Source organism: Isoptericola croceus (assembly GCF_029382255.1).
GTDB lineage: Bacteria > Actinomycetota > Actinomycetes > Actinomycetales > Cellulomonadaceae > Isoptericola > Isoptericola croceus.
In genome coordinates this window covers 1-114,816 of sequence record NZ_JARLLG010000002.1, presented here as the reverse complement: position 1 = coordinate 114,816, position 114,816 = coordinate 1, and the positions used below count along the sequence as shown (strand labels likewise).

Annotated in this window: 99 protein-coding genes, 1 tRNA gene, 1 pseudogene and 2 riboswitches (1 of these 103 only partly in view); of the genes and pseudogenes, 42 read left to right on the top strand and 59 right to left on the bottom strand. The window is 70.8% G+C overall.

Features of this window, described 5'->3' with window-relative positions:
- Window positions 1–160: the end of an aspartate aminotransferase type Ic gene (locus PZC42_RS06470; RefSeq protein WP_277209395.1), read on the top strand. Its footprint begins 1,130 nt before the window's first position; only the last 160 of its 1,290 coding nucleotides appear in the window; its start codon lies beyond the left edge, outside the window; its stop codon occupies window positions 158–160.
- Between the two features lie 110 nt (window positions 161–270).
- Here the strand turns inward: PZC42_RS06470 and PZC42_RS06465 are convergent, their stop codons facing one another.
- From PZC42_RS06465 to PZC42_RS06450, 4 genes are read right to left on the bottom strand one after another with little or no spacing between them, the layout of a single operon-like run.
- The gene (locus PZC42_RS06465) at window positions 271–1,056 is read right to left on the bottom strand and encodes an amino acid ABC transporter ATP-binding protein (RefSeq protein ID WP_277209394.1); all 786 of its coding nucleotides are present in this window, start codon (window positions 1,054–1,056) and stop codon (window positions 271–273) included.
- Window positions 1,057–1,084: 28 nt separating this feature from the next.
- On the bottom strand, window positions 1,085–1,732 hold the full coding sequence (gene ehuD / locus PZC42_RS06460; RefSeq protein WP_277209393.1) for an ectoine/hydroxyectoine ABC transporter permease subunit EhuD: 648 nt from the start codon (window positions 1,730–1,732) through the stop codon (window positions 1,085–1,087).
- Window positions 1,729–2,490: an ectoine/hydroxyectoine ABC transporter permease subunit EhuC gene (gene ehuC, locus PZC42_RS06455; protein WP_277209392.1), complete on the bottom strand. Its 762-nt coding sequence runs from the start codon at window positions 2,488–2,490 to the stop codon at window positions 1,729–1,731. Before ehuC ends, ehuD begins: the two co-directional genes overlap by 4 nt.
- A 4-nt stretch (window positions 2,491–2,494) precedes the next feature.
- Window positions 2,495–3,436: a transporter substrate-binding domain-containing protein gene (locus PZC42_RS06450; protein WP_277209391.1), complete on the bottom strand. Its 942-nt coding sequence runs from the start codon at window positions 3,434–3,436 to the stop codon at window positions 2,495–2,497.
- 240 nt (window positions 3,437–3,676) lie between these two features.
- On the opposite strand from PZC42_RS06450, the gene PZC42_RS06445 reads away from it, so the two are divergent.
- Window positions 3,677–4,432 carry a GntR family transcriptional regulator gene (locus PZC42_RS06445; RefSeq protein WP_277209390.1) on the top strand — a complete coding sequence of 252 codons (756 nt, stop codon included), beginning with the start codon at window positions 3,677–3,679 and terminating at the stop codon, window positions 4,430–4,432.
- Between the two features lie 96 nt (window positions 4,433–4,528).
- On the opposite strand, the gene PZC42_RS06440 is transcribed toward PZC42_RS06445, so the two are convergent.
- Window positions 4,529–6,028, bottom strand: coding sequence for a serine hydrolase domain-containing protein (locus PZC42_RS06440; RefSeq protein ID WP_277209389.1), 1,500 nt, complete (start codon window positions 6,026–6,028; stop codon window positions 4,529–4,531).
- Window positions 6,029–6,139: 111 nt separating this feature from the next.
- Here PZC42_RS06440 and PZC42_RS06435 point away from each other — a divergent pair, with 111 nt between their 5' ends.
- The gene (locus PZC42_RS06435) at window positions 6,140–7,168 is read left to right on the top strand and encodes an ATP-binding cassette domain-containing protein (RefSeq protein ID WP_277209388.1); all 1,029 of its coding nucleotides are present in this window, start codon (window positions 6,140–6,142) and stop codon (window positions 7,166–7,168) included.
- Entirely contained in the window at window positions 7,165–7,989 is an 825-nt protein-coding gene (locus tag PZC42_RS06430) for an ABC transporter permease (RefSeq protein ID WP_277209387.1), read from the top strand. The genes PZC42_RS06435 and PZC42_RS06430 overlap by 4 nt, the downstream gene beginning before the upstream one ends.
- A gap of 84 nt (window positions 7,990–8,073) precedes the next feature.
- Here PZC42_RS06430 and PZC42_RS06425 read toward each other — a convergent pair whose 3' ends face one another.
- The 5 genes from PZC42_RS06425 to PZC42_RS06405 all read right to left on the bottom strand — a co-directional run bounded on the left by PZC42_RS06425 (window position 8,074) and on the right by PZC42_RS06405 (window position 13,241).
- Window positions 8,074–8,964: a putative endonuclease domain-containing protein gene (locus tag PZC42_RS06425; RefSeq protein WP_277209386.1), complete on the bottom strand. Its 891-nt coding sequence runs from the start codon at window positions 8,962–8,964 to the stop codon at window positions 8,074–8,076.
- Window positions 8,965–9,112: 148 nt separating this feature from the next.
- Window positions 9,113–10,054 carry a universal stress protein gene (locus PZC42_RS06420; protein ID WP_277209385.1) on the bottom strand — a complete coding sequence of 314 codons (942 nt, stop codon included), beginning with the start codon at window positions 10,052–10,054 and terminating at the stop codon, window positions 9,113–9,115.
- Between the two features lie 150 nt (window positions 10,055–10,204).
- Window positions 10,205–11,008 (bottom strand): C40 family peptidase, encoded by an 804-nt coding sequence (locus PZC42_RS06415; protein ID WP_277209384.1) that lies wholly within the window; start codon window positions 11,006–11,008, stop codon window positions 10,205–10,207.
- Window positions 11,009–11,199: riboswitch (cyclic di-AMP (ydaO/yuaA leader) on the bottom strand.
- A 254-nt stretch (window positions 11,200–11,453) separates the two neighbouring features.
- Window positions 11,454–12,233 (bottom strand): C40 family peptidase, encoded by a 780-nt coding sequence (locus PZC42_RS06410; protein ID WP_277209383.1) that lies wholly within the window; start codon window positions 12,231–12,233, stop codon window positions 11,454–11,456.
- 2 nt (window positions 12,234–12,235) lie between these two features.
- Window positions 12,236–12,391: riboswitch (cyclic di-AMP (ydaO/yuaA leader) on the bottom strand.
- Window positions 12,392–12,542: 151 nt separating this feature from the next.
- Entirely contained in the window at window positions 12,543–13,241 is a 699-nt protein-coding gene (locus PZC42_RS06405) for an iron-dependent transcriptional repressor DtxR (protein ID WP_277209382.1), read from the bottom strand.
- Window positions 13,242–13,344: 103 nt separating this feature from the next.
- On the opposite strand from PZC42_RS06405, the gene serC reads away from it, so the two are divergent.
- Window positions 13,345–14,472 carry a phosphoserine transaminase gene (gene serC, locus PZC42_RS06400; protein WP_277209381.1) on the top strand — a complete coding sequence of 376 codons (1,128 nt, stop codon included), beginning with the start codon at window positions 13,345–13,347 and terminating at the stop codon, window positions 14,470–14,472.
- 105 nt (window positions 14,473–14,577) lie between these two features.
- Window positions 14,578–15,354 carry an MHYT domain-containing protein gene (locus tag PZC42_RS06395; RefSeq protein ID WP_277209380.1) on the top strand — a complete coding sequence of 259 codons (777 nt, stop codon included), beginning with the start codon at window positions 14,578–14,580 and terminating at the stop codon, window positions 15,352–15,354.
- Between the two features lie 84 nt (window positions 15,355–15,438).
- Here the strand turns inward: PZC42_RS06395 and PZC42_RS06390 are convergent, their stop codons facing one another.
- Genes PZC42_RS06390 through PZC42_RS06380 form a run of 3 tightly spaced genes read right to left on the bottom strand, consistent with a single transcriptional unit; the run spans window position 15,439 to window position 18,315 of the window.
- Window positions 15,439–16,737, bottom strand: a complete 1,299-nt coding sequence (locus tag PZC42_RS06390; RefSeq protein WP_277209379.1) for an MFS transporter — start codon at window positions 16,735–16,737, stop codon at window positions 15,439–15,441.
- Window positions 16,734–17,159 carry a MarR family winged helix-turn-helix transcriptional regulator gene (locus PZC42_RS06385; RefSeq protein WP_277209378.1) on the bottom strand — a complete coding sequence of 142 codons (426 nt, stop codon included), beginning with the start codon at window positions 17,157–17,159 and terminating at the stop codon, window positions 16,734–16,736. The genes PZC42_RS06390 and PZC42_RS06385 overlap by 4 nt, the downstream gene beginning before the upstream one ends.
- Before the next feature lie 58 nt (window positions 17,160–17,217).
- Entirely contained in the window at window positions 17,218–18,315 is a 1,098-nt protein-coding gene (locus PZC42_RS06380) for an LCP family protein (protein ID WP_277209377.1), read from the bottom strand.
- Between the two features lie 152 nt (window positions 18,316–18,467).
- On the opposite strand from PZC42_RS06380, the gene PZC42_RS06375 reads away from it, so the two are divergent.
- Genes PZC42_RS06375 through PZC42_RS06365 form a run of 3 tightly spaced genes read left to right on the top strand, consistent with a single transcriptional unit; the run spans window position 18,468 to window position 22,500 of the window.
- Window positions 18,468–19,859 carry a glycosyltransferase family 4 protein gene (locus PZC42_RS06375; RefSeq protein ID WP_277209376.1) on the top strand — a complete coding sequence of 464 codons (1,392 nt, stop codon included), beginning with the start codon at window positions 18,468–18,470 and terminating at the stop codon, window positions 19,857–19,859.
- Window positions 19,856–21,502, top strand: a complete 1,647-nt coding sequence (locus PZC42_RS06370) for a glycosyltransferase (RefSeq protein WP_277209375.1) — start codon at window positions 19,856–19,858, stop codon at window positions 21,500–21,502. Before PZC42_RS06375 ends, PZC42_RS06370 begins: the two co-directional genes overlap by 4 nt.
- Window positions 21,499–22,500, top strand: a complete 1,002-nt coding sequence (locus PZC42_RS06365; RefSeq protein ID WP_277209374.1) for an LCP family protein — start codon at window positions 21,499–21,501, stop codon at window positions 22,498–22,500. The genes PZC42_RS06370 and PZC42_RS06365 overlap by 4 nt, the downstream gene beginning before the upstream one ends.
- 69 nt (window positions 22,501–22,569) lie before the next feature.
- Here PZC42_RS06365 and PZC42_RS06360 read toward each other — a convergent pair whose 3' ends face one another.
- From PZC42_RS06360 to PZC42_RS06320, 9 genes and pseudogenes are all read right to left on the bottom strand, one after another.
- On the bottom strand, window positions 22,570–24,846 hold the full coding sequence (locus PZC42_RS06360) for a trypsin-like serine peptidase (protein ID WP_277209373.1): 2,277 nt from the start codon (window positions 24,844–24,846) through the stop codon (window positions 22,570–22,572).
- A gap of 76 nt (window positions 24,847–24,922) precedes the next feature.
- The gene (locus tag PZC42_RS06355) at window positions 24,923–25,603 is read right to left on the bottom strand and encodes a helix-turn-helix transcriptional regulator (protein WP_277209372.1); all 681 of its coding nucleotides are present in this window, start codon (window positions 25,601–25,603) and stop codon (window positions 24,923–24,925) included.
- 99 nt (window positions 25,604–25,702) lie between these two features.
- Complete coding sequence (locus PZC42_RS06350) at window positions 25,703–26,455, bottom strand: class I SAM-dependent methyltransferase (protein ID WP_277209371.1); 753 nt, start codon at window positions 26,453–26,455, stop codon at window positions 25,703–25,705.
- Window positions 26,452–28,149 carry a class I SAM-dependent methyltransferase gene (locus tag PZC42_RS06345; RefSeq protein WP_277209370.1) on the bottom strand — a complete coding sequence of 566 codons (1,698 nt, stop codon included), beginning with the start codon at window positions 28,147–28,149 and terminating at the stop codon, window positions 26,452–26,454. Before PZC42_RS06345 ends, PZC42_RS06350 begins: the two co-directional genes overlap by 4 nt.
- Window positions 28,146–29,270, bottom strand: coding sequence for a glycosyltransferase (locus PZC42_RS22510; RefSeq protein WP_277209369.1), 1,125 nt, complete (start codon window positions 29,268–29,270; stop codon window positions 28,146–28,148). Before PZC42_RS22510 ends, PZC42_RS06345 begins: the two co-directional genes overlap by 4 nt.
- A complete protein-coding gene (locus PZC42_RS06335) occupies window positions 29,267–30,628 on the bottom strand; it encodes an ATP-binding protein (protein ID WP_277209368.1) in 1,362 nt (453 codons plus the stop codon). Before PZC42_RS06335 ends, PZC42_RS22510 begins: the two co-directional genes overlap by 4 nt.
- Before the next feature lie 36 nt (window positions 30,629–30,664).
- Window positions 30,665–30,904: pseudogene (locus PZC42_RS22630) on the bottom strand (AlbA family DNA-binding domain-containing protein); the annotation flags it as partial.
- A 207-nt stretch (window positions 30,905–31,111) separates the two neighbouring features.
- On the bottom strand, window positions 31,112–32,068 hold the full coding sequence (locus PZC42_RS06325; protein WP_277209366.1) for a glycosyltransferase family 2 protein: 957 nt from the start codon (window positions 32,066–32,068) through the stop codon (window positions 31,112–31,114).
- Between the two features lie 65 nt (window positions 32,069–32,133).
- The gene (locus PZC42_RS06320; protein WP_277209365.1) at window positions 32,134–32,574 is read right to left on the bottom strand and encodes a transposase; all 441 of its coding nucleotides are present in this window, start codon (window positions 32,572–32,574) and stop codon (window positions 32,134–32,136) included.
- Window positions 32,575–32,700: 126 nt separating this feature from the next.
- Between PZC42_RS06320 and PZC42_RS06315 the strand changes: the two genes are divergently transcribed.
- Window positions 32,701–33,258: a helix-turn-helix domain-containing protein gene (locus PZC42_RS06315; protein ID WP_277209364.1), complete on the top strand. Its 558-nt coding sequence runs from the start codon at window positions 32,701–32,703 to the stop codon at window positions 33,256–33,258.
- Window positions 33,255–34,100 carry an RNA-guided endonuclease InsQ/TnpB family protein gene (locus tag PZC42_RS06310; RefSeq protein WP_277209363.1) on the top strand — a complete coding sequence of 282 codons (846 nt, stop codon included), beginning with the start codon at window positions 33,255–33,257 and terminating at the stop codon, window positions 34,098–34,100. Before PZC42_RS06315 ends, PZC42_RS06310 begins: the two co-directional genes overlap by 4 nt.
- Before the next feature lie 53 nt (window positions 34,101–34,153).
- Here the strand turns inward: PZC42_RS06310 and PZC42_RS06305 are convergent, their stop codons facing one another.
- From PZC42_RS06305 to PZC42_RS06295, 3 genes are read right to left on the bottom strand one after another with little or no spacing between them, the layout of a single operon-like run.
- Complete coding sequence (locus PZC42_RS06305; protein WP_277209362.1) at window positions 34,154–35,422, bottom strand: ATP-binding protein; 1,269 nt, start codon at window positions 35,420–35,422, stop codon at window positions 34,154–34,156.
- A gap of 50 nt (window positions 35,423–35,472) precedes the next feature.
- Window positions 35,473–37,086, bottom strand: a complete 1,614-nt coding sequence (locus PZC42_RS06300) for a DUF2142 domain-containing protein (RefSeq protein WP_277209361.1) — start codon at window positions 37,084–37,086, stop codon at window positions 35,473–35,475.
- Between the two features lie 21 nt (window positions 37,087–37,107).
- Window positions 37,108–37,518: a winged helix-turn-helix transcriptional regulator gene (locus PZC42_RS06295; RefSeq protein WP_277209360.1), complete on the bottom strand. Its 411-nt coding sequence runs from the start codon at window positions 37,516–37,518 to the stop codon at window positions 37,108–37,110.
- A gap of 95 nt (window positions 37,519–37,613) precedes the next feature.
- Here PZC42_RS06295 and PZC42_RS06290 point away from each other — a divergent pair, with 95 nt between their 5' ends.
- Both PZC42_RS06290 and PZC42_RS06285 read left to right on the top strand, forming a co-directional pair.
- On the top strand, window positions 37,614–38,477 hold the full coding sequence (locus PZC42_RS06290; RefSeq protein WP_277209359.1) for an SDR family oxidoreductase: 864 nt from the start codon (window positions 37,614–37,616) through the stop codon (window positions 38,475–38,477).
- Window positions 38,478–38,495: 18 nt separating this feature from the next.
- Window positions 38,496–39,203, top strand: coding sequence for a YceI family protein (locus PZC42_RS06285; RefSeq protein ID WP_277209358.1), 708 nt, complete (start codon window positions 38,496–38,498; stop codon window positions 39,201–39,203).
- A gap of 122 nt (window positions 39,204–39,325) precedes the next feature.
- Here PZC42_RS06285 and PZC42_RS06280 read toward each other — a convergent pair whose 3' ends face one another.
- The 7 genes from PZC42_RS06280 to PZC42_RS06250 form a co-directional block, all read right to left on the bottom strand.
- A complete protein-coding gene (locus PZC42_RS06280; RefSeq protein WP_277209357.1) occupies window positions 39,326–42,880 on the bottom strand; it encodes a hypothetical protein in 3,555 nt (1,184 codons plus the stop codon).
- A 93-nt stretch (window positions 42,881–42,973) separates the two neighbouring features.
- Window positions 42,974–43,897, bottom strand: a complete 924-nt coding sequence (locus PZC42_RS06275) for a carbohydrate ABC transporter permease (RefSeq protein ID WP_277209356.1) — start codon at window positions 43,895–43,897, stop codon at window positions 42,974–42,976.
- Window positions 43,894–44,769 (bottom strand): carbohydrate ABC transporter permease, encoded by an 876-nt coding sequence (locus PZC42_RS06270; protein ID WP_277209355.1) that lies wholly within the window; start codon window positions 44,767–44,769, stop codon window positions 43,894–43,896. The genes PZC42_RS06275 and PZC42_RS06270 overlap by 4 nt, the downstream gene beginning before the upstream one ends.
- 152 nt (window positions 44,770–44,921) lie before the next feature.
- Window positions 44,922–46,280: an ABC transporter substrate-binding protein gene (locus PZC42_RS06265; RefSeq protein ID WP_277209354.1), complete on the bottom strand. Its 1,359-nt coding sequence runs from the start codon at window positions 46,278–46,280 to the stop codon at window positions 44,922–44,924.
- 115 nt (window positions 46,281–46,395) lie between these two features.
- A complete protein-coding gene (locus PZC42_RS06260; RefSeq protein WP_277209353.1) occupies window positions 46,396–48,072 on the bottom strand; it encodes a glycoside hydrolase family 43 protein in 1,677 nt (558 codons plus the stop codon).
- A 10-nt stretch (window positions 48,073–48,082) separates the two neighbouring features.
- Window positions 48,083–50,266 (bottom strand): glycoside hydrolase family 36 protein, encoded by a 2,184-nt coding sequence (locus tag PZC42_RS06255; RefSeq protein WP_277209352.1) that lies wholly within the window; start codon window positions 50,264–50,266, stop codon window positions 48,083–48,085.
- Window positions 50,263–51,216, bottom strand: a complete 954-nt coding sequence (locus PZC42_RS06250; RefSeq protein ID WP_277209351.1) for a family 43 glycosylhydrolase — start codon at window positions 51,214–51,216, stop codon at window positions 50,263–50,265. Before PZC42_RS06250 ends, PZC42_RS06255 begins: the two co-directional genes overlap by 4 nt.
- A gap of 112 nt (window positions 51,217–51,328) precedes the next feature.
- On the opposite strand from PZC42_RS06250, the gene PZC42_RS06245 reads away from it, so the two are divergent.
- The 4 genes from PZC42_RS06245 (at window position 51,329) to rfbA (ending at window position 56,355) form a co-directional block, all read left to right on the top strand.
- Window positions 51,329–52,372, top strand: a complete 1,044-nt coding sequence (locus PZC42_RS06245; RefSeq protein ID WP_277209350.1) for a LacI family DNA-binding transcriptional regulator — start codon at window positions 51,329–51,331, stop codon at window positions 52,370–52,372.
- Window positions 52,369–53,394 (top strand): hydroxyacid dehydrogenase, encoded by a 1,026-nt coding sequence (locus PZC42_RS06240; RefSeq protein WP_277209349.1) that lies wholly within the window; start codon window positions 52,369–52,371, stop codon window positions 53,392–53,394. Before PZC42_RS06245 ends, PZC42_RS06240 begins: the two co-directional genes overlap by 4 nt.
- A 91-nt stretch (window positions 53,395–53,485) precedes the next feature.
- Window positions 53,486–55,234 carry an RNA/DNA-binding domain-containing protein gene (locus PZC42_RS06235; protein ID WP_277209348.1) on the top strand — a complete coding sequence of 583 codons (1,749 nt, stop codon included), beginning with the start codon at window positions 53,486–53,488 and terminating at the stop codon, window positions 55,232–55,234.
- A gap of 257 nt (window positions 55,235–55,491) precedes the next feature.
- The gene (gene rfbA, locus PZC42_RS06230; protein WP_277209347.1) at window positions 55,492–56,355 is read left to right on the top strand and encodes a glucose-1-phosphate thymidylyltransferase RfbA; all 864 of its coding nucleotides are present in this window, start codon (window positions 55,492–55,494) and stop codon (window positions 56,353–56,355) included.
- 4 nt (window positions 56,356–56,359) lie between these two features.
- Here the strand turns inward: rfbA and rfbD are convergent, their stop codons facing one another.
- Window positions 56,360–57,172 (bottom strand): dTDP-4-dehydrorhamnose reductase, encoded by an 813-nt coding sequence (gene rfbD, locus PZC42_RS06225; protein ID WP_438802932.1) that lies wholly within the window; start codon window positions 57,170–57,172, stop codon window positions 56,360–56,362.
- A 97-nt stretch (window positions 57,173–57,269) separates the two neighbouring features.
- Between rfbD and PZC42_RS06220 the strand changes: the two genes are divergently transcribed.
- The gene (locus PZC42_RS06220) at window positions 57,270–57,887 is read left to right on the top strand and encodes a dTDP-4-dehydrorhamnose 3,5-epimerase family protein (RefSeq protein WP_277209345.1); all 618 of its coding nucleotides are present in this window, start codon (window positions 57,270–57,272) and stop codon (window positions 57,885–57,887) included.
- 15 nt (window positions 57,888–57,902) lie between these two features.
- Here PZC42_RS06220 and rfbB read toward each other — a convergent pair whose 3' ends face one another.
- Window positions 57,903–58,898 carry a dTDP-glucose 4,6-dehydratase gene (gene rfbB / locus PZC42_RS06215; protein WP_277209344.1) on the bottom strand — a complete coding sequence of 332 codons (996 nt, stop codon included), beginning with the start codon at window positions 58,896–58,898 and terminating at the stop codon, window positions 57,903–57,905.
- Window positions 58,899–59,029: 131 nt separating this feature from the next.
- Here rfbB and PZC42_RS06210 point away from each other — a divergent pair, with 131 nt between their 5' ends.
- Genes PZC42_RS06210 through PZC42_RS06195 form a run of 4 tightly spaced genes read left to right on the top strand, consistent with a single transcriptional unit; the run spans window position 59,030 to window position 63,740 of the window.
- A complete protein-coding gene (locus PZC42_RS06210) occupies window positions 59,030–59,974 on the top strand; it encodes an ABC transporter permease (RefSeq protein WP_277209343.1) in 945 nt (314 codons plus the stop codon).
- Window positions 59,961–60,908: an ABC transporter ATP-binding protein gene (locus tag PZC42_RS06205; protein WP_277209342.1), complete on the top strand. Its 948-nt coding sequence runs from the start codon at window positions 59,961–59,963 to the stop codon at window positions 60,906–60,908. Before PZC42_RS06210 ends, PZC42_RS06205 begins: the two co-directional genes overlap by 14 nt.
- 28 nt (window positions 60,909–60,936) lie before the next feature.
- Entirely contained in the window at window positions 60,937–62,079 is a 1,143-nt protein-coding gene (gene wecB, locus PZC42_RS06200; RefSeq protein WP_277209341.1) for a non-hydrolyzing UDP-N-acetylglucosamine 2-epimerase, read from the top strand.
- Window positions 62,076–63,740 (top strand): DUF6270 domain-containing protein, encoded by a 1,665-nt coding sequence (locus PZC42_RS06195; protein ID WP_277209340.1) that lies wholly within the window; start codon window positions 62,076–62,078, stop codon window positions 63,738–63,740. The genes wecB and PZC42_RS06195 overlap by 4 nt, the downstream gene beginning before the upstream one ends.
- A gap of 553 nt (window positions 63,741–64,293) precedes the next feature.
- On the opposite strand, the gene PZC42_RS06190 is transcribed toward PZC42_RS06195, so the two are convergent.
- The 6 genes from PZC42_RS06190 to PZC42_RS06165 all read right to left on the bottom strand — a co-directional run bounded on the left by PZC42_RS06190 (window position 64,294) and on the right by PZC42_RS06165 (window position 73,338).
- Entirely contained in the window at window positions 64,294–65,397 is a 1,104-nt protein-coding gene (locus PZC42_RS06190; protein WP_277209339.1) for a hypothetical protein, read from the bottom strand.
- A 69-nt stretch (window positions 65,398–65,466) separates the two neighbouring features.
- Window positions 65,467–66,639 carry a glycosyltransferase gene (locus tag PZC42_RS06185; protein WP_277209338.1) on the bottom strand — a complete coding sequence of 391 codons (1,173 nt, stop codon included), beginning with the start codon at window positions 66,637–66,639 and terminating at the stop codon, window positions 65,467–65,469.
- A 4-nt stretch (window positions 66,640–66,643) separates the two neighbouring features.
- Entirely contained in the window at window positions 66,644–68,539 is a 1,896-nt protein-coding gene (locus PZC42_RS06180; RefSeq protein WP_277209337.1) for a glycosyltransferase family 4 protein, read from the bottom strand.
- Complete coding sequence (wecC, locus tag PZC42_RS06175) at window positions 68,536–69,783, bottom strand: UDP-N-acetyl-D-mannosamine dehydrogenase (protein WP_277209336.1); 1,248 nt, start codon at window positions 69,781–69,783, stop codon at window positions 68,536–68,538. Before wecC ends, PZC42_RS06180 begins: the two co-directional genes overlap by 4 nt.
- A gap of 13 nt (window positions 69,784–69,796) precedes the next feature.
- Window positions 69,797–71,686, bottom strand: coding sequence for a glycosyltransferase (locus tag PZC42_RS06170; RefSeq protein ID WP_277209335.1), 1,890 nt, complete (start codon window positions 71,684–71,686; stop codon window positions 69,797–69,799).
- Window positions 71,687–71,883: 197 nt separating this feature from the next.
- Entirely contained in the window at window positions 71,884–73,338 is a 1,455-nt protein-coding gene (locus PZC42_RS06165) for an NCS2 family permease (protein ID WP_277209334.1), read from the bottom strand.
- Window positions 73,339–73,423: 85 nt separating this feature from the next.
- Here PZC42_RS06165 and PZC42_RS06160 point away from each other — a divergent pair, with 85 nt between their 5' ends.
- The gene (locus PZC42_RS06160) at window positions 73,424–74,209 is read left to right on the top strand and encodes a class I SAM-dependent methyltransferase (protein WP_277209333.1); all 786 of its coding nucleotides are present in this window, start codon (window positions 73,424–73,426) and stop codon (window positions 74,207–74,209) included.
- Between the two features lie 4 nt (window positions 74,210–74,213).
- Here PZC42_RS06160 and tagD read toward each other — a convergent pair whose 3' ends face one another.
- Window positions 74,214–74,606 carry a glycerol-3-phosphate cytidylyltransferase gene (gene tagD / locus PZC42_RS06155; protein ID WP_277209332.1) on the bottom strand — a complete coding sequence of 131 codons (393 nt, stop codon included), beginning with the start codon at window positions 74,604–74,606 and terminating at the stop codon, window positions 74,214–74,216.
- A 106-nt stretch (window positions 74,607–74,712) separates the two neighbouring features.
- On the opposite strand from tagD, the gene PZC42_RS06150 reads away from it, so the two are divergent.
- From PZC42_RS06150 to PZC42_RS06140, 3 genes are all read left to right on the top strand, one after another.
- The gene (locus PZC42_RS06150) at window positions 74,713–74,964 is read left to right on the top strand and encodes a DUF2530 domain-containing protein (protein ID WP_277209331.1); all 252 of its coding nucleotides are present in this window, start codon (window positions 74,713–74,715) and stop codon (window positions 74,962–74,964) included.
- A gap of 85 nt (window positions 74,965–75,049) precedes the next feature.
- The gene (locus tag PZC42_RS06145) at window positions 75,050–76,132 is read left to right on the top strand and encodes a helix-turn-helix domain-containing protein (protein WP_277209330.1); all 1,083 of its coding nucleotides are present in this window, start codon (window positions 75,050–75,052) and stop codon (window positions 76,130–76,132) included.
- Window positions 76,120–76,947 carry a hypothetical protein gene (locus tag PZC42_RS06140; RefSeq protein ID WP_277209329.1) on the top strand — a complete coding sequence of 276 codons (828 nt, stop codon included), beginning with the start codon at window positions 76,120–76,122 and terminating at the stop codon, window positions 76,945–76,947. Before PZC42_RS06145 ends, PZC42_RS06140 begins: the two co-directional genes overlap by 13 nt.
- 46 nt (window positions 76,948–76,993) lie before the next feature.
- Here PZC42_RS06140 and PZC42_RS06135 read toward each other — a convergent pair whose 3' ends face one another.
- The 5 genes from PZC42_RS06135 to PZC42_RS06115 form a co-directional block, all read right to left on the bottom strand.
- Complete coding sequence (locus tag PZC42_RS06135) at window positions 76,994–80,119, bottom strand: sacsin N-terminal ATP-binding-like domain-containing protein (RefSeq protein WP_277209328.1); 3,126 nt, start codon at window positions 80,117–80,119, stop codon at window positions 76,994–76,996.
- A complete protein-coding gene (locus PZC42_RS06130) occupies window positions 80,116–80,961 on the bottom strand; it encodes a DUF3027 domain-containing protein (protein ID WP_277209327.1) in 846 nt (281 codons plus the stop codon). Before PZC42_RS06130 ends, PZC42_RS06135 begins: the two co-directional genes overlap by 4 nt.
- Before the next feature lie 13 nt (window positions 80,962–80,974).
- Window positions 80,975–81,358 carry a cold-shock protein gene (locus tag PZC42_RS06125; protein ID WP_277209968.1) on the bottom strand — a complete coding sequence of 128 codons (384 nt, stop codon included), beginning with the start codon at window positions 81,356–81,358 and terminating at the stop codon, window positions 80,975–80,977.
- Window positions 81,359–81,471: 113 nt separating this feature from the next.
- Window positions 81,472–82,974, bottom strand: a complete 1,503-nt coding sequence (locus tag PZC42_RS06120) for a sugar transferase (RefSeq protein ID WP_277209326.1) — start codon at window positions 82,972–82,974, stop codon at window positions 81,472–81,474.
- Window positions 82,975–83,135: 161 nt separating this feature from the next.
- Complete coding sequence (locus PZC42_RS06115) at window positions 83,136–83,852, bottom strand: TetR/AcrR family transcriptional regulator (RefSeq protein ID WP_277209325.1); 717 nt, start codon at window positions 83,850–83,852, stop codon at window positions 83,136–83,138.
- 116 nt (window positions 83,853–83,968) lie between these two features.
- On the opposite strand from PZC42_RS06115, the gene PZC42_RS06110 reads away from it, so the two are divergent.
- Complete coding sequence (locus tag PZC42_RS06110; RefSeq protein WP_277209324.1) at window positions 83,969–84,886, top strand: NAD-dependent epimerase/dehydratase family protein; 918 nt, start codon at window positions 83,969–83,971, stop codon at window positions 84,884–84,886.
- A gap of 36 nt (window positions 84,887–84,922) precedes the next feature.
- Entirely contained in the window at window positions 84,923–87,274 is a 2,352-nt protein-coding gene (locus PZC42_RS06105; RefSeq protein ID WP_277209323.1) for a helicase-associated domain-containing protein, read from the top strand.
- 19 nt (window positions 87,275–87,293) lie between these two features.
- On the opposite strand, the gene PZC42_RS06100 is transcribed toward PZC42_RS06105, so the two are convergent.
- Together PZC42_RS06100 and PZC42_RS06095 are read right to left on the bottom strand one after the other, a co-directional pair.
- A complete protein-coding gene (locus PZC42_RS06100; protein ID WP_277209322.1) occupies window positions 87,294–88,148 on the bottom strand; it encodes an ABC transporter permease in 855 nt (284 codons plus the stop codon).
- The gene (locus tag PZC42_RS06095) at window positions 88,145–89,134 is read right to left on the bottom strand and encodes an ATP-binding cassette domain-containing protein (RefSeq protein ID WP_277209321.1); all 990 of its coding nucleotides are present in this window, start codon (window positions 89,132–89,134) and stop codon (window positions 88,145–88,147) included. Before PZC42_RS06095 ends, PZC42_RS06100 begins: the two co-directional genes overlap by 4 nt.
- Before the next feature lie 76 nt (window positions 89,135–89,210).
- On the opposite strand from PZC42_RS06095, the gene PZC42_RS06090 reads away from it, so the two are divergent.
- From PZC42_RS06090 to PZC42_RS06075, 4 genes are all read left to right on the top strand, one after another.
- Complete coding sequence (locus tag PZC42_RS06090; RefSeq protein ID WP_277209320.1) at window positions 89,211–90,110, top strand: TetR/AcrR family transcriptional regulator; 900 nt, start codon at window positions 89,211–89,213, stop codon at window positions 90,108–90,110.
- A gap of 64 nt (window positions 90,111–90,174) precedes the next feature.
- Entirely contained in the window at window positions 90,175–91,854 is a 1,680-nt protein-coding gene (locus tag PZC42_RS06085) for a DNA repair helicase XPB (protein ID WP_277209319.1), read from the top strand.
- Between the two features lie 106 nt (window positions 91,855–91,960).
- Window positions 91,961–94,144, top strand: a complete 2,184-nt coding sequence (locus PZC42_RS06080) for a TPM domain-containing protein (protein WP_277209318.1) — start codon at window positions 91,961–91,963, stop codon at window positions 94,142–94,144.
- 88 nt (window positions 94,145–94,232) lie between these two features.
- A complete protein-coding gene (locus PZC42_RS06075; RefSeq protein WP_277209317.1) occupies window positions 94,233–94,970 on the top strand; it encodes a PspA/IM30 family protein in 738 nt (245 codons plus the stop codon).
- Window positions 94,971–95,074: 104 nt separating this feature from the next.
- Here the strand turns inward: PZC42_RS06075 and PZC42_RS06070 are convergent, their stop codons facing one another.
- Window positions 95,075–95,866, bottom strand: a complete 792-nt coding sequence (locus tag PZC42_RS06070) for a type 1 glutamine amidotransferase (RefSeq protein WP_277209316.1) — start codon at window positions 95,864–95,866, stop codon at window positions 95,075–95,077.
- 207 nt (window positions 95,867–96,073) lie between these two features.
- Here PZC42_RS06070 and PZC42_RS06065 point away from each other — a divergent pair, with 207 nt between their 5' ends.
- Window positions 96,074–96,577, top strand: coding sequence for an NYN domain-containing protein (locus PZC42_RS06065; protein WP_438802931.1), 504 nt, complete (start codon window positions 96,074–96,076; stop codon window positions 96,575–96,577).
- 36 nt (window positions 96,578–96,613) lie between these two features.
- Here the strand turns inward: PZC42_RS06065 and PZC42_RS06060 are convergent, their stop codons facing one another.
- The gene (locus tag PZC42_RS06060) at window positions 96,614–97,894 is read right to left on the bottom strand and encodes a hypothetical protein (RefSeq protein WP_277209314.1); all 1,281 of its coding nucleotides are present in this window, start codon (window positions 97,892–97,894) and stop codon (window positions 96,614–96,616) included.
- A gap of 91 nt (window positions 97,895–97,985) precedes the next feature.
- On the opposite strand from PZC42_RS06060, the gene PZC42_RS06055 reads away from it, so the two are divergent.
- The 4 genes from PZC42_RS06055 (at window position 97,986) to PZC42_RS06040 (ending at window position 101,621) form a co-directional block, all read left to right on the top strand.
- Entirely contained in the window at window positions 97,986–98,729 is a 744-nt protein-coding gene (locus tag PZC42_RS06055; protein WP_277209313.1) for a response regulator transcription factor, read from the top strand.
- Window positions 98,726–100,363 (top strand): sensor histidine kinase, encoded by a 1,638-nt coding sequence (locus PZC42_RS06050; protein ID WP_277209312.1) that lies wholly within the window; start codon window positions 98,726–98,728, stop codon window positions 100,361–100,363. Before PZC42_RS06055 ends, PZC42_RS06050 begins: the two co-directional genes overlap by 4 nt.
- 104 nt (window positions 100,364–100,467) lie before the next feature.
- Window positions 100,468–101,196 (top strand): HD domain-containing protein, encoded by a 729-nt coding sequence (locus tag PZC42_RS06045; protein ID WP_277209311.1) that lies wholly within the window; start codon window positions 100,468–100,470, stop codon window positions 101,194–101,196.
- A gap of 137 nt (window positions 101,197–101,333) precedes the next feature.
- Window positions 101,334–101,621, top strand: coding sequence for a WXG100 family type VII secretion target (locus PZC42_RS06040; protein WP_277209310.1), 288 nt, complete (start codon window positions 101,334–101,336; stop codon window positions 101,619–101,621).
- A 97-nt stretch (window positions 101,622–101,718) separates the two neighbouring features.
- Here PZC42_RS06040 and PZC42_RS06035 read toward each other — a convergent pair whose 3' ends face one another.
- The 6 genes from PZC42_RS06035 to PZC42_RS06010 all read right to left on the bottom strand — a co-directional run bounded on the left by PZC42_RS06035 (window position 101,719) and on the right by PZC42_RS06010 (window position 106,154).
- Window positions 101,719–102,111 (bottom strand): MerR family transcriptional regulator, encoded by a 393-nt coding sequence (locus PZC42_RS06035; RefSeq protein WP_277209309.1) that lies wholly within the window; start codon window positions 102,109–102,111, stop codon window positions 101,719–101,721.
- Window positions 102,112–102,120: 9 nt separating this feature from the next.
- On the bottom strand, window positions 102,121–102,555 hold the full coding sequence (locus PZC42_RS06030; protein WP_277209308.1) for a hypothetical protein: 435 nt from the start codon (window positions 102,553–102,555) through the stop codon (window positions 102,121–102,123).
- A gap of 229 nt (window positions 102,556–102,784) precedes the next feature.
- On the bottom strand, window positions 102,785–104,413 hold the full coding sequence (gene groL / locus PZC42_RS06025) for a chaperonin GroEL (RefSeq protein ID WP_277209307.1): 1,629 nt from the start codon (window positions 104,411–104,413) through the stop codon (window positions 102,785–102,787).
- A 324-nt stretch (window positions 104,414–104,737) separates the two neighbouring features.
- Window positions 104,738–104,941, bottom strand: a complete 204-nt coding sequence (locus PZC42_RS06020) for a cold-shock protein (protein ID WP_171783506.1) — start codon at window positions 104,939–104,941, stop codon at window positions 104,738–104,740.
- Window positions 104,942–105,070: 129 nt separating this feature from the next.
- Window positions 105,071–105,775, bottom strand: coding sequence for a LytR C-terminal domain-containing protein (locus PZC42_RS22505; protein ID WP_277209306.1), 705 nt, complete (start codon window positions 105,773–105,775; stop codon window positions 105,071–105,073).
- 67 nt (window positions 105,776–105,842) lie between these two features.
- Entirely contained in the window at window positions 105,843–106,154 is a 312-nt protein-coding gene (locus PZC42_RS06010; protein WP_277209966.1) for a DUF3263 domain-containing protein, read from the bottom strand.
- Between the two features lie 130 nt (window positions 106,155–106,284).
- Between PZC42_RS06010 and PZC42_RS06005 the strand changes: the two genes are divergently transcribed.
- Together PZC42_RS06005 and PZC42_RS06000 are read left to right on the top strand one after the other, a co-directional pair.
- Window positions 106,285–106,935 carry a uracil-DNA glycosylase gene (locus PZC42_RS06005; RefSeq protein ID WP_438802930.1) on the top strand — a complete coding sequence of 217 codons (651 nt, stop codon included), beginning with the start codon at window positions 106,285–106,287 and terminating at the stop codon, window positions 106,933–106,935.
- Between the two features lie 22 nt (window positions 106,936–106,957).
- Entirely contained in the window at window positions 106,958–107,806 is an 849-nt protein-coding gene (locus PZC42_RS06000) for an SGNH/GDSL hydrolase family protein (RefSeq protein WP_277209304.1), read from the top strand.
- A gap of 94 nt (window positions 107,807–107,900) precedes the next feature.
- On the opposite strand, the gene PZC42_RS05995 is transcribed toward PZC42_RS06000, so the two are convergent.
- From PZC42_RS05995 to PZC42_RS05985, 3 genes are all read right to left on the bottom strand, one after another.
- Window positions 107,901–107,976, bottom strand: a tRNA-Thr gene (locus PZC42_RS05995).
- Between the two features lie 50 nt (window positions 107,977–108,026).
- The gene (locus tag PZC42_RS05990) at window positions 108,027–108,881 is read right to left on the bottom strand and encodes a DsbA family protein (RefSeq protein ID WP_277209303.1); all 855 of its coding nucleotides are present in this window, start codon (window positions 108,879–108,881) and stop codon (window positions 108,027–108,029) included.
- A gap of 126 nt (window positions 108,882–109,007) precedes the next feature.
- Window positions 109,008–110,936, bottom strand: coding sequence for a serine/threonine-protein kinase (locus PZC42_RS05985; protein ID WP_277209302.1), 1,929 nt, complete (start codon window positions 110,934–110,936; stop codon window positions 109,008–109,010).
- Window positions 110,937–111,106: 170 nt separating this feature from the next.
- On the opposite strand from PZC42_RS05985, the gene PZC42_RS05980 reads away from it, so the two are divergent.
- The 3 genes from PZC42_RS05980 (at window position 111,107) to PZC42_RS05970 (ending at window position 114,699) form a co-directional block, all read left to right on the top strand.
- Window positions 111,107–112,570, top strand: a complete 1,464-nt coding sequence (locus tag PZC42_RS05980) for an alpha,alpha-trehalose-phosphate synthase (UDP-forming) (RefSeq protein WP_277209301.1) — start codon at window positions 111,107–111,109, stop codon at window positions 112,568–112,570.
- Window positions 112,563–113,399 carry a trehalose-phosphatase gene (otsB, locus tag PZC42_RS05975; protein WP_277209300.1) on the top strand — a complete coding sequence of 279 codons (837 nt, stop codon included), beginning with the start codon at window positions 112,563–112,565 and terminating at the stop codon, window positions 113,397–113,399. Before PZC42_RS05980 ends, otsB begins: the two co-directional genes overlap by 8 nt.
- Window positions 113,400–113,583: 184 nt before the next feature.
- Window positions 113,584–114,699 (top strand): ABC transporter ATP-binding protein, encoded by a 1,116-nt coding sequence (locus PZC42_RS05970; protein ID WP_277209299.1) that lies wholly within the window; start codon window positions 113,584–113,586, stop codon window positions 114,697–114,699.
- Window positions 114,700–114,816 lie beyond the last annotated feature (117 nt).

Here is a 114,816-nt window from a genome sequence, read left to right as displayed (position 1 = left end):
GCTCACGCCCGCCGGGGCGACCTTCCCGTATGGCAAGGACCCGCGCGACCGGAACATCCGGCTCGCGCCGTCGATGCCGCCGCTGGACGAGGTGCGGGTCGCCATGGACGGCGTCGCGACGTGCATCCTGCTCGCCGCCGCGGAGGTCGCTGCCGCCTGACGCTCGCGTCGACCGGCCCGTCCGTCGTTGTGGGCGCGAAAAATGGCCCGTGATGTCCGCTTGAGGCGGATATCACGGGCCATTTTTCGCGCCCACAACGCGGAGTCGACTCAGCCGAGGACGGCCTTGAGGAACGCCTTGGTCCGGTCGTGCCGCGGGTTCGTGAACATCGTCTCGGGGTCCGCCTCCTCGACGATCTGCCCCTTGTCGAACATGAGCACGCGGTCCGACACCTCGCGGGCGAACTGCATCTCGTGCGTGACCAGCAGCATCGTGATGTCGGTCGTGTCCGCGATCTCTCGAAGCACGTCCAGCACGTCGGCGACGATCTCCGGGTCGAGGGCCGAGGTGACCTCGTCGAGCAGCAGGATCTCCGGGTCCATCGCCAGCGCACGGGCGATCGCCACGCGCTGCTGCTGGCCACCCGAGAGCTGGTTGGTCTGGAAGTCACGTTTCTCGGGCATGCCCACCTTGTCGAGCAGGCGCTCAGCGTCCGCGATCGCCTCGTCCTTGGCCTTGCCGAGCACGTGGACCGGAGACTCGATGATGTTCTCGAGCACGCTCATGTTCGGGAAGAGGTTGAACTGCTGGAAGACCATCCCGACGCGCTTGCGCACCACGCGGCGACGCTTCTCGGGGACAGCGACCCACTTGTCGCCCTTGTACTCGTGTGTGTACGGGTCACCGTCGATGAGGATCAGACCCCCGCTGAGCTCCTCCAGAGTCATGAGCAGCCGCAGGATCGTCGTCTTACCGGATCCGGAGGGCCCGATCAGCGTGATGCGCTGACCCTGCGGAACAGAGAAGTTCAGCCCGTCCAGCACGACGTTGTCGCCGAACCGCTTGACGACGTCGCGGAACTCGATGGCGGGCGCGGTGCCCGTGGATGTGGTCATGGTCTGGCTCCCTGCGGAAGGGTTCGGGTCAGGCAAGGCGGATCTCCATCCGGCGCACCAGCAGCGACGTGGGGTAGCTGACGATGAGGAAGAGCAGCCCCACCATGGTCAGCGGCTCGATGTAGGAGAAGGTGTTCGCCCCGTAGCTCTGCGCCTCGGAGAACATCTCCACCACCGAGATGGCGAAGAGGAACGGCGTCTCCTTGAACATGGAGATCGCATAGTTCCCCAGGCCCGGCAGCGTGTTCCGGATCGCCTGCGGCAGGATGACCGCGCGCCAAGTGCGCCCCGGCGCCATGTTGAGCGCGGTGGCTGCCTCCCACTGCCCCTTCGGCACCGACTCGATGCCGGCGCGGTACACCTCGGACATGTAGGTCGCGTAGTGGATGCCGAGCACGATGCAGCCGATCGCCAACGAGGGCACCTGAACGAACAACAGGTTCACGAAGACGAGCTGCACCAGCAGCGGTGTCATGCGGATGAAGTCCGAGACGAACCGCAGCGGCATGGTGATCCAGCGCGAGCGGGCCCGCATGGCCAGCGCGATCACGAGCCCGAGGATCGAGGCGATGACCATGCCGACGACGGTGGCCAGCACCGTGATCTGCAGACCGTTCAGGAGGTCCGGGAGCACGTCCCAGGCCGTCTCCCAGCTCCAGATGCCGCTGTCGTTCATACGAGACCTCCCTTCGCCGTCGACGGTGTCGTCGCGGGCAGCTCGGAGGTCACCATGGGCTTGGTGCGGAACATCTCGGCGAGCGTCGGGCGGGTGCCGCGACCGAGCCGGCGCTTGGCACGCTCCTCCAGCCAGTTCATGCCCCAGGTGAGCAGGTAGGCGATCACGAAGTACACGAGCAGACCCACCGTGTAGCTGAAGATGGTGTCGCTGTTGGCGCGGCGCAGCTGCACGGTCCAGAAGTTCAGGTCGTGCAGGGTGATGTAGTACGCCAGTGCCGAGCCCTTGAGCAGCTGGATCAGCAGGTTGGTGAGCATGGGGATCATGAGCGCCCAGGCCTGCGGGAAGATCACCCGGCGCACCCGGTGGAACCAGCTCATGTTCAGCGCGATGGACGCTTCCCACTGGCCGCGTGGCACGGAGGCGATCGACCCGCGCACCACCTCGGAGCCGTACGCACCGTAGTTGAGGCCCAGCGCGACGATCCCGACGGCCAGCGCCTCCATCTTGAAGCCGAAGACGGGCAGCACGTAGAAGACCCAGAAGAGCTGCACCACCAGCGAGGTGCCGCGGAAGAACTCCACGATCACGCGGGACGGCCCGCGCACCCAGAGGGACTGGGTACGCGAGCCGAACCCGAGCACCAGCGCGACGATCATGGCGAGCACGGCGCCGCCGAGGGTCAGCTGCAGCGTGACGAGGACGGCATCACCCAGGCTCGGAAGCCTGTTGATCAGTGACTGGATGTCGGCGGACATCAGGTCAGGAGCCCAGCCCCAGCTCGTCAGAGATGGCCTCGAGGTCGCCCTCGCAGAGCATCTCGGCCGTCAGGCCCTCCGGCGGACGCTCGGCCTCGGTGAACCCGAACTCCCCGAGCACCTCGGCGTAGCGGTCCGGGTCGCCGATGACCGTGGCGGCCTGCTCGTTGTAGGCGGCGAGCAGCTCGGTGTCCTCCTGGCGGAACACCGTCGCGCCGGCGCCGATCTGGGCGACACCGTCGATGACGGCGGTGAACGCCTCGGTCGCCTCGACGGGCGCGTCCGTGCCCTCGGCGAGGGCACGCAGCGAGATACCGGTCAGGGCGAAGGCGTCGGCACGGCCGGAGACGACGGCGTCGAGGCCGTCCTGCGGCGAGCCGACCTCGATGGTGTCCACGTCGGTGTCGTCGGCGTAACCGGACTCGATCGCCCCGCCCATGACGGCCAGCGTCAGGTCGGTGCCCTCGACGGACTGCCAGTCGACCAGGCCGTCCGGGTTGCCCTCGGGCACGAGGAAGGCGGTGGTGTACATGATCTCGGGCTCGCTGAAGGCAGCCTGCTCACAACGGTCGGGCAGGATCGACATGCCGGCGCTGATCGAGTCGTACCGGCCGGCGGTGAGGCCCGGGATGAGCGAGTTCCACTCGGTGAGCGTGCCCTCGACGTCGTCGATGCCGAGCTCGGAGTAGACCACCTCGTTGAGGGCGATCGCGGCACCGGTGAGCTCGCCGTTCTCGTCCTCGTAGCTGTAGGGCTCCTCGCCGTTGAACGCGACGTTGATGGTGCCGGCGTCCTGGAGCTGGGCGAGGGTCGATCCGTCGCCGTCGCCGTCGCCGTTCGAGCCGCCGTCGTCGACGCTCGTGCAGGCGGTCAGGGCCGTCAGAGCAAGGACGGAGCCGGCGGCGAACAGTGCGCGGCGGCGATGCGTGGTCCTGGTGGACTGCACGGTGGTCTCCTTCCGTCGCCCCGACGCGAGCGCTGCGGGGCTGGGTGTGCGGACGATCCGCCACGGTAGCGGCGTTTCGGACGATCCGACAATGGGCGTGTCGGCTCGTCCGATTGTCCTACAATCTCAGGAACGGCGCGAACACGCGGTTCGACACGGCAGAATTCACCTCGCGACACACGGCGGCAACATCGCTTCACCCGTGATCGTTGTCGTGTCGTGACCTCGGAAGGAGCCTGCATGCCCCCGTCCAGCCGACCTACCCCCGGTGCCGCACCGACGCTCTCGCCCGTCACCCGGCCTTCCACGGTGGATCTCATCACCGTCGAGCTGCGCAACGCCATCTACTCGGGCGCGCTGCGGGTGGGGTCCCCGATCCGCGAGGTCGAGATGGCCGGCCAGCTCGGGGTGAGCCGCGGCCCGTTCCGGGAGGCGGCCCAGCGCCTCGTCGCCGAGGGACTCGTCGTCGCCACCCCGGGGCGGGGCCTCTCGGTGCGGACCATCGGCGTCGAGCGCATCCGCCCCCTGTACGCCGCCCGCACCATGGTCGAGACGACGGCGGCGCGCATCGCTGTCGAGCGCGCGAGCGACCAGCAGGTCGCCACGGTCCGCGCAGCCCACGACGCGCTCGCGCAGGCCGACACCACGCACGACGCCCTGCAGGTCGGCGCCGCCGACCTCAACGTGCACTGGGCGCTCGTGGCCGCGAGCGGCAACCCCTGGCTCCTGCGCTGGATGACCACGCTCATCGTCGAGGTGCGCATCGCCAGCTTCACGGTCAGCGAGGAGTACGCGGTGCGCAAGGACGCCGCCGCGTCACACGCGCCGCTCGTGGAGCGGCTCGAGGCCCGCGACGCCGACGGCCTGGACGCCGCGATCCGGGCCAACCTCGACGACGCCGTCACCCGCCTGCTCACCCCCGAGGATGCCGACGTGGAGACCCTGGAGGAGCCGCGCCCGCTGCCGGCGCCCCGCCTGGAGCCGATCGACCTCTGACCCCGGCGTTGTGGGCGCGATTTCTGGGCCCCCAAACCCCGCAGAACAGGCATATCGGGCCAGAGATCGCGCCCACAACCAGGGGTCGGGGCGGGATCAGCGGCTTTGCTGCATCGCCTGGGACCGGCGCTCGCGCTCGTAGTCGGCGGCACGCCACGACGTCATCCCGCCGACGACGACGGCGACCGGCTCGTCCGCCGCGTCCCGCACCACCTCGATCGGCTCGCCCACGGGCCCGAACCCGCCGTGCACCTCCGGCCGCAGCACCGACCCGTCCACGGTGAGTTCCTCGGCACCCACGAAGGGATCCGCCTGCCGCGGGTCGATCAGCCACAGCCGCTCCCCCAGCCGCACCACGTCGACCATGCCCCACAGGTTCGCGAACCGGCCGGTCCACCGGTCGAGGCCCTCCGCCCCCGTCAGGTCTGGCGCGGCAGGCGAGCCGTGCGCGTCCGCAGCGACCGGGCTCCCGTCCGCACCGCCGTCGTCGGACAGGGCCTTGCTGACCAGCGCGAAGAGACCGGCGGCGATCGGGTCGGCGGGGCCGTCGACGGCGTTCGTCAGGACGGCGACCGCGACCCCGCGCTCCGGGTCGAACCACGTGCGCGTGATCTGCCCGGGGAACCCGCCCGAGTGTCCGACGACGCGCCGTCCGGCGATCTCGCGCGCCTCGAAGCCCAGGCCGTACTCGCGGCGCGGAACGCCCGGGCGCTCCACCACCGACTCGGTGCGCTGCAGCAGGCGGCGCATCGCCGGGCTGAGCAGGTCGGAGCCCTCGCCGTGCGCGGCGGCCCAGCGCACCAGGTCGCGGGCGGTGGAGCAGAACCCCGTCGCCGCGGCGAGCGCCCCGGTGGTGACCGCGGCCACCGGCAGCCGCCCGTCGGCGAACCGCACGGGCAGCCCCGGCTCGGCGAGCGTCGGCGCCGAGTGCCCGACGACGGCACGCCGTTCGAGGCCCTCGTCGAGCTCGGGGTACGTGTCGGCCAGCCCGAGCGGATCGAGCAGGTCGGCGCGCACGTGCTCGGAGTACGGGGTGCCGGTCACGGCCTCGACCGCCAGGCCGAGCAGCCCGTACGCGAGGTTCGAGTACTTGAACACCTCGCCACGACCGAGCACGTCTCCGCTGGTCAGGACGGCGTCGAGCAGGTGGGCGCGGTCCGGGAACGGCGCACCGAGCTGCCAGAAGTCCGCATCCTCGCCGTCCCGGCGGACGCCACCGGTGTGCCCGAGCGCCTCGCGGACGGTGACGTCGCCGACCGGAGCGCCCCCGAGCTCGGGCACGTACGCCGCGAGCGGGTCGTCCAGGCGCATCTGGTCGCGCTCGACGAGCCGGGCGACGGCCGTGGCGGTGAACGTCTTGGAGTGCGACGCGACGCGGAAGAGGTGGTCCGGGCGCAGCGGGGTGCCCGATGTCAGGTCGGTGACGCCCCAGGCCCCGTCCAGCACCACCTCGCCGCCGACCAGCACGGCGTACTGGACGCCGGGGACGCGGGCGAGCGCGGCCCGGGTGGCGACCCACTCACCGAGGTAGGCGGTGTTCAGGTGGTCCGTGGTCGGGCGCGCCAGGGCGCGCTCCGGTACGCCGGCGAGGGTCATGCCCGCCACCCTAGCCGCGGCCGGGGGCCGGTCCACGGGAGACCGATGAAAAACCTGTCGGAGGCGGGTCGTACGTTCTACCGTGGAACTACCCACCGACAGGAGCACCCCATGAATGACGCCGCGGGCGGATCCCCGCCACTCGCCGTCGAGGCGACCGGCCTCGTCAAGCACTTCACGTCGGGCAAGAAGGTCACCAAGGCCGTCGACGGCGTCGACCTGGCGATCCCCACCGGGAGCGTCTTCGGGCTGCTCGGCCCCAACGGCGCCGGCAAGACGACGGTGGTGCGCATGCTCGCGACGCTGCTCCGCCCGGACGACGGCACCGCCCGCGTGCTGGGCCACGACGTCGCCCACGACGCCGACGCCGTCCGTGCCGCCGTCGGCCTCACCGGACAGTACGCGTCCGTGGACGAGGACCTGACGGGCACGGAGAACCTCCTCATGCTCGCCCGGCTCTACGGGTTCCGGGGTCGCGCCGCGACGCAACGCGTGGCGAACCTCCTCGAGGCGTTCAGCCTCACCGACGCCGGGTCGCGGCAGGTCAAGACGTACTCGGGCGGCATGCGCCGCCGCATCGACCTCGCCGCATCGCTCGTGCTGTCCCCGCGGGTGCTGTTCCTCGACGAGCCGACCACCGGCCTCGACCCCCGCTCGCGCAACCAGGTGTGGGACATCGTGCGGGTGCTCGTCGACGACGGCGCGACCGTGCTGCTGACGACGCAGTACCTCGAGGAGGCGGACCAGCTGGCCGACCGGATCGGGGTCATCGACCACGGCCTGCTCATCGCCGAGGGCACGTCCAGCGAGCTGAAGCGGTCGGTCGGTGCGGGCGCGGTGGACCTCCGCCTGGCCGACGCCGCGCAGCGCGCCGAGGCCGTCGCCGTCGTGCGGCGCGTGCTCGGCACCGAACCGACGCTGCCGACCGACCCGTACGCCCTCAGTGCGCGGGTGCCCGACGACGGCGCCCACCTGGTGGCGCAGGTCCTGCCCGCGCTCGGCGAGGCCGGGATCGCCGTCCCGGAGTTCTCGCTCGGGCAGCCGAGTCTCGACGAGGTGTTCCTGACGCTGACCGGCGAACCGCTCCCGCCGGACGAGACGAGCGACGGCGCCGCCGTCGAGGAGGAGATGTCCCGATGAGCGCCGTCGACATCAGCACGACGTCCCTGCGTGAGGCCGTGGCACTGGAGACGCGGCCGGCACGACCCTCGGCGGTCGCCACCTCGTTCACGTTCGCGTGGCGGGCGCTGCTCAAGATCAAGCATGTCCCGGAGCAGCTGTTCGACGTGCTCGTCTCGCCGGTCATCTTCACCCTGATGTTCACGTACCTCTTCGGCGGGGCGCTGGCAGGCTCCACGAACGCCTACATCCAGTTCCTGCTGCCCGGCATCCTGGTGCAGACGATCATCATCGTCACCGTGTACACGGGCTACACGCTCAACACGGACATCACCAAGGGCGTGTTCGACCGGTTCCGTTCGCTGCCGATCTGGCGGCCCGCACCGATCGTGGGTGCGCTGATGGGTGACACCGTCCGGTACACGATCGCCTCGGTCATGTGCATCGGGCTCGGGCTGCTCATCGGGTTCCGCCCGGCAGGCGGCGCGCTCGGAGTGATCGCGGGCGTGGCGCTGCTGCTCGTCTTCGCCTTCGCGCTGAGCTGGATCTTCACGATCCTCGGCCTGCTGCTGCGCACGCCGAACGCCGTGATGGGCGTGTCCATGATGGTGCTCATGCCGCTGACGTTCGCGTCGAACATCTTCGTGGACCCGGCAACCATGCCGTCCGGGCTGCAGGCCTTCGTGAACATCAACCCGGTCTCGCACCTCGTCACGGCCATCCGTGGGCTGATGGGCGGCACGGCAGGCTGGGGCGACATCGTGACGGTGCTGATCTCCGCCGTGATCATGACCGCGGTGTTCGCGCCGATCACGATGTACCTCTACCGCAACCGCCACTGACCCCTCGAATGTTGTGGGCGCGATTTCTGGCCCGATATGCCCCTTTGTGAGGCTTGATCGGGCCAGAAATCACGCCCACAACGACTACCTGAGGGCTCGCCGAGTGCGTTCGACCAGCCTCGTCCCGTCCCCGACGATGTCGTCGGCCACCGCGACGACGACCGTCACCCCGATCTCCTCGAGCCATCGCCGGCGGCGAACGTCATCGCGCCACTGCTCCTTGTCGGTCCGGTGCTGGTCCCCGTCGTACTCGATCGCGACCATCCGCGCGGGATAGAGCATGTCGCACCGCTTCACGTAGGTCCCGTCGGCCAGACGGACCACCTCGTTCACCCGGGGGCACGGCAGGCCGGCACTGGTCAGGAGCAGTCTCGTGCGCGTCTCCATGACCGAGTCCGTCCCCGGCCGGACCCGCTCGACCTGTTCGCGCACCTGCGTGATGCCCTTGACCTTTCGCGTCGCCTCGGCCGTGCGAGCCAGCTCGGCGACCGACGTGAGCATCTGCTTGCGGCGCAGGAACGAGTCGCCGAGGACGACGACGTCGTCGGGCCGCCGGAGACCGACACCGACGTGGACGAACGTCTGGGCCGGCGACGTCACCCGCAGCCCAGCGACCTCCACGACGTCGAGGCGCTTCTGACGGCTGCGGTGCGCGACGACGCCAGGACGGTCGACGCGTTCCGCCGGATTCGACGACACGACGTGCAGCGCGTCGTCGCCAGCGAGCGTCCATGGCACGTCGACGCCGAGCAGCCGCAGCGCGGTCCCGTGGCTGAAGGCCACGGAGTCGCCCAGCACGGTCGCGAGTGCCTGGCAGCGGGTGAGGAGATCGGTGCGGGCAGCTGCTGCAAGACGTACCCCGTGGAACGGTGCCACCAGCTCACCGCCTGCCCGGAGCGACTCGGCGGAGGCACCGCGAACGAGAGCTGACCGCACGGAGAACGGAGACGACGGGCGCGGATCGGGCATCGGCATGTGCCGACCGTGGCAGAGCCGGCCGCCAGCTCGCTTCGCTCATCCACAGCCCCGGGCAACCACCGGTTGTGGGCGCGATTTCTGGCCCGCCGAGCACCACAAATGGGGCGAAACGGGCCAGAAATCGCGCCCACAACAATCAGAAGGGTCAGGCTGCGGGGTCGGCTTGCATCTCCTCGTCACACTTGCGAGTGACGACCAGCACCGGGCACTGCGAGTGGTGCAGCACCGCCTGGCTCGTCGAACCGAGCAGCAGACCGCGGAACCCGCCACGTCCTCGCGAGCCCACGACGATGAGATCCGCCGCCGACGAGAACTCGGTGAGCAGCTCGGCACCCGAGCCGTCCAGCACGTGGCGCTTGATCGTGATGCTCGGGTGCTCCGCCTCGACCTGGTCGACGATGACGTCCAGACCGGCCTTGATGTCGGCGAGGACCTGCTCGTGGTCGATCTGAGAGGGCAACCAAGCGAGCACGCCGGCCCCGGAACCGAGAGGCACCCCGGCCACGGCGACGAGCTCGGCCCCCCAGGACTCTGCCTGCCCGACGGCGTGCCGCAGCGCGACCTCGGACGTCGGGGAACCGTCGACACCGACGACGATCCGACGGACGTCGTGCACCAGGTCACCGTCACGGCGCTCCGGGTCGTCGGCTCCGGCGCGGTGCGGGACGACGACGGTCGGGCAGTGCGCGTGCGCCGGGAGTGCCGACGACACGGTACCCAGCAGACGCTCGGTGAACCCACCCCGGCCGCGGGTCCCGACGACGGCCAGGCAGTGCTCGGCCGACATCTCGACGAGGACACCCGCGGCGTCTCCCGTGGCAACCGTGCCCTCCACCTTGACTCCGAGGCCCGAGACCCGAGCCTCGGCCTCGGCGAGGACGGCCTTCGCTCCCTCGGCGATGGCGGTGTCGTCGAGCGCCGCATAGCCGCCGTCGAGCGACGCCGCGGTGAATGACGGCAGCGAGTAGCTGCACACGATGTGCAGGCCCCACCCGACCCGCTGGGCATACGCCGCAGCCCAGTCCAGCGCGTGCAGGCTCGCGGTCGAACCGTCGACGCCCACCAGGACGACCTCCGGACGTGTCATGTCGCGCCTCCCGTCATGCCCGGACCTCGACGTCCGGAACAACCATGGTTCAAGCGTAACGAAAGACGGCCGCAAGGTGTAGCAAAGAGAAGCACGACGCCCCGACGTTCACGAAGAACGTCGGGGCGTCGGTGATGTGGAGGAGGCTGATCAGCCCGTGACCCGGAGGAACACCGGGTTGGACTGCCACAGGGAGCTCTGGCGGACTGTCCATCCACCCGGCCGCGTGGCCTCGATCTGCTGACCGTTGCCGATGTAGATGGAGATGTGACCGGGCGACCAGATGAGGTCACCAGGCTGCGCCTCGGCACGCGACACCACGGTGGTCGCGGAGGAGCTGCGCATCTCGCTGGACGAACGCGGCAACGACGTCACGCCGACCTGGGCGTAGGCGTAGGTGACCAGGCCCGAGCAGTCGAAGCCGGACGGCGACGCACCGCCGACCACGTACTTGGTGCCGATGTAGCGGGCCGCGATCGAGGCGACCTGTGATCCGCGCGAGCCGTTCGCGGCGGGAGCCGGGGTGGACTCGGCGGGGGCGCTCGCGGTGCTGGTGTCGACCGCGGTGCGCTCGGCCGAGCGGGACGGGGCAACCTCGCGGACGGGCTTCGGCTCGGGCTTCGGCGCGGCCTTGATCTCGGCCTTCGCCGCGATCTTGGGGGTGACCCGCTCGACGGAGACCTTGGCGTCGGCGTCGACGGTGACGACGGGTGCCGCCTCCAGCGCGGTACGGGCCTGGTCGGTCAGCGCGCCGAGATCAACGGTGCTGAGCTTCTTCGCCGCGTCGCTGTCGACCGGAGCGGCGTGCGCCGCGGTGGCGCCACCGATCGTCGACACGAGCAGGCCACCGGCAGTGGCCACGACGGCGGCCCGACGACCAGCAGCCGCGGACGGTGCCAGCATGGGGCGGCGGGCGGCACGGTGCTTGCCGCGCGTCCTGGTAGGTGCGTTCACGTCTTCCCTCTCCTGTCGCCTACGAGGTCAGCTGTCGGGTTCGGGTGGGAGAAATCACCCGGCCGTCCAGGACCGTGGTCCTGTCTGGCTTCACCCCAAGGACACCGTCTCCGATGCCCGAAAGTGGGTCCCCCGCTCCTGCCGGCGGTCTTGGTTCCCTGACCGGTGGCAGGACTCGGCGTCCGGTCAGGATCCGGCAGAGTGCTCCACCGGACGGGGAAACCGTAGCGGATCCCGGCGGCCATGTCACGTTTCGATCACGACGACGCGGGGACGACTGCGTCACACCACTCCGGAACCACTCTGCACGCCCCGCTGAGGCCCGGGTAGACGGCCCGCGGGGAACACCCTCTCGGGGCGTCGGCAGGTCTCAGCGGGCCACGGACGCGACAACGCCCTGCCGCGCATCTCGCGCGACAGGGCGTTGGACGGATGGTGGTAGGAGTCAGCCCACGCGGATGAACGTGGGGTTCGACTGCCAGATGTTCCGGAACTGGATCGTCTTGCCCGGACGAGGGGCGTCGATCTGCGTGTTGCCACCGGCATAGATGCCGATGTGGCCCGGGGTCCAGATGATGTCGCCCGGCTGTGCGTCCGCACGCGAGACGACCGTCCCGGCGTAACGCTGCGCCGAGGAGGAACGCGGCAGCGAGATGCCGGCCTGCGCGTAGACGTAGGAGGTGAAGCCCGAGCAGTCGAAGCCCGACGGCGTCGAGCCACCGGAGACGTACGGAACACCCACGTAGCGCGAGGCGATCGAGACGATGGTCGACCCCTTGGCCGAGGCCGGCGCGGCGGCGGGCGTCGCGGCGGACTCCGTGCTCGCGGAGGAGCTGCCGATCGCGGTGCGCTCGCCGGAACGCGACGGGGCGACCTCGCGGACGGCCTCCGGCTCGGGCGCGGCCTTGATCTCGGCCTTCGCGACGATCTTGGGGGTGACCCTCTCGACGGAGACCTTGGCGTCGGCGTCGACGGTGATGACGGGTGCCGCCTCCAGCGCCGTACGGGCCTGGTCGGTCAGCGCGCCGAGATCAACGGTGCTGAGCTTCTTCGCCGCGTCGCTGTCGACCGGAGCGGCGTGCGCCGCGGTGGCGCCACCGATCGTCGACACGAGCAGGCCACCGGCAGTGGCCACGACGGCGGCCCGACGACCAGCAGCCGCGGACGGCACCAGCATCGGACGGCGTGCGGCACGGTGCTTGCCACGCGTGGTGCGAGCAGTCACGTTCAACCTCTCCGTTCGCCTACGAGGTCAGCTGTCGGGTTCGGGTGGGAGAAATCACCCGGCCGTCCAGGACCGTGGTCCTGTCCGGCTTCACCCCAAGGACACCGTCTCCGATGCCCGAAAGTGGGTCCCCCGCTCCTGCCTGGCGGTCGTCCGTGGGAACCGGGGCGGCGGCAGGGTTAGGCGTCCGTCCCGGCACTCGCCGGAGGAGCCTCCCGCGAGCGAGTCTGACCGTACCGGAACCAGCGGTCGATGTCACGCTCCGGTCACGGTGCGGGCGACGCGGCACGTGCGAGCTGCCGCACCCGCTCAGCGGGCCGCCACGAACAGGTGCTTGGCGAGGTCGTCGGGCAGCTCGAGGCCCTCGTCGGCCCCTGCGGCCTGCACGGCGTAGTAGTCGCCCAGCGTGCGCGCCTCGATCCGCGCACCCGGCACGAGCCCGACGTTCGCGAGCCGGGCGAGGAACTCGTCGTCGACCTGGACCGGCTCGGCGATCCGCTGGAGCACGATCGACACGTCCTCGGCCCCGCCCCGCAGGAACGCCGGCAGCGACTGCACACCCTCGAGGAACGGCACGTCCTCGTACTGCTCGCCCAGCTCGGACAGCCCGGGGATCGGGTTGCCGTAGGGGTCGTGGTGCGGGTGGTCCAGGAGGGTGACGAGGCGGCGCTCGACGAGGTCGCTCATCACGTGCTCCCAGCGACACGCCTCGTTGTGGACGTGCTCCCAGTCGAGCTTGATGACGTCGGTGAGGAGCCGCTCGGCCAGCCGGTGCTTGCGCATGACGCGCGTCGCCTTCGCACTGCCGTCGTCGGTGAGCTCGAGGTGGCGGTCGCCCGTGACGACCACCAGCCCGTCGCGCTCCATCCGGGCGATCGTCTGGGAGACCGTCGGCCCCGAGTGCCCGAGGCGTTCCGCGATCCGCGCGCGGAGCGGCGTGATGCCCTCCTCGCCCAGCTCGTAGATCGTCTTCAGATACATCTCGGTGGTGTCGATCAGGTCGGTCACGTCCACTCCCGTCTTGAGGCCCGGGCCTAGTCTATTCGCACACGTCACCGTTCCGGCGTCCCTGCGCGTGCGGACGATCCACCATGCGAGCCACGGAGTCACCATGACCGTCCAGATCCCCTCGTCGATGCTGCCGTCGGACGGCAGGTTCGGCTCCGGCCCGTCGAAGGTCCGCACCCCCCAGGTCCTGGCCCTGCGGGACGCCGGCGACCCGGCGCGGCCCGTCCTGGGCACCTCGCACCGCCAGCCTCCGGTCAAGGACCTGGTCCGTCGCGTGCGGGGAGGGCTCGCCGATCTCTTCGACCTTCCCGACGGCTACGAGGTGGTGCTCGGCAACGGCGGTTCGACGGCGTTCTGGGAGGTCGCCGCGGCGAGCCTCGTCCGCGAGCGGGCACAGCACGCGACGTTCGGCGAGTTCGGCGCCAAGTTCGCCGCGGCCACCCGCCGCGCACCCTTCCTGGCGGCGCCGGAGGTGGTCGAGGCCGCGGCGGGGAGCGTCGCGTACCTCACGCCGTCGGACACCGTGGACGTCTACGCCACGCCCCACAACGAGACCTCGACGGGCGCGATGGCACCGGTGCGCCGCCCGACCGGGACCGACCAGCTCGTGCTGACGGACGCGACATCGGGCGCGGGCGCCCTGCCGGTCGACCTGCGCGAGACGGACGTCTACTACTTCGGCCCGCAGAAGGCCTTCGGGTCCGACGGCGGGCTGTGGCTGGCGCTGTGCAGCCCGGCCGCGATCGCGCGGGCCGCTGAGGTGGAGGCCTCCGGCGGCGACCGCTGGGTGCCCGAGTTCCTGTCGTTGACGACGGCTTTGGCGAACTCGCGGCAGGACCAGACGCTCAACACGCCGGCGGTCGGGACCCTGGTGATGCTCGCCGATCAGGTCGAGTGGATGCTCGGGCAGGGCGGGCTGGAGTGGTCGAGCCGGCGCTGCGCGTCCTCGGCGGAGATCCTCTACGGCTGGGCGGAGGGCTGCGAGTGGGCGTCTCCGTTCGTCACCGACCCCGTGGAACGGTCGGCGGTGGTCGGGACGATCGACCTGGACGAGCGGGTCGACGCGAGCGCCGTCGTCGGGCACCTGCGGGACAACGGGGTGCTCGACGTGTTTCCGTACCGCAAGCTCGGCCGCAACCAGATCCGGGTCGGGATGTTCCCCTCGGTCGAGCCGGACGATGTCGCCGCGCTCACCGAGTGCGTAGAGTACGTAGTCGGCGAACTCACCTGAGGCCGTATGGCGGGATTTCACCCGCTCCCGAGGCGATTTCACCCGCCCGCTGTTAACATTCCGGCGAAAGTTACAAAGCCGACATGAGAGCAAAGGGGCTGGCACATGCCGGAGATGGACCACTTCACGTACGGGATGCTGACCCCTCTCGCGGGATACGTCGCCTCGTTCATCGGCTGCCTCACCGGGTTGTCCGCGACCTCGCGCGCCCGCGCCACCTCCACCGCGGCGGCCAAGAGCGTCTGGTTGCTGATCGGCGCCGTGTCGATCGGCGGGACAGGCGTGTGGGTCATGCACTTCATCGCCATGCTCGGCTTCACCGTCCACGACATGCCGATCCACTACGACGTCCCCCTGACGATCGCCTCGGCCCTGCTGTCGATGCTCGTGGTGACGATCGGACTCTTCCTGGTCGGGTTCCTCGGGGACCGCGCCATCTTCCTGCTCGCCGGCGGGGTCGTGGTGGGCCTGGGCGTGGCGAGCATGCACTACCTCGGGATGGCCGCCATGGTGATGAGCGGCGAGATCCACTACGACACCTTGCTCGTCGCGACGTCGCTGGTCATCGCCGTCGTCGCCGGCACGGCCGCGCTGTGGCTCTGCGTGCACGTCAAGGGCTGGCTGCTGGCCACGGTGGCCGCGCTGGTGATGGCCGCAGCGGTCTCCGGCATGCACTACACGGGCATGGCGGCCATGCACATGACCGGGCCGATGACGGACGCACCCGGCGGCACCACGGCGCTGGAGCTGCTCGGACCGCTCATCGCGGGGGTGTTCCTCGTGACGATCGGGCTGATCTTCGTGGTGCTCATGTGGCCGACGGAGGACGAGATGCGCGAGCGGCAGGAGATCGCCGACCGCCTCAGCGTCCCGCACGTCTGAAGCGGCCGGGCGTCACCGGCCCACGCCCTTCCCGCCACCCGGCCAGGTTCGGCCAGGTTTGACCGGGTGTCCGGCAACGCCCGGTCACGCGGCGCGGGCATGCTCCCGGTCGGTGGTGGGCGGCGCGTCGAGGTAGACCACCTCGAGGTGGGGCCGGCGCAGCAGCCGGTAGCGCACCCTGAGCCGCCAGCTCCGCACGGCCCACGCCGTGGCGCCGAGCGCGACGACGAGCGTGGCGATCGACCCGATGAGGATCGCCCACCGTGGCCCGAAGGTCTCGCCGACCCACCCCACGACGGGCGACCCGATCGGTGTCGCCCCGAGGAAGACCATCATGTAGAGCGACATGACGCGGCCCCGCATGGCCGGGTCGGTCGAGGTCTGGATGGTGGAGTTGGCTGCGGTCATCATGGTCAGCGACGCGAGCCCGACGGGGATGCACGCCACCACGAACGACGGGAACGTGGGCATGAGGGCCATGACCGCCGACGCCACCGCGAACGCGAACGCCGCGCCGATCACGAGCCGCACGCGGGGGCGGTCGCGGCGGGCCGCCAGCAGGGCGCCCGTCAGCGACCCGATCGCCAGCACGGAGCCGAGCAGCCCGAACTCTCCGGCGCCGCGCTCGAACTCGACGCGCGCCATCATGGCGGACGTGAGCTGGAAGTTCAGCCCGAACGTGGAGACGACGGCCATGACGACCATGATCACGACGATGTCGCTCCGGCCCCGCACGTAGCGCAGGCCCTCGCGGATCTGCCCCTTGCCGCGGGGCGTCGGCTCGCGCGCCCACGTCGCCTCGGCCTTCATCAGGGCGACGGCAGCGATCGTGGCGGCAAAGGTGGCGCCGTTGATGACGAACACCCAGCCGGAGCCGACGGCGGCGATCAGCAGCCCGGCGACGCCCGGGCCCACGAGTCGAGCCGCGTTGAAGGACGCGGAGTTCAGGCCGACGGCGTTGGCGAGGCGCTCGGGAGGGACCAGCTCGGCGACGAACGTCTGCCGCACCGGGTTGTCGAAGGCGGTGACGACACCGAGCCCGAGGGCGAACGCGTACACCTGCCAGAGCTGCGCGTTGCCCGAGAGCACGAGCACGCCGAGGCCGAGCGCGAGCACGCCCATCGCACCCTGGGTGATCATCAGGAGCCGACGGCGGGGCAACCGGTCCGCGAGCAGGCCTGCCCACGGTCCGAGCAGCAGCAGCGGCAGGAACTGCAGGGCGGTGGTGACGCCGAGGGCCACGCCGGAGTCGTCGGTGAGATCGGTGAGCACCAGCCAGTCCTGAGCCACGCGCTGCATCCAGGTGCCCACGTTGGCCACGAGGGCGGCACCGAACCAGAGGCGGTAGTTGGGGTAGCGCAGGGAGGAGAAGGTGGTGCTCATCCAGCCGCCATCTTCGCGAGGATCTCGGTGGCGGCGGCGAGCGTGGCCCGCTCGTCGGGCTCGAGCTCCTCGAGGCGGCAGGTCAGCCAGGCGTCCCGACGACGGCGGGTCTCGGCGATCTCGTGACGCCCGGCGTCGGTGAGGCGCACCACGACCTGGCGCTTGTCCGTGGGGTGGTCAGCCTTCTCGACGAGGCCGAGCTCGGCCAGCGTCGTGACCGCTCGGGTCATCGCCGGCGGGCGGACGCGTTCGTGCTCGGCGAGCGCCCCGGGGCTCATCTCCCCGTGCCGGTGAAGGACGGCGAGGACCCCGAACTGTCCCTCGGGCAGGTCCGCCTCGCCGCGCTGGGTCCGCAGGCGGCGCGCGGCACGGGTGAGGGCGACGCGGAGGTCGCTGCTCAGCTCGGCGGGGTCGGTGGTCACTGTTCTTACTTTAGGTCATTACCTCACGCAATGAAATGTGAGGTGCCTGACACCGCCGCTACGGGACGGTGGCGGGCAGCAGCTCGAGCTCCTCGCCGTGCTCCCCGAGGAACTCCGCCGCCTCGCCGGACGCGATGGCATCCATGAGCCGGTCGAACGGGTCTTCGTTCAGCACCACGATCGACTGGCCGTCGGAGGATCGCCCGGTCCCCTCGTACGGAGCGGTCATGAACGCCACGTCGTTGGTCGAGACGTCGCGTGCGCTCTCGAACAGCCTCCGCATCTCGTCGATGGTCAGTGCGTCGTCGGCCGCGACGGACTCGCTGACCGTCTCGAAGAACCTGGCCATGGTCACGATGTCGCTGCGGTTGTTGTTGACCTTGCCGAGGATCGCCCGCATCCAGTTCTGCTGCCGCTGCACGCGCCCGAAGTCACCGTTGGCCAGCCCATAGCGCTGCCGCGTGTACTCCAGCGCCGCTTCGCCGTCCATCGTGTGCTTGCCCGCCTCGAAGAACACGTCGTTGCCGTCGCCGATGTCGTTCGGCACGGTGATCTGCACGCCGCCCAGGGCGTCCGTCATGCTCGTGAACGCCTCGAAGTCGGTCACCACGAAGTGGTCGACGTGCACGCCGGTGAGGTCCTCGACCGTCTGGATCATCAGCGGCGGACCACCGTAGGAGAAGGCCGCGTTGATCTTGGCGTGCCCGTGGCCCGGGACCGGCACCCACGAGTCGCGCGGGATCGAGACGACCACGGCGGAGTCCCGCTCCGCGGGCAGGTGCACCAGCATGATCGCATCGGTGCGCTGCGCTCCCGCCTCCCACTGGGACGGATCGCCTGCCGAGATGCGCGAGTCAGAGCCGAGCACGAGAAAGTTGACGTCCTGGGCCTCGGCCTCCTCGTCCGCCGGGGCGGGCGCGGGGCGGTCCGGGAGGCCGGCGAAGGGGTCGCCGAGCTTCTCGATGTTGGCGTCCAGCCGCTGCTGGAACCACCACAGCCCTCCGAACGCCGCACCGGCGAGCAGCACCACCAGCGTGCCGACGACGACGAGTGCCTTGGCGGTGGAGCCCATGCGGCGGCCGCTGCGGCCTTGCCGGTGCGAGGGCTCGTCAGGTAGCCCTGGCACGAGTGGACCGGTCGACGGCGATGAGGTCACGATTCGCATCTTAGGTCTCCCACGCGAACGGGCCAGTCGAGCGGCACGGAGGTGTCGAGGGGAATTCGTGCGGGGTTGCCCCTAACATCGACAAGAGCGCGTCCGTCGGAGCCTGCGCATCGGCGCGCACCGCGAACCCACCGGGAGCGAGAATGCACGGCACGACGTCGGCCGCACGACGACGGCTCCTGCTGGTGACCCACCACTACGCCCCCGAGCGCGGCGCCCCGCAGCGCCGCTGGGACGCCCTGGCACCCCGGCTCATCGACGCCGGGGTGGACGTCTCGGTGCTGGCTCCTCCCCCGCACTACCCGGCCGGACGCCTCGCCGAGGACCTGCCGGAGTACCGCCCTGGCCGCCTCAGCAGGGGCCGCCACGGCGAGCGCATCGTGCGAACCCGCTTCCGCGAGCACTCCCCACGGCTGCGGTCCCGGTCGCTCGACCAGGCCGTCACCGCCTGGAGCTCGCTGTACCTGGGGCTGCGCGTCCTCCGCCGTCCGAGCCTGCGACCCGACGTCGTGGTGGGCACCGTGCCCGGCATCCCCTCGATGTTCGCGGCCTGGGTGCTCTCCCGCGTGATGGGGGCGAAGTTCGTGGTCGAGATGCGCGACGCCTGGCCGGATCTCATCGAACCGGCGGGCCTGTTCGCTGCCGGTAGCTCTGCGAGGGCTCGCGTCCTGGACCTCGTCCGGTGGTTGGTGCACCGGTCGGTGAGCCGTCTGCAGCGGCGCGCGGACGCGGTCGTGACCACCACCGAGACCTTCGCGGAGGTTCTCCGCACGCGCGGTGTGCGCGAGGTCGCCGTGGTGCGCAACGGCACCTCGTTCACCCCTGCGGACGCGGAGACCGCCCCGGCCGCGGGCCCCCGACCGCTCGCCGACCGCCCGCTGCGCGTCGCGTACGCGGGGACGGTCGGCCGCGCCCAGGACCTGGAGACGGTGGTGCGGGCTGCCGCCGAGATGCGGCGCCGTGGCTGCCCCGTCGAGGTACGGGTCGTGGGGTCGGGTGTGGAGGTGGAGCCGCTCAGGCTGCTGGCCGCGCAGCTCGACGCCCCGGTGGACTTCGGCGGATCGGTGCCCGCCGACGAGGTCCGTTCCCTGTACCGCTGGGCCGACACCGTCCTGGTGTCCCTGCGGGACTGGCGCCCGCTGGAGTGGACGGTCCCGTCCAAGCTGTACGAGGCGATGGCCTCCGGCCGGCTCGTCACAGCCTGCGTCGCCGGAGAGTCGGCGGAGCTGGTCGCCTCGACCGGCGCCGGTTCGGTCGTGCCACCGGGCGACGTCGCGATGCTGGCGGACCTGTGGAGCGGCTGGGTGCGTGACGGAGCCGTCCCGGACGTCTCCCCCGCGGCGGCCGCCTGGGTGGCCGCCAACGCCGACGACGACGAGCTCGGCCGACGGTACGTCCAGCTCGTCGACCACCTCCTGGTACCCAGGGGCCCGACGTACGCCACACGGTCCGAGGCGCCGGCACCCGCGCGGGCTGCGTCGTCGGCCGGCACCGTGCGGCCGGCCGCAGAACCGGCCGGAAAGCCGGCCGGGTGACCCGCGCCGCCGAGCTCGCGCACCACGTCCGCTTCACGACCTCCTACATGGTGCGGGCCCTGACGACCGACCCCGCGTGGCTCGTCCTGCAGGCGGCACGTCGCCTGCCCGCCAGGACGAGCGCGTCCGTGGTGCCCTGGGTGGAGCGCGTGGTCGGCGACGGCACCCGCGGCGAGGCGGGACGCCTGCGCGCCGCATGGGCCGCCGGCGACGTCACGACGGTCCGCGCGTGCGTGCCTCGGAGCCGGACCGGGCGCCGGGTGCGCGCGGCCCTCCTGGGGCAGATCGGCACCCTCGACCCGATCCGCACCTCGACGGCCCGGGTCGGCGCCCCGAGGGCTGCCGGACCCACGCACCAGGTCGCGGTCCATCACCACCTGACGAACTCGCTCCCCCACACCCAGAGTGGCTACACGCTGCGGACCCACGCGATCCTCACCGCGCTGCGAGCGGCGGGACATCAGGTCACCGCGACGACCCGGGCGGGCTACCCCCTGACGATCGGAGCGCTGGGTGCCCGCCGGACGGACACCGTCGACGGCGTCCGCTACGACCGGCTGCTGCCGCGGTCCTGGCCGGCCGACCACCACCGCCGGGCCGCAGCCGAAGCAGCACTACTCACCGACGTGCTCGCCCGGAACCGCCCCGACATCCTGCATGCGACGACACCCTGGACCACGGGCGAGACTGTTCGTGCCGCGGCGGAGCGCGCGGGCCTTCCCTGGGTGTACGAGGTGCGCGGCCTGCCGGAGGAGACGTGGGCGGCCTCGCACGCCACCGCCGCCGAACGGGAGGCGGCGACACGGTCCGAGCGGTACGCGCTGGTACGGGCCAAGGAGACCGAGCTCGCGCTGGCGGCGGACCAGGTGGTCACGCTCAGCACGACGATGCGCAAGGAGCTGATCGCGCGCGGCGTGCCGTCCGGGCGGATCACCGTGGTGCCGAACGCCGTGGACGACGAGCTGCTCGACGCCGCGGTCCCGTCGCCCGCGCAGGCGCGCACCATGCTGGGCCTGCGCACGGCGCCGCGGGTGATCGGCACGGTGAGCTCGCTGGTCGGCTACGAGGGTGCCGACACGATCCTGCGCACGGTCGCGACGCTGCGCGACGGCGGCACGGACGTCTCCGCCCTGGTGGTGGGCGACGGCGTCGCACGCCCCGGGCTGCTGCGCCTCGCTGCCGAGCTCGGGATCGCCGAGCACGTGCTCCTGCCGGGCCGCGTCCCGCGCGACGTCGCCCGCACGTACCTCGCAGCCCTCGACGTCGTGCTCGTCCCGCGACGCCCTCACCCCGTCACCAGCCTGGTGACCCCGCTGAAGCCGGTCGAGGCGATGGCGACACGCCGGCCGGTGGTGGCGAGCGACCTGCCGGCGCTGCGCGAGGCCTGCTCGCCGCTCGACGGCGGCGCTCCGGCCGCGCTGCTCGTGCCGGCGGACGACCACACGGCGTGGGTCGACGCCGTCGGCGGGCTGCTCGACGATCGTGCCCGGCGCGACGACCTCGTCGCGGCCGGCCGGGACGTGGCGGCCGATCGGACATGGTCGCGCCTGGTGGCACGGTACGACACCGTCTACGCCGCAGCGTCCGGTACCGCAGCCCCCGCGAGCCCGGCCGCCACGACGAACCGGAAGGACAGCCGATGACCCGGACCGTGCCGCACCGTGCGCGCGCCGCCGTCCTCGTGACCGCGGGGGCGCTGACCCTGGCCGCGTGCTCGCCGAGCGCCCCGCCCGCGCCCGGACCCACCCCCACGCAGACCGTGACCGGGTCGGTCGAACCGACGGCGAAGTCCGCCGCGCCCTCCCCGTCACCGGAGGCGGTGGATCCGCTGGGCGAGGGACCACGCGACATCCTGCTGATCGGCACCGACTCGCGCGACGAGGACTCGTTGTCCGGCAACGCGGACACGATCATGCTGCTGCACGTCCCGGCCGACCGCGAGCAGCTCTACCTGGTGTCGTTCACGCGCGACATGTGGGTGGACATCCCGGGGATGGGCCAGGGCAAGATCAACGCGGCCTTCGCCCGGGGCGGGACGCAGGCGCTCGTCGACACGGTCTCGGAGCTGCTGGGCGGCATCGAGGTGGACGACGTGGTGCAGACGAACTTCAACGGCTTCATCAACCTCACGCGTGCGCTCGGCGGGATCGAGGTGGACAACAAGCACCACTCCACGGTGACGGTGCTGTCCACGGGCCGGGTGGTGGACTTCCCGGAGGGCCGCATCACGCTGGAGAACACCGACGGCCTGATCTACGTCCGCGAGCGCAAGCGGCTCCCCCTGGGGGACCTGGACCGCACGGAGCGCCAGCGGGCCACGGTGATCGGCATGCTGGACGGCCTCGCGGAGCATGCGGACGACCCGGCGGCGGTGGCCGACCTGGCGGCGCTGATGCACGGCAACGTCAAGGTGACGGGCGACCTCGAGCTGCCCGACTTCGTCGACCTGGTCCCGATGGCCGCCGAGCTGGGACGGGAGGACATGGTGGGGCTCATGGTGCCGATCACCGGGTTCGGCACCCGTGGCGGGGCGTCGGTGAACCTGGTCGACGAGGCGCAGACGGCTGCGCTGGGCGAGGCGCTGCGCACCGACACCGTCGACGAGTACGTCGAGGAGTTCGGCACCGACTACGCGCCCTGAGCGCGGCAGCTCAGCAGGCCCGGCCGCACTGTCCGGCGGGGCCTGCGGAGCTGCCGCGCTGGCGTCGGCTCAGCCGAACACGTGGTGGAAGAACGTGAGCACCCACCCTCCGAACTCCGGACCGTGCACCGCACGCTGCGAGACGTTGTACCGGCTGAACACCCCGTTGACCATGGCGGAGTCGTCAGGCGTGAACCACGGGCCGCCGCTGCCGCCGGCCGTCAGGTCGTCGGCCTTCGCGACGACGCGCGGCGCGGGCGGCTCGAGCCGCGGCCCCAGGCTCTGCCACTGACGCTGGCCGTCGAACGGGTAGCGGGTGGACGGCTCGGCGGGGTAGCCCACGTCGTCCCAGCTCTGGACGTCCGGCCGCAGGGTCAGACCCACCCAGCCCACGACATCGCCGATCTCCCTGCCGTCCTGCCGGGGCGCGACGCGGCCGAAGCCGAGGTCGTCGGCCGAGGTCTGGGACCGCCGCCACTCGTCCGGCCAGGCGTAGACGGGCACGGCCCAGTGACCGAACGGCGCCGCTCCGTCGTCGTAGGCGGGCACGAAGCACAGGTTCTGCGCCTCGTGCTCCATGACGAGGCAGTGCGCGGCCGTCATGATCCCCTGGCGGTGCACGACCACTCCCGAGGCGACGTGCGCCGTCCCGCCCATGGTGAAGAAGAGCTTGCCGACGGTGCGCGCCGGGTACGAGGTCGGGTCCGCCACCGGGGACGTCGACGCCGCGACCTCCTCGACGCTCGGCTCGGACGGCTCGGTGCCGCCGGTCCGGGGGGCGAGCATCGAGCCGCCCTCGGTGGTCGAGCGGTCAAGCGGGACCGCTTCCCGCATCCGGTCGGGGGTCCAGTACTCCTCGACGGCCTGGGTGGCCGGTGCCTCGGCGACCGTGAACCCGGAGTCGTGGACGGCGTCGGCCGTCCACGGCCCGACGGGGTAGAGGTTCGCCTCGACCGTGTACCAGACCACGGTCCAGGAGCACCCGCGCCAGTAGTCGCTCTTGACCCACACCGTGCCGCCGTCGCGGCCGATGATGCGGTCGCTGCGCTTCTCCCAGTCACCGCCGTTCTCGTTGCGACCGCAGATCACCTCCCACCCGACGACCACCCGCGCGGTGTCGCGGTAGGTGAACCCGTGCTCGCGCCACCCGAAGGCCTTGTCGTCGGCGGAGTAGCTGTCCGTGGCGCTGGACACCACCACGCCCGGGCTGGTGCCCTGCTGGAACCCGTACCCCCAGCGCACGGTGCCGTTGTCCGCGTCGATGCGCTGGCCCTCCGACGGCTCCGTGGCGGCGGCCTTGACGACCTGGGAGTAGAAGGCCTGGCGGTTGTCGATCTCGTCGAGCGTCGCCAGGAGCTCGCGCACGTCGGCCGTGACCTTCGCCAGCGTCTCCGGGTCCGTCGCGAGGGACGCCTGGTGCGCCTCGAGGTCGACCTGCAGCCGCAGGAACCGGTCGGTGACGAGCCGCCGCCCGAAGGCGGGGCACGTCTTGGCCCGGGTCCTGGCGAGCCAGAACTTGCTGTAGAGGTAGCTGAGGTCGGCGAACACGGCCGGCGCGATGGGCACCTCGGCGGAGATCGAGGGGTCGATCATCCGGTAGTGCGCGAGGTAGCTCTCCCGGTGGACCGGTTCGAGGTTCTTGTTGAACCAGGGGATCACGTCGGTCAGGATCGTCCCCGGCGTCCACCCGTCGGCCGGCGAGGGCAGCGTGCCCCGGACGCCGTCGACCGAGACCTCGACGTTCACCCGGGCACCGGTCCTGCTGGCGACCTGCTGGAACTTCACGCTGCCCTCGGCGGAGAGGACGTCGGGCACCTCGGCGGAGAACGCCGCCGAGAACTCCTGTCGCTGCTCGGTGGAGGTGAACCGGCACTGGTAGATCGCGTGGAGCGAGGACCCGGCGCGGTACCCGGCGACGAAGTAGTCGCCGTGGCGTGCGCGGAAGTCGGGGCCCGGCTCGACGTCGAGACGGTACTCGGGGGCGAGGGAGTACTCGCTGTCCTCGACCGCGAGCTGGGCGACGATGGTCACGGCCAGCTCGGAGACCGCGACCTTGTCGAGGAACGAGGTGCTCGCGGACAGCTGCACGCCCTCGAGGTTGTAGGAGCCCTTGGCGGTGGCCTCGAGCATCTGCTCGAACTTCTCCTGGGACTCCACGAGCGTGTAGGTGTACTCGGTCTTCTGGTTCTTGCTGGGGCGCAGCTCCGGCTTGGCGATCGCCGTGCTGCGCAGCTGGCCGGTGACGGCGTCGACACCGACGCCGACCTGGTAGGCGTCCTGCCACGGCTGGCCCACCACGGTGGTGTTCAGCAGGGTGGTGGGCGCGTTCTTCTGATCCTGACGCATGGCGTGCTCTCCTCGTCGAGGTGGTGCCCGGAAAACCGCCGACCCCCTGCTCCCGTCGACCTCCGAGCCGTGCCTCCTACCCTGCACGGACGCCCAGGCGATCGTCTTCACCAGAATTGGTGAACCTCACCGTGGCGTCGAAGAGCCAGTCCATGCGCCCGGCACGGCGTGCGACGGCGACCGCCTCGAGCTGGGAACGCACGTCCAGCTTGGCGAGCACCCCCTTGATGTGGCTGCGGACCGTGTGGATCGACAGGTGCCTGTGCACGCCGATCTGGACGGCACCGGCGCCGGCCAGCATCGCGCGCAGGACGGCGTCCTCGGCCGCGGTGAGCAGGGTCAGGCACTCGTTCTCGACGACTCGACGACGCAGTGCTGCGGCCGTCACGATCTCCTCGCTGGAGAGCGGCCGGGTCACGGCCGTCTCGACGTGGTGGAGCAGGGTCAGCATCGGCGCCGCCTGGTTGAGCACCACGGCTCCGTGACGTTGCATCCTCTCCAGGACCGGCAGCGACCGGACGGAACCGATACCGATCACCCTGCGCAGCGTGCCGACCACCGGCTGCCGCGGCGGGCAGCGGCCCTGGTCGTCCTCCACGAGGACGACCAGGGCGTGTGGACCGAGGTCGTGCAGGATGCCGTCGGACCGCACCTCGTGGACCGCCCAGCCACGGCTGGTCAACGCGGCCCCCAGAGCGTGGCCCAGGGTCGCGTTCTCCGGAGTGACCAGGGTCACCGCTCGTCGCGCATCGTCCATGCCATGTCTCATGACACGGCGCACGCCCCTCGGCAACCGGGAGGCCCCACCTGGCGGCAGCGACTCGCCGAGGGCGCACGGGCTCAGAGGCGCACGGGCTCAGCCGGTGGTGCCCGACGGTGTCCGCCCCCACGCGACCAGCGCCGGCCCGATCCGCGGCAACGGCCGCTGCATGACGCGGAACGGCCAGGTCGCGACCGCCACACCGGCCCCCGCGACGGCCGACGACGGCTGGAACAGGCGCCCGGAGCGCGCGGTGCGCTCCGCCGTCGTCGTCCCGTCGTCGTCGAGCCGACGGCGGGCCACCCGGTTGCGCACCGCCTCCAGCGCGTACCCGAGCGGTGCGCCGTAGAGCCGCCCGCCGACGTCGGTCAACCCGGCCGCCTGCAGCAGTGCCCGCATCTGGGCTGGCTCGTAGCGGCGGTGGTGCCCGACGGCGGCGTCCATCGGGCCGTAGCGCACCTGCCACGCGGGGGTGGAGACGAGCACCAGGCCGCCGGGCCGGACGAGCGGCAACCACGAGGCCAGCGCTGCGGCGTCGTCCTGAAGGTGCTCGAGCACCTCGAACGCGCACAGGACGTCGAACCCGTCCCCGGCGTCGACCCGGAGCGCGTCGCCGTGCACCACGCGGCCCGGGAGCCCGGCGTCGGCGAACCGCGCCCTGGCGACCTCGGCGCTGGCGGCGTCGAGCTCGACCCCGGTGTAGTCGTGCCCGGCAGCAGCGAGCCGGACGCCCACGGCGCCCTGGCCGCAGCCGATCTCGAGCACCCGGCTGGGTGCCGTCGGGAACACCCGCCGCACCACGTCCCAGCGCAGGGAGCCGAACAGGGTCAGGGGTGGGGCGGTCGTCATGTCTCCTCCGGGTGCCGAGTGTCTGGGTGCGGCACGGGTCGTCGCCCGCGGGCGACGATGCCGGTCCCGTGGCGGGGGAGCGCCCGCTGCAGCAGGCAGAACGGCCAGACCGCAGCGGTCACGAGCGCCCCCGTCACGGGCGACGTGGGTTGCAGGACGCGTCCGCTGCCGGCGGTCTGCCCGGCCGGGTCCGCCTCGATCCGGTCCCCCGCCCGACGGCGCGCCACGCGGTTGCGCACCGCCTCGAGGAGGTAGCCGATCGGGGCGTCGTAGAGGCGGACGTCGACGTCGGTGAGCCCGGCGTCGGTGAGCATCCGGTGCAGGTCGGCGGGGTCGTAGCGGCGGTAGTGCCCCGCCAGGGTGTCCCAGGGGCCGAAGCGACCGGGCCAGGCCGGGGTGGAGAGCAGCAGCTCGCCGCCGGGGCGTACCCGGGCGACCCACTCGGCGAGCGCCGCGACGTCGTCGTCGAGGTGCTCGATCACCTCGAACGCGCACACGACGTCGAACCGTTCGTCCTCACCCAGGGCGGAGAGGTCGCCGCGCAGCACCCGCGCCCCCGGGGCCGCCCTGCCGACACGAGCCACCGCGACCGCCCAGGTGGTCTCGTCCAGCTCGACGGCCGTGTAGTCGTGGCGTGCGGCGATCCGGGCGCCCACAGCTCCCTGACCGCAGCCGACCTCCAGCACCCGCGCGCGGCGCCGGGGCAGCGCGCGGCGCACGACGTCCCAGCGCAGCCGGGCGCGCGGCGCGAGCGGTGGGGCGGGCGCGCGGCGCACGAGCGCCCCGGCCCCGGCGAGGGCCAGGTCGGCCAGCGTCACCAGGACGCGGCTGACCAGCACCACCAGGAGCAGCTCGGCGTGCGGCAGGGTGCCGGCCAGGACCCCGAGCAGCACGAGTTCGCGCGCGCCGGCCCCGGCGGGGACGACCACGAGCAGGAACCCGACCATCCAGGCCAGCGCGTAGCCGCCGACGGCGAGCGCGAGCGTCCGCACCCCGGTGGCCATGCCGAGCCCGGTCGCGAGCAACCACACCTGGGCGCCCACGCACATCCAGCCGAGCACGGCCCACGCGGCGGCCGCGGCGAGTCCGCGCCACGACAGCGGGTGCTCCAGGGGTGCGCGGCGCGCGAACCGCAGGGCGGCGGCGAGCAGCCGGTTGAGCACGGGCGGGAGCAGCAGGACGACGACGGCGGGCAGCACCCACAGCGTCCAGGCCCAGGGACCGAGCGCGTCCGCCGCGAGGAACGGCAGCGCGGCGGCACCGACGACCGCCCCCGAGACGACGCCGACGCCGGTGGCGACGGCCGTGGCGGTCATGGTGCGGCGGCGGGGTACGCCGTGGTCGGCGCCGACCTCGGCGGCCGCGACGATGTTCCACACTCCCCCCGGCAGGTACTTGCCGAGCTGGCTGATGCCGAACACCGCGACGGCGGAGCGCGCGTCGAGCCGCGATCCGAGGTCCGCCAGGACGGCCCGCCAGGACATCAGCGTCGCGACGACGAAGAGCAGGGAGGCCACGAGCGCCGCCGCGAGTCGTGCGGCGGACAGCGCGCGGGCGGCATCGAGGAGGTCGGCGCGCACGGCGACCACCGCGTAGACGGCCAGCCCGAGCGCGAGGACAAGGAACCCCCACCGCACCCAGGGTGAGCGCACCACCCCGAGCAGCCGGGCAGGTGCGACCTTCGCCCCCGTCACGGCCGCACCCCGCGGGCGGCGAGCGCCACCCGGAGCGGGCCGACGACGGCGGCGGGCCGGATCTGCTCGACGGCATCCCCGGCGCGGGCCCGGGCGGCGGCGAGCCGGTCGGGATCGGTGAGCTCCAGCAGCCGGTCGGCGAGCGCCGCCGGGTCGGCGGGCGGGACGAGCTCGAGGTGCTCGCCGAGCAGCCGGCGCTGCGGCGGGGTGTCGGAGGTGACGACGACGCACCCGGCGGCGAGGCCCTGGAACACCTTGTTGGGCACCACCCGCAGCCCTTTCGGGGTGTCGGAGAAGATGCCGAGGCAGACGTCGTGGGCCGCGACCAGCCCTGGCAGCGCGTCGGGCTCGACCCAGTCGATCCATCGCACGCCCGGGACGCCGTCGAGCACCGCCCGGGCGGCCGCGTGGTCCTGCCCGGAACCGGCCAGGGTGGCCTCGAGGGGCCGGCCGGCCGCGGCGGCGCGGGGCAGGGCGGCCGCGAGCGCCTCGGCCAGCACCGTGGCACCCTGCAGCGGCGTGAACAGACCGAAGAACACCACCCGCAACGGGTCCTCGGCGGTCAGGGTGCCGCCGTCGGGCGCGGGCGTCGTGGCAAACCAGGCGTCCGGGGCACCGACGGCCACCACCACGCCGCGCGCGGGGTCGCGGAGCATCGCGCGGTGCTCGGCGGTGTCGAGGACGACGACGTCGGCGCACGCGCACGCGAGGCGGTCCAGGCCGCGCAGCAGGCGCACGCGCAGGCCGCGGGCACCGCGGTCGGCGGCGGTGTCGGCGGCGAAGACGAGGTGGTCGAGCACCACGGTGGTGCGCGGGTGCAGCAGCCGGGCGAGGACCACGTCGAAGTGGCCGAGGTAGCCCACCAGCAGCGCGTCGGGGGCGCCGTGCGCGCGGCGGTGGGCGAGGTCGTCACGCACCAGCAGCGCCCAGCAGGTCAGCAGGCGGATCAGCAGCAGCGGCAGGCGCCACGGCTGGCGGAGCATGCGGACACGCTCGGCAGTGCTGAACCCGAGGGGGTGGTTCAGCTCGGTCACCGCGTACCCGTGGGCGCGCAGCCCGGCGGTGAGGATCCCGGCGCGGGGGTGCCGGGCGGCGTCGTAGGTACCGAACGCGACGATCACTCGTCCCGCCCCCTGTCGGATGACTGGCCGGCGCGCACCCTGCGGTAGGTGATGTTCGGACTACGCGGCCCGCCCCCCACGGTCTCGACGTCCCCCGAGTCCCGGAGCCGGCGAAGCCAACGGGTCACGATCCCCGGCGACAGCCCTGTTCGCTCCGTGATCTGGGCTCGAGACAACTCCCCGTCGCCGATGGCGCGAAGGATCTCGGCACGCCTGTCGGCTCGCTGGCGCGGAGCACGTGAGGGCAGCGAGAGTCTCGCCGGTTCATCGACAAGGTTGTAGGTAGCCCAACGCCGACTGCCACTCTGCTCGACGATCCCCCGGGCAACGAGGTCCCCGAGCTCCGACGTCGCGACGCGACTGTCGATGCTGGTCGCCGTTCGATAGGTGAGGTTGTCGAGCGACTGGCCACTGCGCAGGATCGCCAGCGCAATGATCTGGGACTCGGTCAGACCATCCTGGCCGAGGCTGCGGATCCAGGCGACGACATCGTCACTGACGAGCGCATGGTTGCCGAGCGTCACGGAGAAGGTGGAGATTCGGTCGGTCAGCTCGGGAGGGCGCATCCCGGCATTCCTCAGGGCGATGCGCATGTCACGAATGCCGGACCCTCGGTTCTCGCACACTGTGCCGAGGCCAGGTAGCTCGACGTCTTCAAGGATCTTCATCAGCCGCGCGTTCCGTGCCGACGACACGAGGTCGTCCCCGCCGAGACGGTCGAGCCCGACCGGGCCGAACAGCCCACCGGGATTCCTGACGACGATCCGGTCGGGGTACATCTCCACCTGCACCTGCGTCCCCAGGCTGACCGGCGAGAGATCACGGTGGGCAAGTGCATTCGTGATCGCCTCTCGAAGCGCGATCTCCGGGTACTCCCACACATCGGTCCGGCCCGCCCCGGTGACGATTGCACGCCGCGCCATGTTGGATCGGATCGCAGCCAGAGCGTCGCGCACCATGAGCGGGACGGGCCCCTCAACATGGACGTTGTCCAGAAACCGGATGCCGTCGGCACCGGGGCCGTCCGCGGAGGGGTACCGGACGAAGGTGAGCGAGACCTGGGGAAAGTACTGCTGCGGGTAGGAACCCAGCGCAAGTAGTCCGGCGAGTGTCGGACGTGGCCCGGCCTCCGTCGGGGTGACCACGCCCGTGCGTCGCAGGACGGTCTCGTCGCTTGCCTCACCGAAGACGCGCGGACGGTCCCGGCGGATCCTTGCGATGTACGCCCCGACAAGCTCGATATCCAGATCGTCAAGGTCGGCTGACATGACCGGCTGCTCGTCGTCGACCGGTTGGCCGCGAGCGGCCAGCATCAGTTGAACCTCGTAGCTCGTCAGGTGCTGATCACCGTCGCTCACCCGGACGAAGCTCCCACGGTTCATCCCAGCACCCTTGTAGTACGACGGACGCTGGGCGGCGTCCAGTTCCGGGATCTCGGCGATGACGAGCTGCTGCCCCTCGAACAGGTGGGTCGCAATGAGGGGGCGCACCGGAGGTTCCATCTCCTGCGCACACAGCGAGGCGAGATCGGCGCAGATCCTTGCTGGTTCGTCGACCCCGGTCGCCTCGAACCCACTCTTCTCGTTCAGGCCCAGGACGAGTACCCCACCATGGGTGTTCTGGAAGGCCGACACCGTCTCCCGAACGCTCTTCGGCAGTGCGGTGCGCGCAGTCTTCGCCTCGATGTCGGCGGCGTCGTCTCCGACAGCACGAAGTCGCGCGACGATGTCCTTGAGCTCATCGTCCGTCACGACACCGACCCAACCTGACCTGCATCGTCATCAACATCTTCGTTAGCATAGTCGTTAACTTCGTCATTGCCTCGCTAACGATGATGCCGCTCAGTGGGCGTCATGGTCCGGCCCGTACTGCAGCTTCTTGAGCCGTTCGAGGGAGTCCTCGAGCAGGGTGCGGTTGGTGCGCAGCAGGTCGGCGATGACCAGCAGGGCGAGGCACAGCAGGGCGCCGACGAGCATCGCGGCGGCGAACACGAGCGACTGCACGTGTCCCCCGCCCTCGCCCTGGGCGAAGAACACGAGGAACCGCACCGCCGGCACGGCGGAGGCGAGGAAGAACAGCAGGCCGAGCGTGAGGAACACCAGGTGCGGGCGGAACATGATCCAGCTGCGCACGATCGCACGCGCCGACCGGCCCATGTGCTGCCAGATGTTGCGGAACAGCCGCGACTCACGGGTCTTGGGGTTGGTGACGACCGGCACCGAGACGATTCGGAGGCCCTTGTTGCCGGCCTGGATGATGGTCTCCATCGTGTAGCTGAACTGGGTCACCACGTTGAGCCGCAGCAGCGCGTGCCGGGAGTAGGCGCGGAACCCGCTCGCGGCGTCGGGCAGGCTCGCCTTCGCCGCCGCGCTGACGACCCGGCTGCCCACGCGCTGCATCCGCTTCTTGAACGGCGAGAAGTGCTCGATGGTGGCGGTCTGCCGGTCCCCGACCACGACGTCGGCCTCACCGGTGAGGATCGGCGCCACAAGGTCGGCGATGCGCTCGGACGGGTACTGGTTGTCGCCGTCGGTGTTGACCACGACGTCGGCCCCGTGGGCCAGCGCGTGGTCGACGCCGTCGCGGAACGAGCGGGCCAGGCCCATGGTGCTCGTGTGGCGCAGCACGTGGTCGACGCCGAGGTTCCGGGCGACCTCGGCCGTGCCGTCGGTGGAACCGTCGTCGATGACGAGGACCTCCACGCTGTCGAACCCGGGCACCTCCCGCGGGAGCGTGGCGAGCACGAGCGGGAGGGTGGCGGCCTCGTCGAGGCACGGGATCTGGACGACGAGCTTCATCGAGGCCCTTCGGTGGGAACGACGGCGGCACTGGCTGGCAGCGCGGAGGCGCTGACTGCGCGAGTCTAAAGCGTGTCGAACAACTGTCGGCGGTCGAGGCGGCGTAGCAGGATCCGGATCTGGGAGAGCATGACGAAGCCTTCGTGGGCGGTCAGGGTGGTCTCGTACTGGCGGACCAGACGGCGGTGTCGGTTGATCCAGCCGTTGGTGCGTTCGACGACCCAGCGGCGGGGTTGGACGACGAACCCGCCGGCGGGTTTCGGGCCGGTGACGATCTTGAGCTCGATCCCCGCTCTGGCGGCGGCGTAGGCGGGTGCTTGGCCCGTGTAGCCCCTTGTCGGCCCACACGTGCCGCACCGTGGTGCACGTGTTCTTGTCGAGCAGGTCGGGGTCTTGCCCCGCCCGATCTGGGTGCGGTCCTCACCGCGCAGAAGGGTCGGGATCCGCTGCCACAGCTTGTTCCTGGTCCACCGGGTGAAGTGCTTGTGTGCGGACGGATGCGCCACCAGGCCGTGTCAGACAGGTCGGACGGGTACCGGCGGCGGCTGAAGCACTCACTCACACCCGCACGATCTTGCGAGAAGGCACCGACGTTCCCAGTTGTGTCGGTCGCCGCCGGTAGCGTGCTCGTCGTGGCCAGGCATACGACGTTCCAGTTCGTAGCGGATCCGTCCGTAGAACAGGCTCGTGCGCTGGCCCGGCACGAGGGCGCGGCGAGGTTCGCGTTCAACCAGGGCCTGCGCCTGCACCTTGATGCCCGCAACGCGTCCAAGGACGCCGCAGCGGCCGGCGGCGCAAGCGGCGACAACGACCACGCGGCACAGGTGACGGTGCCATGGACGGGCTTCGACCTGATCAACGCGTTCAACGCGTGGAAGAAATCCGGCGACGCCGGCCGCAGGTTCGTCGTCAACACCGTCGGCGAGACGGACGTTGACGTCACAGGCCTTGCCTGGCGTTCCGAAGTCTCCGCGCAGGTCTTCGAGGAGGCGGTCGTCGATCTCGGCAAGGCCCTCAAGGCGTGGACCGACTCACGCCGCGGCAAGCGAGCCGGACGGGCCGTGGGGCACCCGAGGTTGAAGAAGAAGAACCACGAGCGGGGCTCGTTCCGGATGCGGAACAAGACGTCCAAGACGAAGGCCGGTGAGCGGTCCACGATCCGTCTCGGGGAAGCAGGCCCCGCTCGGTGACCCTGCCCGGCATCGGAGCTATCAAGGTTCACGACGACACCCGCGGTTTGCGGCGCCTGCTCGCCACGGGCCGGGCCAGGGTCTTGTTCGCGACTGTGACGCGACGCGGCGGGCGGTGGCGGATCTCGCTGAACGTCGAGGCCGCGGACTTGCACCCCGCCGCCCAGCACATGCGCCGCAACGACGGCGAGGAGAGCCTGCGAGTCGTCACGGCGCCGAGGGCGCTGCGGACCGCCCAGCCGGTGACCCGCCGGCTGGGCAAGGCCGTCTCGCGCAAGGTCGAGGGCTCCGCGAGGCGGCGGGCCGCGGTCCGCCGGCTGGCCCGTCATCATGAGCGGGTCCGTGCCCGCCGCCATCACTTCCTGCACCAAGTCTCGAATGCGTTGGTCAAGACCCACGACCGGCTCGTGATCGAAGACCTCAACATCACCGGCATGCTCGCCAACCACCGGCTCGCCGCGGCCATCAGCGATGCGGCATGGGGCCAGCTCGCCCGCCAGATCACCTACAAGCAGACCTGGCGCGGCGGGACCGTCCTGATCGCGGACCGGTGGCTTCCGTCGTCCAAGACCTGCTCCGCCTGCGGGCACCTCGTGGCGGCGCTCACCCTCGCGGACCGCGACTTCGTCTGCGACGGATGCGGGCACCAGATCGATCGCGACCTGAACGCCGCGGTCAACCTCGCCACCTGGGGCGAGAATCACTACCTCTCCCAGGTTCCGGACCCCGAAGCACGAGGCCGGGCCACCAACGCCCACCGACCGGAAGGCTCTGGCCGACGCACGCGCGCCGACGAAACCAGCCGGGACGACGTGGGAACCCTTACCGCTACCGCGCCATAGGGACGTCCGAGAACGACGGTGCCGAACACCCCACCGAGGTTGTTCGACACGCTTTACGGGCCGAGCAACGCGGCGGGGACGACGGCCACGCCGTCCGGACGGCGGTAGGCGTGGCGTCCGGTCGTCACCACGACCATGTCGACCAGATCGTCGCCGAGCCGCTCCTTGAGCCAGTGCAGGTGCCGCACGTCGGCGTCCTGGACCGAGGCAGCAAGCTTGACCTCGATCGCGACGACGCGACCGCCGCGCCCTTGCACGATCAGGTCCACCTCGTGGTCTCCGTTGCGATCCCGCAGGTGGTAGACCCGCGCGTCGGCCAACGGCGCGTATGCCTTGACGTCCAGCGTGACGAGCGACTCGAAGAGGGCACCGAGGATCGAGCCACCCCACGGCCGTGTGGGCGTGCGGGTCCCGGACAACAGCGAGTCCTCGTCGAGCTGGAGCAGGTGCGCCGCCAGAGCGGGGTCTGCAAGATGGTGCTTCGGCGCCTGGCTGAGCCGCTTGAAGACGTTGCCGGTCGGGATCCATGCCGGAGTGGGATCGAGCAACCACAAGGACGACAGCACGTCACGGTAGGTGATCGTGGTCGTCTTCGCGGGCTTGTCACCCTGTGCGGGAGTCGCTGCATCGAGGATCTCGTTGTACTTCGCGGTGGAGGATTCCGCCGCGGCGTAGGCCGCGAGCCATCCGAGCAGGGTGGCGGGCCGCCGCACGGCGTACCCCTGTTCGGGGAACTCTCGCTGGACGATCGTCTCCACGTAGGCGTCGAGCACGGTGGCACGGGCATGTGACGGCACGGCGCGGACACCGGGGAATCCGGAGGCGACGATCTCGCGCACGTAGAGCTCGAGATCCGCCGTGGTCTCGCCCTCGGTGACGGCCGTCCCGCCGAGCAGTTCCCCCAGGCTGACGCGAGGTGTGTCGATGTGACGCTCGAACAGGCTCATCGGCCGCATCCGAATACCGACGATGCGCCCGGCACCCGAGTGCACCGTCGCGCCGCGGGGCGACGAGCTTCCGGTCAGGAGGTAGCGGCCCGGCTCGGCACCGCGGTCGACATCACGCCGCACCCTGTCCCAGATCTCCGGGTATCGCTGCCACTCGTCAAGGAGAACCGGACCAGGAAGGCGCGTGACCACGGCCGGGTCTGCCCGGAGCCTCTCGAGCTCGAGCTCGTCGTCCAGCGCCAGAACCGTGCTTGCCCGCCGTCGCACTGTCGATGTCTTGCCAACACCCTTGGGTCCGTGGACAGAGATGGCCGCGAGATGTGGCTGCAGGACATCTAGCTGCTCATCGACGACACGGGGCTGGTAGGCGACCATTTGCCTACGCTACCGTTCGCCGGATCCATACGCTACCGTTCGCCGACTCCCTAGACTACCGTTCGCCGACCGGCCGCACTACCACTCGCCGCGAAGACGGCCCAGCGCACGGCGACCACGACGGCGGCCACCATCCCGATCCCCGCGACGACCAGCACGGCGACGATCGCCGCGCCGCCCAGCGGGCTCCACGCCGCCCAGCGTTCCCACGCGGTCGCGACCTGCTCCCCCGGCCCCCGGTACATCCCACCGAACGCCCACACGAGTCCGGCCACGGCGGCGAGCACCGACACGGCCGTGACGGCGGGCACGGCCACCGCGGTGCGGCGCTCCCGACGGCGGCACCCCTGCCAGACTGCGACGGCCACGAGTGCCGCGAGCGCCGTCAGCCCGCCGAAGACGTACCGGCCCTGGAGCGCGACCAGCACCCCCGACTCGGACCAGCTCCTGATCGCGTTGACGACCACCCCGCCCGCCAGGCCGACGGGCAGCAGCGCGACCGCCACGGATCCGCGCCGCGCGCCGGGGAGTGCCACGGCGACCAGCGTGACCAGGACGAGCACCGTGGAGCCGAGCGCCACCAGGTCGCCGGGCAGCCGGACCTCCAGCCAGGACAGGTTGCCGAAGAACGCTTGGGCGGTGCGCCCGATCGCGTCGGAGAGCACCTCCTCGCGCGGGACGCGGGTCATGCCGGAGTAGTCACGCGGGAGCCCCACCGGCTGCACGCTCCCGTCGACGATCCAGTTGCGCGCCCACCACCAGCCGCCGACGGCGAAGGCGAGCGCCAGCGCGGCGAGGCCGCGTACGCTCCGGGCCGCCGCCGTCGGCCCGGCGCGAGGACGGCTGCGCGGGCCGGGAGCGAGCAGGTAGGCGAGCACCACCGTGGGGATGGCGAAGACGAGCATCACCTTGGTGAGCAGGCCGATGCCGAGGACCAGGCCGATCGCGAGCGCGATGCGCCAGCGCAGGTCCCCGGTGACGACACGGGCGGCGAGGTAGGTGACGCCCGCACCGGCGAGCACCACGAGGGCATCGTTGTTGACGGAGCCGAGGATGTGCCCCACCTGCGGGATGAGCATCGGGAACGGCGCGGCGACCAGCGCGGCCGAGCGCGACCCCGTCAGCCGGCGTGCCGTGGCCGCGGCGAGCGGCACGGTGGCCGCGAACAGGGCCACGTCCAGCAGCCGCAGGGCCAGCAGCGCGACGTCCCACCGGGCGTCGACGGTGCCGGTGGCGTGCAGCACCGCCGCGCCGAGGGCGTAGTAGGCGGGCGGGTGCTGGGTCATCTGGTCGACGGTCGCGCTGGTGCCCGAGGCGGGCAGCGCGTTGTCCGCGGTGATGCGGACCCGCTCGTTGGCGGGGACCGGCGTGAGCTCGACGAACTGCGTCTCGTCCGGCCGGTACCGCCAGCGCCCGGGCAGGTCGGCAGGGTAGGCGGCCTCGACGACAGCCTGCTCGGACACCGGCGCGAAGTGCGCCTCCCCCGGCGCCGGCCAGCCGCCGCCGTACGCGACCCGGATGACGCTGTTGAGGTGGTTCTGCTCGTCGGGCGAGCGGAAACCGGGCGTCAGCACCGCCCAGACCACGGCCCACAGGGCCACGGCCAGCGTCAGGACGGCGAGGGTACGGCGGTAGGCACGCTCGCGGGGCGCGTCACGCGTCACGTCGTGGCATGCCTGGCGCGGTCAGGCACGTGTCGTGCACTCGTCGCGGGCGGTGCGGGCGGCATCGAGCTCCGGTGCGGCGTCCTGGAGCAGGTCCGCCAGAGCGCGCAGCCGGGCAGCGACCCGGCTGCCCAGGGCGGTCAGCTCGTACTCGACCCTGGCGGGAATCACGTCGACGACCTCCCGGACCACCAGGCCGTCACGTTCGAGCGTCCGCAGGGTCTGCGACAGCATCTTCTCGCTGACGCCGTCGACCCGGCGGCGCAGGGCGTTGAACCGGTAGGTGCCGTCCAGGAGCGCGAGGAGGGCGAGCGAGGACCACTTCGACGTGACGTCGTCGAAGACCGCGCGCGAGGTGCAGTTCCTCGCGAAGACGTCAGCGACGAACTCGGCACTGGGCTCCGAGGCGTCCGCGCCTTCCTGCATCGACATCTCGACCTCCCCACCGGTTCGTGTACGGATCCACGATACCGTGCTGACGTGTGTACAGTACTATCGAAAAGTTAGTACCCAACGAACGGAGCGTCATGTCCACCACGACCTACGCCGTCACCGGAGCCTCGGGCGGGCTCGGCCACCGAGTCGTCACCGAGCTCCTCTCCCGCGGCGTCGAGCCGTCGGCCGTCATCGCGGTCGCACGCACGCCCGAGAAGATCGGAGACCTGGCGGACCGCGGCGTCCAGGTCCGCCCCGGCGACTACGCGCGGCCCGAGACCCTGCCCACGGCTCTGGTCGGCGCGGACCGGGTGCTCCTGGTGTCCGGGACCGAGATCGGCCGACGCGTCGAGCAGCACGCCGCGGTGATCGAGGCCGCGCGCGCGCACGGCGTCGAGCGGATCCTCTACACGAGCATCCTCAACGCCGACACCACCTCCAACCCGGTGGCACCCGAGCACCAGGCGACCGAGCAGGTGCTACGGACCGCAGGGGTACCCGTCACGATCCTTCGCAACGGCTGGTACGTCGAGAACTACACCTCCCAGGCCCCGCAGTACCTCGCGACCGGCGAGATCCTCGGAGCGACAGGCGGCGGACGCATCTCGGGCGCAGCCCGCGAGGACTACGCCGTCGCTGCCGCGGTGGCACTGCTCGACGACGCCGACGGCGACCACGTGTACGAGCTGGGCGGCCCCGCCTTCACCTTCGACGACCTGGCCGCCGCGATCTCGTCGGCGATGGGCACAGCCGTCACGCACCGGGACCTGCCGGCGGACGAGTACCGGGCAGCGCTGGTCGGCGCTGGGCTCGACGAGCAGACGGCGGGATTCCTCGCCGCGCTCGACGCCTCGATCGCCGGCGGCGACCTCGCCACCGACAGCGACGACCTCGCACGGCTGCTCGGCCGTGAACCGACACCGCTGGCCGACGCCGTCCGCGCCCAGCTCGCCTGAGAGAAACGGGAAGCCAGGATGCAGAAGCGAACGAAGATCGTCCTCTCCGTCGTTGCGAGCGTCGTCGTGCTCGGTGTGATCGCCGCCTTCGCGGGCCCCGTCGTGTACCGGGACCTGATCGTCGGCGAGGCTGCCGCCGAGCCGACGGTCAGCGCCGCACCATCCACCGAGGCGACGAGCGACGGCGGCACGCTCGACGACCTCTCGGGGACGTGGGAGGTGGCGGACGGCTCGGAGGCCGGCTACCGCGTCGACGAGGTCCTCAACGGCACCGACGTGACCGTCACCGGTCGCACCGACCAGGTCACCGGCACGCTCACCGTCGACGGCCTCACGCTCTCCGCGGCCGAGATCACCGTCGACGTCGCCTCCATCGCCACCGACCAGGCGAACCGTGACGAGTACTTCCGCAGCACGGCGATGCGGACGGACGAGCACCCCACCGCGACCTTCACCCTCGCCGAGCCCGTCACGCTCGACGGTGCGCCCACCCCGGGCGCGGTGACCACGGTCGAGACCACCGGTGACCTCACGCTCGCCGGGGTCACGCAGACGGTCACCGTCGAGCTGCAGGTCGTGCTCGACGCCGCCGAGGGACAGGTCGCCGGCAGCATCCCCGTCACGTTCGCCGACTACGACGTGGAGGCGCCGGACCTGGGCTTCGTCTTGGTCGAACCCACCGGCTTCGTCGAGTTTCAGCTGTCGCTCGCGGCCACCTCGCCGTAGAGCCTCAGCTCCGCGACGTTGAGGATGGTGCCGTTGGTCAGCCGCAGGTAGCGGTGCGACGTGCCGGCCGAGTCCTACTGGTCCCGCACCGGCGACCAGGTCGAGGGTCACCGTGTCGCCGGTCAGGGCGAGTTCGCCGCCGGACCGTCCGACGAGATCGACAGGCTCTCGACGGCGCTCGGCTCCACGGCGACCTCCCCGAAGAGCCGGAGCTCCGCGACGCCCATGATCTGGCCGTTGACGAGCCGCAGGTACCGGTACGGCGTGTCGTCGGTCACCTGCCAGCGCTGCCAGTCCAGCGTGCCCGCGGGCTGCGCCGGGGTGAGCCGGTTCCACGACTGACGGTCGTGCGATCCTTCGAGCCGAAGGTTCGCGATGCGCGAGATGCCGTACCCGTCCTGGCGCACGAGGATCTCGGCCCCGTCGAGCGCGACCGTCCCCCCGTCCCCGAGGTCCCAGGTCAGCGCGATGGTGTCACCGATCTGCCGGGTGTCGGTGTGGCTCGCAGGGTTACCGTCGAACAGCTTGGCCGCGTCCGCGGTGAGCGCGCTGTTGACGAGACCGTCCGGCCCGACGACGTCGGCGGCGGCGATCGCGCCGTCCACGAGCCCGCCGTCGGTCGAGTGGTAGAGCTTCGAGCCGTCCGTGGTCGCGGCGACGGGGTCTGCGGTGCGGCCGTCCGGCGTCACGAAGTCGATCTCGAACGTCATCGGGCTGCCTGGTTCGGCAGGCTCGCCCAGCGTGCTGCTCGCGACCCACTCACCGGTTCCGGTTGAGGTCACCTCGGCCGGGGCGCGGAGGATCGTCACCTCGACGTCGCTGATGCCGGGGTCTCCGGAGAACCGCAGCTCGGCGGCGTCACCGGCGACCACCCGTCCGGCGACGGCGTCGGGCGAGGTCAGCGCGACGTCGTCGAGCGACCCCACCGCCTCGGTCCGTTCGCCGTGGATCCGCAGGTCGGCGAGGCTCCAGATGCCGGGGAACGCGGGGTCCGACGGCACACCGGGCTCGTCCACCTGGAGCTTGAGGAACCGGAACCGGCTGTCCCGCACCTCGGCACGCACGGCGACGTCCTCGATCCGGTCGTCGCGACCCACGTTGGGGTGCTCGGTGAGCAGTGTCCAGCTCACGGCGTCGTCGGACCCGTACACGTTCGTGCCCTCGGCCCGGTTGGGGAACGTGTCCCGGGCCAGGAACCCGAACGCGTCGGCGCTGAGCCGGAAGCCGGGCCCGGCGTCGAGCAGGATGCTGCGCACCCGCTGGTCGCCCCACGTCGTCTGGTTGTCCCCGTCGGTGAGCGCACGCAGCGTCGCGAGGGAGAGCTGCGGCGAGGTGACCACCTGCGTGAGATCGAGCGTGCCGTCGGCCAGGCGGGGGTTCAGCTCGTCGAGCCCGACGACGGCGCGGCGCAGGTCCTCGAGGAGCGCCGCGAACGCGCCGGGTCCGGCCGAGTCCGCACCGTCCAGGGCGGCGTCCCGCGCCGCGGCGACCGCCGTCCACGTCGCGGTCGTGTAGGTCTCGGGTGCGGCGAGGTCCGCGAGGTAGGCGTCCACGGCAGCGGCACGGTCCTCGACGACGGTGATCGTCACGGGCAGGACGGTGTCGGTCGTCTCGTCGGAGGCGACCACCAGCAGCTCGGTCGTGCCGAAGTCCCGCTGACGGGGGGTCCAGGTCAGCGTGCCGTCGGCCGTGATCGACGTCCCGCGCGGCGCCTCCTGGAGGCCGAGCACGGGATCGCCGTCGGTGTCGGAGACCGCGAAGGTGCGGGTGAGCTCCTCACCGGCGACCGCCACCAGGTCGAGCGACGGGGCGTCGTCGAACGTCGGCGGGGTGAGCACGCCGTTCGCCTGGGCGAGCACCCCGGCGACGTCGACCTTGGCGCCGTCGCCGACGGCCCGCAGCACCACCAGGTGTTGACCGACCCGGCTCGCCGGGTCGCGGGTGGCGTCGAGGTCGAGCCAGACGTAGCGCCACTCACCGCCGGTGTCGGGCAGCGGGATGTCGGTGGCGTCGACGAACCGGGACGTGCCGGCGGCCTGCAGCACGGCGGGGCCGTCGGTCCGCACCCGGATCCCCACCAGGGAGGTCTTGCCGGTGTCTGACCAGACCATCCGCCGCACGCCGACGACGGCGTCCCGCTTGGCCGACGCCTTCAGCCGCACGTACTCGGCGCCGTCGCTGTCGGTCTGCATCCGCGCCCCCTTGCCGAGCACGTGCCCATAACGTGAGAGCGGTGCCTCGGAGGTGTCGGCGAGCTCGGGGACGTCGACGTCCTGCGCGGCCAGCGCGGGCGGGAACGCGACCCAGTACTCGGCGCCGGTGAAGTCGGAGCCGCGGTCGTTCCAGAAGTTCTCGACGTTGGGCCCGTAGTGGTAGAGCGGGCCGTCGCGGCGCTCGTGCAGCTCGGCGATGTGGGGTGCCTCTCGCTCGACGTCGACGCCGGCCTCGTAGGTGTACTGGTAGTACAGCTCGCTGAGCCCGTCGCGGAGGCGACCCCGGTACGCCTGGGACGGCGCGCCCTGACCGCCGGAGGTGTCCGTCCAGGGGATCTCCTCGCCCATCATGAAACCGGCGAAGACGTCGGCCCCCTGCAGGATGCGGTCGTCGAGGAACGCGTAGGGGCTCACGGCGTCGGGCGCGGTGGAGACGGTGCCGTCCCGCGGGTCGAGGAGCGTGCCCTGGCTGTTCACGATGCGCGCGAGCGCCGTGAGCAGGGTGATGTCCCCCTCGGCGTGCGCCTGGTCGCGACCCATCTCCATGTGCTGCACGTACGACGTGCCCGTGGTGTTCAGCGGGTCGTCCTCCTCGATGACCCGCAGCAGGGAGGCCAGCGCACCGTTGACGTCGCCGCCGTTGATGGTGTGCTCGCTGGTGTACGTCGAGTTCACGGTGAACCACTCGACGCGCTCGTCGTAGAGGGCGGCGTCGTCGAGGAAGATCGCGGCCGACACGGTCCCGATCACGCCGTACAGGTGCTGGTTCCACAGCCGGTTCTGGGAGAACAGGAACGTGTCGATCACCGGCCGCACGAGGTTGTCCTCGATGCGCTGCTGGTCCTGAGCGGTCCAGCGCAGGTCGTACCCGTCGAGCTCGGTGTTCACGGGATCGGTGGAGCGGACGATCTCCGCGGCGACGAGCATCTGGTACAGGGGGACGCCGGTGTGGATGTGCGCGTCGGCGAAGTAGGCGTACTTGTCCGGGTCGAGGCTGCTCCAGGTCCGCAGCACGTGCAGGGCGTTGGCGCGGTGCGCCTCGTCGCCGGTCATGTAGTACATCAGCGCTTGCGTCATGGCGCCGTAGCTGTCGCGGTGCGCGCGCCCTCGCATGAACACCTGGTCGTAGGCGTCGTTCTTCGGCTCGGTGTCGGTGGGCCCGGCGTTCTCGGCCACGTAGTCCAGCGCGGCGTACCGGCTCTGCGTCATCGCCTCGTAGTGACTGGCCCACGGTTCGGTGCCGGCGAGCACCTGCTCACGGGCGTTCTCGAGCTGGTCGGCGGTGATGCCGACACCCGGGTGGGTGAACCCGGCGTCGCTCGTCGACCGGACGATCTGCGGCAGCTCCTCGGCCTCCTCCGCAGCGGCCGTGGCGGGGGCCAGCAGGCCCACCGCGAGCGGCACCGCGATCGCCCCGGCGATCGCGGACCTCCAACCGCTCGATCGTGTCCTGATCCGTCTCATGGCGCTTCCCTCTCTGCTTCTTTGCAGGGGCAGGCGGGATCGACCCACCTGCGGAACGTGGTTGTCGAGCGTTCGACGGTCCGTGATGGTGGGCTACTTGAGGCTGCCGATCGTCACTCCCGAGCGCCAGTAGCGCTGCATGGCGATCATGAGGATGACCATGGGGATCGTCGAGACCAGGGAGCCGGTGATGACCAGGCTGGTGACATCCACCTCGGTCGACACCCCGCGCTGCAGCCAGGAGTAGAGCCCGAGCATGACCGGCCACTTCTCGGCGCCCTTGAGGAAGACCAGCGGCCACATGAACGTGTTCCACGAGCCGACGAAGTGCAGCAGGAAGATCGTCGCCCCGGCGGTCGTCATGAGTCGCAGCGACATGCCGAAGAAGATGCGGTACTCGCCCGCTCCGTCGATGCGGGCCGCCTCCATGAGCTCGGTCGGCACCGCGCCCTCGGCGTAGACCTTGGCGAGATACACCGAGAACGAGCTGAACATGCCCGGCAGGATCATCGCCCAGATCGTGTCGTACATGCCGAGGTTGGTGAGCAGGACGAACGAGGGGACGAGCATCAGCGTCCCGGGGATGAGGAACGAGGCGATGATGAACCCCATCGTCAGGCCGCGCCCCCGGTACTGGTACTTGGCCAGCGCGTACCCGGCGGCCAGCGCGATGATCGTCATCCCGAGCGAGCCGAGCCCCGAGTACAGGACGGTGTTCCACAACCAGCGGCCGAAGATGGCGTTCTGGTATGTGAACAGGGCCTGCAGGTTGTGCCAGAGGTTGAAGTCGGCGAACCAGAGGCCGTTCGTCGTGTAGAGGTGCTGCTTGGACTTGGTGGAGGCCACGACGAGCCACCACAGCGGCCCGACGGCGTAGCCCGCCAGGAGTACGAGCACGCCGAGCACGACCCAGCGGGAGGTCCCGGTGGCGGCCGCGATCTCGCGCTCGGCGTTCGCCCGCCGGGCAGCCCTTCCGCGCACCGAGAGGCGGGTGGTCTCAGGCAGCACCGACGTCATGATTCCGTCCTGTTCGTGAAGCGGTAGAACACTGCCGACGCCACGCCCACCACGACGGCGAGGACGACGGACAGCGCCGTGGCGTAGTTGATGTCACCCACCTGGAAGGCCTGGTTGTAGATCATCATCGTGGGCGTGAAGTCCTTGGTGATGGTCTCGGGCGTCACCGAACGGAAGAGCATCGGCTCGGCGAAGATCTGCAACGTGCCGATGATCGACAGCAGCGTGGTGAGCACGAGGGACGCCCGCACGAACGGCACCTTGATGGACCAGGCGATCCGCACCTCGGACGCGCCGTCCAGCCGGGCTGCCTCGAAGATCTCGTGCGGGACGGACTGCAGGGCCCCGTAGAGGATCAGCATGTTGAAGCCGATGGCCCCCCAGAGGACGAGGTTGCCGATCGAGACCCAGACCATGTCCCCGGAGAAGAAGTCCACGTCCAGCCCGAGGAGGCCGAAGAACTTCCCCAGCGGGCCGACGGCCGGGCTGTAGAGGAAGATCCAGACCATCGTGGCGACGATCCCGGGCACCATGTAGGGCAGCAGCAGAGCGATCCGGAACCGGGCGGCGATCCGCCGGCGGGCCGCGTCGAGCACGAGCGCCATGCCGAGGCTGACGATCTGCGTCACCGGCACGACGACGATCGCGTACAGGAACACCCGCCACATGGCCGACCAGAAGACGCCGTCCCCGACGGCCCGGGCCAGGTTGTCGAGGCCCACGAAGGTCACGACGGACTCCCCGAAGCCGAGGCCCGAGGACTTCTGGGTGTACACGCTCTCCCTGAGCGCCATGAGGATCGGCACCACCGCGAACAGGGCGAAGCCTGCCGCGAACGGAAAGCTCAGCGACGCACCCTTCAGGTTCTGCATGGTGCGCCATCGCAGGCGCCGTCGCGGAGGGGACGCCAAGCCCGTCGGACGCGCACGGCCCGTGGGCTCGTCGGTTCGCGTCCCCGGCTGCCGGGTGACGGGAGCTGTGGCGGACATCGGCGTCCCCTCCGTTCGTGGTCTCGAGACGTAGATCAGCTGGCGTCGCGGAACGCGATGCCCTTGCGGTCGAGGTCGTCCTCGACGTACTGCTGCACCGCCGCCAGGGCCTCCGCGATCGTCTGCTCGCCGGCGACCGCCTTGCCCCACTGGTCCTGCATCTCGGGGAACCACGCGTCGTAGTTCGGGCCGAGCTCGAACTTGCCGATGACCTTCGACTGGGCGTCGACGATCACCTCGGCCGCTTCGGCGTCGTCCGTGAAGAAGCCCGGCGGGATGATGTCGGCTGCGTACGGGGCCGGGTCCGGGATCTGCGTCGGGAGGCCCACCGCGTCCGTCTCGGGGTTGCGCCCGGCCTCGATCCCTTCCGGCGTCGTGCGCCAGTCCGAGTAGGCCACGACAGCCTCGGGGTGCTCGCAGCCGACCGGGACGAACGAGGGGGTCGTGCGGCCCGGGCTCACCGGGTTCGCCAGGTCGAACTGTGGCAGCGTGGTGGCCTTCCAGTCACCCAGCGAGTCGCTGAAGTTCGTCTGCAGCCCGGTCAGCGACCACCACTGGGTCGGCGTCATCGCCATGTTGCCGGAGTCGAAGTAGGAGTACAGCGCGGGCCTGTCCTGGTAGGTCTCGTTCGAGACCAGGTCCTCGTCGATGAGCTGCTGCACGATGTCCGCGGCCTGGAGCGTGGGGGCGTCCTCGAAGTTGACGACCCACTCCTCCCCGTCGATGGCGAACCACTCGGCCCCGGCCTGCTGCGCGAGGTTCATGAGCGCGGTCGGGTCCTCACCCGCGAAGTTCGTCACGTGGACGTCGTGCTCCTTGAGCTCGCGTCCCGCCTCGACGAACTCGTCCCAGGTCGCCGGGATCTCGACACCGTACTCGTCGAGGGTCGCGGTGTTGACGATGAGGTACTGCCCGTCCGACCCGGACGGCAGCCCGAAGAACCGCCCGTTGACCTGAGCCGCGTTGTGCGCGCCCTCGTTGTAGTTGCCGAGCGACGGCTCCACCACGTCCGTGATGTCCTGAGCCCATCCGTTGACGACCATCGTGGTCAGCGGCGCGAAGCCCTGGGCCAGGCACGGGACGTCGGTCCCGGACTCGAACGCGTTGCGGAAGTTGGTCGCCATCGCGACGTTGTCGGCCTGCAGGACGTACGTCGCCTCGACGCCGTCCTGCGCGGCGTTGAACGCGTCGACGACCTGCTCACCGAGCTCGTCCCACCCCCAGATCTCGATCGACACGGGGCCGTCGGCCGGCGCGTCCCCGGTCGACTCGGCGCTGCTCTCCGTTCCGCCGGCGCAGCCTGCGAGCCCCGTGGCGCCCACGGCGACGGCGGCCAGCGCTGCGACCCTGCTGCGGGCCCCCCAGGGCCGGATCCGCGTCGTTGCGTTGCTCATGTCTTCTCCCTTGAAGGACGTCGACCCTGCGGGTCGTGGTGGGGACAACGTTATCCTGCCAATCTCGAGGCCGTCAATGGCGTCATGCTACTGATGCTTGCACACAGCGCAACGATCAGGTAACGACCGGGATATTGACGTTTTCCTGCCGCACGAACGGGTGCTCCGGAGTGGCCCGGAGACTCCAGCCCCGGAACTCCGCAACCAGCTGGGCGTCGACCAGGTCGACGGCGCTGACCCCGGCCAGCGTTCCGGTGAACCGTAGCCGGGGACCGAAGTCGTCGGACAGCTCGCTCATGTCGAGCTCCAGGCCCACCGGTCGCGGCACCCCGCCGGCAGGGCACGCGAGGAACCGGGCCACCGCCCCGTCGATCTCGGCCCGCAGGTGCACGGCCCCGTCAGGAGCGTCCACCGTCGCCCGGACCCGCGCGCCGTCCGGGTGCCCCTGCTCGAGCACCAGGACACGGCGACCGGCCCCGTGCGGCACCCACTGCTGACCGGCCTGCGGCTCCCCCGGCGGCTCGGCCCACGTCACGTGGAGCTGGAGGTACGACGTCGCGTTGTAGCGCAGCACCAGACCTGCCGACTCGGTGAAGGTCCGCGGACGGGCCTCCACGACCACGTCGACGGTCGCCACGTGCTCGGTGAGGCGCTGCCCCAGGAACGACTGTTGCCACAGCGACTCCGGCCCCATCCGCCCCCGCAGTCGCAGCCGCTCCGGGTCCGTGGTGTCGCACCACGACCCCGGCGGCTCGCGCAGCGTGGACCAGGGCCAGCCGGGCGCCCCCTCGAACCCGCGCGGAGCGTCGGCCGTGACGAGCTCGGCGGGGCGGGCGCCGACGTCGGGCACCTCGATCTCGACGTGGGGGTGCCAGCCGCCGTGCGCGAGCCGCGGCCAGCCGTCGACCCACTCCACCGGCTGCAGCGCGGTCTCCCGGCCGAGCGGGTTGCGCGGACCGTCGGGGGTCTGCACCGGCCGCGAGGCCAGGTGGGCGCAGAACCACTCGCCGCCCGGGGTCTGCACGAGCTCGCCGTGGCCGGCCTTCTGCAGCGCGACCGACGGGTCGTCCCGGGTGGTCATGAGCGGCACCTCGTCGACCTCGTAGGGCCCGGCGAGGTCTCGTGACCGGGCCACCAGGACGCCGTGCTCGACCCCCGTGCCGCCCTGGGCGAGCAGCAGGTAGAACCAGCCGTCGCGCACCGTGATCTTGGGTCCCTCGACCAGCTCGTCGCGCTGCAGGAGCAGGCTCGTCGGCCCGACGGCGCGTGCCCGCGACACGTCGGGCGCGCCGCCCGACGTCGGCACCTCCAGCTCGGTGAGGACGATGCCGCCGAACCGCTTGCCACCCACCCGGCAGTCGTTCTGCAGGTTCAGCAGGTAGTGGCGGCCCTCGTGGTGGAACAGCGACGGGTCGAACCCGTGCGCGGACACCCGGGCCGGGGCGGACCACGGGCCGCCGACGTCCGGCGCCGTGCAGACGTACGTCTCGGTGTCGAAGAACCGGGTGCCCACGGAGCGCACGATCGAGTACACGACCCAGAAGTGGCCGTCGGCGTGGCTCAGCGCGGGCGCCCAGATGCCGCCCGAGTCCGGCACGCCGAGCAGCGAGCCACCGGGCGCGGCGGTGTCGACGGACCCGGCCGGCTCCCAGTGCACCAGGTCCCGCGACCGGAACAACGGGATGGTGGGGAACCACTCGAACGAGCTCGTCGCGAGGTAGTACCAGTCGCCCACACGGATCATCGACGGGTCCGGTGCGAAGCCTCGCACCACGGGGTTCACCAGGCGCACGGCGTCCTCCTCACAGGTCGCGGACGGTCAGGCGGACCAGACGGGCCGAGACCGGGCCGGGCAGGCGCACGGCGAGCGCGGCGCCGTCGTCGACCACGGACACCTCGTCGCTCCCCCAGGTCGGGAAGAGGACCTCGGCGTCTCCCTCGGCGCGCAGCCCGGGCAACGGGACCCGCACCGTGGCAGGTGCGGACACGTCGTCCAGGTCGCGGCGCCAGACCGCGAGGTAGAGGTCCGCGCCGTCGCGGGCGCCCTGGGCCACCCAGGGGTCGCGCCAGCCGGGGAGGCCGAGCGGCCACAGCGGCGTGGACCGCGCGACGGCGGAGCGCACCTCGCGGTGGGCGGCGAGCCCGGTGCGGACGAGCTCGCGCTGCGCCACGTCGAGGGTGTCGACCCGGCCGGCCAGGTGGACGCGCGCCAGCGTCGCCGAGACGAGCGAGAACGCGATCTCCTCCGGCCTCATCGTGCCGTCCACGGAGGCCCAGACCCCCGCCTGCTCGGGCGTGATGACGAGCGGGGCGGCCGCGGCGATCGGCGCGGTGAGCCGGAAGTCCTGCTGGTCCGTCAGCGACTGGACGGGGAACACCGCGCCGCTGGCGGCGTCGGTCCGCGAGCCGCCGGCGGCACAGCCCTCGACGACGAGCCCGGGGTGGCGGTCCATCACCGCGCTCACCCAGGAGAGGACCTCCCGGGCGTGCTGGGCCAGCCCGTGCCCGGGCGCCTCCCCCACGCCGGCGTCCGTCCCGGGGCCGATGTCCACGTTGTGGTCGAGCTTGAGGTAGGCCAGGTCGAACTCGTCCACGAGCCGGTCGACGACGGCGTCCAGGTGCGCACGGGCGGCCGGGTGACGCAGGTCGAGCTGGAACCGGCCCCACTCCGCGACGCGGTCGCCACCGCGCTGGAAGAACGCGGCGTCGGGCAGCTCCTGGGCCAACGGGCTGCGGACGCCCACCATCTCGGGCTCGAGCCAGAGCCCCGGCTTCATGCCGGTGGCCCGGATCGCCTCGATGACCCGTCCGAGCCCACCGTCGGGGAACCGGTCGGTGGACGGCTCCCACGCGCCGACGGAGTCCCACCAGCCGCCGCGCTCGTCGTCGTACCAGCCGGCGTCGATGACGTAGACCTCCGCACCGAGGTCGGCGGCCGCCGCGATGAGCGGCAGCTCGCGCTCCGTGGTCGGGTCGGACATCAGGCCGTTGAGGAAGTCGTTGTAGACCACCGGCAGGCGGACGTGGTCGGGGTGCGACCGGCGGGTGCGGCGCCGGTGCAGGGTCAGGGCGGCGCCGACGTCGGCGAGGGTCGCGTCGGTCCCGCTCGGCGACCCGGGGACGACGGCGAGTCGCACCGGGGTGGTCAGGTGCACGTCGCCGGGGGCCAGGCGGACGGACCACTGGTGCTCGCGCGCCGTCGGGCCGGTCACCAGCAGGTAGACGTCGTCGAAGCGGTCGCCGAGCTCGGCGTGCCAGGTGCTGTTCGACTCGACCTGCCAGGCGAGCATCCGCCCGGTGGCGGACTCCTCCACGATGCCGAGGGCGAGGTGCTCCGACGTCGACCACGCTCCGGTCGAGGTGAGCGACACCCGGTTCTTCGAGCCGACCTGGCCGTAACGGGTCATGCCGACGTCGAACAGCCCGCGCTCGGCGAGCGTGGACCGCCGCCAGCGAAACTCCCCGCTCCACGGGTTCGCGGCCTCCCAGACCGCGACCTCCTGCTCCCAGCGCGTGCCGTGCCCGATGCCGGCGACGACGCCGGTGGTGGCGTGGTCGAGGAGGACGTCGCCCTCCGTGGTGATCTCCGCCCACGAGCGCAGCACGGGCAGCCCGGCGACGAGCTCGAGGTGGACGGTCGCGCGGACACCGGTGACGGTCTCGGCCAGGTGCAGCAGGAGGCGTTCGACGTCGCCGTCGCGCTCGGCCGTCGAGTCGACGAGCCGCAGCCGCTGCGCGAGGGCGCCGTCGACGTGCCGCTTGCCGGAAGTACCCTGCCGCCCCTCGCCGGCGAGGGCCAGCTCCAGGACGGGCAGCGCCGAGCGCCGCAGGGCGTCGGCGTCGGGCCGCTCCTCGTCGACGTGCCACAGCGCGGTCAGGCGCGGCGCGGACCCCGGCCCGTGGTCCACGGTGAGCCGCAGCACGTCGTTGCCCCACTCGAGGCGCTCCTCCACGTCGTCGACGAGGCCGGGAAGCATGACGGTCATGAGATCACTCCGGTGGTGGTGTCGATCGTCCAGGAGTCGCGCCAGACGAGGTCGGCACGTCCGCCGGCGACCTGCAGGGGCAGCACGACCGGCGGTGACCTGAACAGGTCGTGCCGGTCCCAGCGGTCGCCCACATAGACGTAGGCGGTCTGCTCGGTCCCGGGCACCGTGACGACGTCGGAGACCTGCGAGTCGAAGGTCGCCGTGCCGGGCGGCGCGACGTCGTTCCAGGCGCTCCACGGACCGGCGGGCGAGGGGGCGGTGGCGTACTTGTTGTCGTTGGTGGACCAGCCCGTCAGGTCCGAGCCGAAGAGGTAGTAGAGGCCGTCGACCTTGATCATCGCGGGTGACTCGTAGCCGTGCGGGCCGGCCGGGTGGTCGCTGGGCGGGGCCAGCGTGGTCGAGACGACCTCCTCGACGGTGAGCAGGTCCACCGAGAGCCGGTAGACGTGCAGCCCGTGCTCACGGTCCTCGCTCAGCAGGTAGCCGGTGCCGTCGTCGTCCAGGAAGACGCCGATGTCCCGGCTGATGTTGCCCAGCGGGCGCTCGCTGCGCAGGTAGGTGTACGGCCCTTCCGGGCGGTCGGCCACGGCCCAGCCGAGGCGGGCGTCGGCGTAGTCGGCCGAGTCGATGTGCAGGAACATGACGTAGGTGCCGTCGGGGGCGGGCAGCACCTTCGGGCGTTCGACGACGCGGCCGGGCGCGAGGTCCGGGACGTCGGGCGTGACCGCGAGCGCGTGACCGTGCGAGGTCCACGTGGCGAGGTCCGGCGACGAGTAGCAGGCCACCCCGCCGAACGTGCCGCCGTGGGACTTGTCCTCGCCCCAGGCGTAGTAACGGTCCCCGATCCGGCGGATGCCCGCCCCGTGGAGCTGGACGGGGCGGCCGGCGTCGTCCTCGAAGAGCCGACCGGGAACGATCGATCCCCGCGGGGCAAGACTGCTGCTCACTACGACCTCCTTGGGCGTTGGGGAGATAACGTTATCACGGTGTTGACCATGGGTTGCTGGCCTCGGGCGAGGCGCACTGGGCAAACATTCTCCGAGCCCGTATCCTCGAGACATGGCCGCGCCGAAGAAGTACCGCGCCCCCGTTCTCGCCGACGTCGCACGCGCAGCAGGGGTCTCCGTCCCGACCGCCTCGCGCGTGCTCAACGGCACCAAGTACGTGGCGCCCGACCTCACCGAACGCGTCAACCACGCCGTGCAGGAGCTGGGCTACCGGCCCAACGTCGCCGCCCGGTCGATGCGGTCCGGCAAGCTCACGCTGGTCTCGGTGCTCGCCGGGGCCACCGCGAACTACGGCTACGCGCGGACGCTGCAGGGCATCGAGGCCGCCGCGCAGAAGGCCGGGATGTCGGTCTCGATCACGCTCGTGGAGTCGTCGGACGGCCAGCACGTGCAGCGCGCCACGGACCTCGCGCTCTCCCAGCCGACAGCGGGCGCCATCGTGCTCGAGTTCGACCGCGCGGGGATCGAGGCGGCCCGGTCCATCCCTGACGGCCTGCCCATGGTGGTCGTCGGGGGCGGTTCGCGGCGGCCCGGCCCGGTCCCGGCCGCCCTCATCGACGAGCAGGCGGCGGGCCGGCAGGTCACCGAGTACCTGCTGAGACTGGGGCACCGGACCGTCCACCACCTGGCCGGGCCGGGCGAGGGCAAGGCGTCCGGCCGCACCGAGGGCTGGCGCGCTGCGCTGCAGGACGCCGGCGCCCCGGTCCCCGAGGTCATGGACGCCGAGTGGGACGCGGCCTCCGGCTACCGCTGGGGCGAGCGGATCGCGGCGCGCAACGACGTCACGGCGGTGTTCTGCGCGAACGACGACATCGCGATCGGTCTCATGCGGGCACTGTCGGACCGGGGCGTCCGCGTCCCGGAGGATGTCTCGGTGGTCGGGTTCGACGACCAGCCGCTGGTGTCGCTCTGGCGGCCTTCGCTGACCACCGTCGACCAGGACTTCGAGGACCTCGGCGCGCGAGCGTTCGACCTGCTCACACGTCTGGTCGCTGGGGAGGCCGAGCTCGAGTCGTCGGTCACCGAGCCGCAGCTCGTGGTGCGCGAGTCCACCGCCCCACCAGCGGCGGACCGGCAGGATATCGTTATCCCGTGACTGCTCTCCCCACCACCCCGACCGCCCCGCTGCGCGTCGCCCTCGCGATGCGGCCGGCGCACCTGGCGACCATGCTGCTCGACGACACCGCGACCCGGCGGCTCGCCGCCGTGGCCGAGGTCCACCCGCAGGTCCTCGAGGACTTCGACTCACCCGCCGCCCGGGCCGTGCTCGCCGAGACCGACGTGCTCCTCACCGGCTGGGGGGCTGCCGCTCTCACCGACCCCCTCGACGTCGTCGCCCCACGACTGCGCGCCGTCGTGCACACCGGCGGCAACGTGCTGGGCCTGCTCCCGGAGAGCGCACGCCACCGCGACCTCGTGCTGACCCACGCGCGCTCCGCCAACGGCCGGCCCGTGGCGGAGTACGCGGCAGCGATGATCCTGCTCGCCGGCAAGCAGACGCTGCCCTTTGCCCGGCTGTACGCGCAGCGGCGCCGCCACATCGACCGCGAGGAGACCTACCCGGACGCCGGCAACAACGGTCGCGCCGTGGGCATCGTCGGTGCCTCGACGATCGGACGCCTGACGATCGAGCTCCTGCGGTCCGCCGACCTCGACGTCGTGGTCTACGACCCGTACCTCACCGAGGACGACGCCGCCGGGCTCGGGGTCCGGCGCGCGGAGCTCGACGAGCTCATGGAGACCTGCTCGGTGGTCTCCATCCACGCGCCCGACGTCCCGGAGACGCGCCACATGATCGGCGCGCGCCAGCTCAAGCTGCTCGCCGACGGCGGCACGCTGATCAACACCGCCCGCGGCGCCCTCGTGGACACCGACGCGCTCGTCGCCGAGCTCAGCACCGGACGCATCGACGCCGTCCTCGACGTCACCGACCCGGAGCCGCTGCCCGCGGACCACCCGCTGTGGGAGCTGCCCAACGCGCTCCTCACACCGCACGTCGCAGGCTCCATGGGCAACGAGCTGTGCCGCCTCGGGGAGACCGCGGTGACGGAGATCGAGCGCATCGCGGCGGGGCAGCCGCCGCTGCACCCCGAGAGGTGGCCCGACGCCGGGGCGTGAACGGCGCGGATTAGTTGTGAACTAGCGCCGACACCCCGTCCTGCCTACAATTAACACGGATATTAATTGTAGGCAGGACGGGGTGCGGTCCATGAGCACACTTTTCGGCAGCAGCCAGGTCAGCATGGCTGTGCAGGCGATCCTGGCTGCCCTCGACAACGGAGAACCGGTCGATGACGCCGTTGAGCGCCAGGTCGTCGACCTCAAGGAGGAACACGGCCGGCGCGACAGGAGCGGTGCGGTGGGACCGAGCCAGCCGCACAACGAACAAGCGGCCAAGGACCTCACGGCGGCAGCAGCATGCATGGCCAACACGCCTGGTGGCGGCGCTCTCATTGTCGGGGTCTCCAACGCTGGGGAACTCGTTGGTACGTCTCTGGATGTCGAGTGGCTGCGACACCGCATCTGGGAGTTGAGCGGCCGCGCCCTCACCGTCGACATCGAAGCCCACGCCTGTCGCGGCCACCGCCTGCTGGTCGTCGTGTCTCCACGCGCGATCGAGCCGATCCGTGTCAACGGACGGGTCAAGTGGCGGGTCGGGGACCACTGTGTCGAGGTCGACCCGCATACCTGGCACGCGAAACGGATGTCGGTCCTGGACTACGACTGGTCGCGTGAGGAATCGACCGTCCGCACCGACCAGGCCCGTCCGGCCGCCCTGCAGCATGCACGAGATTTCCTTGAAGCCTCGGGCGAGCAACACTCCGTCGACCTGGCGCGCCAGTCCGACATCGACCTGTTGCGTCGACTCAACGTCGTCTCGCCTGGAGGTTGCCTGACCAACGCCGGCGTGATCGCGTTCGTGGGACGCGGCGACCCGTGCCTCGACTACATCCGACGGCAGCACCCCGGAGGCGACAGTCTCGTCCGGGTCCGCCGACGCGAACGCGCGCTCCTCGAGGAGCTCGGCGAGGTCTTTACGGCACTGGAGTCGAGCACGCCGCTGATTCACGTCCAGCACGGACTCGTGATCGGACAACAGCGTGAGATACCACTGCGGGCAGCCCGCGAGGCGATCGTCAACGGCATCGCACACCGAGAGTGGGCCGTCCAGGACCCCACAGTGGTCGAGCACGTCGGCTCGTCCCTTCGCGTGACGAGCCCAGGCAGCTTCGTCGGCGGAGTGTCGCCGGAGAACATCATCACGCACCCGTCGCGTTCCCGGAACCGCTCGCTGGCGGAACTTCTCGCGGCACTCCGCATCGCTGAACGCGAGGGGATTGGGGTTGACCGGATGGTCGGCGACATGGTCCGTCGAGGCAACCCGCAGCCCGAGATCGTCGAGATCAGCGGACCGAGTGTCAGGACCCTGTTGACCAGCGACGATGTCGACCAGCCATGGATCGCCTGGTTGGCGCGGCTTGATCCGTCGGACGAAGCGGATAACCTCAACTCGCTGCTGATCCTGCGCCAGCTCGTCGACCGAGGTTGGACCGACGCCCTGAGAGCAGCCCATCTGATCCAGGACACGGCCGCTGCTGCGGCCGGCGCGCTCAGGCGGCTCGCACGCGTGCGGATCGAAAATGCGCCGCTCATCGACTCGCTGGCCGGCGTGCCGGAGTCGGCTGAGCCTGCCTGGGTACTCACCGTCGCCGCGAAAGGTGCCTTGCACGAGCTCGACGAGCAGCTCGGCCACCGCCGCCGCACCCCTTCCCGAGACGCACTCGGGCGCGACTATGTCACGGCACGTGGCCGGATCAGCTCGGCCGAGCTGGGCGGCCTGGTAGGAGCGGACCCCACGAACATGGGAGCGGCGCTTCGGCGTCTTGAGGACGAGGGCATCGTCAAGCCTGCCTGGCCATCGCGGCGGGGTCGAGGGTTCCACTACGTTCGCGCCTGAAGGTGGACACGACACTCCGACTCGGCGCCGTCACCTCCGGCTCAGGCTTGCGCGGGCGCCCGCCAGCGTCTCGGGTCGTGGCGGGTCCGCGGTCGCTCAGGGAGCCCGCCAGCGATTCGGTAGGACCTTCGCCTGACCAGCCCCGTCGACCTTCTCACCAGCTCGAGGCGGCGTCACACGGACACACACGAAGAAGAAGCCGTGGCACGGCCACGGATGAAAGGCGCTCCGTGACGTCCTCTGACATCATCCCGCCTATGCGAGGAATCATCCTGGCCGGCGGGTCCGGCACCCGACTGCACCCGATCACCCTGGGCGTGAGCAAGCAGCTCGTGCCGGTGTACGACAAGCCGATGATCTACTACCCGTTGTCGACGCTGATGCTGGCGGGCATCCGGGACATCCTGGTGATCACCACGCCGCACGAAGCCGAGCAGTTCCGGCGGCTCCTCGGTGACGGTTCCCAGTTCGGCATCTCGATCGAGTACACGGTCCAGGAGCGGCCGGACGGCCTGGCGCAGGCGTTCGTGCTGGGCGAGGACTTCCTGGCCGGCGGGGCCGCCGCGCTCGTGCTCGGTGACAACATCTTCTACGGCCAGGGTCTGGGCGACCAGCTCCAGCGCTTCACGGACGTCGACGGCGGCTCGATCTTCGCCTACCGGGTCGCCGAGCCGTCGGCGTACGGCGTGGTGGAGTTCGACGACGCCGGCCGCGCGATGTCCCTCGAGGAGAAGCCTGCCGTCCCGAGGTCCAGCTACGCCGTACCCGGCCTGTACTTCTACGACCACGACGTGGTCGAGATCGCCAAGAGCCTCGAGCCGTCCGCGCGTGGTGAGTACGAGATCACCGACATCAACCGCGCGTACCTGCGCGAGGGTCGCCTGCACGTCGAGGTCCTGCCGCGGGGCACGGCGTGGCTGGACACCGGCACCTTCGACTCCCTCATCGATGCCAGCGACTTCGTGCGCACGGTCGAGCAGCGCCAGGGCCTCAAGATCGGCGCACCGGAGGAGGTCGCCTGGCGGCGCGGTTTCCTCTCCGACGACGAACTGCGCGTCCGGGCGGAAGGGCTCGTCAAGAGCGGGTACGGCACCTACCTGCTCGGGCTGCTCGAGGAGTGAGCTCCTACCCGAGGACGTCGTGCGCCGCGACGTCCCAGCGGTCGGCCCAGTGGCCGATCGGCGCGACGCCGACGGCGCGCAGGGCATCGTGCCCCAGCACCGAGTACGCGGGACGCGGGGCCGGCCGGGGGAACATGTCGCTCGTGGTCGCGTCGACGGGCGTCTCGAGCCCCGCCGAGGCCAGGACGCGCCGCGCGAAGCCGTGCCACGACGTCTGCCCTGACGACGTGCCGTGGTAGGTCCCTGCGGGAGCGTCCGCCTCGACGACCCGGACGATCAGGTCTGCGAGATCACACGTCCACGTGGGCTGGCCGACCTGGTCGTCGACGACGGCGAGCCGGTCGCGCTCGGCGGCCAGGCGCGCCATCGTCTTCGGGAAGCAGCCGCCGTGGGCTCCGTAGAGCCACGCGGTCCGCACGATGAGGTGGTCGGGTGCCTCGGTACGCACCGCCCGCTCCCCCGCGGCCTTGGTCCGCCCGTAGGCCGAGCGGGGCGCCAGCGCAGCGCCCTCCGCGTACGGCTCGGTGGCGGCGCCGTCGAACACGTAGTCCGTCGAGACGTGGACGATCCTCGCGCCGGTGGCGTGCGCTGCTCGCGCCAGGTTGGCCGCACCGGTGGCGTTGACGGCGAACGCCTCGGCCTCGTGGGTCTCCGCGTCGTCCACGGCGGTCCACGCCGCGCAGTTGACGACGACGGCGGCACCGGCGAGCGCTCGGCGGGCGGCCTCGGCCTCGGTCACGTCGAGGCCGGAGTGGGCAAGGCCCCGCACGTCAGCGCCGGAGCGGGTGAGCGCCTCGACGACGTCGCGGCCCAGCATCCCGCCCGCGCCGACGACGACCCAGGGGCGGGGCTTCGCTACGGAGGGCACACGTAGCATCCTAGGTGCGACCGAATGCCGACCTGGGGGGCGACCTGTGCAGATCCGCGAGCTGTCCGTGCCCGACGCGTTCGAGATCACCCCGAAGCAGTTCGGCGATCCGCGCGGCGTGTTTCTCGAGTGGTTCAAGTCCGGCCCCTTCGTCGAGGCGGTCGGCTACCCGTTGGACCTGCAGCAGGCCAACTGCTCCGTCTCCGCAGCGGGGGTGCTGCGCGGGATCCATCTCGCGGACGTCCCTCCGGGGCAGGCCAAGTACGTCACCTGCGCCCGGGGTGCGGTGCTCGACGTCGTGGTCGACGTCCGTGTCGGCTCGCCGACGTTCGGCCGGTGGGACTCGGTGCTGCTCGACGACGCCGACCGGCGGGCCATCTACCTCGGCGAGGGCCTCGGCCACGCCTTCATGGCGCTGGAGGACGACTCGACGGTCCTGTACCTGTGCTCGTCCGGCTACGCCCCGAAGCGTGAGCACGGCATCCACCCGCTGGACCCGGCCGTCGGCATCGAGTGGCCGACGACGGCGCGCGACGGTTCGCCGCTGACGCCGCAGCTCTCGGAGAAGGACAGGGCGGCACCGAGCCTGGCCGAGGCCGAGCAGCAGGGCCTGCTGCCCACCGTCGAGGCGGTCGAGGCGTACGTGGCGTCGCTGCGCGGCTGACCTGGTCGCCCGGGCCTACTGGCCTGTCCTGGCGTACTTCGCCTCAACCTCGGCCTTGGCGGGTCGCCACCACGCCTCGTTCGCGCGGTACCAGGCGACCGTGGCCTCCAGGCCGGCGCGGAAGTCGGTGTAGCGCGGCGTCCAGCCGAGCTCGTCGCGCAGCCTGCTGGCGTCGATCGCATAGCGCAGGTCGTGGCCCGGGCGGTCGACGACGTGATCGAAGTCGTCCGCGTCACGGCCGAAGACCTCGAGCAGCGTGCGCACGACCTGCAGGTTGCTCGTCTCTCCGTCGGCACCGATGAGGTACGTCTCCCCGACCTGACCCCGGTCGAGGATCGCCCAGACCGCCGAGTTGTGGTCCTCGACGTGGATCCAGTCGCGGACGTTGAGGCCGGCGCCGTACAGCCTAGGGCGCACGCCGTCGATCAGGTTGGTGACCTGCCGCGGGATGAACTTCTCGACGTGCTGGTACGGCCCGTAGTTGTTCGAGCAGTTCGAGATGGTCGCCTGCACCCCGAACGAGCGCACCCAGGCTCGCACCAGCAGGTCTGAGCCGGCCTTGGTCGACGAGTACGGGCTGGACGGGTTGTAGGGCGTCTCGGGTGTGAACTTCGCCGGGTCGTCCAGCTCGAGGTCGCCGTAGACCTCGTCGGTCGAGATGTGGTGGAACCGCACGCCGTGCTTCCGGGCCGCCTCCAGCAGGGTGAACGTCCCGACCAGGTTGGTCTCGACGAACGGCGACGGGTCGTTCAGCGAGTTGTCGTTGTGCGACTCGGCAGCGAAGTGCACGACGGCGTCGGCCTCCCCCACCAGGTGATCGACGAGCGAGGCATCGGTGACCGAACCCTCCACGAACTCGATGTCGCCGGCGACCGGGTCCAGGGAGGAGAGGTCCCCCGCGTAGGTCAGCGCGTCGAGGACCGTGACCTGGACGTCGGGGTGCTCGCGCACCGTCTGGTGGACGAAGTTGGCGCCGATGAAGCCAGCACCGCCGGTGATGAGTATGCGCATGTGGCCTGCTCTCCCGTTGACTCGGTCTCGCATCAGGCTACCTATTCGACTCGCAACCCAGAATGACCATCTTAACCGTTTTGCGCAATATCACCGCACGAAGACAGACCCGGGCAACTACGATGCACGCAATGACTCAACCGGTCCCCGCGTCGCGACCGACGTCTGCTGTGAAGACGCCGGCTGATGCTGCAGACCTCTATGCCGAGATCTTTCGCGAGCAGCCGGTTTCGCTCGAGGTGGTGTCCGCAGGTCGGCTCAAGCAGGTGGGCGCACGGCCACCGGTCCGTGAGTACCTGGCCCAGCTCTGGAGCCGGCGGCACTTCCTGTGGGCAGAGGCTCGCGCCAAGGTCTCCAGCGGCACACGCGAGACGGTGCTCGGGCAGGCGTGGATGATCATCAACCCGATCCTCAACGGGTTGGCGTACTACCTCATCTTCGGCCTGATCCTGGACACGCGTCGCGACATCGACAACTTCCTCGGCTACCTGGTGATCGGTGTCTTCCTGTTCCAGTTCACCACGCAGTGCGTCAGAGGTGGCGCGAGGTCGATCCAGACCGGGCGCAACCTGATCCGCGCCTTCTCGTTCCCTCGGGCATCTCTCCCGATCTCCGTCGTCCTGCGGGGGGTTCTGAACCTCGTGCCGACGATCGCAGCGATGCTGCTGCTGATCGTCACGTTGCCCGAGAACGAGACCTGGACCAGAGCGGCCCTGCTCTTCCCGCTGGTGCTCGCCCTGCAGACGTGCCTCGCGACGGGCATCGCCCTGTTCTTCGCTCGGCTGACGACGGTTCTTCCAGACATCTCACAGCTCATCAGCGTCGGGATGCGCATCTGGCTCTACACCTCGGCAGTCTTCTTCTCGATCGACCGCTTCGAGAAGTTCCCGTGGATCGTGGGCCTCATGGAGGCCAACCCCATGTACATGGTGCTGGACGCCGCGCGGGACTGCCTGCTCTACGCCACCGTGCCGGAGGCGTCGACATGGATCGGCCTGACGTCGTGGTCCCTCGGTGCACTGGCATTCGGCTTCCTCTTCTTCTGGCACGGGGAGGAGTCATATGGCCGAGCCTGATCAGGTCGATCCGTTTGCCCACGCCACGGTGGCCGTGCAGGACGTCCACGTGCGCTACCGGGTCCCGTCGACGGACGCCGCCGAGCGCCGACGTCGCACCAACCCGGTCGCTCGTGCGACGCGTGCGGTGCTGGGTAACGATCCGAAGGTGGTCGTGCGGGCCCTGTCGGGGATCTCGTTCGTCGCGCGGTCGGGAGAACAGGTGGGCATCGTCGGGCAGAACGGCTCGGGCAAGAGCACCCTGCTCCGCATCATCGCCGGACTGGAGAACCCGGCCAAAGGACGGGTCCTTGCCGAGAGCACGCCGGTCCTCATCGGGGTGAACGCCGCCCTCGTCCCCGACCTGTCGGGCGAACAGAACATCCGGCTGGGGTGCCTCGCCATGGGGCTCTCACCGGAGCAGGCACAGGCCGCAGTGCCCGAGGTCAAGGAGCTCGCCGGCCTGGGCAAGTCGATCTACCTGCCGATGAAGACGTACTCCTCTGGCATGGGGGCACGGCTCCGTTTCGCGATCGCCACGGCCGCCAATCCCCACATCCTCCTCATCGACGAGGCCCTCGCCACGGGCGACGCCGCGTTCAAGGAGCGCAGCGAGGCTCGCATGCAGGGACTCCGTCAGAGCGCAGGCACGGTGTTCCTCGTCAGCCATGCCGCGCAGACGATCGAGGAGTCCTGCACCCGTGCCATCTGGTTGAACCACGGCCGGTTGGTGCTCGACGGACCCGCCGAGGACGTCGCGCTCCGGTATCGCAAGTGGGCGTGGGCCATCGCCAAGGACAAACCAGAGGAGGCCCGGACGATCCTCGAACGCGCCTTCTCGGAACGAGAACAGACCTCCGTGCACGTCGAGGAACCGCAGAGACCTCGCCGGTACACATCCCGACACGTGCGACCCCAGCAGCCTTCTCGGCGCCCGGACAACGGAAAGGGCTAGTGCAGTGGCAACGACGCTCCCCAGCATCATGACGGTCTACGGAACCCGCCCCGAGGCGATCAAGGTAGCGCCCGTGATCAAGGCGCTGGAGGGCAGCGGGGCGCTCGACTCCGTCACCGTGGTGACCGGCCAGCACCGCGAGATGCTCGACCAGGTGAACGAGCTCTTCGAGATCCGTCCCGACCACGATCTCGACATCTTCGAGCCCGGGGCATCGCTCTCGACGATCGTCGCTCGCGTCCTCGAACACCTCGATCCAGTGCTGATGAGCGAGAAGCCCGCCGCGGTGGTGGTCCAGGGTGACACCTCGACGTCGACGGCGGCCGCGCTCGCCGCCTTCCACCGGGGCATCCCCGTGGTGCACGTCGAGGCCGGCCTGCGATCCGGCAACATCCTCTCCCCCTTCCCTGAAGAAGCGAACCGCAAGATCACGACTCAGATCGCGGCGCTGCACCTCGCACCGACAGCCACCAGCAGGGACAACCTGCTGCGCGAGGGCGTCTCCGCCGACAGCATCGTCGTGACTGGCAACACGGTGATCGACGCTCTGCTGATGATGGTCGAGAAGAAACCCCCGTTCGCAGACATCGACCTCGAGGCCCTGGCGGACTCCGGTCGCAGGATCCTCCTCGTCACCACGCACCGCCGCGAGAACTGGGGTGGAGCGATGGAGGGGGTGGGTCGCGCCCTCGCCCGCCTGGCGCGCTCGTTCCCGGACGTCCACGTCGTGCTCCCTGCTCACCGCAACCCCGTGGTGCGCAAGGCGGTCCTCCCTCACCTCGACGGCCTCGCCAACGTGAGCGTGACCGAGCCGCTCGCATACGGGGAGTTCACGCGCATGCTCTCGCTCGCCACCGTCGTCCTCACCGACTCCGGGGGCGTACAGGAAGAAGCACCCAGCCTGGGGAAGCCCGTGCTCGTCATGCGCGAGAACACCGAGCGGCCCGAGGCCGTCGACGCCGGCACCGTCAAGCTGATCGGCACCGACGAGGAACGTATCGTCCACGAAGTGGGGACCCTGCTCTCCGACGGCGCCGCGTACGAAGCCATGGCACAGGCATCCAACCCCTATGGCGACGGCCGGAGCGCCGCGCGCTCGGAGGCCTCGATCGGGCACCTGCTGGGAGTCGGCGAGCGAGCCGAGGACTGGGAGGTCGATCCCGCGCGATGAGCAAGCACCGCGTCTTCATCTACGGCTCGTGCGTCTCCCGGGACACGTTCGAACACTTCGACCCCGACCAGTTCGAACTGGTCCAGTATGTCGCTCGCCAGTCCGCCATCAGCGCGTACACACGGCCCGTCACGATGATCGAGCCGCCGATGCTGCAGTCACCGTTCCAGCAGCGCATGGTCTCCGGCGACTACGCCTCCAACCTGCAGACGTTGATCTCCGAGGCCGCGGCACAGACTGATCTGGTGCTGATCGATCTCACCGACGAGCGGCTCGGGGCGTACGTGCTCCCCGACGGATCCGTGGTGACTCGGTCGACCGAACTCATCGAATCCGGCGCAGAGACCGACCTGCCGGCAGGCTCGCGGCACCTTCCCTTCGGAAGCGATCAACATTTCCAGTACTGGTCGCACGGCATCGCCGCCGTCGGTCAGCTATTCCGCCAGCACATGCCACGCGCGGCGATCGCGCTGTTCGGAATTCCCTGGGCAGAGCACTCCGAAACCGGTGCACTGACGCCTGCAAGTTTCGGCGTGACTGCCGCCAAAGTAAACCCTCTGCTGAAGGCCTACGTACAAGTCGCAGCGAAGGCTCTCGGCGCCGAGACGATTTCCCCCAGATCTGCCAGGATCACTTCGGGCGCTCAGCACCCCTGGGGCGACGCACCGTTCCACTACTCAGAGCCTGTCTACCTCGAAGCAGTCCACCTCATCACGGGCTATGAGGGTCGAACCCTATGGAACAGGAAACAAGATATCAATACGACAGATACATTTCGAACTCCAAGCACCCGCCAAAATGAGCATCCCGGACCGGCCGCACTGAGCATCTCAGCAGGCACGAATGCCCTGAGCGAACGACTCCGCGCAAACGGCCCGGACTTCTTCATTGCGGGCTCAGAGAATAGCGGGACTACATGGCTGGCAAACAACTTGGCACACCATCCTGACGTATTCATTGCCAAAGGGAAGGGAAACAGGTACTTCGACCAGCCGGCACGGCTCAAGAGCGCGTCGGAAACAAATCAATACCTAGCAGCCTACGAAGGCAGTGAAAAGCGTGCGCGTCGCGGCGATCATTCGCCGCACTACTTCTGGCACGCACCCGGAGGCCCGTTCGGATCAAAGCGACACGACGCAGCTGTCTCAATACGCAATCTAGCCAACCCTGAGTCGAAGGTTCTTCTAGTATTTCGCGACCCCGTGTCACGGGCAATTTCTGCATACTGGAACCTCTTCACGGAAGGAAAGATCGATCCAGCGACTGGGATCTTTCGGGCGCCAGAAGAAGCTGGTGTTGTTGATAGAGGCTTCTACGCTCGCCACTATCGCCACTGGGCCAAGATCATCGGTGAGGAACGCCTACATGTGTGGCTGCACGACGACCTGATGGAGAGTCCGGCCGCCGTTCTGGCCGGAGCCTCGAAAGCCTTGGGCCTCGACACCGATGCTATCGACTACGGCAGAATCGAGCCGGATCCAAAGAAGGATCAAGACCGGTGGCTAGACCCAATTATGCGCAGAAACCCAATATCCACGCAGGAGATCGCGGCGCTACTCCGACTGTATGAGCCACACATCCGATTCATCGAAAGGCTTACTCGGCGCGATCTACCATCATGGCGGGATTTCGAAGTACTGATATCGAAATGGAACATTTAGGTATGCTTGCGCGTGATACGGCCCGGCAACCCGACAAGTATCACTCTTTCAGCTTGGTCAGCAACTATAACAACTCAGAGGTTCGCGCAGGCGCTACCTTCAACTACGGCGGGCATACACTGATACACACTCCTTCTGCCGCGAGTATCGGCCCTTCAACTCCAGATCGTCTTGATTCGTCTTCGAGAATCGGGGCCTCTGTTGCCTGTTCCAGTCGAGCTGTTGGAAGTGGGCCAGGTCGGCGGCAGCACGCCTGGTGCGCTCTCCATGATATTCATGACTTGCGGGACGCCAGCCGACGGATCACCGTGCCCCCGTGCAACTACTTCGGCACACCATAGCCGGTCACAGCGGGCCCCCTCCGTCACCCAGGATTCAGCACCGCGTTCTCGAATTCGAGCCGCAGCCGACAGCTTTGCACCCCGAGCTCGTCCGCGCATCCAAAGATGTTCCGGTCAGGTGATCGAAAGTTCCGTCAGATCCGCGACGTATCCCGGATAGATGGCGTAGCAAACCCGAAGTCTCACGATCTCTGACTGGCCGCCCGGAGATCTCATTCGATGCTACTGGGCACATGTTCGGTGTGAGCCGCGTTCCAACCACTGGCACGCGATAGCACTCCCAATAGCGCTTCAAGGGCAAGGTCAACCGGTACCTCGCCTGGCAGCACCGCTTGGTCGGTATCCAATCCGTCAACTTGACGATCAATCTCAGAAAGCTCACCCACTACCTGGACTCCGAGCGACTGAATGGATGTAGAAAGCAGTGCGCCGGCCTCTGCACAAGCCTCCGCGGCCCATACAGGGAGTCTCAGCCGATCTTCCTTCGGTCCGATTTGCCGCGAGCCAAGGATTCGTTCCACCAGGCCGCGATAGACCAACTTTCGATGCATCGTCCGCGGCATTGACCAGTCTTCAAGCAGGCGTCGGTTGATCTCCAGCACAAGTGATGCCTCTGGAAACGACATTCCGCGGTTGGTCTCGGCGTGGTCTACCGTCGCCGAAGACAGCAAACTGCCCGGCAGCCCGAGCATCGATTCAAACGCATCGAACAGCCTGCTCGGCGCGCTTCTATCCAACACGACAACCGTCACGTTCTCAGCACCAAATACTTCCACCCAGCGCGCTACCAACCAGCGATCATCGGATCGATGGAACGCGCCAGATACCCCGATCTCTCGCGGATCCTGGAGGTAGCGACGGGCGTACTCCTCGAGAGAACTCGTGCTCCCGCGTTTGAGCGTCTCTTGCCAGTATGAAGGGACAAAGTCGCCCAGATTGCGAATCACAAGAACAACTTGCACCTCGCCATCGATGTTCTCTCGCACCTTCCGGACCCCATCAATATCCGCCGTACAGAACATCTCAAAACTAAGGAGCCTTCGCAAAGTCGAATGTTTGTCCATATCGGAAGCCAGACTCGTCCACCATTCGCGACGCGGTGCGGGGTCTGAGAGATACGTCAGCGGCGCGTCAATCAGCCATGAGCCTCCCTTGTGGTGATTTACCCCTCCTGCCGGATAGCGCACACCGAAACCCATCAGTTTGCGCCGCAGTTGATGGGCGGCATACTGCAATGAAGTGGAGCCAGTTTTTGGCAATCCTATGTGAACCAGCGTAGAGCGTTCCGGTATGCACTGTTCGGAGACGTCATTCACGATACGATCGCACCCTTCTATCTGGCCAGGACGGACACAACACTCGCACGCCGCGCGCCATCATCCCTACTAACCATCAAGCCCAAGCTTCAGTAACACATCCTCGGCAAACGTTCGTGACTCAGAAGCTGCACTGCGGCCTCCCAGCGAGTCCACTACAGCAGTTGTCAACTTTTCCACGCCGTGAGTGGCCATACCCCCAAGCACGTCTGCCAATTCATCGGACCTGCTGAATGCCGAAAACGTGTCTGGAGCAAGTCCGCTCAACAACGCCCCATCCTCTGGGACCACCGCTGGCAAGCCATAGGAGTTGTAAAGAACTACCGCACCACTGTTGAGGACGCGGCGGTAGGGAGCAAGGCCAACGTCCGAAGCGCGCATCAAGTACTGAACCTCATCGCTGGCGATTCTACGAGGGAACACCAGGACGTCCGGGTCAGCCTCGCACCTCCGCACAATCTCCTTAGTCTCGGGAGCGTCGTCGGGTGATCCAGCGACCAAGAGTCGAAGTCGCTTCTCTCTGGTGAAACGCGAGGCTGTCACAAATGCGTCAAGCAACTCGGTCAGCCCCTTGTACGGTTTCAGGGCACCGAACAGGATGAATACGAACTCATCCGGGTCTATACCGAGCGCCATTCGAGACTCAGCGCGCGAAACGTTGTCGGGGTATGCTCCGCAATAGAGCGGGTGTGGAGCATAGAGAAACCGCGATTCGGGCACAATGAGATCCGGCGATAAAGCCTCCTTGGTTCCAGGATTCATCACATGCACGACATCGGCTTGATCCGCCACGATCTGTCGAACCTGAAGTTCGTGCGTGTCGAATCTTGAATCATGCGGAAGGCGATTGTGGACCGTCCATATGACGCGACCACCGTTCGCCTTGAACTTCTGAAGTTTGGTTTCAAACTCCAATACTCTGGCATTGGCGTCAGTCAGGTTTGCTGTGTCAGACAGAACGAAGTTCAGCCAGTGAAGGTGAATGCCCAAAGGCAGTTCGATTGGATTGAGATCCGTTAGGCGATCGAAGTTCCAAGATTCATTCACTGGCGCCAGTCCGATGCCCCTTGAAGGGAACGCTCCATAGAGCAGTGACTGAAATGGATTCATCCGAGCGACTGGGGTATAGCCGAGAACCATGCGACCACCGCTTGGCGCGGCAAGCGCGTGTCGCGCAGCGTCCATCGCCTCCGTCCAGGGAGACGTCGATTTCGTTCGCCAACCATCAAAGCTTCCGATCATGAACTCAACTCCCCGATCCGGCTGCTTGCGAGTATGCGTCCATGTAGCGCGTGCCGTTCATGTACCACTGTCGGTTGGCTGTCAGCCACTCAAGTCCGGCTTTCCCCATCTCGTGGCGCAACTCGTCCGACTCAAAGAGAACCTCGATCTGACTCGCCAGTTCCTCCGAGTCTCCGACAGGGAACGATAGCCCGCGCGTGGGAGGATCCACGATCTCTTCCAACGCTGGAAGACCCGAGACGACGATTGGCTTGGCCATGGCCATGGCCTCGAATGGCTTGAGCGGTGTAACAAGTCGCGCAGCTCTCTCGTCGGCTCGGGGAACGACGAAGACATCGATAAGGCCGTAGTATTCCTCGATGCTGCCGTGATCGACGGGTCCCGTGAAAACGATGTTCTGCGCAACACCACGCTCGTTGGCTAAACGCTCGAGAACCTCCCGCCGAGCGCCCCCACCGACCAGCAGACACTTGAAGTCACGACCACGTGCCTTGAGTACAGCAGCAGCTTCGATGAGTGTTTCCTGCCCCTCGCGGAGGTGGTCCATATTCGATACGTATCCGAAAGTTGGGAGATCGTCAATTCCAAGCTGCGTGCAGAGAGCAGTCGATCGGGGCCGCGGTGAGAACAGCTCAATGTCCGCACCGTTGGGGATTATCACGATCTTGTCTTCGCGACACCCCATATTAATCAGTTCGTCGCGCATCGCCGCCCCGAGGGTGATTACAATATCTGCCGCGTCGAGACACATCGCCTCTACAGCGCGGCGCCTTTGAAAGTTCTCACCCCGCTCTGCATAGGCTTGGTTCGAAGTCCAGGTCGACTCGAAGAATGATCGGAATTCATATACCAACGGAATGCCAGTCTTTTCCTTCAGTGCCAACCCGACCAGCATCGTTTCGTAGCCACGTCGGCCTGAACTTACGTGTAATACCGCGGGCAGGATATTTTGCATTTCAGCGTAGGCGAGATCCGCGTACTCCTGCAACCACCTGTCGATCGGCATCTTCAGTTCGGAGTAGTGCCCTAGGTCGAGTCGCCGGTGTTCAATACCGTCAACGTGATCAATGCGAGAGAAATCATCGAACCCGTCATTCCTCGGGAATCCTGGTTCCGTGAGTACTACTGGGTCGAGGCCCACCGCCCGTTCCGCGAGGAAGTTCTTGTGGCTCCTCGTGGTAAAGCCGTTCGAATGGAAAGGCCGGCTCTCCTTCACAAGGTGAAGAATTTTCTTCTCATCGACGTTTGGGAGTGGTCGCCTCGGCCCGGGGATTCGCGGATGCCAGCCAGACACTTCTCTGATTCGCCCCTCGATCTGTCGTATCGACTCGGGGGCTACGGGACACTGTTCTGCGATTCGGCGCGTAATTGCAAGGGCTGCCGAGATCGAACCTCGCTGCACTTCGATATCTCGCGCAAGAGTTAGGAACCGGTGATTGGCGCTGTGCCGAGGAAGTAGCGATCTAACCATGACGTGCGCCTCGTCGAACTGACCATTGCTGAACATATCGCGAATTGGCTTATCGCCGATGTACCGGCTCTTCAGCGCATTTGATCTTGTCGCGGATCGGAGAGCGCGGGCGCTTCTCGTATTCTCACGCTTGCTTTTGATAAGGATCCATGCAACTGTCCTGCACAGGCCAACCGGGCCTAGCCTTTTGCGGCGCCTCCAGGCGGAGGCTAGACGTTCGCGAATAGTGGGCTCCGCGAAAGTGGACTCGCTTAGTGCGGCTATGGCCGCATTGCCAACCCTGATCAGCCTTGCAACTTCTTCATGCAAAGCCGCCGTCTGACTCAGGGCGATCTCCAGTTGACGATGTTGGGGAAGGTAGTCAGGTACACCGAAAATGGTCCCGCCGCGTGCCGCGGCGTCATCGACCAGGTGGAACGGATCGATCATCGGACACCCCCGCGCGTGTTGACGATCCTTGAGCCTGTCAAGTCGTTGGCCGCTGCCCACTCGTGGAACTCGGTGTGGTCTACGAGCACCACGGTCACTTCCGCGACCTCCGCCGCCTCTTCGAGCGAGGTGAGCCTGACGTTGCGCCGGTTCGCAAGGTCTGGGGGCAGGGCTTCGATGTGCGGCTCGACGGCCACCACCTCGGCATGCGGCAGGCGGTCCGCGAGATCTGCGACGATCTTGCGGGCGGGCGACTCACGTAGGTCGTCGATGTCGGCCTTGAATGCCAGGCCGAGCGCTGCGATCGTCGGTGACTCAAGGCCTGCGACGGCCCTCTCTACCTGCTCAATCACCCACAGGGGCTTGGCGTCGTTCACCTCGCGCGCGGTGCGGATGAGCCTCGCCTGCTCAGGGTCAGCGTGCACGATGAACCACGGGTCGACGGCGATGCAGTGCCCTCCCACCCCGGGACCGGGCTGGAGGATGTTCACCCGCGGGTGGTGGTTCGCGAGACGGATCAGCTCCCACACGTCGATGTCGAGCGTGTCCGCGATGAGCGACAGCTCGTTGGCGAACGCGATGTTGACGTCGCGGAACGAATTCTCCACGAGCTTCGCCATCTCGGCGGTGACGTCGTCGGTCAGGAGGATCTCGCCCTGGCAGAAGATGGCGTACAGCTCCTGTGCCATCTTCGCTGCCTCGGCGGTGAGGCCACCGACGATCCGGTCGTTCATGACCAGCTCGATCATGACGCGACCCGGCAGCACACGCTCGGGGCAGTGCGCCACGTGGATCTGGGCCGTACCGGGCGCTCCGTCCAGGCTCAGGTCGGGCCGCGACGCGACGATCCACTCCGCCATCTTGCGCGTTGCTCCGGGAGGAGACGTGGACTCGAGGATGATGAGCTCACCGCCGCCCAGGTGTGGCGCGACCGCTTCCGCCGCCGCCTTGATGTAGGAGAGGTCCGGCTCGAAACCGTCCTTGAACGGCGTCGGGACCGCGATGATGAACGCGTCCGCGGGCTCTGGTGTCTTGGCAGCACGCAGGGTGCCGTGCTGCACCGCGCCTCCGACGTAGGTGGCGAGGTCCGGCTCGACGAACGGCACCTCGCCGCGATTGATCGCCTCGATCGTGCGGTCGTTGATATCGACACCCACGACCTTGACGTCCTTGGACGCCAGGATGGCGGCGGTCGGCAGGCCGATGTAGCCCAGGCCGATCACGCCGACGGTGTTGATCCCCATCAGATAACCCCGCTCAGATCAGGACGTGCCGGTCGGCCCGTCCGTAGAAGGTGACCTCGCCGCTTGCCAGCAGCTCGGCATCGGAGACCGTCCAGGTGTGCCGGCCGGAGCCCGCACGCATCTGGACGAAGTTGAATCGGTCGGCGGAGTAGATCCGCGCACCCGACTCTGCAGCCCCCTGCAAGAATCTGGTGTCCTCGCCCGTCATCGTCTCGGCGAACCGGACAGCGGCCGCGACCTCACGACGCGCCACGATCGTCGGCCCCATGACGAAGTCGGTGAAGCGGTGCTCACGCTCCGAGAACCGGAGCATCGTCGCGTCCTTGTCCTCGAGGTACATGTAGTGAGCCTGCTTGCCCACCACCTCGGCGCGGCTGTAGGCCAGCGCGTACAGCTGATCGGACAGGTACTCCGACCCGTACACGTCGTCGTCGTCCATCTTGGCGATCACGTCGCCGTCGGCAACGTCCACGAGCCGGTTGAGGCACGCTCCCAGCGGCACCTCGGCGGCGGCGTACAGCAGGACGACGTCCTCGATGCCGGCCTCCTTGGCCCGGAGCTTCAGCGCGGCCTCGTCCGGGACCTCGAAGCCGTGGGTGAGCAGGGCCAGCTGGACGTCCACCCCGGCCTGGCAGCCGACAGTGGCCAGCACGTGCTCGAGCTGGTGCGGACGGTTGGTCGAGACGAGAGCGGTCACGCGCGGGCGGCGCACGACGGCGGAACGCGCCAGTCCGGCGTCGTGCAGCACCTGCTGCACCCGCGCGCCGTAGGTGTGTTCGCGCCAGATGCGGCGCTGCCCGAGGTGCACGGCGCGGTCGCGCAGCTCGCGGGACCGCTCCAGGGCCCGCACGGTCGACGCTGCTTCGTCCCGCGTGCGTACGGTGAAGACCTCATCGGCGGGGAAGAACTCACCGGTGGCCACGCTCGGCGTCGACACCACCGGGGTGCCGCAGGCGGTGATCTCGAAGATCCTCCGCGCGCACATGCTCGGTGAGTCCACCACCGAGTTCACGTTGAGGAACACCTTGTAGTCGCGGTACGCCGTGAGCATCTGCTCGTACGGCAGCGAACCGACCACCCGCGACGCGTACGGCTCAGGGAACTCGTACCGGTCGCCCTGGCCCCGGAACCGCGAGTAGATCTCCAGCCCGTGCTCCATCCGCCCCGAGACGTCCAGAGCGCCGCCGAGCAGCAGCTCCATCTGCTCGCGGCGCTCCGGGTACTTGTGGGCGAACCAGGTGCCGGCGAACGCGACGTCACGCTCGGGACCCTCACCATGGGTGCGAATCGGGTTGTGGATCGCCGGCTGCGCACCGAACGGCAGCACCCCGACACGATCATGGCCCAGCGCCTCGCGATAGGCGGGGAGCAGGTTGACGTCCGTGGTGTAGACGCGGTCGAAGAGCGACGCCGTCTCCAGGAAGTCCTCGAAGTGGGCCGGGTCCTCCTTGTTCCAGAAGGTGGTCGGCAGCCCGCGCTCCCGGCACGCCGCGAGCATCTCCACGAGGGCCGGGCGTGGCGCCGTCGGGCCTGTGAGGTGGTACTTCCACGCTCCGCCGTTGCCGTTCCACGCGGACTCCGCGAAGACGAGGTCCAGGCCGTCGAGCTGCTCACGCCACGTCGACGGCTTGAGCAGCACCTGCTCCCACTCGTCGCCGAGTGCCCACCGCGAGAAGTCGTCGAGGACGACGCCCGCGCGCAGCGGCCGCGCGGGGCGGGGCGGTGACGCCGGCCACGGATCGTAGACCAGACCCTCGTGCGTGCTGCGGGCGCCACGCGGCTGGTGGTCGCCCCACAGACGCCGACGGCGGATGAACTGGCGGAGCTGGGCGGGGCCACCGTGCCGCAGGTGCCAGAGGGCGGCGCGCGCAGAGCGCATCCGTCGGTTCGCGGCACTGCGCATCGACGCCCCTTCGTGCTGGCTGACTGTCGGCCCGGCAAATCATCCCCGCGCAAGACTTACCTGGACTCGCGCTCGGCCGCATCCGGGGAGGACAACTCGTTGGGCGATTTAGCTACCTAAAACCGGCATTTCATCCCGAACCACGATGGCCCGTCCGCATGTCGAGATGCGGACGGGCCATCGGCGGTGTGGGGCGGTCAGCCGATCACCGCCTCCAGAGGCTCCAGCAGGAAGTAGGCCAGGAACGCCAGCGAGGACACCCACATGAGCCAGTGGATCTGCCTGGCCTTGCCCATCGCCAGCTTGATGACGACGAAGGCGATGAACCCGGCCCCGATGCCGTCGGCGATCGAATAGGTGAAGGGCATGATGACGATCGTCAGGAACGCCGGGATGGCGATCTCGACGTTCTTCCAGGAGATCGACGCGACCTGCATCATCATCAGGTAGCCGACGAACACCAGCGCCGGTGCCGCCGCCTCGTACGGCACCAGGGCGACCAGCGGGGACAGGAACGTCGCCGCGAGGAAGGCGAGACCGGTCACCACGGAGGCCAGGCCGGTCCGGGCGCCGTCGCCCACGCCGGACGTCGACTCGACATAGGCAGTGTTGGAGGACACCGACCCCATGCCACCGGCGATGGCACCGAAGGAGTCGACCACCAGGATCGCCCGGGTCTTGGGCGGGTTGCCCTTCGCGTCGAGGAGCTTGGCCTCGGCACCGACGGCGACCATCGTTCCCATCGTGTCGAAGAAGTCCGCGATGAGCAGGGAGAACACCAGCAGCAGCACCGTGACGACAGCGATCGACTGGAACGAACCCAGCAACGAGAACTGACCGAGGAGGCCGAAGTCCGGCACGGTGGCCACGCCGTCGAACGCCGGAGCGTTGAGGTTGAAGCCGTGCGGGTTGGAACCGTCCGGAGCCTTGGCCCCGATGTTCAGCGTGTTCTCGAGGATGACAGCGAGCACGGTGGCCGTGGCGATCGCGATGAACATCGCGCCGCGCACCTTGCGCACGAACAGCACGATGACGAGCAGCAGGCCCACCGCGAACACGAGGATCGGCCAGGTGCCGAGGTAGCCGAGCGCCACCGGGGTTCCCGCTCCCGGCACCACGAAGCCCGCGTTGACGAACCCGATGAGGGCGATGAAGAGGCCGATGCCCACGCTGATCGCCGTCTTCAGCTCCAGCGGCACCGCGTTGAACACGGCCTCACGGAACCCGGTCAGGACGAGGACCAGGATGATCGCACCTTCGATGACCACCAGGCCCATCGCGTCGGCCCAGGTGACGTCCGGCAGGCCGGCGATCGAGTAGGCGACCACGGCGTTCAGGCCGAGCCCGGCCGCCAGGGCGATCGGGAAGTTCGCCGCGAGGCCCATCGCGATGGTCACGACGCCCGCGATCAACGCCGTCGCGGCGGCGACCATCCCCAGGTTCGGAGCGTCTCCGCCACCGAGGAACGCGCCGGTGCCGTCCGGGACGGTACCGATGATGAGCGGGTTGAGGACGATGATGTAGCTCATCGCGAAGAACGTGACGAGACCACCGCGGATCTCCCTGCCCACGGTCGAGCCACGCTCGGAGATCTTGAAGAACCGGTCGATCGCGCTGGACCGCTGGGTGGGCGCGCTGGTCTGGTTGGCCATGGGCACCCATCGTGCCAGAGATGTGAAGGTTCTCGGGAGGCGCTCACTCCACGTTTGGGTAGATTCATCCCGACAAGGAGGTCCGATGGCTGACCAGAACGAGACGCACGCCTCACTGGCCGCGGAGGAACCGCCGTTGTCGGGTGATGTCGCGGCGCTGCGCGCCGAGATGGCGGACCTCACCGAGGTCGTGACCGATATGCACAAGCGCACGAAACATCTGCAGCGGACACTCTCGTTCCTGACCCGGCAGACGCGCGCGATCCCCGCGCACGTCCAGGCAGTCCAGCAGCTGCTCACGCGCTTCCCACCACGCGCACCGCTGCCCGACGTCGGCGGCTGGGCCATGGACCCCGGCAGCCTGCTGTGGATGGTCGACCATGTGGCGCGAAAGCAGGCCGGGCTCGTGGTGGAGTGCGGGTCGGGGACGTCCACCGTGTGGCTCGCCCGCGCGGTACAGGAGAGCGGCGGGCACCTGGTCACCCTGGAGCACTCCGAGGAGTACCTGGCCGCCACCCGCGCACAGCTCGAGGCGCACGACGTCGCCGACGTCGTCGACCTCCGTCACGCCCCGCTGGTGCCGACCACGACGGAGCGCGGCGAGTACACCTGGTACGGCGTCGACACCACCGGGCTCGACGGGATCGACCTACTGCTGGTAGACGGACCACCCGGAACGACCGGGCCGCTCGCCCGCTACCCCGCGATGCCCACCTTTGCGGACTCCCTGGCCGACGGTGCCGTCGTCGTCGTCGACGACGTCTCACGCGCCGACGAGCGCGACATGGTGGAGCACTGGTTGGCAGAGCAGCCACGGTTGCGGCGGGCGCAAAAACTGGGCCTCAACACGGAGGTGCTGGCCTTCGGCTGACGAGTCAGGCCTTCGAGGCCAGCCCAGCCTTGATCTGCGTCGTGGAGATCTCGGGCGTCCGCTCGAGGTAGACGACCTCGCAGTGCTTCTTGAGCTCGTCGAACTTGCCCGCCCAGTCGTCACCGATGACGAAGGTGTCGACGTGGTAGAGCTTGATGTCCTCGGACTTCTGCTCCCACGTGTTCTCCGGGATGACGAGGTCCACGTGCCGGATCGCCTCCAGCATGCGGCGCCGTTCCTCGAACGAGAAGTAGGACTTCTTGCCCTTGCCTGCGTTGAACTCGTCGGTGGACAACGCCACGATCAGGTAGTCGCCCAGTGCACGTGCCCTGCGGAGCAGCTCGATGTGACCGTAGTGCAGCAGGTCGTAGGTGCCGTACGTGATGACTCGCTTCATTCCTCGTCCCTCGTCGTAACCGTCACGCAGCACTGCGCTCGCCAGTCGTTCATCCTACGCCGCGGGGCACCGCGCCGGCGTCGCCGGGCCGACGTACGATCGCGAGGTGCCCACCGTGATGTCCCTGCTGCTCCATCCGGAGCGCCGACGCCCCTCGCCGCCGCCGGAGCGCGTCGACCTGCGGCGCGTCATCCTGCTGGGCATCATCGTCTGGTCGGTGGCACTGGTCGCCACGAGCGTGCTCGCCCTGGCCGGTCAGCCGACCGGGGGCGCCGTCGGGGTCTGCCTGGCCGGGATCACCCTCGGCGGCCTCGGTCTGCTCTGGGCGCGCCGCCACCGCGACGACCCCGCGGACTGAACGCCTCAATCTCCCGAAAGTCGGGCATCGAGGAGCAGCGTGGGCGTTGCAGACCACCGTTTCGCAAACTAGGCTGTTTCTCGTCATGAGAAACGCCGGGTTTCAAGAAACGCAAGTGGTCAGCGACGCCCTGGGGCGCGTCGCTGCACTGCTACCTACCTCCTGGCGCCTCCACCAAGGGCCTGGCAGGCAGGCTGACCGCCTACGCACCGGCGCCAAGGTCAAGCTGATCGGGCCGAACAAGGCCACGATCCCGTTCATCGTCGAGTTCAGACGCTCCGGGGCCACGCCCACACCGCTGCTCCTCGCAGCACTCCGCGAGACGCAACGAACGACGGGCATGCAGGTGCTCTACGTCTCGGACTACATCGGGCCGACAACACGTGACGCGTTGACCTCCCAAGGTCTCAGTTTTGCCGACGCCACCGGCTGGGTCCGGGTAATCTCCGACGACCCTTTGGTCCTCCTCACCGGTCAAGGTGCTGCCCGCACACCGCGAGCACCCCGAACGACTGCTGTCACCCGCCTCAACGGGCTCGCTTCGAGCCGCATCGTCCGGGCTCTTGCGACCGCGCACCTTCCCGTGGGAGTCCGTGCCCTCGCGGGTCTCGCGGACGTCTCGGCGGGCTCCGTCTCCAAGCTCCTGGCCACACTCACCTCGGAGGGAATCGTTGATCGCCAAGACGGCGGCAAGGTTGTCGCGGTCAGACGACGGGCGCTGTTGAGACGCTGGGTCGCCGACTACTCCTTCACGAGGGCCAATCCGTCGGTCGGTCACTTCATCGCCCCGAGAGGTCTGGAGCGGACCCTCGCTCGACTGGACGGGAAGACGGGCGTGGCCCTCACAGGATCGGCCGCCGCGCGGCGCCTGCTGCCCGAGTCGTCGACATCCGTGGTTCCGTTGCGGCTGCTGGCACTCTATGCCACGCGTCCACGGGAACTGGCCGGCGAGCTCCAGCTGATTCAGGCAGAGCCGTCCATCGCGAACGTTCATATCGCGCAACCGCTGGACCCCGAGATCTTGAGGCCTTCGGACGACGGCGGCCCGAGCAATGCGCCACTTCCGCTCGTCGTCGCCGACCTGCTCACCCTGCCGGGTCGGTCCGACGCCGAGGCCGAGCAGCTCATGGACGCCCTGGCAATCACCGACGACGCATGGAAGACGTGATCGTGAACGAACTTGCACCGGAGTACGTCGCCGCGCGCACAGTACTCCTCGACGCGCTCACCGCCCTCGAAGACCACCTCGACAGCCTCGTGCTGGTGGGTGCCCAAGCCGTCTACCTCCACACCGGCTCGGCCGACCTGAACGTTCCTCTCATGACGACTGACGCCGACCTGGCCGTCAACACCCACGGCCTCGCTGAAGCGCCGGAGATCGGCGCAATGATGCGGGCAGCCGGATTCACTCCCGGCCCCAACCCTGGCCACTGGGTGGCGAGCAACGACGTAGCCGTCGACCTGATGGTCGTTCCCCACCAGTCAGGTACGACCAAGGCTTCCGCACGTGCGGCCCGGATCTCGCCGCACGAAAAGCTCACCGCCCGGATCGCCCACGGCCTCGAACCTGCGTTGCTCGACCACGCGGTGGTCGACATCACCTCACTCGAACCTGGCGACGACAGGCGATGCACCCTGCGGATCGCTGGGCCAGCAGCGTTGTTGACGGCGAAGGCGATCAAGATCGGAGAGCGGCTCGAGCAGGCCGACCGGCAGCCCGACCGCCTCAAGGAAAAGGACGCGCTCGACACATTCCGGCTGCTCCAGGCCGTCGAAGTCTCAGACTTCGTCAGCGGCTTCGAGAAGCACAGGGAGGACGAGCACGCCGCCTCCGCGACCGCCGACGCCCTCGTCATCCTTCGTGAACACGGGCAGACGCCGCAGGGAAGAGTGGCGCAGCTCGCTTCCGCCGCAGTCCCCGGCGATCCGACCGTCGGCCCAGCCTTCGCCGCGCTCGTCCAGGAGCTGCTCCGCGCCGTGTGATCTGCAGTGTGATGGCCACAGGCCTCATCACGGCACCCGCACCGACTTACCCCCAGGCGGTCGTCGCCCAGAGCGCCACGGCCCGCTCCGGGTCCGCGAGCACGGCGGCCAGCAGCACGGTGCGGTCCGGCCGACCGAGCACGTCGGCGAGGCCCGCGGCCAGCCCGGCGGCCGACGTCGCGTGCACCCGGCCGGTCGCGTCGACCCACCACGGCACGGGGCGCCCGGCCACGGAGAGGCGCTCGTGCTCGAACCAGGAGGCGGGCATCCGGTGGTCGAGCACGGTCAGCCGCGGGTCCAGCTCGCGCTCGGTGCCCGGCATGTCCGGCGCGGGCAGCCCGCCCTCGCCGGCCAGCGGCAGGTCGAGCAGGTCGGCCAGAGCCTCGGCGTCCGCGGCCGGCGCCGGCAGCACCGCCCCCAGCGCGGCCCAGCGTGCGGTCCCGGCGACCTCGACGTCGTCCGCCCGCTGGACGACGACGTCGCTGGCGTCGAGCGCGGGCAGGCGGTCGGGCAGCGGATCCAGGGCCGACGAGCGGTCGGACGGGTCCAACCGTGCCGAGAGCCGTGCCAGGCCTCGCCACACCACGAGGGCGTCGCGCAGCGGCAGGCTGGCCCCCACCGCTGGTAGCCGGTCGAGCGCGGCCGGCCAGTCGGCGGCGTCGAGGTCGGTGAGCGCGTCGACCCCGCCGAGTGCACGCCGTGTCGCGACGTCGAGCCCGGCGAGGTCGCGCGGCGCCACCGGCAGCAGCGGGACGCCGTCGTGCAGCGCGAAGGGGGCACCGAAGCGCTCGCGCAGCCACCAGGCGGTGTAGGACGGCGCGGCGGCGCGACCGTTGCGCACCGGGGCGAGCAGGGCGTGGCGGGCGTCCGGGTCGGACGAGAGCCGCGACAGGACGCTCGGCCAGGCCTCGTCACCGACCGCGTCGAGGTCGGCGACGGCGGCCAGATCGCCGACGGCCACCCCCGCCCCGAACCGCGCGGCCAGCATCCGCAGGTAGTCCGACCAGCCCGCGAGCCAGCCGGCGGGGTCGTCCGGGCCGTGCTCGCCGTCATCCGGGTCCACGTCGTCCGAACCGTCCGCCTCCGGCGTGACGACGTCCGGCACCGTGTAGACGGCGGGCTCGGTGCGCGCACCTGCTGCGGCCAGGACCGGCGCGCTGTACCGGGCGACGAACTCGGGCGCGATGGGCACCAGGCCCGTGAGAAGCTCGGCGGCCCAGGTCCCCGGCAGCACCGCCTCGCGCAGCGCCACCGTCTCGCCGTCGACGGTGGGCACCGGGAGCTCGCCCGTCCAGAACGGCACGTCGGTGCCGCCGGCCAGACGCACGAGGGCCAGCGCATGGCTCACCAGCTCGAGGGCGCCGTCGTCGCTCTCTCCCTCCAGGACGGCCTCGGCCGCGGCGAGCGAGACGTCCCGCACCTCGGGGTCCTGGAGCAGCCGCCGCGGGTCGGTGGCCACGGCGCCGGCACGCAGCAGCAACGGGTGCGCGGCGTCCGGGTGCACCACCCGCAGCCCCAGCGCCCGGGCCGTCACGGCGAGCGAGGCCTCGTCGCCGTCGTCCGCAGACTCGGGCAGGACGACGGCGCCGCGGACGCCGGCGACCCTCCCGTCGGCGAGCGGGATGCGGGCACCGGCGAGGGACTCGAGCACCCCCGGCTCGGCGGCGTGCGGCTCGAGCGCGGTGAGCAGGGAGTGCCACCGGGCGGCGGGCAGGCCCGCCGGCAGGTCGTCGACGAGGTCGGCGAGCGACGCGACCGTGGCTCCCAGGGACCGCACCACGGCCTGGTGCCGGGACGGGACCACGACGAGGCCGGGCAGGACGGACGCCAGTGCCGCGACGAGCTCGGCGTCCTCGCCGGGCGCGCCGGCGACGACCAGGGCGTCCGCCGGGGCGACCCTGCCGTCCAGGACCGGCGTGGTGCGCAGGGCGTCGAGGGCCGACTCGCGGATCGCGGCGTCCACGTCGGAGGCGGGCATCCCGGTCGGGACGAGGCCGAGCACATCGACGCCCCCGGTGGCCCCGCCACCCGGCTCGTCGCGCGCGGCAGGTTCTTCGGCCGGTCCGTCGCCAGCGCCCCGCCCGCGGGCGAGGTCGCCGAGCAGCGCGGCGTACTCCCGGCCCGCGGCGGCCGTGAGCCGATCGGTCGCCCGGCCGGGCAGCACGCCGCGACGGCCCGCATCGACCGGGAACGTGGCGAGCAGCACCGCCGGGAGGTCGAGACCGACGTCCGTGGGGGTGGGAGCGTGCAGGACGCGACGCCGGGCGGCGTCCGGTGCGCCGCCGTCGGGCACCAGCGCCCAGGTGAGCGACCAGTCGAGCCGTCGGTGCTCACGCGGCAGCTCCGCGACGTCAACCTCGTCGAACCGACCCACCGCACTCCGCTGTGGGCTCGATTCTTGGCCCGATATGCGCCTCTTGTCCGCATCCTCGGCCCCAGATTCCGCGCCCACAACAGTGACGGAGGTGAGGGCGGGGAAGGCGAGCAGGAGGACGTCGTCCAGGTCGGCGAGCTGGGAGCGCACCGAGGCGAGCGCTGGGCCGTCCCGCAGCACGACCTCTACCACCGTGTCGTGCTCGGTGTCGGCCGGCAGCGCCGGCGCCTCGAACGGCAGGCGCAGCACCGGCAGGTCCACGCCCCGGCCGGCCACCTCCGCGGCGAGCCGCTCGGCGCCCGAGCGCCCGGAAGCCCCCAGCTCACCCAGGAGGTCTCGCGTCGCGGCCAGCGCGAAACGCACGCCGCCCCAGCGAGAACGCACCGTGACGTTGTCGGACACCGAACGCACCGCGGCGAAGCCCACGCCGAAACGCCCCACCTGGCCGGCACCGGACTTCGCCGAGGCCCGCAACGAGGCGAGCGACGCGACACCGTCCGCGTCGAGCGGGGATCCCGTGTTCGCGACGACCAGCCGGTGCGTGCCCGCAGGCAGGCCGCCGGTCACCCCGACGGGGGACACCGGCTCGAGGCGGACGAGGACGTGGCCGGGCACCCCGGCCCGGGCCGCGGCGTCGGCCGCGTTCTGCAGCAGCTCGACGACGACGCGGTCGCGGTAGTGGCCGCGGGCGTGGTCCTCCTCGGCGTTCGCGTCCTCACGGAAGCGGGTGGCGGACCCGAGCCACGCCTCCGCGACCGCGTGCCGCAGCGCGGCGGTCCCGAAGACGTCTTCCGTCACGCGATCCCGGTACCTTCCTCGTCGGGCTCACGAGCGGACGACGCGTCCGTACCCGGGACCACGACCCGCTCGATCGACGACTCGTCGATCAGCGGAGCGGGCGCCGGCCAGTCGCTCCGGCGCTGGGCCACGTCCGTCTCGGAGTGCGCCCCGCAACCGTGGTCCAGCGAGACGACCTTGCCGTCGTCCGGCGACCACTCGTTCGCGCACACCCCGAACAGCTGACCCAACGGACCCTGCAGCGGCACGAGGAACCCACACGCGGTGCACTCCGACGCCGACGCGACCGCTCCCGGAGCCGTCGGGCCGCGCGAGCCGCGGTACCACCGGTCCGCCGCCTCGTCGCGGCCCTGCGGGGACAGCACCCGCTGCCGGGCCAGGGCGAGCTCGTCGATCGCGACCGCGTCGAGCTCCTCGTCGCCGGTCGGCGTCCAGCCCGGCTCCAGGCGCGGGTCGTCGGCACGGAAAGGCAGGGTGTCGCCGGGCCTGACGTCGCCCGGGCGCAACCGCTCGGACCACGGCACCCACTGCGGGGAGAGGATCGCGTCGTCGCCCGGCAGCAGCTCGACCTCGCACACCGTCGCCGTCCGGCCGCGCGGCACCCGGGCCAGCGTCACCGTCCAGTACCAGCCGTGATAGCCCTTCATGCCAGCCGCGAACCGGTGCGACATGAGCCGCTCACCCTCGGCGAGCGCGCCGAGGTGCTCGCCGACGTCGGCCGGCGACGAGGCGACGTCCAGCGCCGCGGCGCGCGCCAGCTCGACGGCGCCCAGCAGGACGGCGTCGTTCCGGGCGCGCGAGCTCACGCGGCGTGCCCTCGCGGGCGCGTCGGCGGTTGCCATGATCGTCTCGCTCTCAGGAATCGAGGTTGTCGGCGACGGCACGGAGCATCGTGGCGACGCGCTTGCCGGCCTCGCCGTCCGGGTACTTGCCACGCTTGAGCTGGTCGCCCGTGCGGTCGAGCACCCGGATGAGGTCCTCCACGATGCCTGCCAGCTCCGACGGCGGCCGGCGCTTGGCCTTGACCACCGACGGCTGAGGGTCGAGCAGCGTCACCGAGAGGGCCGACGGGCCGCGTCGACCGTCCGCCACCCCGAAGTCGACCCGCGCGCCCGGCTTGGGGCTCTGGACGTCCTCGGGCAGCGCGGAGGCATGCAGGAAGACTTCACCGCCGTCGTCGTTGGCGATGAACCCGAACCCGCGCTCCGCGTCGTACCACTTGACCTTGCCGGTAGGCACCTGGACCTCTTCGTACTCGTCGTTCTTCACAGCTGCCCGGCCAGTGGGCCGAGGCAGTGTCCCAGGGTACCGGGAAGTTCGGCGGCTCTCCGTCCCAGGTGCTCACGGCAGGCTCAGTAGGCGCCCTGGGCACCGAGCACGACCTTGGCGGTGCGGGCCAGGATCAGCAGGTCGCCGAACGGCGTCCAGTTCTCCGCGTAGTAGACGTCCAGCCGGACCGCCTCCTCCCACGAGAGGTCGGAACGACCACCCACCTGCCACAGGCCGGTGATCCCCGGCTTGACGAGGAGCCGACGGCGCATCCGCGCCTCGTAGCGCGTGACCTCCTGAGGCAGGGGAGGCCGAGGTCCCACCAACGACATCTGCCCGGCCAGCACGTTGAAGAGCTGAGGGAGCTCGTCCAGCGAATAGCGTCGCAGCACACGGCCGGCGCGGGTCACGCGGGGGTCGTCCCGGCGCTTGAAGAGCACCCCCGCACCGTCGTGGTCGGCGTGCAGCACAGCGTCCTCACGATCCGCGCCCACCCGCATCGTGCGGAACTTCAGCATCCGGAAGGTATGCCCGCCCCGTCCGACCCGGTCCTGGCTGTAGAACACCGGCCCCGCGCTCGTCACCGCCACCACCAGTGCCACCACCACCAGCACAGGGAGCACCACGGCAGTGATCAGGGCCGCGCCGGTCCAGTCCATGAGGGTCTTGGCCACGTACTTGGGCCCCACGAACCGCGGAGCGTCGACGTGCAGCAGCGAGACCGACTGCTCGGGCGTCACCGTGATGCGCGGGCCGGCCACGTCGGCCAGCTCCGCCATGAGCATGAGGTCCACGCCGACCGGTTCGAGCTCCCAGCCGAGGCGGCGCACCGCCTCGGCGGTCATCCGGTCGGAGCCGGCCACGGCCACGCAGTCGGCGCCGACCTGGGCGGCGATCGTCGCCGCCCCGTCGAGGTCGCCCAGCACCGGCACACCGAGCACCTCCTCCCCCGGCCGGGCCTCGGCGGGAGGGGAGCACACCCCGACCACCCGATAGCCCGACGGGCGCTCGTTGAGCTCCCGGACGAGCCGCTCGGTCTGAGCGCGCAGACCGACGGCGAGCACCGCCGTCGTCGACTCGCCGCGCGCGCGGCGTCGCTGCAGCCAGCCGCGCCACTGCCAGCGGCCCACGAGCAGGAGCACCAGCCCGACCGGGAAGGCCACCACGAGGTAGGAGCGCAGGCCCGGCCAGGAGAGCAGGAACGCCCCCAGCGCGAGCAGCGCGAAGAGCCGCAGCGTCGCGTTGAACACCCGCTCGAACTCTCGCGGGCCGGACGCGAAGACGCGGACGTCGTACCCGCGGCTCAGGGCGATCGACACGGGCCAGACCGCCGCGACGACCACCACGAACACCATCTGGTCCGCCCGGATGGCGTGCGCCGGTGGCCAGACCCCGCCGAGGTTGTTGACCATGACCGCCAGGAACGTCGCCAGCGCGACCAGCGCGCCGTCGGTCACCATCAGCCGGCGGCGGTAGGCGGCTTGCCAGCTCCCGGCCCGGAACGTCGCACGCACCTCCCGCAGCCGGGCAGCGCGCACAGCGGCGAGCGCCCTGCGCGTGCGCTGCTGGACTCCGGTGAAGGACACGATGCCGACTCCTCGAGGTGACCTCTGATGTCACGACTCTAGGAGCGGGAGAACGGTTCGATGTGTGTTTCTGCATTGCTTTCACCCCCTCTTTCACCCGCCGGATTCAGGGAGCGTTTTCCCCGGTCAACCCCCCTTTTCACCCGGGTGAGAATCGCTGATCAGAGGCCGATCCCCAGGTCGGCGGCGAGACGCAGCGCGACGACGTCGAACCATGCCGCGGTGTCGTCGACCGACCCGGCCAGGTGCCCGAACATCTCGAACGACACCGTGCCCAGGACGGTCGTCCAGGCCATGAGGGTGCGCACCACCAGCTCCGGCGGGGCGTCGTCGATCAGCCCGCGCGCCGCGACGAAGTCCCGCGCGCCCGCCACGAGCGTCGCAAGGCCGCCTTCCGCCGTCGGGCCCAGCGGTGGGACGGCGCCCTTCGCGTGGGCGTCGGCCACGACCCGCACGAGCACCAGGACGAGGCGCGTCGCCGGGTCGACGGTGTCCCGCGGCGCCGCGTACCCGGGCACCGGGGTGCCGTAGAGCAGGCCGAACTCCCCGGGGTGGGCCACGGACCACTCCCGGACGGCGCGGCAGGCGGCGAGCCAGCGCGTCGTGACGTCGTCCCGGTCCGGGACCGTCGCCTCGGCGTCCTCGACCGCGGCACCGAGCTCGTCGTAGCACTCCACGATGAGCGCCGTCAGCAGCGCGTCCCGGTTCTCGACGTAGCGGTAGACGGCGGAGGACACCATGCCGACGTCGCGGGCGACGGCGCGCAGCGACAGGGCTGCGGGTCCGTCGGCCGCGAGGCGGGCGCGGGCGGCCGCGAGGATGTCGCGGGTGATGGTCTCGCGGGCGAGCGCCCGGGCGGTGCGTGGCGTGCTGGTCACGTCACGCATCGTTGCACGGATCGGTGCTCATCTTCGAGAGCAGCGCTCTTGTCCTGCGGGTCCGCCTGCGTCATACTGCGGAGCGAGAGCACTGTTCACAACAAGGAGCACTGATCATGGACCGTCATCTCGTCGTCGGCGCCGGCCCCGTCGGGCGGCACGTCGCCGCCCTGCTCGCCGGCCGCGGCTCGCACGTCGCGGTCGCCACCCGCTCCGGGCGCAGCACCGGGATCGACGGCGTGGAGCACCTGACGCTCGACGCCACCGACCCGGACGCCCTGAGCCGCGCCGCCGAGCACGCGGCCGTCCTGTACAACTGCGCCAACCCGGCCGACTACACCCGCTGGGACACGATGTGGCCACCGCTCGCCGCGTCGTTCCTGACCACCGCCGCACGCACCGGCGCCGTCTACGCCATCACCGGGAACCTCTACCCGTACGGCCCCGTCGACGGCCCGATGACCGAGGACCTCCCCGACGCCGCGACCGACCACAAGGGCCGGCTGCGGGCCCGGATGTGGGCCGACGCCCGGACCGCCCACGACGCCGGCCGCCTGCACGCCGTCGAGGTGCGCGGCTCGGACTACGTCGGCCCCGGCGTCGGGCAGAACGGCCACGTGTCGCGCGTGCTCCCGGCCGCCCTGCGGGGACGGCGTGCCTGGATGATCGGGCGCACCGACCTGCCGCACACCTTCACCGACGTGCGCGACGTCGCGCGGACGCTCGTCGCCGCCGCCGAGGACCCCGACGCCCACGGCCGCACCTGGCACGTCCCCAGCAACCCGCCGGTCACCCAGGCCCAGGCCCTGACCGACGTCCTCGCGGCCGCCGGCAAGCCCCCGGTGCCCGTCTCCTCGCTGCGCGGCCCTGCGCTGGCCGCCGTCTCGGCGTTCTCGCCCCTGGTGCGCGAGCTGCGCCAGCTCAGCTATCAGTGGGAGGCCCCGTACGTGCTGGACTCCCGGGCGGCGCAGGATCGGTTCGGGATCACCCCGACACCGTGGGAGGAGACCTGCCGCGCCACCGCCCAGCCCTGACTCCCGCGTGCAGGGGGCGGGCGTAACATCGTGCAGATGGCCGGCAGCTTCTCCGAATGGGTGCGCAACCGCTCCGACGACGAGCTCCTCGCTCTGCTCGCCGCCCGGCCCGACCTCGGCACCCCCGCCCCCTCCACGCTGCGATCGCTCGCCACCCGCGCCGCGAGCCGCACGAGCCTCGACCGCGCCCTGGGACACCTGGACGCCGGCACGCTGCAGGTCCTCGAGTCGCTGGTCGCGCTGTCCGACGGCGGCACCCCGGTCCGCCCCGAGCAGGTCGCCGCCGCGCTCGGGGCGCCCGAGGCGGGTACCGCCGTCGGGCGGGTGCTGGACGGGGCGCGGGCGGCCGCCCTGGTCTGGGAGGAGGGTGACGGGGTGCTGCCCACTCCCGGGCTGGAGGACGTGCTCGGCCCCTACCCGGCCGGGCTGGGTCCGGTGCGCGAGGGCGGACGCCCGGCCACGGGCGAGCTCCCCTCCGGCGCGCAGCCCATCCTGGACGCGCTCGCGTGGGGCCCGCCCGTCGGCGTCGTCCCGCCGCCCGGCACCGCTGCGCGCCGCGCCGTCGACGCGCTCGTCGAGGCCGGGTTGCTGCTGCGCTCCGACACCCGCCACGTGCTCCTGCCCCGCGACGTCGGGCTCTCGCTGCGCGGCGGCCGCACGCACCGCACGCCCGACCTCGACCCGCCGCGACCCGACGGCCGCGAGGTGCCGGCGACCGGCGCCGACGCCGAGGCCGCGACGGCCGCGCTGGAGACCGTCCGGCAGGTCGCCCGGCTCGTGGTGGCCTGGGACGACGCGCCGCCGTCGGTGCTGCGGGCAGGCGGCCTCGGCGTCCGTGACCTGCGCCGTACCGCCCTGCTGCTCGAGAGCGACGAGCCCACCGCGGCGTTCGTCGTCGAGCTCGCCGCGAGCGCCGGGCTGGTGGCCGACGACGGCGACGCCCCGGCGTCGTACGTACCGACCGTGCGGGCGGACCTCTGGGAGGACGCGGACGACGCCGAGCGGTGGGCGACGCTCGTGACGGCGTGGACGACGTCGCGCCGCACCCCGTGGCAGGTGGGGTCGCGCGACGAGAAGGGCAACCTGCGCGCCCCGCTGTCCCCCGACCTGCACCGGCCGTGGGTGGCTCGGCTGCGCGCCCAGGTGCTCGACGTGCTGGCGGCCCAGCCGGGCACGGCGCTCGGGCCCGACGAGGTCATGACGGTGCTGCGCTGGCGTTCACCCCGGACCGTGCCGCCCGCGGCGGCGCTGGCCGGGTTGCTGCGCGAGGCGGCGTCGCTCGGGGTGACCGGCGCCGGTGCGCTGTCCTCCCCCGGCCACGTCCTGGCGGCGAGCGTGCTGGGTTCCTCGACACGACCCGAACCTGGGGACGACGCCGGCACGGCCGTCGCGTCCGCGCTGCGGGACGTGCTGCCCGCGGAGGTCGACGAGGTGCTGCTGCAGGGCGACCTCACCGGGATCGTCCCCGGCCGTCCGTCGCCCGCGCTCGCCCGGCTGCTCGACCAGGCCGCCGACATCGAGTCCCGCGGCGCGGCGACCACGGTGCGGTTCTCCACCGGCTCGGTCACCCGCGCGCTGGACCACGGCCGCAGCGGCGCGGAGCTCCTTGCCGAGCTCGCCGGCCGCTCCCCGGTCCCCGTGCCTCAGCCCCTGGAGTACCTGGTCAAGGACACTGCGCGCCGGCACGAGGCGGTCCGGGTCGGTGCGGCGACCTCCTACGTGCGCGCCGCCGACCCGACGGCGCTGGCGGGTCTCACCGAGGATCCCCGGCTCTCCGGGCTGGGGCTCGTGCGGCTCGCACCGACCGTGCTCGCGGCTTCCGTCCCGGCGGCCGAGCTGCACGACTCGCTGCGCCGGCACGGCCTGCTCTCCGGCCTGGAGGGTCCGGACGGCCGGCCGCTCGGCACCGCCCGCCGCACGGTGCGGCTCGACCGCACCGCCTGGTCACGGCGCAGCACGCCGGCTCCGGTGCGGGACGCCTCGGCGGACGCCCGCACCGCCCTGGTCGCCCACCTGCGCGGCACGGCACCCGGCTTTGCGGGCTCCCGCACCGACCCGCCGACGGACGGCGCCGTGCGGAACACCGTGCCCGACGGCGGCGCCCCGGCACCGGTGGACGTCACGGACGGTGCGGGGCCACCCGCGGCGGGTGCCGCCGTCGGGCACGGGGCCGAGGAGCCGGGCGATGCGGTGGCCCTGCTGCACGACGCGCTGCGCGACGGGCGCACGGTGCGGGTCGAGATGGTCGGCCCTGCCGGTGCCCTGCAGCGACGCGACCTCAAGCCGTTGCGGCTCGAGGGCGGACGTCTGCGGGCGCTCGACGCGGTGCGCGAGGCCGAGCTCACCGTCGCGGTGCACCGCATCGCGTCGGTCGAGCCCCTCGACTGACGCGTCCGGCCGCGGGGTCTCAGCGCCCGAGCTTCTGGAACTGCCGCACGGCGAGCACCGCGAAGACGACCGTCACCAGGGCGGGGAAGACCACGGCCGCGCCGACCGCGTGCCCCTCGATCCAGTAGACGGGTTCCGCCGTCCCGACCCCCGGGGTGTGGAACAGCTCGCGGATGGCGCCGGCGGTCGACGACACCGGGTTCCACGCCGCGATCGTCCCCAGCCACCCGGGCATCAGCTCGGGCGGGGTGAACACCGACGAGATGAAGCCGACCGGGAACGCCACGGCGAACAGCGAACCGGCTGCCTCGGTGTTCTTCACCCGGAGCCCGAGGTAGACGCCCACGAAGATCAGCGCGAACCGCAGCCACAGCAGCAACCCGAACGCCGCCAGCGTCTCCCCCAGCGAGCCGCCGGGACGCCACCCGATGACGAGGGCGATCGCGCCGATCGTCGCCAGGTCCACCACCGCCTGGAGCAGGTCGGAGACCGCTCGCCCCGTGACCACGGCGGACGGAGACATCGGCATGGACCGGAACCGGTCCATGAACCCCTTCTCCTTGTTCTGCGCGACCGGGAACGCCGTGTTCATGAAGCCGAACGCCATGGTCATCGCGAACATGCCGGGCATCGCGTAGTCGATGTACCCGACGCCGGCGCCCATCCCCGTGACGTCCATGGCACTGCCGAAGACGTACACGAACATCAGCACCATCACCACGGGCATACCGAGCTGCCAGGCGAAGGTGGAGGGCTGTCGGGCGAGGTGCGTGAGCTCTTGCACGACGATCGTCCAGCAGTCCTTGACTGCCCAGACCACCCGGTAGGGCAGCGAGTCCTCGTCGGCCGGTGGGGCCGTGGTCGTCTCGGTCATGACACCTCCCGTGCCGTCAGGTCGGATGCCACCGGTGTGCCGGTGAGCTGCAGGAACGCCTCGTCGAGCGTCGGCCGCCGCAGGCCGATGTCGGCGACGTCCATCCCGTGCGCCCGCAGGTCCGCGGCGACCACGGTCAGGGCACGCACGCCGTCGGCCACCGGAGCGCTGACCACCCCGGCGAGGTCGTCCACCTCGGGTTCCGTGCCCGCGGCCCGGGCGACCAGGGCCTGGACCTCCGTCAGGTCCGCGAGGTCGGCGGCCGTCACCTCGATCCGTTCGTCGCCGATGCGGCGCTTGAGCCCGACGGGGGTGTCCTCGACGAAGTTGCGGCCCTCGTGGATCACGGAGATCCGGTCGCAGAGCTGGTCGGCCTCGTCCAGGTAGTGGGTGGTCAGCAGCACCGTGGTGCCCTCGGCGGCGAGCCGGCGCACCACCTGCCAGACCTCGCGCCGGCCGGCCGGGTCGAGGCCGGTGGTCGGCTCGTCGAGGAACAGCACCTGGGGCGACAGGATCATGCTCGCCGCGAGGTCCAGGCGCCGACGCATCCCGCCGGAGAACTTCTTCGGCGCACGGTCCGCGGCGCCCGCCAGGCCGAACTGCTCGAGGAGCTCGTCCGCCCGCCGGCGGGCCGTGGCCCTGTCGAGCCGGAACAGCCGGCCGAACATCGTGAGGTTCTGGCGCGCGGTGAGGAGGTCGTCGACCGCCGTCTGCTGGCCCGTGAGCCCGATGGCGCGGCGGACCTGCCGCGGTGCGGTGCGGACGTCGTGACCGGACACCTCGGCCGTGCCCGCGTCCAGCCGGGTGAGCGTGGTGAGGATCCGGACGGCGGTGGTCTTGCCGGCACCGTTCGGGCCGAGCAGCCCGTGGACCGTCCCGCGCGGGACGGTCAGGTCGACGCCGTCGAGAGCGAGGGTGTTCTTGAAGCGCTTGGTCAGGCCGCGGGCACGGATGGCCGGCGCGCCGTCGTCCGGGGGGATCGACATGTTGAGCTCCTTACTGGGTACGCTGCACGCAGCACACTACCGTACAGTGTACTCAGTACGCCAGTAGGATGGAGCGATGCGAGACCCCCGACTGTCCGAGGAGCCCACCACCGAACCGCCTCCCCTCGGCGCTGCCCGCGCCGCGGCGTCGGCGGCCGAGCGCGAGGCGGCTGACGCCGCGGCTGGTCGTGGCGACGCGGCCGACGGCCGAAACGTGAACCGCACCGCGGCGCGCGACATGCTGCGCAACACGCTCGAGCTGCTCTGGCACGGCTGGCAGGCCCCCGCGAAGGGGCCACGCCCTCGGCTGACGCTCGACCAGATCGTCGCCCAGGCCGTCGCCGTCGCCGACGCCGAAGGTCTGGACGCGCTGTCCATGCGCCGTATCGCCCGCGAGCTCGACGTCGGCACGATGTCGCTGTACCGGTACGTGCCCACCAAGGACGTGCTGCTCAACCTCATGCTCGACCGCGTGAGCGAGCCCGCACCGGCGCAGGGCGCGGCCGTCGGCACGTCGTGGCGGGGCGTCCTGGAGACGGCGGCCCAGGAGGGCCGCGCGCTCTACCTGCGCCACCCCTGGCTGATCCAGGTCAACTGGACCCGGCCGATCCTCGGTCCCAGCAGCGTCCGCTCCCTGGAGGTCGTCGTCGCCGGCCTCACCGACCTGCCCCTGCGCGACCAGGAGAAGATCATGGTGATCACGCTGCTCGACGCCTACGTCGTCGGCAGCGTGCGCCAGGAGCTGCTCTACGAGGCGGCCGCCGACGAGACCGGACTCAGCGAGGGCGAGTTCTGGGGAACCCAGCTGCCCTACATGGAGCACGCGATGGCCTCGGGCGCCTATCCGGTCCTGGCGACCCTGGACGAGGACTCCTTCGACGGTGGCTGGGACGAGACCTTCGACCTCGGCGTGCGGCTCTTCCTCGACGGTCTCGAGCGGGAGGTCGGACGCCGCACGCTGCCCGAGTCACACTGAGGGCCGGAACAGGCGCGGACCGCGCGGCGTTGGCACCCTGGAACCACTCACCGGAAGGACCCGCATGCCCGACGGCCCCCTCATCGTCCAGAGCGACAAGTCGATCCTGCTGGAGGTCGAGCACCCGCAGTCCGGCGACGCCCGCCGCGCCATCGCACCGTTCGCCGAGCTGGAGCGCGCTCCGGAGCACGTGCACACCTACCGGCTGACGAACCTGGGCCTGTGGAACGCGCGCGCCGCCGGGCACGACGCCGAGCAGGTCGTCAACACGCTCATCGCCTACTCGCGCTACCCCGTGCCGCACTCGCTGCTCATGGACGTCGCCGAGACGATGGGCCGGTACGGGCGCCTCACCCTGGCCTCGCACCCGACGCACGGGCTCGTCCTGGAGTCGACCGACGCCGCCGTGCTCGCCGAGGTGCTCAAGTCCAAGCGGACCGCCGGGCTCGTGGGCGAGCGGATCGACGGCACGACCGTGGCGGTGCACCCCTCCGAGCGCGGCAACCTCAAGCAGGCCCTGGTCAAGCTCGGCTGGCCGGCCGAGGACCTCGCCGGGTACGTCGACGGCGAGAAGCACCCGATCACGCTGTCGCCGACCACGAAGCCCGTCTACCCCGGCGAGGACGCCGCCGCGTGGGAGCCGCGGCCCTACCAGGCGCAGGCGGTCGACGGGTTCTGGCACGGCGGCTCCGGCGTCGTCGTCCTGCCCTGCGGTGCCGGCAAGACGATCGTCGGCGCGGGGGCGATGGCGAAGTCCGGGACCACCACGCTCATCCTGGTGACCAACACGGTGAGCGCACGGCAGTGGCGTGACGAGCTGGTCCGCCGCACCTCCCTGACCGAGGACGAGATCGGGGAGTACTCCGGCTCACGCAAGGAGATCCGCCCGGTCACCATCGCGACGTACCAGGTGCTCACCACGCGACGCAAGGGCGTGTACACCCACCTGGAGCTGCTCGACGCCCGCGACTGGGGCCTGGTCGTGTACGACGAGGTCCACCTGCTGCCCGCACCGATCTTCCGCATGACGGCCGACCTGCAGGCCAGGCGACGCCTCGGCCTCACCGCCACGCTGGTGCGCGAGGACGGCCGCGAGGACGAGGTGTTCTCCCTGATCGGCCCCAAGCGGTACGACGCACCGTGGAAGGACATCGAGGCGCAGGGGTACATCGCCCCGGCGGACTGCGTCGAGGTGCGCCTCACCCTGCCGGAGCACGAGCGGATGCTCTATGCGACGGCCGAGCCGGAGGACAAGTACCGGCTCGCGGCCTGCGCACCGGGCAAGAACCGCGTCGTGGAGCGGCTCGTCGCGCAGCACCCGGACGACCAGGTGCTCGTCATCGGCCAGTACATCGACCAGCTCACCGAGCTCGCCGACCACCTGGACGCGCCACTGATCACGGGCGCGACGACGGTCCGCGAGCGCCAGAAGCTGTTCGGCGCCTTCCGGTCCGGCGAGATCTCCCGGCTCGTGGTGTCCAAGGTCGCGAACTTCTCCATCGACCTGCCGGAGGCCTCGGTCGCGATCCAGGTCTCGGGCTCGTTCGGGTCACGCCAGGAGGAGGCACAGCGGCTCGGACGGGTGATGCGGCCGAAGCAGGACGGGCGCACGGCGCACTTCTACGCCGTCGTCGCCCGGGACACCGTGGACCAGGACTTCGCGGCCCACCGCCAGCGCTTCCTGGCGGAGCAGGGCTACGCCTACCGCATCGTCGACGCCGAGGAGCTGGACGGAGCGAAGTGAAGGGTGGGGGCCGAGGAGCTGGACGTCGTGCAGTAGAGGGTGGGGGCCGACGGCGCGGCAAACGTCACCCACGTCGGGATTGCGCGCCGACGCCGCGCGCGGAACGATGCAGGCTGTGATCCCGTCTACCCAGGCCGCGTGGCGACGCGCGGCCGCACTCGCCCCTCGCACGCTGCTGCTGATGGCCGCGCTGCCGATGGCGCTCGCCCTGACCGCCGCCCCAGCGCACGCGGAGCCTCCGCTGACCGACCTCGACGGTCACGTCACCGACACCGCGGAGGTGCTCAGCGACAGCGAGCTCGTCGAGGTGCAGGACGCCCTGGACAAGCTCGCCGACGAGACCTCGTACCAGCTGTTCGTCGTCTACGTCGAACGGTTCGGCGGCGTCGACGGGCGGTCGTGGGCGGACTCGACGGCGACCAACGCCCAGCTCGGCGCGAGCGACCTGCTGCTCGCCGTCGCCACCGAGGACCGCCTCTACGGGCTGAGCTGGGACCACAACATCGACCTGTCGGAACAACAGCTCGACGCCATCCGCGACGCCGCGGTCGACGAGCTCCGGAACGAGGACTGGGCGGGCGCCACCGTCGCCGCGGTCGACGCCGCGCTGGCGGTCACCGGTTCCGGGGGCGTCGCCGCCACCGGCACGGCGTCCGACGGCGGCGGCTCCGGCGGGTTCTCCGTCGCCGGCCCGGTCCTGGTCGGCGGGATCGCCGTCGTCGTCGCCGGCGGCGTCTTCCTGTGGTCCCGTTCGCGCCGGGACCAGGATCTGGCGCGCCGCGGTGCCGCTGCGGCGGCAGCGCGCACCGGAGCCGGCGGGCCTGACCCCGACCCGCTCGCCAACCTCACCACCGACGAGCTGGCCCAGCGTGCCGGCAGCTCCCTGGTGTCCGTGGACGACGCGATCAAGACCTCCGAGCAGGAGCTCGGGTTCGCACAGGCCGAGTTCGGGCTCGAGGCGACACGAGAGTTCACCGCGGCCCTGGACCAGGCCCGCGCGGACGTCGCCGAGGCCTTCCGGCTCCGCCAGGGGCTCGACGACGGCTCCTCGCTCGGGGAGGCGCCTCCGGCGGACCCTGCACGCCGGCGCGCCGTGCTGGCCGACGTCGTGCGGCGCTGCGAGGCCGCTGCCGCGGCCCTGGACGCACAGGCCGAGTCGTTCGACAACCTGCGCCGCCTGCAGTCGCGGGCACCTCAGGTGCTCGACGAGGCCGAGCAGCGCGCGGGTGAGATCGAGGAACGTCTCGAGGTCGCCCGCAGCACCCTCTCCGGACTGACCTCCACGTACCCGGCCTCGGCGCTGGCCTCCGTCCGGGACAACCCGGACCAGGCGGCCGCCCTCGTGGCCAACGCGCGGGAGGCTGTCGCGGCCGGTCGCGTCGCGGTCCAGAAGCACAAGAAGGCCGTCGCGGTCGCCGACGCCCGGGCCGCGCAGAACGCGCTCGGGCAGGCGGTGACACTGCTGGACGCGGTGGCGAGCGCGGGCGACGACCTCGCCTCGGCCGGTGCCAACCTCGACAAGGGGATCGCGTCGATCACGCAGGACATCGTCGACGCCGAGCGGCTGGCACCCGGCGACCCGTCGGTGCAGGCGGCTGCCGCCGAGGCGCGGTCCGCCGCCGAGCAGGCCCGTGGTGCCCGTGGCGGCGGGGACCCCCTGTCCGCCCTCGCCCGGCTCACCACCGCCGAGGCCGCGCTCGACGCCGCCCTGGCACCGGCCCGTCAGGAGGCCGAGTCCGACGCTCGCGCCAGGGCACTGCTGCGCGACGTCCTGGGCCGCGTCGAGTCTCAGCTCCGCGCGACGCAGAGCTTCGTCACCACGCGTCGCGGCGCCGTCGGGCCGGATGCCCGGACCCGGCTGGCCGAGGCCGAGCGCCTCGCCGCCGAGGCCCGGGCGCTGCAGTCGACCGACGTGCACGCCGCGCTCAGGGCGGCGCAGCAGGCTGAACGATTCGCACAGCAGGCCGCTCAGATGGCACAGACCGACACCTCCGGCTGGGACATGCGGCACGGTGGACAGGGTGGGTTCGGCGGGCCCAGCCGCCGGTCGTCGGACGTGGGCGGCATGATCCTCGGGGGGATCGTCCTCGACGCGGTCCTGAGGGGCGGGTCGAGCCGCAACCGCCGGCGCGGGCGCGGACACTTCGGAGGCGGGTTCGGCGGAGGTTCCGGCGGGGGCGGGTTCGGCGGGGGCGGCGGCTCTCGCGGAGGATCCCGCGGCGGGTTCGGCGGAGGATTCGGCGGAGGATTCGGCGGCGGCGGGCGCGGCGGTGCCGGTGGCCGGTTCTGACCGCAGCATCGTGGGAACCGCCGGGCCACCGCCGTCGTCGTAGTCATCAACAGCAACAACCGGCTAGCACGGACCAGGAAGGCACGTCATGACGCAGAAGCAGAGCATCCTCGGGCGAATGAGCCAGCTCGCGAAGGCCAACATCAACGCGCTGCTGGACCGCGCCGAGGATCCGGCCAAGATGATCGACCAGCTCATCCGCGACTACACGAACAACATCGCGGAGGCCGAGCAGGCGATCGCGCAGACGATCGGCAACCTGCGCCTGGCCGAGCAGGACTATCACGAGGACGTCCGGTCGGTGCAGGAGTGGGGCGCCAAGGCGCTGGCCGCCTCGCGCACGGCTGACGACCGTCGCAGCACCGGCGACGCCGTGAACGCCGACAAGTTCGACCAGCTCGCCAAGGTGGCGCTGCGCAAGCAGCTCGACGCCGAGAGCGAGGTCAAGGCCGCGGAGCCGATGATCCAGCAGCAGCGGGTCACGGTGGAGAAGCTGAAGACCGGCCTCTCCCAGATGAAGGACCGGCTGGGCGAGCTGAAGACCAAGCGCGACCAGCTCGTGGCCCGGCAGAAGTCGGCCCAGGCGCAGCAGGCCGTGCAGGGGGCGATCAGCTCGATCAACGTCATGGACCCGACCAGCGAGATCTCGCGGTTCGAGGAGGCGGTCCGTCGCGAGGAGGCGCAGGCGATGGGCCAGGCGGAGATCGCGGCGACCTCGCTGGAGTCGCAGTTCGCCGAGCTCGAGGGGTCGATGCAGGACGTCGAGCTGGAGGCGCGGCTCGCCGCCCTCAAGTCGGGCACACCGACGGGCCAGATCGAGTCCTGACGAAGGTCCGCGAGCGGCCCGAGGCCAGCGTTCGATCGAGCGCTGCCTCGGGCCGCTCTGCGCTACCTCGCGGGACGGTGCGCTACCTCGCGGGACCGGGCGCGCTACCCGGCCTGGCCCAGCGCTACCTCGACTGGGTGCCCGACGGCGGCACGCACCTGCTCGAGGAACGCTCCGGCGAGCAGGTCCGCGGTCCGCGCCAGCCCGGCGTCGTGCGCGGTGACCTGGGCGTGCACCGAGGCCGTGTCGACGTCGGTCTCCCCGAGCGCCCACCGCACGGCCAGGGACGGGCTCGCCTCGGGGTGGAACTGCACCCCCAGCGCCGAGCCCCAGCGGAACGCCTGGTAGGGGTAGGCGTCCGACCAGCCCAGCCACCGCGCACCCTGCGGCAGCTCGATGACGGCGTCGGAGTGCATGGAGACCACCGGGGTCACGCAGGCAGGCCCGTCGACGTCCTCCTCGCAGGTCGCCCCGGCAGCCCGGGCGAGCGGCGCGAGGACCGGGTCGGCCAGCGCCTCGGCACGCCAGTGCACGTCCACGACGCCGGCCTCGCGCCCCGGAGGAGCGGCGACCTGCACCGCCCCGCCCCCGGCGACCGCGAGGAGCTGGGCGCCGAGGCAGATGCCGAGCGTCGGCAGCCCGGCACCGACCGCCCGGGCCAGCAGGGACCGCACGGCGGGCAGCCATGGCGCGTCGTCGTCCGCGTAGGCGTTCATCTGCCCGCCGAGGACGACGAGCCCGTCGCCGCACTCCTCGAGCGCGGGCACCGGGTCGCCGGCGAAGAGCCGCACCACGCGCGCCGCGGTGAACGTCCGGGCGAACCTGTCGAGCGGCACGTCGGAGCTGTGCTGCAGGACGGTCACCCGCGGGTGGTCGGACATCATGATCTCAGGCACGGCCGCTGAGATTACTCCGCCCGGCCGCTCCGGTCCATGCCCTGGCCGCCGGACCGACGGCGTCCCGCGTACCCTGGGCGCATGGTCTCCCCCTTCACCGCGCCGACCGCCTCGCCCGCGCCGGCGTCCGCCCCGGCGTCGCCGAACGAGCCGAGCCGCACCACGTACCTGCTGGTGGACGGCGAGAACATCGACGCCACGCTCGGCATGAACGTGCTGAACCGCCGCCCGAACCCGGAGGAGCGGCCGCGGTGGGACCGGATCACGAAGTTCGCGAGCAAGGTGTGGGGCTCCGACGTCGTCCCGCTGTTCTTCCTCAACGCGACCAGCGGCCAGATGCCGATGTCGTTCGTGCAGGCGCTGCTCGCGATGGGCTACCGGCCGATCCCCCTGGCGGCGAAGGGTGACGAGAAGGTCGTCGACCTCGGTATCCAGCGCACCCTGGAGGCGATCGCCGGGCGCGACGGCGACGTCCTGCTCGCCAGCCACGACGGCGACTTCCTGCCGCAGGTCGAGCGGCTGCTGGCCGACGACGGCCGCCGGGTCGGTCTGCTGGCCTTCCGCGAGTTCGTCAACGGCCAGCTCACCTCGCTGACCGAGGAAGGGCTGGAGATCTTCGACCTGGAGGGGGACGTCGACGCCTTCACCAGCCCGCTGCCGCGCGTGCGGATCATCCCGATCGACGAGTTCGACCCGCTGCGCTTCCTCTGACCGGTGGGCGCCGGGCCGGTCGGCCCGGCGCCGCGGTCAGGTCGGTGTCGACCGCCGGCTCCCGGGAACATCGGCGATGCGCTGCGCGACCGAGACGCACACCAGGCAGACCACGAGGAACAGCACCGCCAGCACGATCGCGACCCAGCTGAACCCCGTGAGCACCACCACGAGGACCGCCAGCGCCAGCGCCACCACCCGCACGGCGTCGGCATGCTCGGCGACCCGGTGCGGCAGCCGGCCGTCCTGGCCCGTCACGGCACGCACCCACGGCCGGTGCTCCCCGGCCCGTTCGAGCCAGGCGGGGCGACCGAGCATCACCCCGACGACGGCGGCCACGGCGGCGACGGCGCCCACCAGCCACAGGATCTCGTGGAGACTCGTGACCGCCGAGTCGAACAGCACCTCCGCGACCCGCTCGCCGTCAGGTGTGCGGGCGACGTCGACGACAGGTCCGCGGAGCCGGGCGACGAGCGCCGCGGCGACCACCAGGCTCACCACGGTGCCGGTGCCGAGCTGGACCGTGCCACGCCGGCGGTCGGGAGTGATCAGGACGGTCACGACGATCAGCAGCATCGTGACGGCGACCAGCACCCACACCGCGCGGTCCACGGCCGTCACGGTGCCCTGGAGCAGGTCGAACGTCTCCCGGTCGAGGAGCACGACCTCGCCGAACCCCTCGGGGAGCTGCGCGCCGAGCATCGCGCTGAGGTGCGCCCTCGCCTCGGGTCCGTCCCGGGCGACGGCGTCGGGCAGCGTGATGCCGGGCAGCATGTCACCGATGCTGCCGAGGGCCTCCCGCACCGCCTCCGCGACCAGCGGCGCCGTGTCGAGCACGAGGGCATCGTCGGTGAGGTACACCTCGGGGTGCTCGTCGGCGTCTCCGCGAGCGATCCCGATCGCCGCGCGGTGGGCACGTTCGACGAACGACGGCATCCGGTCACGGAACGCCTGAGAGGCGACGAACCGGTCGACGACCGTCTCCACCCGGGCCTCGAGCCGGTCGACCAGGGTCAGGGTGAGCACCTCGTCGAGCTCGATGAGCCGGTTCGACACCCGGGCGTCGAGATCGAGCGCCAGCAAGGTCTGCTCCGTCAGGGTGTCCGCGAGCGCGTCGGAGAACGCCGGGTCGTCCAGGGCCGGCCCGACGGCGTCCATGAAGTCGTCGGTGTCGAGCACCGTGCGGTGCGCCCACACCGCCACGCAGGACGCCGCGACCAGCAGGGCGGTGACGACGACGAGGACCATGCCGACCGACCGCCGCACCACGAGGACTCGCGGTGACGTGGGAGCTGTGGTGGGCATGGCGGCTGTCACACCACGCATCCTGCGGTGCGGCCCGTCGCCCCGCGACTCGTACGCCGTTCACATCCAGGAAACTTTCAGAGATCCGGCGCACACTGGACCCATGGCCGCATCCTCCGACGCCCCCGAAGCACGGCTCGTCGTCGTCGACGACGAGCCCAACATCCGTGAGCTGCTGTCCACGTCCCTGCGCTTCGCGGGGTTCGAGGTCCACGCAGCCGGCGACGGCACGAGCGCCCTGCAGCTCGTCCGCGACACGGAGCCGGACCTGGTGGTGCTCGACGTCATGCTGCCCGACATGGACGGCTTCACCGTCACCCGTCGGATGCGCGCCACGGGCCGGCACACCCCGGTGCTGTTCCTCACCGCCCGCGACGACACCCAGGACAAGATCCAGGGGTTGACTGTCGGCGGTGACGACTACGTCACCAAGCCGTTCAGCCTCGAGGAGGTCGTGGCCCGGATCCGTGCGGTGCTGCGGCGCACCACCGGCGGCGAGCCCGACGACGACGCCGTCCTGCGGGTGGGCGACCTCGAGCTCGACGAGGACAGCCACGAGGTCTACCGCTCCGGTGTCGAGATCGAGCTGTCCCCCACCGAGTTCAAGCTGCTGCGCTACCTCATGCTCAACGCCGGGCGTGTGCTGTCCAAGGCGCAGATCCTCGACCACGTGTGGCAGTACGACTGGGGCGGCGACGCGAACATCGTCGAGTCCTACATCTCCTACCTCCGGCGCAAGATCGACCACGTGAAGGTCACCGGGCCGGACGGCGCGGACGTCGAGCTCCCGCCGCTCATCCACACCAAGCGCGGCGTCGGCTACCTCCTGCGTGCCCAGCAGAGATGACGTCGCAGGATCACCTCGACGGCGGTGAGCCGACCTTCGTCGCACCGAGCGGGGACCCGCCGGTGGACGAGCGGCCGGTGGACCCTCCAGCGCCGGAGGTGCCGCCGTCGGGCACGCCGACGGAGCCCGCCCCGGGCACGGCGCAGGAGCGCGCCCCGGGCACGACGCAGGAGCGTCGCGGGGGCTGGTTCGCGCGCGTGCCGCTGCGGGTCCGGCTGGTGGCGATCATCGTGCTGCTGCTCGGGGCAGGCATGATCTTCGCGGGGATCGCGACCCGGACCGTGGTCTCGAACTACCTGGTCGACCAGCTCGACGTGCAGCTCAAGCAGTCGGCCCAGAACGTCGCCCAGATGACGGTCCGCACGCCGGACGAGACCGGGCCGCGGATCCCCAGCGACTACGCCGTCTCACTGGTGAGCTGCAACGGCTACGACGAGTCGGCGATCGGCTGGCCGCAGACGCTCGCCACGCACGGTGAACCACGGATCCCCGAGGAGTCGCTGGCCAGCGTGGTCGACCGGGGCCTCGAACCCTTCACGGTCGACTCGGTGGGCGGGTCGGACCCGTCGCACTGGCGCGTCGTCTCCATCCCCTGCAGCCCGGACTTCGGGAACACGCTCGACGGCGCCGCGTACGTCGCACTGCCGATGGCGGCCGTCGACAAGACGACCGCCTACCTGTCCGGCTCGTTGCTCTGGTCGGGTCTCGGGATCGTGCTGCTTGGCGGCGCGCTCGCCCTCTGGCTCGTGCAGCACTCGCTGCGGCCGCTGCGCCGGATCGAGGCCACGGCCGCCGCCATCGCGGAGGGCGACCTGTCCCGCCGGGTGCCCGAGCAGCCGCCCTCGACGGAGGTCGGCTCGCTGTCGCGCTCGCTGAACGCGATGCTGACGCAGATCGAGTCGGCGTTCGCCGTGCAGGAGGCCTCCGAGCAGCGCATGCGGCGCTTCGTCTCCGACGCGAGCCACGAGCTGCGCACCCCGCTGGCGACCGTCCGGGGGTACGGCGAGCTCTACCGGATGGGCGCGCTCGACACGGAGGACAAGGTCGAGGACACGATGGTCCGCATCGAGGACTCGGCGCGCCGCATGGGCGCGCTCGTCAACGACCTGCTGGTGCTCGCCCGGCTGGACGAGGGTCGCCCGATGCGGCACGAGGTGGTCGATCTCATGGCGCTCGCCCGCGACACCGCCCAGGACCTGCACGCCCTCGACCCGACCCGCACCGTCTCGTTGACGGGGCTGCGGACCGGAGAGGCCCCGCCGTCGGCCCTGCGTACCATCGGGGACGCCGACAGGATCCGGCAGGTCCTGACGAACCTGGTGGGCAACGTCGCGCGGCACACGCCGGCCGGGTCGCCGGCCGAGCTCGCGCTCGGCACGGTGCCCGGCGGCGTCGCCGTCGAGGTGCGGGACCACGGGCCGGGCGTCTCGGAGGAGCAGGCCGGCCGCATCTTCGAACGCTTCTACCGTGCCGACTCCTCGCGCAACCGCGAGTCGGGCGGGTCCGGGCTGGGGCTGGCGATCGTGGCGGCGATCCTCGGCGCGCACGGCGGGCATGCGTCGGTGGCCGAGACTCCGGGCGGCGGACTGACCGTCCGGGTTCTCCTGCCGCCTGCCGACGGCTACGCTGCGTGACGGCCCTGTCAGCCGGGCCGGCGCACCGGAGACGAGTGTCGGCCGGCAGTCGTACGCTGACAGGAAGGCAGAGCACGATCCTCGAAGCGAAGGTCTTGATAGCGATGGGCGTCCACAGCGCCGACGCGCCGCAGTGGTTCCTCTCGGCGTTCGTCCGCACCTGCCGGGGGGCGGGTGCCACAGCATCCGAGGAGGCGGTACGCGCCGTGGGCGAAGAGCTCATCGAGCGCTGGTCCGAGGCCGACCGCCACTTCCACAACCTCCGCCACCTGGCCGCCGTCCTGCACCGGGTCGACGAGCTCGCCCACGAGACGCACGAGCCCGACCTCGTCCGGCTCGCCGCCTGGTACCACGGAGCGATCTTCGACGCGGACCGCAAGATCGCCTACGCGACGCGCGGCGGCGAGCAGACCACCCTCAGCGCGGAGCTGGCACGCTCCCAGCTCGCGGACCTCGGGGTGCCCGCCAAGGCGGCGGCCCGGGTCGGGGAGCTCGTCGACACCCTCGCCCGCCACAAGGCCGTGCCCGGCGACTTCGACTCGGCGGTGCTCAACGATGCCGACCTGGGGATGCTCGCCGCCGAGCCGCAGCGCTACAAGGAGTACGTCGCCGCGATCCGGGCCGAGTACGCCCACATCCCGCTCTCGGACTACCTCGACGCCCGCATCAAGGTCCTCGGCAAGCTGCTGGGCCGCTCGCCGCTCTACGTGAGCCCGCTCGGGGCGACGTGGGAAGAGCCGGCGAGGCAGAACCTCGATGCCGAGCTGCACCGGCTGGTCAAGGAACGCCGTCGGCTCGGCGAGGAGGCGACGGCGGGCCCCGCTCGCCAGTGACGGTCTGCGAGTCCGCCCGGACCCGCACGAGGTAGCGCTCCGTCCACAGGCTGTGGACGACGACGGCGCACCGTCCCCGCTCGCGCCTACCGTCGTGCTCAGCCCGGTCCACCGGGAGGACGACGGAGGAGACAGCCATGCGGTACGAGGTCGACAGCGAACGGGTGGCGCAGGCGAGCGCCGCCGTGAACGGTTCCGTGGGAGCCATCCGGTCCGAGGTCGGGGCGATGATGCGGCACCTGCAGGACCTGCAGGCCAGCTGGCACGGCAGCGCGGCGACGTCGTTCGCAGGCGTCATGAGCCAGTGGCAGTCCGCGCAGACGCAGGTCGAGACGGCCCTGGACTCGGTGACGGCGGCGCTGCAGTCCGCGTCGGCCACGTACGCCGACGCCGAGAGCCAAGCGACCCGCCTCTTCGCCCGCTGACCCGCCCCGGGTGTTGTGGGCGTGATTTCTGGCCCGGTTTGCCCCCTTTCAGAGGACGAATCGGGCCAGAAATCACGCCCACAACACCTGCCGAGCGTCAGGCGAGCGCGCCCACGATCGGGCACGGGACGGCCGGATCCACGTCCCGGGCGGAGAGCACGTCGTCGAGGGCGGTACGCATCCTGCGCAGGTCGGCGATGCGTTCGTCGATCTCGGCCAGCTTCTCCCTGGCGCGGGCCCGGATCTCCGGGGTCACCAGCGCTCTGCTGCGCGCGTCGTCGGACATCTCGACGAGCACGGCCAGCTCGCCCAGCCGGAACCCGAGCTCCTGTCCACGCCGCAGGAACCGGATGCGCCGGACGTCCTCGTCCGTGTACCACCGGTACCCGTCGCTGTCCGCGCGCGGGTCCGGGAGCAGCTCACGTCGCTCGTAGTAGCGCACCGTGGACACCTTGACACCGGACCGGCCGGCGAGCTCCGAGATCAGCACGACGCCAGCCTAGGCGCGGACCGGCTCGAGCATGGGTGCCCGGCGCCACGCACGGAGCACCGCGCCGGCCTGCACCACACCCCAGAGGATCTCGGGTACCAGGAACCCGACCACGACCGTCGATGCGCCAGAGGCCAGGGCCACCACCATCGCGAGAGCGAACAACGCACGCGCCACGGAGTCCGCGAGCCCCAGCGCGAGGCTCGGCCGCCAGAGGCGCACGAGCGCCCACACCGTCACGACGCTGCCCGTCAGGCTGGCGAAGAGCAGGACGAACACGTCCCCCGGGTCCGGTGCCGCACCGCCGAGCCCCAGGGTGGCGTGGGCTCCTGCCAGCCCGCTCAGGACGAGGGCGGCCGTCCAGGGCAGGGCGAACGGAGCCGTGACGAGCAGGTCGTAGGCGGCGGAGAGCCGCACGATGCGCAGTGCGCCGGTCGGAGTCATGCGAACACCATCGACCCTGCACCGCGGTGCAGGGTCAAGTGTTGTGGGCGCGATTCTTGGCCCGCTATGCCCGATACAGCCGCATTTCGGACCCAGAGATCGCGCCCACAGCAACAGCGGCGCAGGCCGCCGCGACGACGAAACGGCCGGCCGCCCCGGGAGGGATCTCCCCGGACGGCCGGCCGTCGTCGTGCTAGTGGCGCGGGCTACCGCGCCGAGCGAGCGTGGATCAGAAGCCCATGTCGCCCATGCCACCGGTCGGGTCGCCGGCCGGGGCGCCCTGGGGCTCCGGCTTGTCGGCGACGACGGCCTCGGTGGTGAGGAACAGCGCGGCGATCGACGCGGCGTTCTGCAGCGCGGAACGCGTGACCTTGACCGGGTCGTTGACGCCCGCGGCCAGCAGGTCCTCGTACTCGCCGGTCGCGGCGTTGAGGCCGTGACCCGGGGTGAGCTGGCGGACCTTCTCCGCCACGACGCCGCCCTCGAGGCCGGCGTTGATCGCGATCTGCTTCAGCGGGGCCGAGATCGCCGCGTTGACGATCTGCGCACCGGTCGCCTCGTCGCCCTCGAGCTCGAGCTTGGCGAACGCGGCGGCACCGGCCTGCAGGAGCGCGACGCCACCACCGGCGACGATGCCCTCCTCGACGGCGGCCTTGGCGTTGCGCACCGCGTCCTCGATGCGGTGCTTGCGCTCCTTGAGCTCCACCTCGGTGGCCGCACCGGCCTTGATGACGGCCACGCCGCCGGCCAGCTTGGCGAGGCGCTCCTGGAGCTTCTCGCGGTCGTAGTCCGAGTCAGACTTCTCGATCTCAGAACGGATCTGCTGCACGCGACCGGCGATGAGGTCGGCGTCGCCGGAGCCCTCGACGATCGTGGTCTCGTCCTTGGTGACGACGACCTTGCGCGCCTGGCCGAGCTCCTCGAGCGTGGCGTTCTCCAGCTTGAGGCCGACCGTCTCGGTGATGACCTGGCCGCCGGTGAGGATCGCGATGTCCTGCAGCATGGCCTTGCGGCGGTCGCCGAAGCCCGGGGCCTTGACGGCGACGGACTTGAAGGTGCCACGGATCTTGTTCAGCACCAGGGTCGCCAGGGCCTCGCCTTCGACGTCCTCGGCGATGATGAGGAGCGAGCGGCCCGACTTCATGACCTGGTCGAGCAGCGGCAGCATGTCCTTGACGTTCGAGATCTTCGACTCGACGATCAGGACGTACGGGTCCTCGAGGACGGCCTCCTGGCGCTCCGGGTCCGTCTCGAAGTAGCGGGCGAGGAAGCCCTTGTCGAAGCGCATGCCCTCGGTGAGCTCGAGCTCGAGGCCGAACGTGTTCGACTCCTCGACGGTGATGACGCCTTCCTTGCCCACCTTGTCGAGGGCCTCGGCGATGAGCTCGCCGATGGCGGGGTCGCCCGCGGAGATCGCGGCCGTGGCAGCGATCTGCTCCTTGGTCTCGACCTCGACCGCGGCGTTGAGCAGCTGCTCGGTGACCGACTCGACAGCCTTCTCGATGCCGCGCTTGACGGCGATCGGGTTGGCGCCGGCCGCGACGACCCGCAGGCCCTCGCGCACGAGCGCCTGGGCGAGCACGGTGGCGGTGGTGGTGCCGTCACCCGCGACGTCGTCGGTCTTCTTGGCGACCTCCTTGACGAGCTCGGCGCCGATCTTCTCGAACGGCTCCTCGAGCTCGATCTCCTTGGCGATGGAGACACCGTCGTTGGTGATCGTGGGGGCGCCCCACTTCTTGTCCAGGACGACGTTGCGGCCCTTGGGGCCGAGCGTGACCTTGACGGTGTCGGCGAGCTGGTTGAGCCCGCGCTCCATGCTCCGACGAGCTTCCTCGTCGAACGCGATGATCTTGGCCATGGGGACTGATCCTCCGCTGTGGCTGGTGGGTGGTCGGCCGGTGCCCGCGACGGACGACCCGCCCCCGCTCCGTTCACATCACGGGCGTGGGCGCGCCTCACCTTTCGACCGAGGTGGTTCACCTCTGCTGTCACTCGACAGCCGAGAGTGCTAACCCATTATTGGCACTCTCGACCCGAGAGTGCAAGACGTTCGCCACCGGCGCACACCGGCCGCAGACCCGGACGGGGCAACCCCGGACACGACGAGGGCCGGCGTCCTCGACGCAGCCGTGCGCCGTCGGACGCCGGCCCTCGCCGACGCTGCACTGTCAGACCAGCTCGATCAGAGCGGGCGGACCTGCTCCGCCTGCGGGCCCTTCTGGCCCTGGCCGACCTCGAACTCCACCTGCTGCCCCTCGTCGAGGCTGCGGTACCCGTCGGCCTGGATCGAGCTGAAGTGGACGAACAGGTCCTGTCCGCCGTCGGCCGGCGTCACGAAGCCGTACCCCTTCTCGGCGTTGAACCACTTGACGGTGCCCTGGGCCATCTACTTCTCCTCGTCGTTCCGGCACGCACGGGGCCGGCGCCCCGCCGTGCACAGGAGACTAGTGGCGTCCGTCACGCCAGGGAAGCACCGGTGCCCGGGATGTCGCCATCACCCCTGCTCGGGCGGTTGTCAGCCCACCGGCTCCTTGATGATCACCCACACGGCGTCCGTGGGGTGGTTGGTGACGTCGTCGGACTCCTGGACGTTGGCGGCATCGACCCCCAGCGCCTCGGCGACCGCGGTCGCGGTGTCCGCGCGGTCCGCGCCGTACAGGACGGTGGTCGCGTCGTAGGCGCCCGCCAGGGTCACCGGTGCGGCCGTGGCGTTGCCCATCCCCACGTCGCTGAACCCGGGCGAACCGGTCAGGACTTCCGACGTGGCTCCGGCTTGCCCGGCACCGGCGCCGTCGTTCCAGACCACGACGCGCGCGGCCAGGTTCGCGGCAGAGGGGTCGCCCGGCATCTCGGCAGCCTCGTCGCCGGCCTCGTCGTTCGGCTCCTCCGACTCGTCCTCGGAACCCTCGGCGTCGCCGTCGTCGCCCGAGCCGTCCTCAGCACCCTCGCCGTCGGCCGGCTCGTCGTCGTCCTCCGAGCCCTCCGGGGCGTCGGACTGCTCCGACGCGGCGGGCGGGTTCTCCTGGGGCGGCGCACTATCGCTGTCGGACAGGAACGAGATGATCCCGACGCCGAGGCCCGCGAAGACCACGGCGACGAGCAGGAACGGCCAGACCGAGCTCCACCCGCTCCGGGGTTCGCGGTGGACACCCACCGGCGCGCCCTCCGGACCGCGGACGTCGAACTCGTCGGGCGGGTACGGGTACTGGCTCTTGGTCACGCCGGACAGGGTAGCGGTTCCCCGTCCCGAGACCTACAGCCGTTGTTCAGCCTCGCGGAGCCGCAGGTCAGCCGTTCGTGCCGTCGAGTCGCCGCGCGGTGCGCGCCCGCTGGCGGGTCGCGCGCATCCGCCGGAGCCGCTTCACGAGCATCGGGTCGTGCTCGAGCGCGGCCGGCGTGTCGATCAGCGCGTTGAGCACCTGGTAGTACCGCGTGGCCGACATGTCGAACAGCTCGCGGACGGCCTGCTCCTTCGAGCCGGCGTACTTCCACCACTGCTTCTCGAAGGCGAGGATCTCGCGGTCGCGGTCGGTCAGCGCACCGGCATCGGTGGCCGACGACGGGGCCTCCGCCGTGGTGTCGATGTCCTGGACCAGCATCTCGCTCATAGCGCCCCAGTATGGGGCACGTCGGGCACCGTCCCGAGCATCTCCCGCCGCGCGTCGCAGGTGCGCTAGCGTCGCCGTCGTGGACTCCTCGACGACGACGCGCCCCGCGCTGGACACCGTGATGGCACCCGACTGGGCGGCGGCCCTGGCCGGCATCGCGCCGCAGATCCACGCGATGGGCGACTTCCTGCGCGCCGAGGTCGCGGCGGGACGCACCTACCTGCCCGCCCCCGGGGACGTGTTCGCCGCGTTCCGGCGCCCGCTCGCGGACGTCCGGGTGCTGGTCGTCGGGCAGGACCCGTACCCGACGCCGGGCCACCCGATGGGGCTGTCCTTCTCGGTCCAGCCGGACGTCCGGCCGATCCCCAAGTCCCTGGTGAACATCTACACCGAGCTGGTGGACGACGTCGGCGCTCCCCCGCCGTCGTCGGGCGACCTGAGCCCGTGGGCGGACCAGGGCGTGATGATGCTCAACCGGGTGCTCACCGTGCGGCCGGGAGAACCGGCGTCGCACCGCGGCAAGGGCTGGGAGCAGGTGACGGAGGCCGCGATCAAGACGCTCGTGGCCCGCGGCGGCCCGCTGGTCGCGATCCTGTGGGGGCGCGACGCCGCCTCGCTCAAGCCGTGGCTCGGCGCCACCCCCACCGTGGAGTCCGCCCACCCCAGCCCGCTGGCGGCCTACCGCGGATTCTTCGGGTCCAAGCCGTTCTCCCGCGTCAACGCCCTCCTCGAGCAGCAGGGCGCACCGCCCGTGGACTGGCGACTGCCCTGAGCAACGGGTGCAGAATGGCCGGGTGACTTCGCCCGACACCGCACCTGAGAGCACGCTCCCGCGCTGGTCCCGCTACGTCGCGATCGGTGACTCGTTCTCCGAGGGCCTGTGGGACCCGTACCCGCGCACCGACGGCACGCCCGTCGCGGCCGGCACCGCCTCCGACGGCCCGCAGCGCGGCTGGGCGGACCGCCTCGCGGACCACCTGGCCGAGCGCCGTGGCGACGACACGTTCGAGTACGCCAACCTGGCGATCCGGGGACGCAAGCTCCGCCAGATCATCGCCGAGCAGACGCCCACGGCGCTCGCCATGGAACCAGACCTGGTCTCGCTGATCGGTGGCGGCAACGACATCCTGCGGCCCCAGGCCGACGTGCACGGCCTGTCGGCCGCGCTCGAGCGAGCGGTCGCGCAGATCCGCGCCACGGGGGCGGACGTCCTGCTGGGCACGGGCTTCCGCACGGGGGGCGCGCTGAACTGGACGCAGGGGCGGGTCGGCATCTACAACGCGAACATCTGGTCGATCGCGCGGCGCCACGGGGCGTTCGTGCTGGACACGTGGGGCCTGCTGGGGCTGCGGGACTGGCGCATGTGGTCCGACGACCGCATCCATCTCACCGACGAGGGTCACCGCCGTGTCGCGAACGCCGCCCTGGTGGGACTCGGGCTCGAGCCGGACGACCCGGCGTTCGACGCACCGCTGGACGCAGCCCCCGCGGTGCGGTTGCGGAAGCGGATCCAGGAAGATGCGCAGTGGGTGCGGGTGCACGTGGCGCCATGGGTCCGACGCCGGATCACCGGCACGTCGAGCGGCGACGGCCGGCTGGCCAAGTGGACCGCCCCGACAACCTGGCCACCCTCCGCACAGTGAACGGCCCACCAAAGCGTTGTGGGCGCAAAATCTGGGGCCTGATACCGCCGAAATCGGACAATTCGGGCCAGAAATCGCGCCCACAACAGAACGATGGAGCCGCCTGTCGGATTCGAACCGACGACCTTCCGTTTACAAGACGGGAGCTCTACCAGCTGAGCTAAGGCGGCGGGAGCGGGGACCAGCCTACCGCGTGGGCGGCTGGTCCCCGCTGAACAGGTCAGCCCTCGGCGGGCTCCTCCTCGAGGACCGCCTCGTCGCCCTGCACGGCCGCGAGCAGCGCACCGGGCTCGCCCCAGGCCTCGAAGCGCTGGCCGTCGATCAGGACGGTCGGCGTCCCGAAGCTGCCGTTGGCGTTGAACAGCGACTCGTCAGCCGTCACCTCGTTCGAGAGCGAGTACACGTACTGCCCGTACGTCGCCCGAGCGGTGCCGTCCGCGATCCCCCCGGCGACGTCCGCCGGAGCCCCGACACTCTCCGCGAGCTCGGCGAGCTCGTCGTCGTCCAGCCCGGTCGTGTTCTGCTCCGGCTGGTTCGCGAACACTGCCTTGTTGAACTCGTAGAAGGCTTCCGGTGCCTGGTCCGCCAACCAGTAGGCGGCTGCCGCCGCGCGGGTCGAGTAGTCGGAGCCCCGGGAGGACCGGTCGAGGATCGACACGGGGTAGTAGACCACGGTGGCGTCACCGGAGGTGAGCAGCGCCTCGACGTCCGCGCCGTTGGTCTGGGTGAACTGACCGCAGGCAGGGCACATGTAGTCGAGGTACTCGTCCACGACGGGCGCACCCTCGTTCTCCGTCCCCGCGACGAGGTCGGACCCGACCGGGATCCCGCCACTCTCGGTCGCCGTCGACGGCACGTCACTGACCTCGGCCAGCGGGATGTCCTCGACGTTCTTCTTCGCCCCCTCGTTGATGAGGATGAACGCCGCCACGGCGACCAGCGCGATGATCGCGACACCGAGCCCACCGAAGACGAGGAAGCGGTTGCGCCGATCGCGCTGCGCCTGCTTCTGCTGCCGCGCGAGCGCCTCGAGGCGCGCCTCCTCGCGGAGCTGGGCCTTGTTCTTGTTCGACATCTCGGTTGAGGTCCTTCGATTCGTGGGGTCCGGAGCGGCAGATCTCCGCGCGTCAGCCTACCCGCGCGGACACGTCGGCCCGCGAGAATGTAGTGAGGAAACCTGAGAGAGACCTGTGAGCGCCGCTCAGAAGAACGACGGCGGCCCGTCCATCGGCCACCACTCGATCACGTGCGGGTCGGCGGCGAGCTGCGTGTACATCACCCACGACCCGACGAGGCACAGCGCCACGACGATCGCCGCGCCGACGAGCCCTGGCGCGAGGTTGTCGAGGATCGTGCGGGCGCCCTGCCGTGCGGTGCGGCCCGCCGGCCCGAACCACGTCACCAGGACCGCCAGGAGCATCGCGCCGGCCAGCAGGAGGCCGAAGACGACGGGGGCGTTCCGCCCGCCCACCGAACGGGACGCGACGTCCTCCAGCGGCACGACGATGAGGTTGCCGTCGCCGAACAGCCAGTAGCCCCCCATGATCGCGAGCAGTCCCACGCACCCTCCGACCAGCGCGGCCGGGATGATCCCGAGCGCACCGATCACGGCGTGGTACGGGAACAACAGCGCCGCCACCAGCCCGTCCGACCGGCGCACTCCCCTGCGCTCACGGCGTTCGTGGAGCCGGGGCCCCGACGTCCCGACGATGCGGCACAGCACCGTCACGCCGCAGAAGACCCCGAAGGCGACCAGCGGGTAGAACGCCGCCAGGACCACGAACGGCAGACCGAGCGCCAGGACCGTCCCCCACCGGCGCGGGTGCACAGGAGCGACGTACGGCCCGGCAGGCTGCGCCGTCTCCGGCTCGGGGACCACGTCCGCCAGCTCGTCGAAGCTGCGGTACCGCACGTCCCCGACGGGCACGGACCGGGTGCCGCCGTCCTGGGCGAGCGCCCGTTCGCGCTCCCCGGCCGTCATCGTCTGCGCGGCACCCTGCGGGTCCGGAGGCGGGACGGGCGGGCCGACGACGGCGGTGTCGTCGGCCGCGGGTACCGGATCCATGACCTGGGTCGCCTCGGCCGGGTCCTCCGCCTGCCCGGTGACGGCGTCGGCGGACTCCCCGGAGACCGCGGTGTCCGCTCCGGAGGTGGCCGAGGCACCGGCACCCGCTGCCGCGCCGGCCAGGGCCGCCGTCGCTGCGCCGGCGGCGACCACGATGCGCTGGGTGGCGTGCGGGTCCTCCGGGACACCGACGACGTCGCTCGCCCCGGCCTCGAGGTCACGGCGGACGGCACGGACCACGTCGGTGGGCCCCCAACGGCGTGCGGGGTCAGCGTGCAGCGCCGCCGCGAGCGCCCGGCCGGTGCGGGCCGGGACCCCGACGAGGTCGGCCCTGCCCTCCCGCGAGCGGCGCAGCACGAGGTCCGTGGGGCGCACACCGAACGGCGAGCGGCCGGTGGCGGCGAAGGCGAGCAGCGCCGCCCAGCTCCACCAATCGGTCTCGGGAACGGGGTCACCGCCGTCGAGGAGCTCGGGCGCGATGTACCCGGGGGTGCCCATCACGAACCCGGTCATGGTGGTGCGGGCGTCCTCCGGGCTCTGCGCGATCCCGAAGTCGATGAGTGTCGGCCCGGCACCGGTGACCATGACGTTGGAGGGCTTGAGGTCACGGTGCACCACCCCGGCGGCGTGCACCGACTCCAGGGCGTCGGCGAGCTGGTCGGCCAGGGAGAACAGGTCCGCGATGTCGAGAGGGCCGCGCGCGTCGACCTCCTCCTCGAGCGTCAGCCCGTCCACGAGCTCGGTGACGACGAAGGCGTGCGGTCCCTCGAACTCCGCGTCGAGCACCTGGGCGACGGCGGGGTGCCGGAGCCGCTGCAGGGCGGCGACCTCACGGCGCAGGCGCTGGCGACCGGCCGGGTTGGCGTCGACGTGCGCGTGCAGCACCTTGAGCGCGACGCGCTGACCGCCGCCGTCGACCGCCTCGTAGACGGCTCCCATCGCGCCCCGCCCGAGCAGGGACACGATCGCGTACCCCCCGACGTCGGCGCCCGCGGGCAGCATCCCGTCGGCTCCGGACGCGGGGACACCCGCCGTCATCACCTGCGCCTCGTCGCCCTCTCCCATGGGCCACACCGTAGCGCCGGGGTGGGGTTCCGCGCGCTCGCACGTGCCCGGTCGGACCGTCCCCCGCGGCGGCCGAGCGACGAGCAGATCCGCTCGGTAAGGTTCGGGTGGGCGTCTGGCTAACCTGTCAAGGCAGGGCAGGGGGCCACCAACCTTGGGAGAGAACACCTTTGACAGGTCAAGGATCGGCAAGCAGCTCCAGCGGACCGGGTGGCTACGACCTGGTCGTCGTCGCGAACAGGCTCCCGGTGGACTTCTCCGTGGACGACGACGGTGCCGTCGACTGGCAACGGTCGCCCGGCGGGCTGGTCTCCGCGCTGGAGCCGGTCATGCAGGAGAACGAGGGCGCCTGGGTCGGCTGGTCCGGGGCGCCCGACCTGGCGCACGAGCCCTTCGAGGCCGACGGCATGATGCTGGTGCCGGTGACGCTCTCGGCGAGCGAGATCGAGAAGTACTACGAGGGGTTCTCCAACGACACCCTCTGGCCGCTCTACCACGACGTGATCGCCCCGCCCGCCTACCACCGCCAGTGGTGGGACTCCTACCGACGGGTCAACCAGCGGTTCGCGGAGGCGGCGGCCGCCCAGGCGGCCCAGGGCGGGGTCGTGTGGGTCCACGACTACCAGCTGCAGCTGGTGCCGAAGATGCTGCGCGACCTGCGCCCCGACCTGCGGATCGGGTTCTTCGACCACATCCCGTTCCCTCCGGTCGAGCTGTTCCAGCAGCTCCCGTGGCGCAGGAACATCCTCGAGGGGCTGCTCGGGGCCGACCTGGTCGGTTTCCAGCGGGGCGGCGACGCCTCGAACTTCGTGCGTGCGGTGCGGCGCCTCACGGACCACCCCACGCGGGGCTCGATGATCTCGATGGAGGCCGCCGACGGCACTCCAAGCCGACGCGTCCGTGCGGCAGCCTTCCCGATCTCCATCGACACCATGCGGTTCGACGAGCTCGCGCGCAGCGCCGAGGTGCAGGCGCGGGCCAAGGAGATCCGCGCCGACCTGGGCGACCCGGACGTGGTCATGCTCGGGGTCGACCGCCTCGACTACACCAAGGGCATCCGGCACCGGATCAAGGCGTACGGCGAGATCCTCCAGGACGGCCGGATCGAGGCGAAGAACACGACGCTCGTGCAGGTGGCGAGCCCTTCGCGGGAGAACGTCGGTGCCTACCAGGAGCTCCGGGAGCACGTCGAGGTCCTCGTGGGGCGCCTCAACGGCGAGTTCGGCGAGATCGGGCACTCGGCGATCCACTACCTGCACCACTCCTACCCGCCCGAGGAGATGGCGGCCCTCTACCTCGCGGCCGACGTCATGCTCGTGACGTCCCTGCGTGACGGGATGAACCTGGTCGCCAAGGAGTACATCGCGGCCCGCTCGGACCTGGACGGTGTGCTCGTCCTGTCCGAGTTCACCGGCGCGGCGGACGAGCTCGCACCGGGCCCGCTGCTCGTCAACCCGCACGACATCGACGGGATGAAGGACATCATCGTGGCGGCCGCCCACCTGGACCCCAAGGAGAAACGGCGCAGGATGCGGCGCCTGCGCCGCAAGGTCATGGCGGACGACGTCGCGAAGTGGTCCAAGACGTTCCTGGGCGTGCTGACCGCCATGCCGTCCCGGGACAGCCATGTCTGACCGGGTGGACGGGCACCTGGCCACGGCGCTGGAGGAGCTCGTGGACGACGACGGCACGCCGGTGCTCGTCGCGCTCGACTTCGACGGCGTCCTCGCCCCGCTCGTGGACGACCCGAAGGCGTCCCGCATGACTCCGGCAGCACGGGCGGCCGTGGACCGGCTGGGTGCGCACGTGTGGGGCGGCGGCGCGGGACGCGCTCGGCTGGCCTTCGTGTCGGGCCGCGACCTGGACGACCTGGCGGGGCGCGCGGCGCCACCGGTCGGCTCGTACCTCGTGGGCAGCCACGGCGCCCAGACAGGCCACGCGACGGTTGCGGGCCTGGAGTCGGTGCCGCTGGAGCTCACGCCCGAGCAGACCGCCGTGCTGGCCGAGCTCACCGCCGCCCTGGACTCCGCCGTCGTCGGCCGCGAGGGGGCCTGGGTGCAGCGCAAGCCGAGCGCCGCCGTCCTGCACACCCGCCAGGCCGGGCCCGCCGACTCGGCCGCCGCGATCGAGGCCGCCGCCGCCGCGGCGGCGCGGCTCGGGCTGGACGCGATGCACGGCAAGGACGTGGTCGAGATCGCGGTGCTGCACACCTCCAAGGGCGAGGCGCTGGAACGGCTGCGTACCGTCGTCGCCCACGACCTCGGGGCGCCGGCCGCCCGGGTGCTGTACGCGGGCGACGACACCACGGACGAGAAGGCGTTCGCCGTGCTCGGCGCCGGCGACGTCGCGCTCAAGGTCGGCCCCGGCGAGACGCTCGCCGCGCACCGCGTCCCCGACCCCGACGGGGTCGCGGCGGTCCTGGACCGGATCACGGAGCTACTCGCGTCCGGCGCGGGATCGTGACCTGCTCCATGGGGTGATCCCGGTCACGGCCATGTACTATCGACAAGCGCCGTGCGCCCGGGACGAATCGGGAGCCGTGCGCGCCAACAACAGAATGTGTCACCGCTGACACGCCAGTCGTGAGCGCAAGACACCCGACCACAACGGATCGTCCGGCACGTACCTGCCGGTGGAGGGAATCACCATGGCTTCGGTCACCTACGACCACGCGACGCGGATCTACCCGGGCACTGAGCGCCCGGCCGTGGACCAGCTCAACCTCGAGGTGGAGGACGGCGAGTTCCTCGTCCTCGTCGGCCCCTCGGGCTGCGGAAAGTCGACCTCGCTGCGCATGCTGGCGGGCCTCGAGGACGTCAACGGCGGGCACATCTACATCGGCGACCGCGACGTCACCGACGTGCAGCCCAAGGACCGCGACATCGCGATGGTCTTCCAGAACTACGCGCTGTACCCCCACATGTCCGTCGCGGACAACATGGGCTTCGCGCTGAAGATCGCGGGCAAGCCGAAGACGGAGATCCGCCAGCGCGTCGAGGAGGCTGCGAAGATCCTCGACCTCACCGAGTACCTCGACCGCAAGCCGAAGGCGCTCTCCGGTGGTCAGCGTCAGCGTGTCGCCATGGGCCGTGCCATCGTGCGCCAGCCGCAGGTGTTCCTCATGGACGAGCCGCTGTCCAACCTGGACGCCAAGCTCCGTGTCCAGACGCGTACGCAGATCGCCTCGCTGCAGCGCCGCCTCGGCGTCACCACGGTCTACGTCACGCACGACCAGACCGAGGCCCTGACCATGGGTGACCGCATCGCGGTCCTCAAGGACGGTCTGCTGCAGCAGGTCGGCACCCCCCGCGAGATGTATGACACCCCGTCGAACGTGTTCGTGGCGGGCTTCATCGGCTCCCCGGCCATGAACGTCGGGACGTTCGACGTCAAGGACGGCAAGGCCGTCGTCGGTCACGCGGCCGTCCCGCTCTCGCGCGACGTCATCAGCCAGCTCACGGACGCCGACGGCGGCAAGATCACCGTCGGGTTCCGCCCCGAGGCGCTCGACGTCGTCTCCTCCGCGACCCCCGACGCCCTGCAGGTCGAGGTCAACCTCGTCGAGGAGCTCGGCTCGGACGCGTTCGTCTACGGCTCGCTCAAGACCGCCGGTGCCGCCGGTGAGCTGCACTCCGGCTCGTCCGACCAGGTCATCGTGCGCATCGACCCGCGCGACGTCCCGATGAAGGGTGACACGGTCCACGTCACCATCAAGACGGGCAAGTCGCACGTGTTCGCTCCCTCCACGGGCGCCCGTCTCTGAGCACACGGCTGAGCGACGGCTGAGCGACACAGCACCCGACGGGGGGGGGGGGGGGGCCCCCCCCCCCCCCCCCCCCCCCCCGGCCCCCCCCCACCCCCAAAAAAAAAAAAAAAAAAA

Coding starts and splice junctions, on each gene's coding strand:
- PZC42_RS06465 (WP_277209394.1), bottom strand. CDS start 1,056: ATGACCACATCCACGGGCACCGCGCCCGCCATCGAGTTCCGCGACGTC.
- ehuD (WP_277209393.1), bottom strand. CDS start 1,732: ATGAACGACAGCGGCATCTGGAGCTGGGAGACGGCCTGGGACGTGCTC.
- ehuC (WP_277209392.1), bottom strand. CDS start 2,490: ATGTCCGCCGACATCCAGTCACTGATCAACAGGCTTCCGAGCCTGGGT.
- PZC42_RS06445 (WP_277209390.1), top strand. CDS start 3,677: ATGCCCCCGTCCAGCCGACCTACCCCCGGTGCCGCACCGACGCTCTCG.
- PZC42_RS06440 (WP_277209389.1), bottom strand. CDS start 6,028: ATGACCCTCGCCGGCGTACCGGAGCGCGCCCTGGCGCGCCCGACCACG.
- PZC42_RS06435 (WP_277209388.1), top strand. CDS start 6,140: ATGAATGACGCCGCGGGCGGATCCCCGCCACTCGCCGTCGAGGCGACC.
- PZC42_RS06430 (WP_277209387.1), top strand. CDS start 7,165: ATGAGCGCCGTCGACATCAGCACGACGTCCCTGCGTGAGGCCGTGGCA.
- PZC42_RS06425 (WP_277209386.1), bottom strand. CDS start 8,964: ATGCCGATGCCCGATCCGCGCCCGTCGTCTCCGTTCTCCGTGCGGTCA.
- PZC42_RS06420 (WP_277209385.1), bottom strand. CDS start 10,054: ATGACACGTCCGGAGGTCGTCCTGGTGGGCGTCGACGGTTCGACCGCG.
- serC (WP_277209381.1), top strand. CDS start 13,345: ATGACCGTCCAGATCCCCTCGTCGATGCTGCCGTCGGACGGCAGGTTC.
- PZC42_RS06395 (WP_277209380.1), top strand. CDS start 14,578: ATGCCGGAGATGGACCACTTCACGTACGGGATGCTGACCCCTCTCGCG.
- PZC42_RS06390 (WP_277209379.1), bottom strand. CDS start 16,737: ATGAGCACCACCTTCTCCTCCCTGCGCTACCCCAACTACCGCCTCTGG.
- PZC42_RS06375 (WP_277209376.1), top strand. CDS start 18,468: ATGCACGGCACGACGTCGGCCGCACGACGACGGCTCCTGCTGGTGACC.
- PZC42_RS06365 (WP_277209374.1), top strand. CDS start 21,499: ATGACCCGGACCGTGCCGCACCGTGCGCGCGCCGCCGTCCTCGTGACC.
- PZC42_RS06360 (WP_277209373.1), bottom strand. CDS start 24,846: ATGCGTCAGGATCAGAAGAACGCGCCCACCACCCTGCTGAACACCACC.
- PZC42_RS06355 (WP_277209372.1), bottom strand. CDS start 25,603: ATGGACGATGCGCGACGAGCGGTGACCCTGGTCACTCCGGAGAACGCG.
- PZC42_RS06350 (WP_277209371.1), bottom strand. CDS start 26,455: ATGACGACCGCCCCACCCCTGACCCTGTTCGGCTCCCTGCGCTGGGAC.
- PZC42_RS06325 (WP_277209366.1), bottom strand. CDS start 32,068: ATGAAGCTCGTCGTCCAGATCCCGTGCCTCGACGAGGCCGCCACCCTC.
- PZC42_RS06305 (WP_277209362.1), bottom strand. CDS start 35,422: ATGGTCGCCTACCAGCCCCGTGTCGTCGATGAGCAGCTAGATGTCCTG.
- PZC42_RS06295 (WP_277209360.1), bottom strand. CDS start 37,518: ATGTCGATGCAGGAAGGCGCGGACGCCTCGGAGCCCAGTGCCGAGTTC.
- PZC42_RS06290 (WP_277209359.1), top strand. CDS start 37,614: ATGTCCACCACGACCTACGCCGTCACCGGAGCCTCGGGCGGGCTCGGC.
- PZC42_RS06285 (WP_277209358.1), top strand. CDS start 38,496: ATGCAGAAGCGAACGAAGATCGTCCTCTCCGTCGTTGCGAGCGTCGTC.
- PZC42_RS06280 (WP_277209357.1), bottom strand. CDS start 42,880: ATGAGACGGATCAGGACACGATCGAGCGGTTGGAGGTCCGCGATCGCC.
- PZC42_RS06275 (WP_277209356.1), bottom strand. CDS start 43,897: ATGACGTCGGTGCTGCCTGAGACCACCCGCCTCTCGGTGCGCGGAAGG.
- PZC42_RS06270 (WP_277209355.1), bottom strand. CDS start 44,769: ATGCAGAACCTGAAGGGTGCGTCGCTGAGCTTTCCGTTCGCGGCAGGC.
- PZC42_RS06265 (WP_277209354.1), bottom strand. CDS start 46,280: ATGAGCAACGCAACGACGCGGATCCGGCCCTGGGGGGCCCGCAGCAGG.
- PZC42_RS06255 (WP_277209352.1), bottom strand. CDS start 50,266: ATGACCGTCATGCTTCCCGGCCTCGTCGACGACGTGGAGGAGCGCCTC.
- PZC42_RS06245 (WP_277209350.1), top strand. CDS start 51,329: ATGGCCGCGCCGAAGAAGTACCGCGCCCCCGTTCTCGCCGACGTCGCA.
- PZC42_RS06235 (WP_277209348.1), top strand. CDS start 53,486: ATGAGCACACTTTTCGGCAGCAGCCAGGTCAGCATGGCTGTGCAGGCG.
- rfbA (WP_277209347.1), top strand. CDS start 55,492: ATGCGAGGAATCATCCTGGCCGGCGGGTCCGGCACCCGACTGCACCCG.
- rfbD (WP_438802932.1), bottom strand. CDS start 57,172: ATGCTGGGCCGCGACGTCGTCGAGGCGCTCACCCGCTCCGGCGCTGAC.
- rfbB (WP_277209344.1), bottom strand. CDS start 58,898: ATGCGCATACTCATCACCGGCGGTGCTGGCTTCATCGGCGCCAACTTC.
- PZC42_RS06210 (WP_277209343.1), top strand. CDS start 59,030: ATGACTCAACCGGTCCCCGCGTCGCGACCGACGTCTGCTGTGAAGACG.
- PZC42_RS06205 (WP_277209342.1), top strand. CDS start 59,961: ATGGCCGAGCCTGATCAGGTCGATCCGTTTGCCCACGCCACGGTGGCC.
- wecB (WP_277209341.1), top strand. CDS start 60,937: ATGACGGTCTACGGAACCCGCCCCGAGGCGATCAAGGTAGCGCCCGTG.
- PZC42_RS06195 (WP_277209340.1), top strand. CDS start 62,076: ATGAGCAAGCACCGCGTCTTCATCTACGGCTCGTGCGTCTCCCGGGAC.
- PZC42_RS06185 (WP_277209338.1), bottom strand. CDS start 66,639: ATGATCGGAAGCTTTGATGGTTGGCGAACGAAATCGACGTCTCCCTGG.
- PZC42_RS06180 (WP_277209337.1), bottom strand. CDS start 68,539: ATGATCGATCCGTTCCACCTGGTCGATGACGCCGCGGCACGCGGCGGG.
- wecC (WP_277209336.1), bottom strand. CDS start 69,783: ATGGGGATCAACACCGTCGGCGTGATCGGCCTGGGCTACATCGGCCTG.
- PZC42_RS06170 (WP_277209335.1), bottom strand. CDS start 71,686: ATGCGCAGTGCCGCGAACCGACGGATGCGCTCTGCGCGCGCCGCCCTC.
- PZC42_RS06165 (WP_277209334.1), bottom strand. CDS start 73,338: ATGGCCAACCAGACCAGCGCGCCCACCCAGCGGTCCAGCGCGATCGAC.
- PZC42_RS06160 (WP_277209333.1), top strand. CDS start 73,424: ATGGCTGACCAGAACGAGACGCACGCCTCACTGGCCGCGGAGGAACCG.
- tagD (WP_277209332.1), bottom strand. CDS start 74,606: ATGAAGCGAGTCATCACGTACGGCACCTACGACCTGCTGCACTACGGT.
- PZC42_RS06145 (WP_277209330.1), top strand. CDS start 75,050: ATGAGAAACGCCGGGTTTCAAGAAACGCAAGTGGTCAGCGACGCCCTG.
- PZC42_RS06140 (WP_277209329.1), top strand. CDS start 76,120: ATGGAAGACGTGATCGTGAACGAACTTGCACCGGAGTACGTCGCCGCG.
- PZC42_RS06130 (WP_277209327.1), bottom strand. CDS start 80,961: ATGGCAACCGCCGACGCGCCCGCGAGGGCACGCCGCGTGAGCTCGCGC.
- PZC42_RS06110 (WP_277209324.1), top strand. CDS start 83,969: ATGGACCGTCATCTCGTCGTCGGCGCCGGCCCCGTCGGGCGGCACGTC.
- PZC42_RS06105 (WP_277209323.1), top strand. CDS start 84,923: ATGGCCGGCAGCTTCTCCGAATGGGTGCGCAACCGCTCCGACGACGAG.
- PZC42_RS06100 (WP_277209322.1), bottom strand. CDS start 88,148: ATGACCGAGACGACCACGGCCCCACCGGCCGACGAGGACTCGCTGCCC.
- PZC42_RS06095 (WP_277209321.1), bottom strand. CDS start 89,134: ATGTCGATCCCCCCGGACGACGGCGCGCCGGCCATCCGTGCCCGCGGC.
- PZC42_RS06090 (WP_277209320.1), top strand. CDS start 89,211: ATGCGAGACCCCCGACTGTCCGAGGAGCCCACCACCGAACCGCCTCCC.
- PZC42_RS06085 (WP_277209319.1), top strand. CDS start 90,175: ATGCCCGACGGCCCCCTCATCGTCCAGAGCGACAAGTCGATCCTGCTG.
- PZC42_RS06080 (WP_277209318.1), top strand. CDS start 91,961: ATGCAGGCTGTGATCCCGTCTACCCAGGCCGCGTGGCGACGCGCGGCC.
- PZC42_RS06075 (WP_277209317.1), top strand. CDS start 94,233: ATGACGCAGAAGCAGAGCATCCTCGGGCGAATGAGCCAGCTCGCGAAG.
- PZC42_RS06065 (WP_438802931.1), top strand. CDS start 96,074: ATGAACGTGCTGAACCGCCGCCCGAACCCGGAGGAGCGGCCGCGGTGG.
- PZC42_RS06055 (WP_277209313.1), top strand. CDS start 97,986: ATGGCCGCATCCTCCGACGCCCCCGAAGCACGGCTCGTCGTCGTCGAC.
- PZC42_RS06050 (WP_277209312.1), top strand. CDS start 98,726: ATGACGTCGCAGGATCACCTCGACGGCGGTGAGCCGACCTTCGTCGCA.
- PZC42_RS06045 (WP_277209311.1), top strand. CDS start 100,468: ATGGGCGTCCACAGCGCCGACGCGCCGCAGTGGTTCCTCTCGGCGTTC.
- PZC42_RS06040 (WP_277209310.1), top strand. CDS start 101,334: ATGCGGTACGAGGTCGACAGCGAACGGGTGGCGCAGGCGAGCGCCGCC.
- PZC42_RS06030 (WP_277209308.1), bottom strand. CDS start 102,555: ATGACTCCGACCGGCGCACTGCGCATCGTGCGGCTCTCCGCCGCCTAC.
- groL (WP_277209307.1), bottom strand. CDS start 104,413: ATGGCCAAGATCATCGCGTTCGACGAGGAAGCTCGTCGGAGCATGGAG.
- PZC42_RS06020 (WP_171783506.1), bottom strand. CDS start 104,941: ATGGCCCAGGGCACCGTCAAGTGGTTCAACGCCGAGAAGGGGTACGGC.
- PZC42_RS06010 (WP_277209966.1), bottom strand. CDS start 106,154: ATGCTGGTCCAGGACATCGACACCACGGCGGAGGCCCCGTCGTCGGCC.
- PZC42_RS06005 (WP_438802930.1), top strand. CDS start 106,285: ATGGCACCCGACTGGGCGGCGGCCCTGGCCGGCATCGCGCCGCAGATC.
- PZC42_RS05990 (WP_277209303.1), bottom strand. CDS start 108,881: ATGTCGAACAAGAACAAGGCCCAGCTCCGCGAGGAGGCGCGCCTCGAG.
- PZC42_RS05985 (WP_277209302.1), bottom strand. CDS start 110,936: ATGGGAGAGGGCGACGAGGCGCAGGTGATGACGGCGGGTGTCCCCGCG.
- otsB (WP_277209300.1), top strand. CDS start 112,563: ATGTCTGACCGGGTGGACGGGCACCTGGCCACGGCGCTGGAGGAGCTC.
- PZC42_RS05970 (WP_277209299.1), top strand. CDS start 113,584: ATGGCTTCGGTCACCTACGACCACGCGACGCGGATCTACCCGGGCACT.